Annotated in this window: 89 protein-coding genes and 3 pseudogenes (2 of these 92 only partly in view); 57 read left to right on the top strand and 35 right to left on the bottom strand. The window is 69.2% G+C overall.

The features are described 5' to 3' along the window. Positions 1-25, bottom strand: the beginning of a protein-coding gene (locus IPN47_12415) for an SRPBCC domain-containing protein (GenBank protein ID MBK9408828.1). It extends 419 nt beyond the left edge of the window; 25 of the gene's 444 nt are visible here — the first part of the coding sequence; its start codon is at positions 23-25; its stop codon lies beyond the left edge, outside the window. A gap of 203 nt (positions 26-228) precedes the next feature. Between IPN47_12415 and IPN47_12410 the strand changes: the two genes are divergently transcribed. From IPN47_12410 to IPN47_12400, 3 genes are all read left to right on the top strand, one after another. Continuing rightward, a complete protein-coding gene (locus IPN47_12410; GenBank protein MBK9408827.1) occupies positions 229-3,408 on the top strand; it encodes a glycosyl hydrolase in 3,180 nt (1,059 codons plus the stop codon). A 96-nt stretch (positions 3,409-3,504) separates the two neighbouring features. Then, positions 3,505-4,230, top strand: coding sequence for an Ig-like domain-containing protein (locus IPN47_12405; GenBank protein MBK9408826.1), 726 nt, complete (start codon positions 3,505-3,507; stop codon positions 4,228-4,230). Between the two features lie 185 nt (positions 4,231-4,415). Beyond that, positions 4,416-5,402 carry a hypothetical protein gene (locus IPN47_12400; GenBank protein ID MBK9408825.1) on the top strand — a complete coding sequence of 329 codons (987 nt, stop codon included), beginning with the start codon at positions 4,416-4,418 and terminating at the stop codon, positions 5,400-5,402. Positions 5,403-5,542: 140 nt separating this feature from the next. Here IPN47_12400 and IPN47_12395 read toward each other — a convergent pair whose 3' ends face one another. After that, complete coding sequence (locus IPN47_12395; GenBank protein MBK9408824.1) at positions 5,543-6,457, bottom strand: polysaccharide deacetylase family protein; 915 nt, start codon at positions 6,455-6,457, stop codon at positions 5,543-5,545. A 276-nt stretch (positions 6,458-6,733) separates the two neighbouring features. Here IPN47_12395 and IPN47_12390 point away from each other — a divergent pair. From IPN47_12390 to IPN47_12235, 32 genes and pseudogenes are all read left to right on the top strand, one after another. Further along, positions 6,734-8,313 (top strand): annotated as a pseudogene (locus tag IPN47_12390) (acetolactate synthase large subunit). Between the two features lie 274 nt (positions 8,314-8,587). Next, positions 8,588-9,202 (top strand): DUF3365 domain-containing protein, encoded by a 615-nt coding sequence (locus IPN47_12385; GenBank protein ID MBK9408823.1) that lies wholly within the window; start codon positions 8,588-8,590, stop codon positions 9,200-9,202. A 44-nt stretch (positions 9,203-9,246) separates the two neighbouring features. Further along, the gene (locus IPN47_12380) at positions 9,247-9,762 is read left to right on the top strand and encodes a cytochrome c (GenBank protein MBK9408822.1); all 516 of its coding nucleotides are present in this window, start codon (positions 9,247-9,249) and stop codon (positions 9,760-9,762) included. Between the two features lie 57 nt (positions 9,763-9,819). Next, positions 9,820-10,137 (top strand): hypothetical protein, encoded by a 318-nt coding sequence (locus IPN47_12375; protein MBK9408821.1) that lies wholly within the window; start codon positions 9,820-9,822, stop codon positions 10,135-10,137. Between the two features lie 153 nt (positions 10,138-10,290). Next, positions 10,291-11,922, top strand: a complete 1,632-nt coding sequence (locus IPN47_12370; GenBank protein ID MBK9408820.1) for a TldD/PmbA family protein — start codon at positions 10,291-10,293, stop codon at positions 11,920-11,922. Continuing rightward, positions 11,919-13,337, top strand: coding sequence for a TldD/PmbA family protein (locus IPN47_12365; GenBank protein ID MBK9408819.1), 1,419 nt, complete (start codon positions 11,919-11,921; stop codon positions 13,335-13,337). Before IPN47_12370 ends, IPN47_12365 begins: the two co-directional genes overlap by 4 nt. A gap of 306 nt (positions 13,338-13,643) precedes the next feature. After that, complete coding sequence (locus IPN47_12360; protein ID MBK9408818.1) at positions 13,644-15,164, top strand: CoA-acylating methylmalonate-semialdehyde dehydrogenase; 1,521 nt, start codon at positions 13,644-13,646, stop codon at positions 15,162-15,164. A gap of 7 nt (positions 15,165-15,171) precedes the next feature. Next, complete coding sequence (locus tag IPN47_12355) at positions 15,172-16,857, top strand: thiamine pyrophosphate-binding protein (GenBank protein ID MBK9408817.1); 1,686 nt, start codon at positions 15,172-15,174, stop codon at positions 16,855-16,857. 106 nt (positions 16,858-16,963) lie between these two features. Beyond that, positions 16,964-17,743 carry a hydroxypyruvate isomerase gene (hyi, locus tag IPN47_12350; GenBank protein MBK9408816.1) on the top strand — a complete coding sequence of 260 codons (780 nt, stop codon included), beginning with the start codon at positions 16,964-16,966 and terminating at the stop codon, positions 17,741-17,743. Between the two features lie 20 nt (positions 17,744-17,763). Further along, positions 17,764-18,660: a 2-hydroxy-3-oxopropionate reductase gene (locus IPN47_12345; protein MBK9408815.1), complete on the top strand. Its 897-nt coding sequence runs from the start codon at positions 17,764-17,766 to the stop codon at positions 18,658-18,660. 2 nt (positions 18,661-18,662) lie between these two features. Beyond that, positions 18,663-20,024: an amino acid permease gene (locus IPN47_12340; GenBank protein MBK9408814.1), complete on the top strand. Its 1,362-nt coding sequence runs from the start codon at positions 18,663-18,665 to the stop codon at positions 20,022-20,024. Positions 20,025-20,082: 58 nt separating this feature from the next. Then, positions 20,083-21,372 carry an aspartate aminotransferase family protein gene (locus tag IPN47_12335; GenBank protein MBK9408813.1) on the top strand — a complete coding sequence of 430 codons (1,290 nt, stop codon included), beginning with the start codon at positions 20,083-20,085 and terminating at the stop codon, positions 21,370-21,372. A gap of 161 nt (positions 21,373-21,533) precedes the next feature. Next, positions 21,534-22,403 carry an RNA polymerase sigma-70 factor gene (locus IPN47_12330; GenBank protein MBK9408812.1) on the top strand — a complete coding sequence of 290 codons (870 nt, stop codon included), beginning with the start codon at positions 21,534-21,536 and terminating at the stop codon, positions 22,401-22,403. Positions 22,404-22,607: 204 nt separating this feature from the next. Continuing rightward, positions 22,608-23,570 carry a FecR domain-containing protein gene (locus tag IPN47_12325; GenBank protein ID MBK9408811.1) on the top strand — a complete coding sequence of 321 codons (963 nt, stop codon included), beginning with the start codon at positions 22,608-22,610 and terminating at the stop codon, positions 23,568-23,570. Between the two features lie 171 nt (positions 23,571-23,741). Then, positions 23,742-27,089 (top strand): SusC/RagA family TonB-linked outer membrane protein, encoded by a 3,348-nt coding sequence (locus IPN47_12320; protein ID MBK9408810.1) that lies wholly within the window; start codon positions 23,742-23,744, stop codon positions 27,087-27,089. A gap of 44 nt (positions 27,090-27,133) precedes the next feature. After that, positions 27,134-28,438, top strand: coding sequence for a RagB/SusD family nutrient uptake outer membrane protein (locus IPN47_12315; protein MBK9408809.1), 1,305 nt, complete (start codon positions 27,134-27,136; stop codon positions 28,436-28,438). Between the two features lie 17 nt (positions 28,439-28,455). Continuing rightward, positions 28,456-29,538: an MBL fold metallo-hydrolase gene (locus IPN47_12310; protein MBK9408808.1), complete on the top strand. Its 1,083-nt coding sequence runs from the start codon at positions 28,456-28,458 to the stop codon at positions 29,536-29,538. Then, complete coding sequence (locus tag IPN47_12305; protein MBK9408807.1) at positions 29,535-31,184, top strand: M28 family peptidase; 1,650 nt, start codon at positions 29,535-29,537, stop codon at positions 31,182-31,184. The genes IPN47_12310 and IPN47_12305 overlap by 4 nt, the downstream gene beginning before the upstream one ends. A 32-nt stretch (positions 31,185-31,216) precedes the next feature. After that, complete coding sequence (locus tag IPN47_12300; GenBank protein MBK9408806.1) at positions 31,217-32,854, top strand: amidohydrolase family protein; 1,638 nt, start codon at positions 31,217-31,219, stop codon at positions 32,852-32,854. Between the two features lie 72 nt (positions 32,855-32,926). Then, entirely contained in the window at positions 32,927-34,009 is a 1,083-nt protein-coding gene (locus tag IPN47_12295; protein ID MBK9408805.1) for an MBL fold metallo-hydrolase, read from the top strand. After that, positions 34,006-34,680: an arylsulfatase gene (locus tag IPN47_12290; GenBank protein ID MBK9408804.1), complete on the top strand. Its 675-nt coding sequence runs from the start codon at positions 34,006-34,008 to the stop codon at positions 34,678-34,680. The genes IPN47_12295 and IPN47_12290 overlap by 4 nt, the downstream gene beginning before the upstream one ends. 122 nt (positions 34,681-34,802) lie before the next feature. Further along, entirely contained in the window at positions 34,803-36,119 is a 1,317-nt protein-coding gene (locus IPN47_12285; protein ID MBK9408803.1) for an aspartate aminotransferase family protein, read from the top strand. An 11-nt stretch (positions 36,120-36,130) separates the two neighbouring features. Beyond that, positions 36,131-37,486 carry an amino acid permease gene (locus tag IPN47_12280; GenBank protein MBK9408802.1) on the top strand — a complete coding sequence of 452 codons (1,356 nt, stop codon included), beginning with the start codon at positions 36,131-36,133 and terminating at the stop codon, positions 37,484-37,486. A 7-nt stretch (positions 37,487-37,493) separates the two neighbouring features. Then, on the top strand, positions 37,494-38,369 hold the full coding sequence (locus IPN47_12275; protein MBK9408801.1) for an SDR family oxidoreductase: 876 nt from the start codon (positions 37,494-37,496) through the stop codon (positions 38,367-38,369). Between the two features lie 3 nt (positions 38,370-38,372). After that, positions 38,373-39,161, top strand: a complete 789-nt coding sequence (locus tag IPN47_12270) for a TIM barrel protein (protein ID MBK9408800.1) — start codon at positions 38,373-38,375, stop codon at positions 39,159-39,161. Beyond that, a complete protein-coding gene (locus tag IPN47_12265) occupies positions 39,158-39,604 on the top strand; it encodes a MaoC family dehydratase N-terminal domain-containing protein (protein MBK9408799.1) in 447 nt (148 codons plus the stop codon). Before IPN47_12270 ends, IPN47_12265 begins: the two co-directional genes overlap by 4 nt. Then, positions 39,601-40,017: a dehydratase gene (locus IPN47_12260; GenBank protein ID MBK9408798.1), complete on the top strand. Its 417-nt coding sequence runs from the start codon at positions 39,601-39,603 to the stop codon at positions 40,015-40,017. The genes IPN47_12265 and IPN47_12260 overlap by 4 nt, the downstream gene beginning before the upstream one ends. Before the next feature lie 66 nt (positions 40,018-40,083). Beyond that, positions 40,084-41,266: pseudogene (locus tag IPN47_12255) on the top strand (lipid-transfer protein). A 47-nt stretch (positions 41,267-41,313) separates the two neighbouring features. Further along, positions 41,314-42,141, top strand: coding sequence for an SDR family oxidoreductase (locus IPN47_12250; GenBank protein MBK9408797.1), 828 nt, complete (start codon positions 41,314-41,316; stop codon positions 42,139-42,141). Between the two features lie 7 nt (positions 42,142-42,148). Continuing rightward, positions 42,149-43,822: a dihydroxy-acid dehydratase gene (gene ilvD, locus IPN47_12245; GenBank protein MBK9408796.1), complete on the top strand. Its 1,674-nt coding sequence runs from the start codon at positions 42,149-42,151 to the stop codon at positions 43,820-43,822. Continuing rightward, positions 43,815-44,717: an NAD(P)-dependent oxidoreductase gene (locus tag IPN47_12240; protein MBK9408795.1), complete on the top strand. Its 903-nt coding sequence runs from the start codon at positions 43,815-43,817 to the stop codon at positions 44,715-44,717. Before ilvD ends, IPN47_12240 begins: the two co-directional genes overlap by 8 nt. Before the next feature lie 58 nt (positions 44,718-44,775). Next, on the top strand, positions 44,776-46,449 hold the full coding sequence (locus IPN47_12235; protein MBK9408794.1) for a D-aminoacylase: 1,674 nt from the start codon (positions 44,776-44,778) through the stop codon (positions 46,447-46,449). 9 nt (positions 46,450-46,458) lie between these two features. Here IPN47_12235 and IPN47_12230 read toward each other — a convergent pair whose 3' ends face one another. Beyond that, positions 46,459-47,205 carry an enoyl-CoA hydratase gene (locus IPN47_12230; protein ID MBK9408793.1) on the bottom strand — a complete coding sequence of 249 codons (747 nt, stop codon included), beginning with the start codon at positions 47,203-47,205 and terminating at the stop codon, positions 46,459-46,461. A gap of 144 nt (positions 47,206-47,349) precedes the next feature. On the opposite strand from IPN47_12230, the gene IPN47_12225 reads away from it, so the two are divergent. Continuing rightward, positions 47,350-50,043: a PIG-L family deacetylase gene (locus IPN47_12225; GenBank protein ID MBK9408792.1), complete on the top strand. Its 2,694-nt coding sequence runs from the start codon at positions 47,350-47,352 to the stop codon at positions 50,041-50,043. A gap of 72 nt (positions 50,044-50,115) precedes the next feature. Here the strand turns inward: IPN47_12225 and IPN47_12220 are convergent, their stop codons facing one another. Then, entirely contained in the window at positions 50,116-52,251 is a 2,136-nt protein-coding gene (locus IPN47_12220; GenBank protein ID MBK9408791.1) for a S9 family peptidase, read from the bottom strand. Between the two features lie 198 nt (positions 52,252-52,449). Here IPN47_12220 and IPN47_12215 point away from each other — a divergent pair, with 198 nt between their 5' ends. Then, the gene (locus tag IPN47_12215; GenBank protein ID MBK9408790.1) at positions 52,450-54,018 is read left to right on the top strand and encodes a M20/M25/M40 family metallo-hydrolase; all 1,569 of its coding nucleotides are present in this window, start codon (positions 52,450-52,452) and stop codon (positions 54,016-54,018) included. Positions 54,019-54,087: 69 nt separating this feature from the next. On the opposite strand, the pseudogene IPN47_12210 reads toward IPN47_12215, so the two are convergent. After that, positions 54,088-55,109 (bottom strand): annotated as a pseudogene (locus IPN47_12210) (NADP-dependent oxidoreductase). A 158-nt stretch (positions 55,110-55,267) separates the two neighbouring features. Here IPN47_12210 and IPN47_12205 point away from each other — a divergent pair. Beyond that, positions 55,268-56,623 (top strand): hypothetical protein, encoded by a 1,356-nt coding sequence (locus IPN47_12205; protein ID MBK9408789.1) that lies wholly within the window; start codon positions 55,268-55,270, stop codon positions 56,621-56,623. A gap of 43 nt (positions 56,624-56,666) precedes the next feature. On the opposite strand, the gene IPN47_12200 is transcribed toward IPN47_12205, so the two are convergent. The 9 genes from IPN47_12200 to IPN47_12160 all read right to left on the bottom strand — a co-directional run bounded on the left by IPN47_12200 (position 56,667) and on the right by IPN47_12160 (position 68,202). Beyond that, positions 56,667-56,804, bottom strand: coding sequence for a hypothetical protein (locus IPN47_12200; GenBank protein MBK9408788.1), 138 nt, complete (start codon positions 56,802-56,804; stop codon positions 56,667-56,669). A gap of 19 nt (positions 56,805-56,823) precedes the next feature. Further along, complete coding sequence (locus IPN47_12195; protein ID MBK9408787.1) at positions 56,824-59,205, bottom strand: transketolase; 2,382 nt, start codon at positions 59,203-59,205, stop codon at positions 56,824-56,826. Beyond that, positions 59,205-60,791 (bottom strand): serine hydrolase, encoded by a 1,587-nt coding sequence (locus IPN47_12190; GenBank protein MBK9408786.1) that lies wholly within the window; start codon positions 60,789-60,791, stop codon positions 59,205-59,207. Before IPN47_12190 ends, IPN47_12195 begins: the two co-directional genes overlap by 1 nt. Positions 60,792-60,852: 61 nt before the next feature. Further along, entirely contained in the window at positions 60,853-62,043 is a 1,191-nt protein-coding gene (locus IPN47_12185; GenBank protein ID MBK9408785.1) for a membrane dipeptidase, read from the bottom strand. A gap of 11 nt (positions 62,044-62,054) precedes the next feature. Continuing rightward, entirely contained in the window at positions 62,055-63,212 is a 1,158-nt protein-coding gene (locus tag IPN47_12180) for an acyl-CoA dehydrogenase family protein (protein MBK9408784.1), read from the bottom strand. Positions 63,213-63,250: 38 nt separating this feature from the next. Then, positions 63,251-64,081: a 3-keto-5-aminohexanoate cleavage protein gene (locus IPN47_12175; protein ID MBK9408783.1), complete on the bottom strand. Its 831-nt coding sequence runs from the start codon at positions 64,079-64,081 to the stop codon at positions 63,251-63,253. Positions 64,082-64,128: 47 nt separating this feature from the next. After that, the gene (locus IPN47_12170) at positions 64,129-66,114 is read right to left on the bottom strand and encodes a M28 family peptidase (GenBank protein ID MBK9408782.1); all 1,986 of its coding nucleotides are present in this window, start codon (positions 66,112-66,114) and stop codon (positions 64,129-64,131) included. 454 nt (positions 66,115-66,568) lie between these two features. Further along, positions 66,569-67,117, bottom strand: coding sequence for a Uma2 family endonuclease (locus IPN47_12165; protein MBK9408781.1), 549 nt, complete (start codon positions 67,115-67,117; stop codon positions 66,569-66,571). Positions 67,118-67,236: 119 nt separating this feature from the next. After that, on the bottom strand, positions 67,237-68,202 hold the full coding sequence (locus IPN47_12160; protein ID MBK9408780.1) for a proline iminopeptidase-family hydrolase: 966 nt from the start codon (positions 68,200-68,202) through the stop codon (positions 67,237-67,239). A 343-nt stretch (positions 68,203-68,545) separates the two neighbouring features. On the opposite strand from IPN47_12160, the gene IPN47_12155 reads away from it, so the two are divergent. The 6 genes from IPN47_12155 (at position 68,546) to IPN47_12130 (ending at position 74,877) form a co-directional block, all read left to right on the top strand. Continuing rightward, positions 68,546-70,234, top strand: a complete 1,689-nt coding sequence (locus IPN47_12155) for a hypothetical protein (GenBank protein ID MBK9408779.1) — start codon at positions 68,546-68,548, stop codon at positions 70,232-70,234. Further along, complete coding sequence (locus IPN47_12150) at positions 70,231-71,754, top strand: hypothetical protein (GenBank protein MBK9408778.1); 1,524 nt, start codon at positions 70,231-70,233, stop codon at positions 71,752-71,754. The genes IPN47_12155 and IPN47_12150 overlap by 4 nt, the downstream gene beginning before the upstream one ends. Before the next feature lie 11 nt (positions 71,755-71,765). Further along, on the top strand, positions 71,766-72,713 hold the full coding sequence (locus IPN47_12145) for an SDR family NAD(P)-dependent oxidoreductase (GenBank protein MBK9408777.1): 948 nt from the start codon (positions 71,766-71,768) through the stop codon (positions 72,711-72,713). Positions 72,714-72,742: 29 nt separating this feature from the next. After that, a complete protein-coding gene (locus IPN47_12140; protein ID MBK9408776.1) occupies positions 72,743-73,489 on the top strand; it encodes a hypothetical protein in 747 nt (248 codons plus the stop codon). 167 nt (positions 73,490-73,656) lie between these two features. Next, positions 73,657-74,439 carry a DUF481 domain-containing protein gene (locus IPN47_12135; protein MBK9408775.1) on the top strand — a complete coding sequence of 261 codons (783 nt, stop codon included), beginning with the start codon at positions 73,657-73,659 and terminating at the stop codon, positions 74,437-74,439. Between the two features lie 129 nt (positions 74,440-74,568). Then, positions 74,569-74,877, top strand: a complete 309-nt coding sequence (locus IPN47_12130; GenBank protein ID MBK9408774.1) for a hypothetical protein — start codon at positions 74,569-74,571, stop codon at positions 74,875-74,877. 36 nt (positions 74,878-74,913) lie between these two features. Here the strand turns inward: IPN47_12130 and IPN47_12125 are convergent, their stop codons facing one another. Both IPN47_12125 and IPN47_12120 read right to left on the bottom strand, forming a co-directional pair. Further along, positions 74,914-75,093 carry a hypothetical protein gene (locus IPN47_12125; protein ID MBK9408773.1) on the bottom strand — a complete coding sequence of 60 codons (180 nt, stop codon included), beginning with the start codon at positions 75,091-75,093 and terminating at the stop codon, positions 74,914-74,916. A gap of 11 nt (positions 75,094-75,104) precedes the next feature. Next, positions 75,105-76,562: an FAD-dependent oxidoreductase gene (locus tag IPN47_12120; GenBank protein ID MBK9408772.1), complete on the bottom strand. Its 1,458-nt coding sequence runs from the start codon at positions 76,560-76,562 to the stop codon at positions 75,105-75,107. A 188-nt stretch (positions 76,563-76,750) separates the two neighbouring features. Between IPN47_12120 and IPN47_12115 the strand changes: the two genes are divergently transcribed. Next, the gene (locus IPN47_12115) at positions 76,751-77,035 is read left to right on the top strand and encodes a rhodanese-like domain-containing protein (GenBank protein MBK9408771.1); all 285 of its coding nucleotides are present in this window, start codon (positions 76,751-76,753) and stop codon (positions 77,033-77,035) included. A gap of 107 nt (positions 77,036-77,142) precedes the next feature. Here the strand turns inward: IPN47_12115 and IPN47_12110 are convergent, their stop codons facing one another. The 3 genes from IPN47_12110 to IPN47_12100 all read right to left on the bottom strand — a co-directional run bounded on the left by IPN47_12110 (position 77,143) and on the right by IPN47_12100 (position 83,124). Next, positions 77,143-77,976 (bottom strand): hypothetical protein, encoded by an 834-nt coding sequence (locus IPN47_12110; GenBank protein MBK9408770.1) that lies wholly within the window; start codon positions 77,974-77,976, stop codon positions 77,143-77,145. 30 nt (positions 77,977-78,006) lie between these two features. Continuing rightward, entirely contained in the window at positions 78,007-80,160 is a 2,154-nt protein-coding gene (locus IPN47_12105; GenBank protein MBK9408769.1) for a molybdopterin-dependent oxidoreductase, read from the bottom strand. A 162-nt stretch (positions 80,161-80,322) separates the two neighbouring features. Further along, complete coding sequence (locus IPN47_12100) at positions 80,323-83,124, bottom strand: TonB-dependent receptor (protein MBK9408768.1); 2,802 nt, start codon at positions 83,122-83,124, stop codon at positions 80,323-80,325. A 130-nt stretch (positions 83,125-83,254) separates the two neighbouring features. Between IPN47_12100 and IPN47_12095 the strand changes: the two genes are divergently transcribed. Then, the gene (locus IPN47_12095; GenBank protein ID MBK9408767.1) at positions 83,255-84,607 is read left to right on the top strand and encodes a phosphodiester glycosidase family protein; all 1,353 of its coding nucleotides are present in this window, start codon (positions 83,255-83,257) and stop codon (positions 84,605-84,607) included. Next, positions 84,604-85,362: a class I SAM-dependent methyltransferase gene (locus IPN47_12090; protein ID MBK9408766.1), complete on the top strand. Its 759-nt coding sequence runs from the start codon at positions 84,604-84,606 to the stop codon at positions 85,360-85,362. The genes IPN47_12095 and IPN47_12090 overlap by 4 nt, the downstream gene beginning before the upstream one ends. 43 nt (positions 85,363-85,405) lie before the next feature. Here IPN47_12090 and IPN47_12085 read toward each other — a convergent pair whose 3' ends face one another. After that, complete coding sequence (locus IPN47_12085) at positions 85,406-85,867, bottom strand: OsmC family protein (protein MBK9408765.1); 462 nt, start codon at positions 85,865-85,867, stop codon at positions 85,406-85,408. A gap of 69 nt (positions 85,868-85,936) precedes the next feature. Beyond that, positions 85,937-86,554, bottom strand: coding sequence for a pyridoxamine 5'-phosphate oxidase family protein (locus IPN47_12080; GenBank protein MBK9408764.1), 618 nt, complete (start codon positions 86,552-86,554; stop codon positions 85,937-85,939). A gap of 97 nt (positions 86,555-86,651) precedes the next feature. Between IPN47_12080 and IPN47_12075 the strand changes: the two genes are divergently transcribed. The 3 genes from IPN47_12075 to IPN47_12065 all read left to right on the top strand — a co-directional run bounded on the left by IPN47_12075 (position 86,652) and on the right by IPN47_12065 (position 90,395). Further along, positions 86,652-88,235, top strand: a complete 1,584-nt coding sequence (locus IPN47_12075; GenBank protein ID MBK9408763.1) for a PLP-dependent aminotransferase family protein — start codon at positions 86,652-86,654, stop codon at positions 88,233-88,235. A gap of 310 nt (positions 88,236-88,545) precedes the next feature. Then, complete coding sequence (locus IPN47_12070; GenBank protein ID MBK9408762.1) at positions 88,546-89,673, top strand: quinolinate phosphoribosyl transferase; 1,128 nt, start codon at positions 88,546-88,548, stop codon at positions 89,671-89,673. Then, positions 89,670-90,395: a cysteine hydrolase family protein gene (locus tag IPN47_12065; protein MBK9408761.1), complete on the top strand. Its 726-nt coding sequence runs from the start codon at positions 89,670-89,672 to the stop codon at positions 90,393-90,395. Before IPN47_12070 ends, IPN47_12065 begins: the two co-directional genes overlap by 4 nt. 92 nt (positions 90,396-90,487) lie before the next feature. Here the strand turns inward: IPN47_12065 and IPN47_12060 are convergent, their stop codons facing one another. Continuing rightward, positions 90,488-91,060 (bottom strand): hypothetical protein, encoded by a 573-nt coding sequence (locus IPN47_12060; protein MBK9408760.1) that lies wholly within the window; start codon positions 91,058-91,060, stop codon positions 90,488-90,490. A gap of 295 nt (positions 91,061-91,355) precedes the next feature. Here IPN47_12060 and IPN47_12055 point away from each other — a divergent pair, with 295 nt between their 5' ends. From IPN47_12055 to IPN47_12045, 3 genes are all read left to right on the top strand, one after another. Then, positions 91,356-92,618: an aminotransferase class I/II-fold pyridoxal phosphate-dependent enzyme gene (locus tag IPN47_12055; GenBank protein ID MBK9408759.1), complete on the top strand. Its 1,263-nt coding sequence runs from the start codon at positions 91,356-91,358 to the stop codon at positions 92,616-92,618. 89 nt (positions 92,619-92,707) lie between these two features. Continuing rightward, positions 92,708-93,292, top strand: a complete 585-nt coding sequence (locus tag IPN47_12050; GenBank protein ID MBK9408758.1) for a hypothetical protein — start codon at positions 92,708-92,710, stop codon at positions 93,290-93,292. A 115-nt stretch (positions 93,293-93,407) separates the two neighbouring features. After that, positions 93,408-93,677 carry a hypothetical protein gene (locus tag IPN47_12045; protein MBK9408757.1) on the top strand — a complete coding sequence of 90 codons (270 nt, stop codon included), beginning with the start codon at positions 93,408-93,410 and terminating at the stop codon, positions 93,675-93,677. A 96-nt stretch (positions 93,678-93,773) separates the two neighbouring features. Here IPN47_12045 and IPN47_12040 read toward each other — a convergent pair whose 3' ends face one another. The 4 genes from IPN47_12040 to IPN47_12025 form a co-directional block, all read right to left on the bottom strand. Next, positions 93,774-94,643, bottom strand: coding sequence for a phosphodiester glycosidase family protein (locus IPN47_12040; protein ID MBK9408756.1), 870 nt, complete (start codon positions 94,641-94,643; stop codon positions 93,774-93,776). 98 nt (positions 94,644-94,741) lie between these two features. Further along, on the bottom strand, positions 94,742-95,665 hold the full coding sequence (locus IPN47_12035) for a hypothetical protein (protein MBK9408755.1): 924 nt from the start codon (positions 95,663-95,665) through the stop codon (positions 94,742-94,744). An 83-nt stretch (positions 95,666-95,748) separates the two neighbouring features. Then, positions 95,749-96,318 (bottom strand): protoporphyrinogen oxidase HemJ, encoded by a 570-nt coding sequence (gene hemJ / locus IPN47_12030; GenBank protein ID MBK9408754.1) that lies wholly within the window; start codon positions 96,316-96,318, stop codon positions 95,749-95,751. Between the two features lie 98 nt (positions 96,319-96,416). Next, positions 96,417-96,752, bottom strand: a complete 336-nt coding sequence (locus IPN47_12025) for a YegP family protein (protein ID MBK9408753.1) — start codon at positions 96,750-96,752, stop codon at positions 96,417-96,419. A 239-nt stretch (positions 96,753-96,991) separates the two neighbouring features. Here IPN47_12025 and IPN47_12020 point away from each other — a divergent pair, with 239 nt between their 5' ends. The 3 genes from IPN47_12020 (at position 96,992) to IPN47_12010 (ending at position 101,810) form a co-directional block, all read left to right on the top strand. Further along, positions 96,992-97,954, top strand: coding sequence for a metalloregulator ArsR/SmtB family transcription factor (locus IPN47_12020; protein MBK9408752.1), 963 nt, complete (start codon positions 96,992-96,994; stop codon positions 97,952-97,954). A 115-nt stretch (positions 97,955-98,069) separates the two neighbouring features. Beyond that, the gene (locus IPN47_12015; protein MBK9408751.1) at positions 98,070-99,551 is read left to right on the top strand and encodes an adenosylhomocysteinase; all 1,482 of its coding nucleotides are present in this window, start codon (positions 98,070-98,072) and stop codon (positions 99,549-99,551) included. Between the two features lie 171 nt (positions 99,552-99,722). Further along, positions 99,723-101,810, top strand: a complete 2,088-nt coding sequence (locus tag IPN47_12010) for a DUF2339 domain-containing protein (protein ID MBK9408750.1) — start codon at positions 99,723-99,725, stop codon at positions 101,808-101,810. 37 nt (positions 101,811-101,847) lie between these two features. On the opposite strand, the gene IPN47_12005 is transcribed toward IPN47_12010, so the two are convergent. The 7 genes from IPN47_12005 to IPN47_11975 form a co-directional block, all read right to left on the bottom strand. Beyond that, positions 101,848-103,227 (bottom strand): FAD-dependent oxidoreductase, encoded by a 1,380-nt coding sequence (locus IPN47_12005; protein ID MBK9408749.1) that lies wholly within the window; start codon positions 103,225-103,227, stop codon positions 101,848-101,850. Positions 103,228-103,247: 20 nt separating this feature from the next. Continuing rightward, positions 103,248-103,982: a glycosyltransferase family 2 protein gene (locus IPN47_12000; GenBank protein MBK9408748.1), complete on the bottom strand. Its 735-nt coding sequence runs from the start codon at positions 103,980-103,982 to the stop codon at positions 103,248-103,250. Beyond that, positions 103,979-104,728, bottom strand: coding sequence for a class I SAM-dependent methyltransferase (locus tag IPN47_11995; GenBank protein MBK9408747.1), 750 nt, complete (start codon positions 104,726-104,728; stop codon positions 103,979-103,981). The genes IPN47_12000 and IPN47_11995 overlap by 4 nt, the downstream gene beginning before the upstream one ends. Then, positions 104,670-106,469 carry a glycosyltransferase family 39 protein gene (locus tag IPN47_11990; protein MBK9408746.1) on the bottom strand — a complete coding sequence of 600 codons (1,800 nt, stop codon included), beginning with the start codon at positions 106,467-106,469 and terminating at the stop codon, positions 104,670-104,672. Before IPN47_11990 ends, IPN47_11995 begins: the two co-directional genes overlap by 59 nt. 328 nt (positions 106,470-106,797) lie before the next feature. Further along, positions 106,798-107,349 (bottom strand): ATP-binding protein, encoded by a 552-nt coding sequence (locus IPN47_11985; GenBank protein MBK9408745.1) that lies wholly within the window; start codon positions 107,347-107,349, stop codon positions 106,798-106,800. A 2-nt stretch (positions 107,350-107,351) separates the two neighbouring features. Beyond that, positions 107,352-107,969: a nicotinamide mononucleotide transporter gene (locus tag IPN47_11980; protein MBK9408744.1), complete on the bottom strand. Its 618-nt coding sequence runs from the start codon at positions 107,967-107,969 to the stop codon at positions 107,352-107,354. 59 nt (positions 107,970-108,028) lie between these two features. Continuing rightward, the gene (locus IPN47_11975) at positions 108,029-109,258 is read right to left on the bottom strand and encodes a PQQ-dependent sugar dehydrogenase (protein MBK9408743.1); all 1,230 of its coding nucleotides are present in this window, start codon (positions 109,256-109,258) and stop codon (positions 108,029-108,031) included. A gap of 110 nt (positions 109,259-109,368) precedes the next feature. On the opposite strand from IPN47_11975, the gene IPN47_11970 reads away from it, so the two are divergent. After that, positions 109,369-111,297, top strand: a complete 1,929-nt coding sequence (locus tag IPN47_11970) for a DUF885 domain-containing protein (protein MBK9408742.1) — start codon at positions 109,369-109,371, stop codon at positions 111,295-111,297. 26 nt (positions 111,298-111,323) lie between these two features. Here the strand turns inward: IPN47_11970 and IPN47_11965 are convergent, their stop codons facing one another. Then, positions 111,324-113,003 carry a Mur ligase gene (locus IPN47_11965; protein MBK9408741.1) on the bottom strand — a complete coding sequence of 560 codons (1,680 nt, stop codon included), beginning with the start codon at positions 113,001-113,003 and terminating at the stop codon, positions 111,324-111,326. A gap of 60 nt (positions 113,004-113,063) precedes the next feature. Then, positions 113,064-115,343: the 3' portion of a cyanophycin synthetase gene (gene cphA, locus IPN47_11960; GenBank protein ID MBK9408740.1), read on the bottom strand. 549 nt of this gene lie beyond the right edge of the window; the window shows 2,280 of its 2,829 coding nt (coding positions 550-2,829); its start codon lies beyond the right edge, outside the window; it ends in the stop codon at positions 113,064-113,066.

Below are 115,343 nucleotides of genomic sequence, written 5' to 3'. Positions count from 1 at the left end.
GAACGGCGTAGTGGAGCGTGGGCATGGGGGACCTCCGTCGGGTGCGAGCACTCGGTGAATCGAGGGGGGGAGCGATCGCCGGCCAACACCGGCCCTCGACTGCTGCGTTATCATGTTGCCGACGTGCATTCAGACCACGCAAGCACGTCGCGCCCGGCGTTCATCGCGCGCGCGTGCGCCACCGGCGCAGTGCGTCCCAATCCGTCCACCCTGCCACACCCGCTCCAGATGTCCACCGCACGTCTGCATGGCACCCGCCTCGCGCTGTCCGTGCTCGCTGTGAGTGCGAGCCTCCCGACCCTCGTCGCCGCGCAGCAGGGGCGAGCCGGAACGGCGCCCGCTGCGCCGGCCGTCACCGCCTTCGACACGAGCGTCTTTCAGGCGATCTCGTGGCGTAACATCGGGCCGTCGCGCGGAGGACGCGCGAACGCCATCGTCGGGATCCCGTCGCAGCCGCTGACGTACTTCGTCGGCTACACCGGGGGCGGGCTCTGGCGCACCGACAACGCCGGGCTGTCGTGGCGCAACATCTCCGACGGCTTCTTCAAGACGAGCACCATCGGCGCCATCGCGATCGCCCCGTCCGACCCCAACGTGATCTACGTGGGGAGCGGCGAGCATGCGATCCGCGGGCAGTCGTCGACCTACGGCGACGGCGTCTACAAGAGTACCGACCAGGGGAAGACGTGGGTCAACGTGGGGCTCGCCGCCACGCGCCAGATCTCGGCCGTGCGGGTGCATCCCAACAACCCTGACGTCGTCTACGTCGCGGCGCAGGGCGACCGATGGAAGGGGACGGCGGAGCGCGGGATCTACCGCTCGACCGACGGCGGCAAGACGTGGCTGCAGGTGCTCAAGGGGGAGAACGCGACCAGCGGCGCGGCGGGGCTGTCGATGGACCCGACCAACCCGCGCATCCTGTACGCGGCGATGTGGGACCACCAGCGTACGCCGTGGATGGTGCGCTCCGGCGGTCCCGGGGGCGGGATCTGGAAGTCGACCGATGGCGGCGACAGCTGGAAGCGCCTCACCGAAGGGCTCCCCAAGCTGATCGGAAACCTCGACGTGGCGGTCTCGCCGGCAAATCCGGAACGCGTCTATGCGATCGTCGAGGCCGAGAAGGGAGGGTTGTACCGCAGCGACGACGCGGGGAAGAGCTGGCGCCTGCTGAGCGAGGATCGCCTGATCCAGACACGCTCGTGGTACTACATGGATGTCATCGCCGATCCGCAGAACGCCGACGTGGTGTGGGTGATGAACGCACCGGTGCTCAAGTCGATCGACGGCGGGCGGACGTTTGCGGTGGTGAACGCGATGCACGGCGACAACCACGGCTTCTGGATCAACCCGACCAACAGCAACTACGTGGCGAACGCCAACGACGGCGGCGGCTCGATCTCGCTGGATGGCGGGAAGAGCTGGAGCACGCAGGACAACCAGCCGACGGCGCAGTTCTACCACGTGACGGTCGACGACGACTTTCCGTACAAGCTCTACTCGGGACAGCAGGACAACTCGTCGGTGATCATCCAGTCGCGCTCCGACGGCTTCATGATCACCGAGCGCGAGTGGAACAACGGCCCGGGGTGCGAGAGCGCCAACATCGGCGTGAGCGGGAAGCGCTCTCGTTATGTGTACGGGGGCTGCTACCAGGGGCTCATCGACGAGCTGGACCAGGAGAACGGGTTGTCGCGCGACATCATGGCGTACCCGGAGATGAACCTGACGGAGCCGACCGACAAGACGAAATACCGCTTCAACTGGACGGCACCCATCGTGGTGTCGATGCACGACGAGAACGTGATTTACCACGGCGGCAACGTGCTGCTGCGCTCGCGTGATCGCGGACAGTCGTGGGCGCCGGCCTCGGGGGACCTGACGAAGAACGACAAGAGCCGCCAGGGGTGGGGCGGCGGCCCGATCACCAATGAAGGGGCGGGCGGCGAAGTGTACGGGACGATCTTCGTGATCGAGGAGTCGCCGCACGATGCGAAGACGATGTACGTGGGCACCGACGACGGCAACGTGCAGCTGACGAAGGACGGCGGGGCGACGTGGACCAACGTGACGCCGCCAACGGCGGGCGATGGGTTGGTGAACGAGCTCGAGGTGTCGCCGCACGACCCGGGCACGGTGTACGTGGCCTATCGCAAGGACCGCGTGGGCGACCCGGCGCCGTACATCTACCGCTCCACCGACTTCGGCAAGACGTGGACGACGCTGGTGAACGGGCTGCGCGCCGGCGAGCCGGTGCGCGTGGTGCGCGAGGATCCCGAGCGGAAGGGGCTGATGTACGCCGGGACCGAGACCACGGTCTACATCTCGTATGACGGCGGGGCCCGGTGGCAGCTCTTCGCCGGCAATCTTCCGGTTGTCCCGGTGACCGACCTCGAGGTGCGCCACGGCGACCTGATCGCCTCCACCGAAGGGCGCGCGTTCTGGATCCTCGATGACCTGTCGGTGATTCGCCAGCACGCCGATTCGCTGGCCTCGGCGGCGGCGCATCTCTACCAGCCGCGCACCGCGCTCCTGGTGGGCGGCGGTGGCGGCTTTGGTGGTGGCGCGGGAGCCAACATGGTGGGGCGCAACCCGCGCAGCGGCGCGGTGATCAACTATCGCCTCGCGTCAGCCCCCGATAGCGCGACGAGCGTGCGCCTGGAGTTCCTGGACAGCAAAGGGGCGGTGGTGCGTTCCTACTCCAACAAGGAAGGGACGGGACCGTCGCGCCTCGCTCCCAAGGCTGGCGTCAACACCTTTGCCTGGGACCTGCGCCGCCCGGCGCCGACGACGTTGCCGGGGGTGCTGCTCTTTGGCGCCCCGGGGGCCGGTGCACGCGTCCTGCCGGGGACGTACAGCGTGCGGCTGACGGTGGGGACCACGACGCGCACGCAGTCGTTCGAGGTGAAGCAGGATCCGCGGCGCGAGACGCCGATGCCGCAGCTGGTGGAGCGTGATTCGGTGGCCAACCTGCTGGTGACGCGCATTGGCGAGATCCACGATGCCGTGCTGCGCGTGCGCGACCTCAAGACGCAGGTGCAGGGCTTCGTGACGCGCACCAAGGACGCCGACTCGGCCAAGGCCATTGGCGCGATGGGTGGGACGATCGTGAAGAAGCTGGAAACGGCCGACCCCAAGCTCACGACCAAGGCGCAGAACGGGCAGGACATCATCAACTACGCCAACGGGATCAACGGGCAGTACGGCTTCCTGCTGGGGCAGGTGGAAGGGAACCCCGTGTTGACGCAGGGGGTCAAAGAACGGCTGGCCGAGCTGGAGCGGCTGTGGCGGACGCTGCGGACCGAGGTGGAGACGATCGAGAACGTCGACATCGCGGCCTTCAACAAGCTCCTGCAGGCCAGCAAGGTCGAGGGGGTCATCGGGAAGAAGAAACCCGGGACCGTGATGTAGTTTTCAGCGGCGCCCCGAAATTCCGCTCCGCGGGTCCGGCACATCGGGCCCGCGTGTTCGGGGAGCCGCCTTGCCATTCGCCTCATTCCGTACGCCATGATGCAGTTTCGCACGCGCTCCCTCGTTCGCCGCGCCCGGCTGTCGGTCGGCGCTCGCGCCTTTCTCCCGCTGGCCGTCCTCGCCCTGGCGGCGCTGTCGGCCTGCGGCGACGACCCGTCCAGCCCGACCATCCCCGGGAAGATCTCGCGCGTCGGCGGCGACTCGCAGTCGGTGGTGGCCGGGACGGTGATGGCCAACCCGATGGTGGTGGAAGTGCTGGCGCAGAACGGCAAGCCACTCGCCGGGCAGACGGTCACCTGGTCGCTGGCTACCGGCGCGAGCGGGACGTTGCCGTCGTCGACGAGCATCACCGACGCGACCGGGCGGGCCTCGCTCGGCTTCACCGCCGGCACCGTGGCGGGGAAGGCGGAGATCACGGCCATCGTCGGGTCGCTCCAGGGGACGATCTTCCTGCAGCAGGTGGTGGCAGGGCCCGCGTCGCTCCTGGCCAAGTTCGCCGGTGACGGGACCGCCGGGCTGGCCGGGGCCGGGGTCCAGGTGGTGGTGAAGGTGACGGATGTCCACGGCAACGCCGTGTCGGGGGTGACAGTGTCGTGGGCCGCCGGCAGCAGCGGCGGGACGCTGAGCGACGCGACGAGCACGAGCGACAGCGCCGGGCTGGCCCGCGTGACGATCACCCTGGGGGCGAGTCCGGGGCTCTACACCGTGCGCGCGACGAGCGGGACGCTCCCCGCGGCGACGTTCAGTGTGACCGCGATCTAGCCTCGCTGCCCGAGACGGGGCTGGAGCGTGCGGGGCGCAGCGAACCATCGCGGCGCCCCGCGATGCGTTGTGGGGGGATCGTCTCCGTCATGTGTCATATGGGCAGGGACCGGCGTATCCCCCACCGTCGGTACGATACCCGTTTCGGAGACTCCACCATGTTTCGCCCTGTTCGTTCCGCAGCCTTGTTGACCCTCCTGATCGGCGCGGGGGCCTGCGCCGATTTCCTCGGCACCGGCGATTCGACGCCCACGGTGAGCCAGGCGTTGACCGCGGCCTTCACCACGGTGCCAGCCGAGTTCTCGAACAACACGTCCAGCTTTGGCGGCGACTCCGATGGCGTGCCGAGCTTGTGGCTTCCCGGCCCTGGTGGGCGCGCCTTCGGGCGCGAGGGGCTGATGGGTGGTGGCTTGGGTGATGCCTTTGCCGGGTCCATGTCGGCGGGGCGCGGCTTCGGTCATCACGGCCCGTTTGGCGGGCGCTTTGGCGGTGGGCGCACGTGCGACGGGACGTTCAGCGCCAGCACCGGATGGTTTGTCTGCACCCCGATCACGAAGAATGGCGTGACGGTGAACCAGCAGATGCAGTACAAGACGACCGCGGGCGTCGTGCAGTCGGCCTTTGACACCGCCAGCACCAACTCGGTGCAGGTCAAGACGAACGTGGCGGGGACGGTGAGCTACGTGCGCGACTCGTCCAAGGGACCGTCGTGGGGCGGCCGCAAGGGTCCCCCGCACATCGGGCGCCTGATTGGCGACAGCGCGACGATCCTCACGGCGAACACGACGCTCGGCCACACGAGCGACCGGACGGTGGCGGGGCTGGCTGCCGGGAGCACGAAGCGCACAGTGGCGGGGACCTCGACCGGTGAGGAGTCGACCACCGGGACGTCGAGCAAGGGGAACTTCACCGCCAGGCGTGTGGCCGCCGACACGACCCGTGGGGTCGAGATCCCGATCGTCGATGGCAAGCCGACGTATCCGACCGCCGGCACCGTGATCCGCACGATGACCGCGACCGTGACGTTCGCCGGGGCGACGCCGATCACCGCCAGCCGCCGCGAGGTCATCACCTACGACGGCAGCGCCACGGCCAAGGTCGTGATCACGATCAACGGCGAAGTGAAGAACTGCACGATGGCGCTCCCGCGCGGGCGTCCGAGCTGCTCGTAACGCCACGGACGCCCCCGCCAGGCGCAATGCAAGGGCGGGGGCGAAGCTGGTGGTGATGCAGGTGATGCAGTGAGAACGATGCGTGCCAGTTTACCGCATCCGACCCCCCGCCGGCCGTTCCGGCGGGGGGTTTTGCGTGCCTAACGTCCCGGCCGCGGCTTCGCGGGGGCGCCCTTGGCCGCCCCGGGCCTGGGCGACGGCTTGGCCGTGGCCGGGAGCTCGGCGGCCGCCGACGGATCCACGACCTGCGCGAAGCGCTTCATGTTCTCGGTCATTGGGACGGCCTTGAGGCGCCAGCGATCGCGGATGCTGTTCCAGGGCCCGCCGGTGTAGGCACGGGCGGCGCGGTAGCCGGCGGCGCGCACGGCCGAGTCGCCGGCAGCCGCAAGGGCGCCGAACGGGTACGAGAAGTACTCGGTGGCCGTGGCGCCCAGCTTCGCCTGCAGCTGCTCGCGGCTCCCCGTGACCTCGGTGTGCATCTGCTTGGCGTCCTTCATCTTGTCCACGCGCACGTGCAGCGAGGTGTGCGAACCGATGGTGTGGCCCGCCTGCTGCAACTCCTTGAACTGTGCCCACGTGAAGTAGCGCGGGTTGCGGTCCATGGCGTGCGTGAAGGGGAAGAAGGTCGCGGTGAAGCCGAGCTTCTTGAGGACGGGGATGGCGTTGGTGTACTGGTTGAGGCGCCCGTCGTCGAAGGTGATGACGACGGCCTTGGGCGGGAGCGTGCGCTTGCCTTCCAGCGCTTCGACGAGCGCGGTGAACGAGACGACCGGGATCCCGTGCTCCTTGAGGTACTGCATCTGCGCCGCGAAGACCTCGGGGCGCATGGTGAGGTCGGCGCCGCGCACGCCGCGGGCGTCGGCCGACGACTGAATGTTGTGATAGACCAGGATGGGGACCCGCAGGGAGTCCGGCGGTACGGTGGGGGGCGAAGCGCGTTCCGCGCGGGAAGCGCGTTCCGTGCGGGCGACGGCGATTGAATCGGCGTCGGACGTGAGTGCATCGGCGGGGAGCGTCGCGGCGCCGAGCGTGAGAGCCAGAATGAAGGAGAGCATCGCGGGGAAAATAGCAGGACGCCACGCGCGACATTCATCCCCGTCGGAGCCGGTCTCGAGTGGCTATCGAGAGTGGGGCGCCGAGCATAACGTTTCGGCGCGCCTCTCGAGGTTGGACGTGCTGCGGCGGGGGCGTGTTCCGGCGGTTGCGGGGGGCTCACTTTGTTTGTTGGGGTGGACTCCGGTGTTCGCCGGGGGGCTCACTTCGTTTGCTCGGGTGGACCCCAGCTTTCGCTGGGGTGCTCACTTCGTTCGCATCCTCATCGTCCTGACGACATGATTCGCGGAGCCGATCTCCTGTTGCGCTCGCTGGCCCAGTCCGGGGTCGAGCTCTGCCTGGCCAATCCGGGCACGTCCGAAATGCACCTGGTCGCGGCGCTGGACGCTGCCCCCTCGATTCGCGCGGTACTGACGCTGCACGAAGCGGTCGCGAGCGGCGCCGCCGATGGCTGGGGGCGCGTGACGGGCGGCCGGCGAGTACGCTCCTGCACCTGGGGCCGGGGCTGGCCAACGCGCTGTCGAACCTGCACAACGCCCGGCGCGCGGCGACGCCGCTGGTGAACATCGTCGGCGACCACGCTACCTATCACCTGGCGAACGACCCGCCGCTGCACAGCGACATCGCGGCGCTCGCGGGAACCGTCTCGGCGTGGGTGCACGCCGTGCCGTCAGCCGCAACGATGGCGGCGGCGGGGGAGGATGCCGTGCGAGCGGCGATGGGGCCGCCGGGGGCGATTGCGACGCTCGTTGTCCCGGCGGACGCGGCATGGGGGGAGGTCGAGGGGGCGGCGGGTGAGGCGGCGCTGCGCGCGAGCGTTGCATCGCGCTCAGCGCCGCGCACGGGGGCGCCCCCCGCGAGCGAGCGCGTGGAGGCGATTGCCCGGGTGCTCGCCTCGGGGGAGCCGACGGTGATCCTGCTGGGCGGGCGCGCGATGCAGGGCGGGAACCCCGAACGGGGCGGGCGCATCGCGGCGGCGTGCGGGGCCAAGCTCTGCAGCACCCCGTTCACCGCCAACATTCGGCGTGGAGCGGGGACGGTCGCCGTGGAGCGGCTGCCGTACTTCCCCGAGATGGTGCTGCAGCTCCTGGCGGGGGTGCGGCACCTCGTCCTGGTGGATGCGCCGCCGCCGGTGGCCTTCTTTGCGTATCCGGGGCTCCCGGGGTCGCTTGTCCCGGCCGAATGCACGGTCCACACCCTAGCCACCGGAGCTGACGACGTGACGGCGGCGCTGGATGCGCTGGTGCAGGCGACGGGGGCGGCGGCGACGGAGGCGGTGCGGGTGCCGCGGGCCGTGCCGCCGGTGGCGAGCGGCCCGCTCACCCCGGCCACCTTTGCGCAGACGTTCGCGGCGGTGCTCCCCGAGGATGCGATCGTCTGCGACGAGGCGATCACCAATCGCTTTCCGGCGCTGGTGGCGAGCGCCGGGGCGATGCCGCACGACTGGCTCGACATCACCGGCGGCTCGCTCGGCCTCGGGATCCCGATGGCGTTAGGCGCCGCACTCGCGGCGCCGGGACGGCGGGTCATCAACCTGCAGGCGGACGGGAGCGCGCTGTACACGCCGCAGGCGCTCTGGTCGCTGGCGCGCGAGGGGGTGGACGTGACGACGGTGATCCTGGCCAACCGGCGCTACCGGATCCTGGAGTACGAACTGCAGCGCCTGCAGCTCACGGGGGCGACGCGCGGCCGTTCCCTGACCGACCTGTCGCAGCCGCCGGTCGACTTCGTGCAGCTGGCGGGGTCGTTGGGCGTGCCGGCGGTGCAGGTGACGAGCGCGGAGTCGCTGGCGGAGGCGTTGCGGCGTTCGTTTGTCGCGCGTGGGCCGCAGGTGATCGAGGCGGTGCTGGGGGAGTAGGGGGGACGCATGCCGTGGCGCCCGGGGGCGCTGCGGCACCCTCAGGTGCTTCGCATCGAACGGCCGTGCGGCTTCGCGCCGCCTCACCGACCAGGCGAAGCGCGCCTCCCGAGTGTGGCGCCGTCGGCGCCCCGACCGCGCGAGCGCCGCCGCCGTGGGGCCGGCGCAGCTCCCGCCGCGCCCGCGCGAGGGAAACGCTGACTTCCACGCGCCGGCTCGGGCATTATATAACCGTTGAGTTATATACAGCACTCGGTGGCTGGAGGTGAAGCACATGAATACGCATTGGACGCTCGCGTCATGCCGTCTGGCGGCGATCGCCCTGATCGTGCTTCCCGTAGCAGCGTTCGCCCAAGCTGGTCCGGGGACACCGGGGGCGCTGAAACCACCTTCAGACCGCGCCCCCATCGCCCGCGCCGTTCAGGAAGTCGAGGCGCTCGACGCGCTGCGCTCCTCACTCGCGCGCACCTTCGCGGCCGGGGGCGTGGCCGCCACCGATTCCACCTTCGCTCAGGTCTGCAAACCGGTGAAGGGCGAGGCGATGCGCGTGGCGAAGGAGACCGGGTGGTCAATCGCGCAGCTCGCCGAACGCAATCGCAACCCGGACAACACGCTCGACGCCGAGGCGCGGCACGCGTTCCGGCAGTTCCAGCGCGATCCCGCGTTGGTGAGCCTCACCCGGCGCACCACCTACAAGGGAGTGGCTGGAACGCGATACCTCCGCCGCGTGGCGGTAGAGTCCTCGTGCCTGGCCTGCCACGGGGGGCGCGACACGCGCCCGGACTTCGTGAAGAAGAACTACCCTGCCGACAAGGCGTTCGGCTTTGCAGCCGGCGACCTGCGCGGCGTTTACTCGGTCTTCATCCCCGACTCGATGGGTCGGCGGTAAGGCCTACGGTGCGCCGGCCGCGGCTCCGGCGCTGGAGGGGAGTCATGCGCAGCACCTGGTATCTCCCGACGCTCGCTGTCGCGCTGCTGTCTGGCAGCTCGGCGGCCGGGGCGCAGGGATCGAGCGCCGACACCACGCTCATCGCGCAGGGGAAGCAGCTGGTCACGACCGTGTGCGCAGCGTGCCACACCGAGCAGCCCCCACCCAAGCTGGCACCGCCGCTGGCGCACGTCTCACGTCGCTATCGGATGCAGCACAACGGCGATCGCGAGAAGGCACTGGCGCGCATCGTGGCGTGGATCAAGGCCCCGGCCAAGGACAAATCGCTGATGCCGGCGATGGCGATCGAGCGCTTCGGGCTCATGGCGCCACTTCCACTGCCTGACGAGCAGCTGCGTGCGGCCGCGGCCTACGTCTGGTCGCTCTCTGAAGGCGATTCGACGATGCGGGGGATGGGCGGGATGGAGGGGATGGGGGGCGGCAGGGGTGGCATGCAGCACGGTGGCGCCGGCCGAGATACGTCGAAGATGAAGGACACCACTGACGTGAATCGCCGGTAATCCCGCTAACGCGGGGACCGCGGGGCGCGTTAGGTGTACGATTGCACGTGCGTCCCGATGTCACGCGCGACCGGGCGCGACGACGGGCACAACGACTCACCGGAGGCAGACCTCATGGCATCGCTCGCGAAGACGGCACAGAAGGCCAAGAAGGCAGTGCTGAAGCAGGAGAAGGCGGTGGAGAAGGCCGTGTCCAAGTCCGTGGCCAAGGCGGGGAAGGGGGCCAAGTCGCTGGCGACCAAGGTGTCCGACAAGGTGACGGGGCGCGACAAGAAGAAGAAGGCGCTCAAGAAGGCGGCGGTGGGCGTGGCCGTCGTGGCTGGGCTGGCTGCTGCTGGCGCCGCCGTGTTCAAGGCGCGCGGCAAGAAGCGGTAGGGCGTACGGGAGACGGGAGTGCGAGGGGCGGGCGCCGTTGGCGCCCGCCCCTCGCGGTTTTCGGCGCATGGGGCCAACATCCTCGCGCTTCCGCACGTACCCTCCAAGCCTGCACGCGACCGAACCTCCCGTCTCCCGTCTCCCGTCTCAAGCATGCCCTTCTCCCGTCGCGACTTCGTTCGCGCCTCCTCGGTCGCGGCCGCCGCGCTTGGCGTGTCGCACCTGTCACCGCGTGAGGCGTTCGCCCTCCCGTCGGACCTCTCGTCCGCGCCCATCCAGGATCCGGCCTTCAAGGCGCTCGCGATGCGCGCCCTCGAGGCGGCCAAGGGGGCGGGGGCCTCGTATGCCGACGTGCGCATCTCCCGGAATCGCACGCAGAACGTCTTCACGCGCGAGCGGCGGGTGCAGGGGGTCGTGGACAACGAGACCTTCGGCTTCGGCGTGCGCGTCCTGGTGAACGGGGCGTGGGGGTTTGCGGCCAGCAGCATGATCACCCCGGACGAGATCGTGCGGGTGGCCAAGCAGGCGGCCCGCCAGGCGCAAGCGTCGGGCTCGACGCAGCTCAAGCCGGTCATCCTCGCCCCTGGGCAGGCGCCGGTGACCGACGGGGTCTGGAAGTCGCCGATCAAGAAGGACCCGTTCGATGTCCCCATCGAGGAAAAGGTCGCATTGCTCCTGGCGGCTAACGAAGCAGCGCTCAAGGTGAAGGGGGCGCGCTTCTGCACCTCGTCGATGTTCTTCCTGCGCGAGGAAAAGACCTACGCCAACACCGACGGGACGTACACGGTGCAGACGGTGTATCGCGCCCAGCCGTCGCTGAACGTGACGGCGGTGTCCACGGACTTCACCGACTTCCAGACGCGCCAGTCGACCGACATTCAGCCCAAGGGGTTGGGCTACGAGCACGTGACCGACGCCAACCTGGTGGTGAATGCCGCCAAGTGGGCCGAGCAGGCGGTCGAGAAGCTCTCGGCCAAGCCGGTCGACGTCGGGCGCTACGACCTGGTGCTGCACCCCACGCACTTGTGGCTGACGGTGCATGAGGCGTGCGCGCACCCGACGGAGCTCGACCGCGCGCTGGGCTACGAGGCCAATTACGCCGGGACGTCGTTTGCCGCCCCGCCGGACAAGACGTTAGGCAAGCTCAAGTTCGGTTCCCCCCTCATGAACGTCCGGGGCGACCGGTCGCAGGTCGGCTCGCTGTCGGCGTGCGGCTGGGACGACGAGGGGCAGAAGCCTGAGGAGTTCACGATCATCGACAAGGGGATCCTGGTGAACTACCACGCGATCACCCGCATGCAGGCGCCGTTCCTGGAGTGGTGGTCCAAGCAGCAGGGAAAGCCGGTCAAGTCGCAGGGGTGCTCGTACTCGCAGAGCTGGGCCGACGTGCAGTTCGAGCGCATGCCCAACGTGTCGCTGATGCCGGGGACGACGGAGCGCTCGTTCGAGGACATCATCGCCGCCACTGACAAGGGGATCGCGATCGTGGGCGACGGCTCGTTCTCGATCGACCAGCAGCGCTACAACGCGCAGTTTGGCGGTCAGCTCTTCTATGAGATCAAGGGAGGGAAGGTCGTTGGCATGCTGAAGGACGTGGCGTACCAGATTCGCACGCCGGAGTTCTGGGCGGCGATGGACATGATCGGCGGGCCCAAGAGCTACGAACTGTGCGGCGCCTTTGGCGACGCCAAGGGGCAGCCTTCGCAATCGAACGCCGTGTCGCACGGGTGCGTCCCCACGCGCCATCGGCAGATCAACGTGATCAACACCGGGAGGCAGGGATGAGCGCGCCGCGTTCGCTATACGTCGAGGGGGCGCCGATCCTCTCGCGTGATGAGGCGCAGGCGCTGGCCAAGCGCGTCCTGTACTTCGCCACGGCCGATTCCACCCGCGTCACGATCCGCAGCGCGGCGCGCGCCAACTCGCGCTTTGCAGTGAACCAGATCTCGACCGCCGGCGACAACGTGGACACGGTCATCACCGTGCTCTCGTCGTTCGGCAAGCGGAGCGCGACGGCCACGACCAACAAGCTCGACGACGCGGCGCTGCAGCAGGTAGTGGCCAATTCCGAGAACCTCGCGCGCCTGTCGCCGGAGGACCCGGAAGCGCTCCCCGAGCTGGGGCCGCAGCAGTACGCCGAGTCGACGGGGTGGAGCGAGGCGACCGCGCTGCTCGATCCGGTGGCGCGGGCTGCCGCGATCCAGACGATCACCGAGCCGGCGCGCGCGGCGGGGCTCATCTCGACCGGGTACATCGAGTCGCGCGGGACGGCGCTGGCCATCGCCAACAGCAAGGGATTGTTTGCCTACTCACGCACCACCGAAGCCGTGCTCACGACCACCGTGCGCACGCCGGACGGGCAGGGGTCCGGCTGGGGAGGCTCGGCGCACTGGGATTGGTCGAAGATCGACGCCAGGGCGTTAGGCGGGACGGCCATCCAGAAGGCGCGCGCGTCGCAGAACGCGGTGGCGATCGAGCCCGGGCGTTACACCGTGGTGCTCGAGCCCACCGCCGTGGGGAACCTCGTGCAGCTGTTGGCCGGCGCGATGAATGCGCGCAACGCCGATGAAGGCCGGTCGTTCTTCACCAAGGCGGGCGGCGGGAACAAGATCGGGATGAAGGTGATGGACGAACGGGTCACGATTTTCAGCGATCCGCTCGATCCTGACATCGGGACCAACACCTTCTCTGGCGATGGCCTCCCGACCAACCGCACGGTGTGGATCGAGAACGGGATCGTGAAGAACCTCGCCTACGATCGCTACTGGGCGCAGAAGCAGGGGAAGGAGCCCAACACCGGCGGTGGTGGCGGCGGCTTCGGGGGCGGTGGCGGCTTTGGCGGCGGCGCCGGCCTCAAGATGAACGGGGGCGATCAGTCGCTCGAGGCGCTCATTGCCGGCACCGAGCGCGGGATTCTCGTCACGCGCTTCTGGTACATCCGCCCGGTCGACCCGCGCACGGTGCTCTACACCGGGCTCACGCGCGACGGGACCTTCCTCATCGAGAAGGGGAAGATCACCAAGGCGGTGAAGAACTTCCGCTTCAACGAGTCGCCGATCTTCATGCTCAACAACCTCGAGGCGATGTCGCGCGCGATTCGGGTGAGCGCGAGCGAAAGCGGCAACACGGGGCAGGCGATCGTCGTCCCGGCGATTCGCACGCGCGAGTTCTCGTTCACGAGCTTGAGCGACGCGGTGTAGCGCGTCGCGCGGGCGGTGGTCCACGCACAGCGCCCGGCTCGACGCCGGGCGCTGTGTCGTATCAGTCAATCGATGGGGACCGCGCGGCGCGTCGCCGAACGCGACGCGCCGGGCGCGCGATTGCAGTGCGCTCGCAGCGCTTCAATGGCGCATTCATGACGCGTCCGCCGTGCGCGGACTTGGTACTCGCCCTCTGGTGATGCGTAAGCCGTGCGTCAGGGATGCGCGATGACGACCGAGCACCGTGGTCATGGCGCCGACCTGGCGATACGAGGGCGTATCCACGGATCCTTCCGGAGCGAAGTCATGCACGGCGCAACGCCGTTTACCGATACGAGTACGGTTGGCCACTTCATCAGGGGGCGTCGGGACGAGGGGAGTGGACCTCGACGAGCTCCCGTCTTCAACCCCGCGACCGGGACCATCGCGCGCCACGTCGCGCTCGCGACGGCCGACGACGTCTCGGCTGCCGTCGCCGCGGCACGCGAGGCCTGGCCGTCATGGGCGGACACCTCACCGATCCGGCGCGCCCGAATCCTCACGCGCTATCTCGCGCTCCTCAACGCGCATCGTGACGAACTGGCGGCGATGATCACCGCCGAGCACGGCAAGGTCTTCGCCGACGCCCAGGGCGAGGTCACGCGCGGCATCGAGATCGTGGAGTTCGCGTGTGGCATTCCCCAGCTGCTCAAGGGCGACTTCACCGAACAGGTCTCCACCGGGATCGACAACTGGGTCGTGAGGCAACCGCTGGGGGTCGTGGCCGGGATCACGCCGTTCAACTTCCCGGTGATGGTCCCGATGTGGATGTTCCCGGTGGCCATCGCGTGCGGGAACACCTTCGTGCTCAAGCCCAGCGAGCGTGATCCGTCGCCCTCGGTTCGGATGGCGGAACTGCTCGCCGAGGCGGGGCTCCCCGACGGGATCTTCAACGTGGTGCAGGGCGACAAGGTCGCGGTCGATGCACTCCTAGCGCACGACGACGTGCGCGCGGTGAGCTTCGTGGGGTCGACGCCGATCGCGCGCTACATCTACGAAACCGGGGCGCATCACGGGAAGCGCGTGCAGGCGCTGGGCGGGGCGAAGAACCACATGGTCGTCCTCCCCGACGCCGACGTAAAGCAGGCGGTGGATGGCCTCATCGGCGCCGCGTATGGCTCGGCGGGTGAGCGTTGCATGGCGATCAGCGTCGCGGTGCTCGTGGGGAGCGCGGGCGATGCGATCGTCCCGCTGCTCGCCGAGCGGGCACGGGCGCTGCGCATCGGCGACGGCCTGCAGCCCGGTGCGGACATGGGCCCCATCGTGACCGACGACGCGCGGCGGCGCATCGAGGGATACATCGACGTCGGCGTGCAGGAAGGAGCCACGCTGGTGGTGGATGGGCGCGGCTACACGGTGGCCGAGGCGCCACAGGGCTTCTTTACCGGCGGCACGCTGTTCGACCACGTGACGCCGACGATGCGCATCTACCGCGACGAGATCTTCGGCCCGGTGCTCTGCTGCGTGCGCGTCCCCGACCTGGCGAGCGCCATCGCCCTGGTGAACGCACACGAGTACGGCAACGGCGTGGCGGTCTACACGCGCGACGGCAACGCGGCACGCGAGTTTGCGCGGCGCATCGAAGTGGGGATGGTGGGTGTGAACGTCCCGATCCCGGTTCCGATGGCGTGGCATGGCTTCGGGGGCTGGAAGCGCTCGCTCTTCGGCGACATGCACGCGTACGGTGAGGAAGGGGTGCGCTTCTACACGCGCCAGAAATCGATTATGCAGCGGTGGCCCGAGACGATCGGGAGCGGGGCCGACTTCATCATGCCGACGGCAAAGTAGGGGACCGATGAGCGAACAGTTGCAGGTGACGGGAGCGCGCTACGTGGCCGAGTGCCTGGCGCGCTATGGCGTCACGCACCTCTTCTACGTGGACGCCATCCTGCGCCGGGCGATGGTGGACATGGAGGCGCTGGGGATCCGTCGCGTCGTGACGCACAGCGAGAAGGCTGCGGCCTACATGGCCGACGGCTATGCCCGCGTGAGCGGACGCGCCGGCGTCTGCGCGGCGCAGTCGGTGGGGGCGGCGAATCTCGCGGCGGGGTTGCAGGACGCATGGCTGGCGTGCGCCCCGGTGGTCGCGCTCACGGGGAAGAAGCCGCCGATGTTCCAGCATCGCAACGCGTATCAGGAGATCGATCACTGGCCGATGTTCCAGCCCGTGACCAAGTACAACGTCGACGTGGTGGAGCCGAAGCAGCTGCCCCACCTCATGCGCGAGGCGTTTCGCGTGGCGACGACGGGGAGGCCGGGGCCGGTCCACCTGGACCTCGTGGGGCGCGAGGCTCGCGAGCTGGAGGTGGCGACGGGGCTCCCGGCGCCGATCGTGGAGGGGCGCTACCTCAGTGTCCCGCCGTTCCGGCCGGCGCCCGATCCGTCGAGCATCGCCGAGGCCGCCGATGCCATCCGCCAGGCGCAACGCCCGATCCTCGTGGCCGGAGGCGGCGTGCGCATCTCGGGTGCGGCCGCCGCGCTCGTGGCGCTGGCCGAGCGATGCGGGATTCCGGTGGCCACCTCGGTGAACGGCAAGGGGACGATCGACGAGACGCACGCACTGAGCGTCGGCGTCGTGGGGTCGTACTCGGCGTGGTGCGCCAATCGCGCCGTACATGAGGCCGACTTGGTGATCTATGTCGGATCCGCCACCGGTGACCAAACGACGCACAACTGGCAGGTACCGGCCGTTGGGACGCGCGTGGTGCAGCTGGACATCGATCCGGCCGAGCTGGGGCGCAGCTACCCGGGGACGATCGGCGTGGTGGGCGACGCGCGCGTGTCGCTGGAGGCGCTGACCCAGGCACTGACGCCATCGGAGGGGAACGTCGAGTGGCTGGCGCGCACGCGCCAGCTCGTGGCGGACTGCGAGGCGGAGTATGCGCCGCGGCGTGCCTCCGGCGAGTCGCCCATCCGTCCGGAGCGCATCTGCCAGGAGCTCACGACGCTCCTGCCTGACGACGCGATCCTGGTATCGGACACCGGCTACTCGGCGATCTGGGTGGCGACGATGGTGAAGCTGCGCTCGCCGCGCCAGACCTTCATTCGTGCGGCGGGATCGCTCGGGTGGGGCTTCCCGGCGGCGTTAGGCGCCAAGTGCGCTGCCCCCGATCGTCCCGTCATCTGCTTTACTGGCGACGGGGGGTTCTGGTACCACTTCGCCGAGTTGGAGACGGCGCGCCGTCACGGCATCAACACGGTCACCGTCGTCAACAACAACAATGGCTTCAGCCAGGGGATTCCGGATGTGATGCGCCAGTATGGCGACCGGCCGGGCAACCCCGAAGAGCTCTGGCGCTTCGAGGACGTGAGCTTCGCGCAGCTTGCCCGAGACATGGGATGCTGGGGCGAGCGTGTCGAGTCGCCCGATCGCATCGCCCCGGCGATTGCCGAGGCACTCGCCTGCGGCAAACCGGCGGTGGTAGAGGTGATGACGCACGTCTCGGCGCGCGCCCCCGATCCGTGGACCCCGCCGGCGTAACGCTATACCCACGTAGCACTCACGCTCAACCGACGCTTCACGCACGCGACACGCGTGCGGCCTTGCAGGCACCACTGCGCCCTACCCACCCACGCCGGCCAACACGATGCCCCGCTTTGCGGCCAATCTCACGATGCTCTTCACCGAGGTCCCCTTCCTCGACCGCTTTGCGCGCGCGGCGGCGGCGGGATTCTCGGCGGTGGAGTTCCTCTTTCCGTACCCGTACGCGGTGGGTGACCTGCGCGCGGCGCTCGATCGACATCGCCTCTCGCTCGTGCTGCATAACCTCCCGGCGGGAGACTGGGATGCGGGGGAGCGCGGGATCGCCTGCTTGCCGGGACGCACCGAGGAGTTCCGCGCCGGCGTGGAGACGGCGATTCGGTACGCGCAGGCGCTCGGTGTCCCGCGACTCAACTGCCTCGTGGGAAAGACACCACCGGGCGAGGATCCGGCCCGCGTCCATGCAACCCTCGTGGACAACGTGCGCCACGCGGCCAACGCGCTCGATGCCGCCGGGCTGCAACTGCTGGTGGAGGCCATCAACCCGTTCGACATCCCCGGCTTTCACCTGACGACGACGGCGCAGGTGCTCGCGCTGCTCGACGAGGTGGGGTCACCCAACGTGCGCGTGCAGTACGACATCTATCACGCCCAGCGCGCCGAGGGCGAACTCGCGGGGACGCTGAGCCGCCACCTGGCGCGCATCGGGCACGTGCAGCTGGCCGACAATCCGGGGCGCCACGAGCCGGGGACCGGGGAGATCAACTACCCCTTCCTCTTCGCGCACCTCGACCGCATCGGCTATGACGGCTACATCGGCTGCGAATACAAGCCGGCCGGCGTGACCGAAGCTGGACTTGGCTGGATGACCGCGCTCACCGCATAGCCCACCACCCACCACTCGTCATGACCGCTCAACCGCTCTCCCTGGGATTCATCGGGCTCGGCATCATGGGGGCGCCGATGGCGGTGCACCTGGCCAACGCCGGGCATCGCCTGTTCGTGCACACGCGCAGCGCCGTGCGCGACGAGGTGGCGGCGACCGCTGCGGTGGTGTGTGCGACCGCGCGCGAAGTGGCCGAGCGCGCCGACATCGTCTTCCTCATGCTCCCCGACACGCCAGACGTGGCACAGGTGCTGTTTGGCGCAGCGGGGGTGAGCGAGGGACTCTCGTCAGGCAAGGTGGTGGTCGACATGAGCTCCATCTCGCCGATCGAGACCAAGGCCTTCGCCGCGCGCATCAACGCCTTGGGCTGCGACTACCTGGACGCACCGGTGTCCGGCGGCGAGGTGGGCGCCAAGGCGGCGACACTCACGATCATGGTCGGAGGGCCGGCGGCGGCGTTCGAGCGGGTGAAGCCGCTCTTCGAGTTGATGGGGAAGAACATCACGCACGTCGGGGCCAATGGCGACGGGCAGACGACCAAGGTGGCCAACCAGATCATCGTGGCGTTGACGATCGCCGCCGTTGGTGAGGCGCTGGTCTTCGCGAGCAAGGCAGGGGCCGACCCGACCAAGGTGCGCCAGGCGCTGATGGGCGGCTTCGCGAGTTCGCGCATCCTCGAGGTGCACGGTGAGCGGATGATCAAGCGCACCTTCAACCCGGGCTTTCGCATTCGGTTGCACCAGAAGGACCTCAACCTCGCATTGAGCGGCGCCCGCGCGATGGGAGTCGCCTTGCCGCAGACGGCCAACGCTGCCCAGTTGATGCAGGTGTGCGCCGCGCACGGGCTCGCCGACATGGACCACTCGGCGCTCGTGCGCGCACTCGAGATCATGGCGGATTGCGAGGTGAGTGCCTGACGATGGCGGGCACTCCGTCCCTGCAGCGCGGGCTTGGCCTGCTCGAAGCGACGACGCTCATTGTCGGCGGGACGATCGGCGTGAGCATCTTCCTGGTGCCGGCGGGGGTGGCGCGAGAGGTGGGGTCCCCGGGGCTCGCCCTGTTCACCTGGCTCTTCACCGGCTTCATGGCGTTGTGCGGGGCGCTGTCGTTCGCCGAACTGGCGTCGGCGATGCCCGAGACCGGCGGAACCTACGTGTTCCTCAAGCGCGCGTATCCCGCGACGCCGCTGGCCTTCCTGTTTGCCTGGATGATGCTCTTTGCGCAGGGGACGGGGAACATCGCGGTGGTCGCGTCGATGGCCTCGCTCTATGCCGGGCACTTTGCCGGCGGGCTCATTCCGGCGGACTCGTTCGCGCAGCGCGCAGTAGCGGTGGCCATCATCGCGCTGCTCACCGCGGTGAACGCGGTGGGGCTGCGCACCAGCGGGCGTGTGCAGAACGTGCTCACGGGGCTCAAGGTGCTGATGATGACGGCGATCGTCGTCGCGTGCCTCACGTCACCGGCGGGCGATGTCTCGCGCCTCGGGCCGTTCCTCCCCCAAGGGCGCGGCGGTGGCGAGATCGCCGGGTCGGTGGCCACGGCGATGATCCTCTCGGTCTTCTCCTACTCCGGCTTCTACTTCGTGACGCACGTGGCGGGCGAGGTGCGCGACCCGGGACGCACGCTATCGCGGGCGATCATGATCGCGATGGCCGTGGTGCTGGCGACGTACCTGCTGCTCAACGTGGCCTTCGTCTACGTCCTGCCGTTCGCCGAGCTGCAGGGGTCGCCCCGCGTGGCGGCCGATGCCATGGCGCGGGCGGTGGGACCGCGCGCCGCCGACGTCACCGCACTGGTCGTGCTGCTCTCGGCGTTAGGCACGCTCAACGCCCAGTTGCTCAACTACCCGCGCATCACTTACGCCCTCGCGAGCGACGGCCTCTTCTTCAAGGCGATCAGCCGGGTCCACGCCTCACGGCACGTGCCGGTCGGGGCCATCGTGCTGGTGGGGACGTGGGCGTCGATCCTCGCCCTCGCCGGGTCGTACACGCAGATCCTGGGCTGGGCCGCCTTCGTGAACCAGGCGTTCATGGCGCTCACCGTGATCGGCTTGTTCATCCTGCGCCGCATCGCGCCGGAGATGCCGCGCCCGTATCAGGTCTTCGGCTATCCGTTCACGCCATTGCTGTACGTCGCGATCCTGCTCTGGTACCTCACGACGTTGCTGACGACGCGAGGTCCGCAGGTGCTGATCGGCATCGGCATTGTCGCGGCCGGCCTCCCGTTCTACTGGTACTGGCGCCGAGCATCGGCGTCCAGCACTCCCACGGCCGAGGCGTGAGGTCGTCAGCGTCGCACACCGCGCAACCTCCCGTCTCCCGTCTCCCGTCTCCCGTCTCATGACCCACACCGACGATCTCTACCGCGCTGCCAGCGCCCTCATGCCTGGCGGCACCTCGCGGCTGCACTACTACTACCCGCCGCACCCGATCTATGCGGCGCACGGGCGCGGGTGCCGGCTCACCGACGTCGACGGCGTGGAGCGAGTCGACTTCCTCAACAACATGACGGCGATGCTGCACGGGCACGCCGATCCCGAGGTCAACGCCGCGATCATCGATCAGCTGCAACGTGGGACGGCGTGGTCGGAGCCCGGCGAGGCGGAGTATCACCTGGCACAGCTGCTCATTGGCCGCGTGCCGTCGCTCGAGCGCATCCGCTTTGCCAATTCGGGGACCGAGGCGGTGATGATGGCCATCAAGCTGGCGCGCGAGTTCACCGGGCGATCGAAGCTGGCCAAGTTCGAGGGGCACTATCACGGCTACTACGACTACGTGCAGGTCAGCGTCGGTTCGCCGCCCGATGCCTGGGGGCCTGATGAGGCGCCGGCGACGGTAGCGGTGAGCGGCGGCATTGCACCGAGTGCGCTGGATGAGGTGGTCGTCCTGCCGTGGAACAACCGCGAGGCGACGGCGCGATTGCTCGAGCAGCATGGGGCGTCGATCGGCGCCCTCATCCTCGATCCACTAGCCAATCGCGGCGGGATGGCGCAGGCGGAGCCGGGCTTCCTCGACTTCCTGGGCGAGATCACGCGGCGCTTGGGGATCGTGCTGATCTACGACGAAGTGATCTCGTTTCGCCTGGCGTACGGCGGAGCGCAGGAACGATTCGGCGGGAGGCCGGACCTCACCGTGTTTGGCAAGATCATCGGGGGTGGGCTCCCGGTCGGGGCGGTGGGCGGCAGGGCAGAGATCATGGCGCTGCTCGACCCGACGGCCGGCAAGGCGCGTGTGGAGTCCGGCGGGACGTTCAGCGGCAACCCGCTCACGATGGTGGCGGGTCACGCCGCGCTCACCAAGTGGACGCGCGATGCGGTCGACCGGCTCAACGCGATGGGAGCGCGGTTGCGGCAGCGCGTGGACGCGGTGTTTGCCGAGGCGGGAGAGGCGGGACAGTTGGCCGGGGAGGGATCGCTCTTTCGCCTCATGCTGACTCGCGAGACGATCCGCGATTACCGCACGTCGGTGCGTACGGCGCAGCCCATGGCGCGCATGACGGCGATCCACAAGCGCCTGATGCAGGAAGGGATCATCATCAGCCGCATCGGGCTCGGGTGCTTGTCAACGCCAATGGGCGAGTCGGAGCTCGACGCCTTTGTCGAGGCAGTGCGCGTTGCGGTGCACCAATAGTTGTGACCAGGTGCGGCGCGCGGCGCAGCTGTACGCGCCGCGCCGAGTTCGCTATTGACCGAATCGTGACGCGGCGGAAGATTCGCGGGCACACCCGGCGATCGCGTGCGAGCGCACGCAACGCGGGTGAGGCGAACCCGCCTGCATCCGTGGACGTGCACGTGCTCCGACTCCTCGACTTCACCCGCCGTCAGCCGCAACGCCTGCCTGCTGAACCCGCCCCCGACGCGGACGACGTGGCGCTGGTGGCGCGGCTTGCGCTGGACGACGGACAGGCGCTCGCGGCGCTGATGGACCGCTACTGGCGGCCGATGGTCGCCTTTGCGCTCGACAAGATGCGCAACCAGGATGCAGCCGAAGACCTCGTGCAGGAGGCGTTCGTGCGCGTGTGGGAGCGTCGGCGCCAACTCCGGCCGCACGCGTCGCCCCGTGCGTACCTGTACCGGGTGCTGCGGAACCTGATCACCGACGACTTCCGTCGCCGCCGGCTGCGCGATCGCTTCAGCTTCTTCGCCACACAGGGGGCGCCGACGGAGGCGCCGTCACCGGTGGCCATCCTGGAAGCCGGGGAGCTTGCGGGCGCGGCCGAGCGTGCGATTGCTGCGCTTCCCGAGCGTCGCCGCGACGTCTTCATCCTGGCGCACCTGCACGGCCTGTCGTACCGCGAAGTGGCGGAGACGCTCGGCATCACGCCGCGCACGGTCGCCAATCACATGACACTGGCGCTCTCACAACTCCGCGTCGCACTCGCCGCCTTCACGCGGCCGTCGGGGCGGGGAGAGGCGCGTGAACTGCCGATGATGCGGCTGCGGGATGGGCAACGCGGCGATGCGGGCGCGCCGGCCGACCTCACCGCCGACCCGACGGCCGACCCACGTTCCGGCAGGCCGGCGAATGACGGAGCGGATGTGTCGCTGGATGTGTCGCTGGATGTGTCGGTGGATGCGGCGGTGGACGAGTCGGCCGATGCCGCGACGCCCGCGAGACGTCGTCGCCCGTGGACGTCGGAAACGTCGGCCCCACCGGGATGAGATAACTTTCGGCGGAGCGCCGCCGCTCGCTCCGGCCTGCGCCCGGACGCCGACCCCTCGGCTTCCGGGCGCTCGTGTGTCCGGCCCCAGCGGACTTGCGGCGATGGCGCACGTCGTGGCGATCGCATTGGTACGATTGTCCGACCCCTCCGTATACCCCTGCAAGAGTGCCGTTCCCTGCGGGCGCTCGACTTCGAGGAATTCATGGACGACTCCCTGCTATTTCGCGCCATCAAGGGCCAGACAAACCCGTCGGAGCAACTCGCCGTTGAGGCGTGGCGCCGGGCGTCGTCCCAGCATGAGGCGCGTTATCAGGAGCTGAAGGGCGTGCTCGCGGCGACGACTCGCCCCGATCGCGTCGCCAGCGACCCGCCCCCGGTGCTCGAGGTGCTCGAGATCGCGGCGCGTCGCGAGCGTATGACGCGCCGCGCCACGTGGACGCGTCGCGTCGCCGCGGTGGCCGGCGTGGCCGCTGTCGTGGTGGCCGCGGTGACGATGCAACGACAGTTCGCCGGTTCGCCCCCGGGCGATTTCGGCTTCGAGGAGATGGTCACGGGCGACAACCAGACCGTGACGGTGGCCCTGCGCGATGGCTCGGTCATGCGGCTGGCCCCGCGCAGCCACGCGCGCATTCGCGTGCAGGAAGGGTTGCGCGAGGTGCACCTGACGGGTCGGGCGTTCTTCTCCGTGGCCAAGCGCAACGGACTGCCCTTCCGCGTGAAGACGCGCGGTGGCGAGGTCACGGTGCTCGGCACGCAGTTCGACCTGGACGCCGAGAACGAGGACGTGCGCCTCGTGGTGGTGGAAGGAAAGGTGGCGCTGGCGGCCGCCCGCGGTGGTGAGGCGCAGCTGGTCCGGGGGGAGGAAGCGCGGGTGGTGGAGGGCCAACTCCTTCCCACCGTGCAGCTGCCGGAAGCGCGCGAGGTCACGCGCTGGGTCGGTCGATTCCTCGCCTTTCAGGGGACGCCGCTGTCCGAAGTGGCGCACGAGATCGAGCAGGCGTATGGCGCGAAGGTCACGATCGTCGACACGACGTTGTCGCAGCAGACCGTGACCAACTGGTTCTCGGATCGACCGCTGGACGAGGTGGTGCGCGTGGTCTGCGCAGTCGTCGCCACCGAATGCGAGGTACAAGGCAACGCCGTCACGATGGGGAAACCCCGCTAGCTGGCTTTTCGACCTGGAGGGTTGGAGATGCGAACGCTCCGTTGTTACGTGGTAGCCGCCCTGACTGCGATCACTGTCGTGCAGGCCGTACCGGCACAGGTGGTCTTGGCGAGCGCAACCCGCAGCCCCCAACGGGGACAATCGCTCCTCGATCTCCCGGCACGGCTGGACGTGCGTGGCGTCTCCCTCACGATCGCGCTCACGCGGCTTGCGTCGGAGTCGGGGGTGAGCGTGGGCTTCAGTCCCACCAAGCTGCGCAGCGATTCGCGCACGGTCGCCTGTCGTTGCGCCGACCTCACGATCGCCGAGGCGCTCAATCGCCTGCTGATCGGGCTCCCGGTCCGCTATGAGGAGCGGGAGAACCAGATCGTGGTCGTGCCCGGCGCAGGCACGCCGCTCATGCCCGAAGTGGCGGCCCTGAACGTGACCGAGGCGGCCGCGCTGCCGATCATCACGACCAACCAGCGGATTGCCGCGGACTCTATCGTCTCCGGGCGCGTGGTGGACGCGGCGTCACGGGCGCCGCTTGCCGACGCCCGCATCACGGTGGCCGGTGGCGGCCGGACCGCGGTGACCGATGCGCGCGGCGAGTTCCGCGTGATCGTCGCGACGGCGACGGCCACGCTCGAGATCACGCACCTGGGACACCAGCGCGAGACGCGGCAGGTGCGCGCCGGCGAGACGGGGATCGTGATCGCCATGACCAAGCTCGCCGTGCAGCTCGACCAGGTGGTCATCTCCGGCACGGCGGGGGGCGAGACCATTCGTTCGCAGGGCAACGCGGTCTCCAAGGTCGACGTCTCGGCGATCACCGAGATTGCCCCGCCCAAGGACGTGCAGACGCTGTTGAGTGCCTCCGTCCCCGGAATGGCGATCCAGTCGTCGGGCGGTGCGATCGGGCAGGGCGGCGTCTTCCGCGTGCGCGGGGCGTCGAGCCTCGCGCTCAACTCGGCGCCGATCCTCTACATCGACGGCATCCGCGTGAACAATGCGCAGGCGGGGGGCGTCCCGGCGCAGTTCAACACGACGGGCCCCGGCGGTGACCCGCGCTTCACACCGTCGCGGCTCAACGACATCAATCCGGACGACATCGAGTCGATCGAAGTCGTGAAGGGGCCTGCGGCGGCGACGCTGTACGGGACCGAAGCGTCGAACGGCGTCATCCAGATCACGACCAAGAAGGGGAAAGCAGGGCGTCCGCGGCTGGAGTTCACGGCGCGTGGCGGCGGCAACTGGATCCCCAACCCGGAAAAGACGTTCAACACCGTCTGGTACAAGTCGGCGGCTGGGCAGCTGGTCGAGGTGAACGTCCTCAAGTACGCCCGCGAGACGGGCTTCTCGCAAAGCGTCTACGGCATGTGCCCCAAGCCGTTCGACTCGATCAAGAACGGCAACTGCGTCGGCAACGTGTTCAGCACCGGCGCCCTGGGCTCGTTTGGCGCCAACCTGCGCGGCGGCGCTGAGCAGGTGCGGTACTACTTCTCGGGCGACTACGACGACGAGACCGGGTCGGTCTCGTACAACAACCAGCAAAAGCTCAGCAGCCGCGGCAACATCACCTGGCTTCCGAGCACCAAGCTCACCGTCGACATGGGGCTCGGCTACACCCGCTCCCGCCTGCAGTCCCCCGCGCCGGCCAATCAACCCGTCACCGCGGCCATCAACTTCGCCTGCCCCGCTCCGGGGTGCGAACCCGGTACCAGCTCAGGTGTTCGCCTCGATGGTCCGTTCCGCGGCTGGCCGGGGTTCGAACTCCCCGAGCGGCTGCAGAACGACGCCGAGGCCTTCAGTGACGTCAACCGCGGCATCCTGAACCTGACGGCGACCTACACGCCCTGGAGCTGGTTCACGCATCGCCTGGCGGTGGGTGGCGACTTCACGATGCAGCAGCTGTCAACGCTGTCGCGTCGAGTGGAGGGCAACTTCCGGAACGGCATCGCGCTGCCTAACGGGATGCGCCACGTGTACGACAACGACGTGGCCTTCCGCACGCTCGACTACGGGACCACGGCCAAGTTCACGCGCGGGTCGCTCGGCAGCGCGTCGTCGTACGGCTTTCAGTACTTCGCCCGCAAGACCAACATCTTCTGGGTGCGCTCGGAGAACATCGCAGTCAATGCCCTCGAGACGATTGGCGCCGGGGCGAGCCGTACCTCCGACGAGGAGATCATCGAGAACAAGTCGATGGGGATGTACTTCCAGCAGCAGGTGTCGTGGAAGGAACGCTTCTACCTCACCGGCGCCGTGCGCGGCGACGACAACAGCGCGTTCGGCAAGGACTTCAAGTTCGTCGTCTATCCCAAGGTGAGCGCCTCGTGGGTCATCGGCGAGGAGTCGTGGTTCAAGATCCCGGGCGTCACCACGGCCAAGCTGCGCACGGCGTGGGGCAAGGCCGGGCAGCAGCCGGACGCCTTTGTCGCCATCAAGACGTTCAAGCCACGCGTGGGCGAGACGACATCGGGGCTCACCTCCGACAACCTCGGCAACCCGGACCTCAAGCCTGAGGTCGGGACCGAGTTCGAAGCCGGATTGGACCTCGGGCTCTTTGGCGAGCGCCTCGGGCTCGAGTTCAACGTGTACCGCAAGCGTACCGAGGATGCGATTGTCCCGACGTCCATTGCCCCGTCGGAAGGCTTCACCGGGACGCAGCTGCGCAACCTGGGCGTGGTGGAGAACAAGGGGTGGGAGGTGCTGGCCAACCTCAACCTGTATCGCAGCGACAAGGCGGTGGTCGACCTGCGCACGACGCTCTCCGGCAACGACAACAAGATCGTCTCGCTCGGCGGGACGTCGCGCATTCCGCTCCTGTTCCAGCAGTTCCACGTGCCGGGCTATCCGCTGGCGTCGTTCTTCATGCGGCGCGTAGTCTCGGCCGACCTGGCTAACGGTGTGGCGACCAACGTGAAGTGTGAAGGGGGCGAGTTGATCCCCGGGACCAACCTCTCGGCCGGGGGTGGCGCGCCGGTGGCCTGTGCGCAGGCGCCCGAGGTGTACTACGGCTCGCCGCTCCCCACGTGGCAGGGCTCCACGGCACTGACCATCTCCGTGGGCAACTCGCTGCAGTTCTATACCAACGTCGAGTACATCGGCGGGAACTATCAGCGCAACTCCGAGGTGTCGGCGGCGTTTGCCACGTTCGGAAATGCCAAGTCGTGGTTGGAGCAGAAGGACCCGATCCTCATGGGGATCAAGGCCAACACGTTCGACAGTCGCGGGCAGTGGTCGATCTTCCGGATGGGCTACGCCCGCCTGCGTGAGGTGGCCGGCACCTACACGTTCACACCGCGATTGGCGCAACGCTTCGGGTTGTCGCAGGCGTCCACGACGCTGGCCTGGTCGGGGAACATCTCGACGTTCTGGCGATCGCAGCCCGAGCAGTTTGGCCGGCACTTGACCGATCCGTCGATCCGCGAGAACGGCAACTTCCGCGCGGGCTTCCCCGAAGGGTTGGCCGGCAACCAGCAGGATGCGTGGCCCACCATGCAGCGATTGCAGGTGACGGTCCGGGTGGTTCCGTAGTTCCTCGTCTCGGCGACAGTCTTCCTTACTCGGAGTTCGATACGATGCGGATCGATACACTGCGGACCATCGGGGCGGTCGGATGCGCGGCACTGATCACGCTGGCCGGCTGCAAGGGCGCGCTCGACGTGGAGCTGCCCGGCAAGGTGACCGAGGAGGCGCTGAACAGCCCGCTCAATGCCTCCGTGCTGGCCAACGGAGTCGTCCTCGACTTCGAGTGCGCCTGGTCCAACTACGTGACGGCGGCGAACGCGCTCTCCGACCAGCTGATCAACAGCTCGGCGCAGGGGGTGTCGCAGGCGTGGTACACGCGGCAGATCCTCGAGAACGATGCGTCGCTGCTGAGCAACTGCGAACCGGCCGCCGGGCTCTTTCCGTACGCCACGTTGCAGATCGCACGCAAGGGCGCCGAGCGAGCCTACACGCTGATCGACGGCTTTGCCGACGCAGCGGTGACCAACAAGGGGCTGCTCAAGGCCACCGTGAAGGCCTATGGGGCGTACGCTACCTTGGCGTTAGGCGAAGGCTTCTGCGAGGCGGTGCTCACGCCGGGACAGGTGCAGCCGGCGTCGGCGGCGCTACAGGCCGCCGAGGCGCAGTTCACCGACGCCATCACGCTGGCCACCGCGGCCAACAACACTGACCTGCTGAACATGGCGCGCGTGGGACGTGCACGCGTGCGCCTGGATCTGGGCAACTTTGCGGGGGCACGCACCGACGCGGCGGCCGTCCCGGCGGGCTACACCAAGCTGGCCACGCGCGGCGCGGGCGAGCGCCAGCGCTGGAACCTGGTGTTCGAGTTGCAGAACAACATCGGGTCAGCGACGAATCGCCACGGGTCGGTGGCCAACAACTACCGCGGCGTCACGTGGCAGAGCGTGGCCGATCCCCGCGTGAGCGTGTCGGCCACCAACAACGGCTTCGGGAGCGACGGGATCACCCCGTTCTTCTCGCACAACAAGGCGCTGGCTCGCGGCGACGGCCAGGCGATTGCCACGTACAAGGAAGCACAGCTCATCGTGGCCGAGGCGGCGGCGCGCACGGGTGACCTGGCCACGGCGCGCGACATCATCCGGGCGCGCCACACGGCGGCCGGGATCCCGGGGTACGACGCCAACAACACGGCCACGCAGAACGAGGTCATCGCCCAGGTCATCGAAGAGCGCAGCCGCGAGATGTTCCTCGAGGAGGGGCACCGCCTCAACGACATGCTGCGCTTCCGCACCACGGCGTTCAAGATCCCGTTCCGCGGTGAGGCGGGGTCGATCCATCCCAACGGCGTCGACCATCGCGGCCTCGTCTACGGCCCGACGACGTGCATCCCGCTTCCGCTGGCAGAAAAGAGCTGACGCGCGAGGATTTCGCGATGCGACCGATGGTGTACCGGTACCTTGTGGGGCTCGCGATGCTGATCGCGAGCCCCTTCGTTCCCGTGGCCGCGCAGGGCAACGCGCCACCGCCAGGCGCAACGTATGCCGGGGAGGCCTTCGCCTTCCGCAAGGTTGCCGACGGCGTCTGGTTCGCTGTCGGCACCGGGGTGGTGAGCGCCGAGTCGAACCACGCCATCATCGAGCTGGGCGACGAGGTGCTGGTGGTCGACGCGGGGACGAGTCCCGCGGCAGCGTGGGCCCTGTTGCACGAGCTGCCGCGCGTCACCAAGAAGCCGGTGCGGCACCTGGTGATCACCCACATGCACTACGATCACGCGCACGGCACCCAGTCGTTTCCGCCCGGCGTGGCGATCATCGGGAGCGAGTACACGCGCGCCATGTTGGCCGCCGGGAAGTCGGTGGAGCACCCCACCGCGATCGGCAACCGAAACTTCTCCAACACGCAGATCCAGAACCTGAGCAAGGCGCTCGACACCGCGTCGACGCCGGCGAGCAAGGCCGACATCACCCGGCGGCGTGCGGTGTGGGAGCAGTACCTGGCATCGGTGGCGACGCTCACCCCGGTGGCGCCTAACGTGACGCTCTCCGAGCGCCTCTCGATCGTGCGCGGCGGGCGCGAGGTGCAGGTGATCTTCCCGGGGCGGGCGCACACCGACGGCGACCTGGTCGTCTGGCTGCCGAAGGAGCGCGTCCTGGTCACCGGCGACCTGCTGCAGCCGGGCGTCCCCTACATGGGCGACGGCTACCTGAACGACTGGGCCAACGTGCTCGACACGATGATCGCGATGCGGCCCAGCGTGGTCCTCCCCGGGCATGGCGACGAGTTCCGCGACATGGCGGTGGTGGAGCGCCTGCGCGACTACATGCGCGCCATCTGGACGCAATGCGCCGACGCCAAGGCCAGGGGGCTCACGCCCGAGCAGGCGGCGGCCGCGCTTGACCTCACGCGCTTCGACCCGTACTACCCCCGTTTCCCCGGGTGGACGGATGAGATGGTGGTCCGCCGCCGGCTGGGGACGGTGCGGCGGGTCTACCAACTCCTGGACGAGCGACGATGAACGCATCACGGATCGCGCGGGCGCTGCTCCTGGCAGCGCCCCTTGTGGCATCGCTGACCTCGGCCACTCCACTCGCGGCGCAGGGCGCCGCACCGCACGCCGAGGCCATCACGGCATCGCGCATGCGCGCCGACCTCATGTTCCTGGCGGGCGACGGCTTTCGCGGGCGGCTGACCGACACGCCGGAGAACGCCTTGGCGCTCGAGTGGATCAAGGCCCGCTTCGAGTGGCTCGGGCTGGCGCCGAGGGGTTCGGGCGGATCGTACTTCGCCCCCTACAACCTGATCACCAGCACGTTAGGCACGACCAACGAGCTCGCGGTGGACTGGGGCACGGCGACATCGCGCCACGTCGTGGGGGGTGACTTCCACCCGCGCTTTCACTCGGCCACGGGGCGCGCGAGCGGTACGGTCGCCTTCGTCGGCTTCGGCATCAGCGCCCCGGCGCTCCAGCACGATGACCTGGCGGGCGACGTGCGCGGGAAGATCCTCCTGATGCTCGACAACGAGCCGGGGGTGAACGATCCCGCGAGTCCGTTCGACGGCGTCGTGAACTCGGAGTACGCCAACCAACTGCGCAAGACGCTCGCGGCGCAGGCGCGTGGCGCTGCCGGCGTCCTGTTCGTGGCGGACGTGCACAACCGGCAAGGCGAGGAAGACTTCGACGGGGCGACGCGGGCGTACTGGCCCGCCACCCCCATGCGCCTCCCGCGCTACACGCTGGCCTCGTGGATGCAGCAGGTCCACATCCCCGCGGGGCAGATCTCGATTGCGCTCGCGGAGCAACTCGTGAAGGGGACGGGGAAGTCGCTCGTCACGCTCGCGCGCGCCGCGGAATCGAGTCATGCGCCGCTCGTGCTCCCCGGCGTGAGCGTCACCATCACGACCGCCCTGCAGCGGACGGTTGTGCCGGATCGCAACGTCGTCGCGATGCTGGAAGGAAGCGACCCGGTGCTCAAGGACGAGTACGTATTGATCGCCGCCCATCCGGACCACAACGGCGCCGACGGCGCGCAGATCTTCAACGGCGCGGATGACAACGGGTCGGGGACGGTCGGGCTGCTCGCCATCGCCGATGCGTACGCGCGGGCGGCGGCGCAGGGCATTCGTCCCAAGCGATCCATCCTGTTCGTCGCGCTCAATTCCGAAGAGCGCGGGCCGCTGATGGGGGCGTGGGGCTACGTCGAGGCCCCGGTCGTCCCGCTGGCGCGCACGGTGGCGATGCTCAACATGGACATGATCGGGCGCAATGAAGAGATCCCCCCCAACGGCGGTGCGCGCTTTCGTGGGTTGCCCGTGCAGAGCGCCGACGCCAACCGCAACAGCGTGAACCTGTACGGCTTCAGCCGCAGCAACACCCTCACCGCGGCCATCGAGCGCTCGAATGCGGCCATCAAGCTCACGCTCGAAAAGCGCTACGACAACAACATCTCGCAGCTGCTACGGCGCACCGACATGTGGGCCTTCCAGCAGAGCGGGGTGCCGGCGGTGACCTTCGCCACGGGGCTGCACCCCGACTATCACCGCGTCGAGGATCGCCCCGAGCGCATCGAGTACGACAAGATGGAGCGTATCGTGCGGTTGGTGCACCAGGCGAGCTGGGACCTGGCCAACGCCCCGGACCGCCCCGCCCTCAACAAACGTTAGGCGGGGTCGTGTCCCGCCGGAGGCTCTGCATCATGCGTCGCCGTCGTCACCTGCCGCTGCCGTGGTACGTTCCTGCCGCGCTCCTCATGTCTGCCACTGTTGCGCCTGATGTGGCGGCGCAGCGCGCGGGCACCGCGCCAGCCATGCGCGTCGACCGCCTGATTGTCGGTGGGCGCCTGCTGGACGGCGCCGGCGGTGACTGGGTGTGGGCCGACGTCGGCATCACCGGCGACAAGATCAGCTTCGTCGGACACGCCTTCGATGCCAAGGTGACGGCGAAGGACACGATCGACGCCAAGGGGTTGCTCGTCACCCCGGGACTCTGGGACGTACACAACCACGAGCGCCTCGAGAAAGCGCCGGGAAAGCTCGCCGTCCCCTTCATTACACAAGGCGTCACGACCGTCATCGTCGGCATCGACGGTTTCGGCAACAACGAAGTCGCCAAGGCCTTCACGTCGTGGCGGCGCGGTGGCATTGCGGTCAACGCGCTCACCTTCGTGGGACACGGCCCGGCGCGTACGGCGGTGATGGGGACCGACTTCGCGCGCGAGGCGACGCCGGCCGAGGTCGAGAAGATGCGCGCCTACGTGCGGAAGGGGATGCAGGAAGGGGCGCTCGGCTTCTCGACGGGGCTGGCCTACAACCCGGGCTACTACTCCTCCACCGCCGAGGTCATCGCCCTCAACAAGGTGGCCGCCGAGTTTGGCGGGATCTACGACACGCACGACCGCGACATGGGGGTCAGCTACAAGGGGATCGGGTTTCTCAACTCGGTCAAGGAGGCGATGGAGATCGCGGAGAAGGGCGGGACGCCGCTCGTCTTCTCGCACTTCAATTCGTTAGGCAACCGGGCGCACGCCCAGATGCCCGAGGCCATCCGACTCATCGAGGCGGCGCGCGGGCGCGGCGTGAACATCATGGGGGCGGGGATCATCTTCACCAACTCCGAGTCGAGCATCGACGGGCACCTGATGCCGCGCTGGGCCCCGGCGGGTGGCACCGATTCGTTGCTGGCTCGCCTCCAGGACCCGGTCACGTGGGCGCGCATGGAGGCGGAGATCGACGAGATCCTGACCAACCGCGGTGGCGCCACCAAGATCATCATCACCGAGGGACCCAAGGCCTGGACCAAGCGCACGCTCGCCGACATCGCCCGTGAGATGGGCGTGTCGCCGACGGAGGCGCTGCGCCGCATGATCCTCCAGACCAAGGGGGGACGGCTGATGGACATGAACGTCGACATCTACAGTCCCGAGAACGTGCGCCTGCTCGCCGTGAAGGACTGGATGATGACGACGGTCGACGGCTACACACCGGAGAGCGACAGCACCTACACGCACCCGCGCACGTATGGGGGCTTCACGCACAAGATCACGCAGCTGGTCTTCGAGGAGAAGCTGGTCACGCTCCCGTTCCTGATTCGCAGCATGACGTCGCTCCCGGCCGCGTTCTACACGATTCCCAACCGCGGGCTCATCAAGCCGGGCTTCTTCGCCGACATTGCCATCTTCGACGTGGCGCGCATGAAGGCCAACGCGACCTACGACAACCCGCGGCAGTATTCCGACGGCACAGTGCACGTCCTCGTGAACGGGAGATTCGCGCTCAAGGACGGCAAGGTGACGGGGGTACTGGCTGGACAACCGGTGCGTCGCGGCGGACGTTAGCCGCGGCGGACGTTAGCGCAGGCCGGCGCCACGGCGAGCGGCGATCCGGCGGGGACCACCACATCAGGACGGATGATGCGAAACACCGTGCGCGCGCTGGCACTGGTCAGCACGCTCGTAGGCGCCGCGCCGCGCGTGGTCGCCGGACAGGCGCTTCCGCCGACCCCCCCTGGGGCTGAGTACGAGGGGAAGGCCTACAGCTTCACGAAGATCGCCGACGGCGTGTACCACGCCGTCGGGACCGGCAACCTGGCGGTTGGGGCGAATGCCACGGCCATCATCAATGCCGACGACGTCATGCTCGTCGACTCGCACGTCTCGCCGGCGGCGGCGTGGGCCCTGCTCAAGGAGTTGCGGGAGATCACGACCAAGCCGGTGCGCTACGTGGTCAACACGCACTTCCACTACGATCACGCCCACGGCAACCAGGTTTACGGCCCCGGCGTGGAGATCATCGGGCACGAGTTCACGCGTGCGGCGCTGCTGGCGGGGACGTCCAAGGCGAGCGCCTCGTACAAGGGGTTGGAGCGCGTGCTGGCGCAGCGGGACGATTCGTTGCGGCGCCTGGTGGCCAGCGCCCGCACCGACTCGGCGCGCACCGCCGCCCAGCGCAGTCTCCGACAGGTGCAACGTTACCAGCGGGCCGTCGATGCCGTGATCCCGGTGCCGCCCACCGTGACCCTGTCGCAGCAGATGACGCTCGTTCGCGGGGGGCGCGAGATCCGCATCGTCTTCCTCGGGCGTGGACACACAGGGGGGGACGTGGTCGTGCACCTGCCGAAGGAACGCGTCCTCATCACCGGCGACCTGGTGGGGAGCGGCCTCCCGTACCTTGGCGACGGCTACATCGACGAGTGGGCGACGACGCTGGAGCGCCTGCCATCGCTCGAGTGGGAGGTCATGCTCCCCGGGCACGGGGCCCCGGTGCGCGACCGCGGGCGGCCGTTGCATCTGGCGGCACTCCTGCGCGACTTCCACCGCCAGGCCACGGCGCTCCTCGACCAGGGGCTCTCGGTGGATGCCGCCGAGCCGCGCATCGACGTGAGCGCGCACGTGGGCCACTACCCCGCCCTCGCCAACCGCACCAGCGATGACATGCGCGAACGTTTCACCCTGGGGCTGTTCCGCATCCGCGAACTGCGGCAGGCGAAATGAGCGGACCGCCAGCGCCGCGCATCGCCCTCATCCACGCCCTCCCGGAATCGCTCGCCCCGCTCAACGCCGAGCTGGACCTGGCGTGGCCCGACTGCGTGCGCATGCACCTGCTCGACGACTCGCTGTCGGCCGACGTCGCCCGCGCGCCGCACGGGCTCGACGAATCGTTCGACCAGCGCTTCCTCCTCCTCGCCGAGTACGCCGTCACCACCGGCGTGGACGGGATTCTCTTCAGCTGCTCGGCCTTCGGGCGGTGCATCGAGGAGGTGGCGCGCTGGCTGGCGCCGCTCCCGGTCCTCAAGCCTAACGAGGCCATGATCGACGATGCGCTGGCGACGGGGCGACGCATCGGGCTGGTGGCGACGTTCGCGCCGACCCTCACCTCCATGGCGCCCGAATTCCCCGAGGGGGCCGACCTCCGCACGGCGCTCGCCGCCGGCGGGCTCGACGCACTGCGTGCCGGCGACTTCGAGCGGCATGATGCGCTCATCGCTGAGGCGGCGACACGACTGGTCGACGACGGGTGCGGGGTCATCGCCCTGGCGCAGTTCAGCATGGCGCGCGCGGCCGCCGTGGTCGCCGAACGCACCGGGGTCCCCGTGCTCACCTCGGTGGGGAGTGCCGTGCGCCGACTGAAGCAGCGCGTGGCGGGGGAGGCACCGGGCGGGTAGCCCGGCGTCGCGCCGAAAGCCACCGTTCGTTGGTACAAGCACGAAGGCGGGACGTAGGTGGGGAGGCATCGTCTCCTCGCCCTCCTCGCCGCCCTGTCATGACCTCCGGCAGCCTATCTTCCGTGTCCGCCGCGCCCTCGACCGCCGCCTCCAAGCATCTTTTCGACGAAGCCTGCCAGTACATCCCCGGCGGTAGTTCGCGCGTGCACTACTTCTACGAGCCGTATCCCATCTACGCGCACAGTGGGCGCGGGTGCCGGCTCACCGACGTCGACGGGGTCGAGCGACTCGACTTCGTGAACAACATGACGTCGCTCATCCACGGGCATGCCCACCCGCAGATCGTCGCGGCCATCACCGACCAGGCCCAGCGCGGGACCGCGTGGTCGGAACCCGGAGCAGAAGAAGTGCGGCTGGCCAAGCACCTGGTGGAGCGCGTCCCGTCCATCGAACGCATCCGCTTTGGCAACTCCGGGACCGAGAACGTGATGATGGCGGTCAAGCTCGCCCGCGCGTTCACGGGGCGGCACAAGATCGCCAAGTTCGAAGGGTTCTATCACGGCTACTACGACTACATCCAGGTCTCGGTCAAGAGCGCGGCGTCCAACTGGGGTCCGGAGGAGTCGCCGGCGAGCGTCCCCAACTCCGGCGGCCTGTCGCCGACGGTGCTCGACGAGGTCGTGACGATTCCGTTCAACAAGCCGGAGCTGCTGGAAGCACTGTTGGCGAAGCACGGGGCCGACCTGGCGGCGTTCCTGGTCGACCCGCTCGCCTCGCAGGCCGGCTCGCCGGTCCCGGCGACCGGTTTCCTCGAGCGCCTCACCGAGCTCACGCGACACCACGGCATCGTCCTCATCTACGACGAGGTGGTCTCGTTCCGGCTGGGGTACGCCGGGGGGCAGGAGCGCTACGGCGGCACGCCGGACCTCACGGCGTTAGGCAAGATCATCGGCGGCGGCCTCCCCGTGGGTGCGGTCGGCGGGCGCGCCGACATCATGGCATTGCTCGACCCGTCGAAGGGACCGCCCAAGGTCCTCTCGGGCGGGACGTTCAGCGCCAACCCGCTCACCATGGCCGCGGGGCTCACGGCGATGGAGCTGTACACGCGCGCCGAGGTGGAGCGGTTGAATGCGCTCGGCGCTCGCCTGCGCGACGGCATGAACGCCTGCTTCGAGGCGCGCGGGCTGGCGATGCGTGCGGGGGGTGACGGCACGTTGTGCCGCATCCTCCTGATGAACGACCCGGTGCGCGACTACCGACAGTTCGTCACCGACTCAGGCCCAGCCAAACAATTGGCAGCGATTCACGCACGGCTGCTCGACGAAGGGGTGATCATCACGCGCGCCGGGACGGCGTGCTTGTCGACGCCGATGGGGGAGAGCGAGGTCGAGATGTTCGTGCGCGCGCTGGACCGCGCACTCGACCACGTCCCCGCCTGAGCGGCGCGCGCGTGGCCTCGCACGGCGACGGAGCGCTCAAGCGCGGACTCGGCCCCCTCGAGGCCATCACGCTGGTAGTGGGGGGGACGATCGGGGCGAGCATCTTCCTGGTCCCCAGCGCCGTCGCGCGCGAGGTCGGGTCGCCCGGGCTGGCGCTCTCGGCGTGGCTCCTCACCGGCTTCATGGCGCTCTGTGGTGCGCTGAGCTTTGCCGAGCTGGCCGGCGCGATTCCCGAGACGGGGGGGACGTACCAGTTCCTCAAGCGCGCCTATCCCGGGACGCCGATTGCCTTTCTCTTCGGCTGGATGATGTTCTTCGCCTATGCGGCGAGCGCCACGGCGGTGACCACGTCGCTGGCGGTGGAGAGCGCCGGGCACTTCATCTCCAAGTACACGAGCTTCACCCCGCTGATGAGCCGCTCGCTCACGGTGCTGATCATCGTGACCTTTACTACGGTCAACTGCATCGGCGTGCGCGAGAGCGGAAAGACGCAGAACATCCTCACCTTGCTCAAGGTGGGCGGCATCATCGCCATCATCGGCGCGTGCTTCCTCCTGGGCGATGGACGACCGAGTCCGTACTCCCCGCTGCTTCCCGCCGGGCGTTCCCTGGGCGAGACGACCGGGTCGCTGGGGACGGCGATGATCCTCACCGTCTTCTCGTACAGCGGGTGGTACTTCATCACGCACGTGGCCGGCGAGGTCCGCGAGCCGCAGAAGAACCTCCCGCGCGCGATCTTCGCCGGAATGGGGATCCTGATCGCGCTGTACGTGGCGGTGAACGCGGCGTACATCTACGTGTTGCCGTTCGAGACGCTCAAGAACTCCCCGCGGGTCGCCGCCGACGCGATGAATGCCGTCTTCGGTCCCATCGGGGCCGACATCATCTCGGCGGTCGCCTTTCTCTCGGCCATCGGCGCCGTGAACGCACAGCTGCTCAACTACCCACGCATTCCGTTCTCGTTGGCAAGCGACGGGGTCTTTTTCAAGAAGCTGGCCATGGTACATCCCACGCGTCGCACGCCCGTCAACGCGATTGCGGTCTTCGCGCTCATCGCCTGCACCTTCGCCATCAGCGGGACGTACCAGGACAACCTGACGTATGTCGGCTTCGTGGGGCAGCTCTTCATGGCGCTCACCGTCTTTGGGCTCATCGTGCTGCGGCGTCGCGAACCCAACCTGGCGCGCCCCTTCCGCGTCCCGCTCTATCCGCTCACGCCGTTGATGTATGTGGGTATCCTGACGTGGTACCTCGGCAACCTCCTCGTGAATCGCTTCGCGTACAGCATGGTGGGGATCGGGATCGTGCTGGCCGGGCTCCCCTTCTACGTCTACTGGACGCGGCGCGCCGCGTCGGCGACCACGTGAGCGAGACATGAACCCATTCGTTCCCGGATTCCTCGCCGGCAAGGTCGCCTTTGTAGCTGGCGGCACCAGCGGCATCAACCTCGCCATCGCCCACGCCCTGGCCGAGTACGGCGCGCGGGTGGCGGTGATGAGTCGCAACGCGGCGCGTGTGGAGTCGGCGGTGGCGGCGTTGCGCGCACATGGCGGACAGGTGTACGGCGTGGCTGGCGATGTGCGCGACTTCGGCGCGGTCGAGCGTGCGGTCGCGGGGGCGCACGAGGCCCTCGGTCCATTCGACATCGTGGTCTCGGGGGCGGCAGGCAACTTCATCTGCCCGGCCGATGAACTCTCGTCCAATGGCTTTCGCGCCGTGGTGGAGATCGACCTCATCGGGACCTTTCACGTCCTGCGCGCGGCCAAGGCCGTGCTGCGCGTCCCCGGCGCATCGCTCATCAACATCTCCGCACCGCAGTCGACCGAAGCATTCTGGGGCCAAGCCCATGTGAGCGCCGCCAAGGCGGGGGTCGACATGCTCACGCGCTCGCTCGCGGTGGAATGGGGACACGAAGGGATTCGCGTCAACGGAATCGTCCCCGGCCCCATTGGCGACACCGAGGGGATGGCGCGCCTGGCCCCGACAGAGGAGATCCGCGAGCAGTGGGCGCAGATGAATCCCATGCGGCGCTTCGGGACGGGGCACGACGTGGCGCAGGTGGCGCTCTTCCTGTGCAGCGACGCGGCCGGATACGTGAACGGGACCATCGTCTACTGTGATGGCGGACAGGTACTGGCCGGTGGGCGCGACTACCGGGCGAGTTGGCTGGCGATGAAGGCGGCGCAGCAGCGCGCCACACCGGAGGGTGCGACACCGGATCGCGTCGCACCTGGCACGTCGGCGGAGTAGGCGATGCAGCTGTCGGCGTCGGTCTCGTTCATGTTCCGCGAGCTGCCGTTGCTGGAGCGTTTCGCGGCGGTGCGCGCGGCCGGCTTTGCCGGCGTCGAGATCCAGGGGCTCGCCGAGGGCGACGTGGACGAGATGGCGCGCGCGGCGCGCGACGCGCAGCTCCAGGTCGTGCTCATCAACGTGGGGTCGCGCGACTACGCCACGGGTGGCGATGGGCTGTCGGGGGTCCCCGGGCGCGAGGACGCGTTCCGCGAGTCGCTGGAGCACGCGCTCGACGCGGCGGCCACGTTAGGCGCGTTGCACGTGCACCTCGGGCCGTCGCGCATCCCGGCCGGGGTCTCACGGGACGACTGCCTGCACACCTACCTGGCCAACGTTCGCCTGGCGCTCTGCCTGAGTCGCGCCAAGGGCACCTCGCTCCTGATCGAGGCGATGAACCGCGTCGATGCGCCGACCGCGCTCCTGGCCGACCTGCAGCAGGCCGCCGACGTGGTACGCTGCCTGGGGAGCCAGCGCCTGGGGTTGCAGTTCGACGTCTATCACACGGCCATGAACGGCGGCGACCCAGTCGAGGCGTTCACGCACGTGCGGGCCATTGCCCGTCACGTGCAATTCGCCGACGTCCCGGGGCGGCACGAGCCCGGCACCGGGTCGCTCGACATCCCGGCGATCCTGCAGGCGATTGGCAGGAGCGGGTACGCCGGCTGGTACGGCGCCGAGTATCATCCGCAACGCTCGACGGTGGAAAGCCTGGCGTGGCTGGCGACGATGCCCAAGCAGGCCCCCGCATGATCGACCGCGCCATCATCGGTCGCGAGTGGCCCCCCTTTGAAGTGGAGATCGAGAAGGGGCGGCTGACGCTCCTGGCCAAGGCGATCGGCGAGACGCGGCCGATCTACACCGATGAAGCCGCCGCGCGTGCCGCCGGCTACCGCTCGATCGTGGCGCCGCCGACCTTCGCCTTCTGCCTGCAGGCCGACAGTCCGGTCGGGTCGGGGTACCTCACCGACGTGGGCATTCCCATCACCGACGTGCTGCACGGGGAGCAGTCGTACACGTTTCACGACGTGATGTGTGCGGGGGACCGCGTGCGCGTGACGCGGCGCGTGGTCGACGTCTACGACAAGAAGGGGGGAGCGCTCGAGTTCGTCGCGTTCGAGAGCGAGGTGCGCCATGCCGATAGCGGGGCGTTGGTCGCGGTGGGGCGGCAGGTGATGATCTGGAGGCACCGGTGACCGGGCTGCCGACCGACGCGCTGCGGGTGGGCGAAACGTTGCCGCCGCTGGTGCTCCCGCCGCTCACGCGGGCCACGCTCGCCCTGTACGCGGGGGGCTCGGGCGACCACATCCCGCTGCACATCGACTCGGACTTCGCGAAAGCCGCCGGCCACCGCGATGTCTTCATGCACGGCATGCTTGGCGTGGCGTACCTGGTACGCATGATCACGCACTGGGTGCCACAGGAACGGCTGCGCGACATCCACGTGCGCTTCTCGGCCATCACGTACCCCGGCGAGCAATTGACGGCGGCGGGGGTCGTGTCGGCCATTGCGCCCGACGGCGCGGTGGCGCTCGCGCTCACGCTGCGCAACGCGCAGGGTGAGGTGAAGATCGCCGGGGGCGCGACGGTGGTGCCGCAGGCGCGGTAGGCGACGACGTCGGCGCCCGCGGGTGTCGACCCATGACGCGACAACACACGGAAACACGAGGACACGATGTCGAGAACAGTGGTCGTCGCGGGGGTCGGCATGGTCCCCTTCGCCAAGCCCGGCAAGAGCGATCCGTACACGGTGATGGCCTCAACCGCCGCGCGCACCGCGCTGGCCGACGCGGGGATCGCGTACCACGACGCCGAGCAGGTGTACGTGGGCTATGTGTATGGCGACAGCTGCGCCGGCCAGCGGGCGATGTACGAGGTGGGGTTGAGCGGAGCGCCGATCATCAACGTGAACAACAACTGCGCTACCGGCTCGACCGCGCTCTTCCTCGCGCGACAGGCGGTGGCCAGCGGGGCGGTGGAGTGTGCGCTCGCCGTCGGCTTCGAGCAGATGATCCCCGGCCCGCTCATCAAGCTGTTCCAGGATCGTCCCATCCCCACCGAACTCGTGGCCGGTGCGCTCGATCGCACCGACGGCATCGACAAAGGGGCGCCGCTGGCGCCGCAGTACTTTGCCGCAGCGGGCCGTCACTACATGAAGGAGCATGGCATCAAGCCGAGCACCTTTGCCAAGATCTCGGTCAAGGCGCGCAAGCATGCCTCGCTCAATCCGTTCGCCATCTTCCGCGAGCCGGTGACTGAGGACGAGGTGCTCGCCTCGCCCGCGGTGAGCGACCCGCTGACGCGGCTGCAGTGCTGCCCTCCCACCTGCGGCGCGGCGGCGGCGGTGGTCTGCTCACGCGACTTCGCGACGCGCCACGGCATCGACGCGCGCGTGACGATCGCCGCCCAGGTGATGGCCACCGACATCCCCGGGACGTTTGATGCCGGCAACATGATGCGGTCGGTGGGCTACGACATGGCCAAGGGAGCGGCGCAGCGCGCGTATGACGCCGCGGGGATCGGCCCGGAGGATGTAGATGTGGTGGAGCTGCACGACTGCTTCACCGCCAACGAACTCATCGCCTACGAGGCGCTGGGACTCACACCCGAGGGGACGGCGGAGCGCTTCATTGTCGAGGGCGACAATACCTTTGGCGGCAAGGTAGTCACCAACCCGTCGGGGGCTCCTCTCCAAGGGGCACCCGTTAGGCGCCACCGGGCTGGCCCAATGCACCGAACTCACCTGGCAGCTGCGCGGGATGTCGGGGGCGCGCCAGGTCGAGGGGGCGCGCATCGCGCTGCAGCACAACCTCGGCCTGGGCGGCGCGTGCGTCATCACGCTCTACCGCGCCGACTGATCATCCCGCACGTTGTCTCGCCTTCACACCCACTCGCACCTCGCATCATGAAGCTCGCCGGAAAGGTCGCCATCATCACCGGTGCCGGACGCGGCATCGGGCAGGCCATCGCGCTCAAGCTCGCCAGCGAGGGGGCGCACATCGTCGTCAACGATCTCGATGCCGCACCGGCGCAGGAGACCGTCGCCGCCATCGAGGCGAGCGGAGGGAAGGCGGTTGCCGTCTCTGGGAGTGTGGCCGACAGGGACTTTCCCGAGCGCTTCGTGCGCACGGCGGTCGACAGCTTCGGCGGGCTGGACATCATCATCAACAACGCCGGCTTCACCTGGGACAACGTGATCCAGAAGATGACCGACGAGCAGTGGGACGCGATCATGGACGTGCACCTCAAGGCGCCGTTCCGCATCCTGCGCGCCGCGAGCGAGGTGATTCGCGCCAACGCCAAGCGGGAGGCCGAGGCCGGGACCCCCGTGTATCGCAAGGTGGTGAACATCTCGTCGGTCTCGGGGACCAACGGCAACCCGGGGCAGGCCAACTACTCGTCGGCCAAGGCGGGGATCATCGGCCTCACCAAGGCGATGGCCAAGGAGTGGGGGCGCTACAAGGTCACCGTGAACGCGGTCGCCTTCGGCGTCATCGAAACACGCCTCACCTCGGCGCCTGCGCACGGCGGGGCCACGATCGACATCGAGGGACGGCACATCCCGGTCGGGCTCAATCCGGAGGCGTTCAAGAAGCTCGAGGCCATCATCCCGTTAGGCAGGCCCGGGACGGTGGAGGAGGCGGCCGGTGCGGTGTACCTGTTCTGCATCCCGGAGTCCAACTACATCACCGGCGAGGTCGTCACCTGTGGCGGCGGCTACAAGATGGCATGAGCCGCCCATGACGATGAACCGGCACTCCGCTCGCCTGACCCAGGCGCGCGCGCAGGTCGCGTCGCGCGCCATGCTCTTTGCCACCGGGCTCACCGAAGACGACCTGCCCAAGGCGCAGGTCGGCATCGCCAGCATGTGGTACGATGGCAATCCCTGCAACATGCACCTGCTCGAGCTGGGGACGGCGGCGCGCGACGGGGTACAGGCGGCCGGGATGGTGGGGATGCGCTTCAACACCATCGGGGTGAGCGATGGCATCTCGATGGGGACGGACGGGATGAGCTACTCGCTTCCGTCGCGCGACCTCATCGCCGACTCGATCGAGACGGTGATGGGGGCCCAGTGGTACGACGGGCTCATCGCCGTCCCCGGCTGTGACAAGAACATGCCGGGCGCCCTCATGGCCATGGCGCGCCTGGACCGTCCGGCGCTCATGATCTTCGGCGGGACGATCCGCCCGGGGCACCACGACGGCGAGACGCTGGACATCGTCTCGGTCTTCCAAAGCTATGGCGAGTTCGTCGCCGGGCGGCGCAGCGAGGCCTCGATGAACGCGGTAGTGCGCCATGCCTGCCCGGGCGCGGGCGCCTGCGGCGGGATGTACACGGCCAACACGATGGCGTCGGCGGCGGAGGCGTTAGGCATGACGCTGCCCTACAGTTCGTCCACGCCGGCCACCGACCCGCGCAAGCGTGAGGAATGCGTGCGCGCGGGGGCGGCCATGCGCGTGCTCCTCGAGCGGGGCATCACGCCGCGCCAGGTGATGACGCGCGCGGCGTTCGAGAACGCGATCACCGTGGTCATGGCGCTGGGCGGGTCGACGAATGCCGTCTTGCATCTGCTGGCCGTTGCGCGCTCCGCTGGCGTCCTTCTCACCATCGACGACTTCCAGGCCATCAGCGCCCGCGTCCCGTACATCGCCGACCTCAAGCCGAGCGGGCGGTACGTGATGGAGGACCTCGATCGGGTGGGGGGGACGCCCGCGGTGATGAAGTACCTCCTCGCCCAAGGGCTGCTGCACGGCGACTGCCTCACGGTGACCGGGAAGACGGTGGCCGAGAACCTGGCCGAGGTGCCGGGGCTCGCCGAGGGGCAGGACGTGATCCGTCCGCTGGGAGCGCCGTTCAAGGCGACCGGCCACCTGGAGATCCTGCGCGGCAATCTTGCGCCTGACGGTGCCGTCGCGAAGATCACGGGCAAGGAAGGGATGCGCTTCTCCGGCCCGGCGCGCGTCTTCGAGCAGGAGGAGGCGGCGCTCGCCGCGCTCGAGCAGCGCCAGGTGCAACCCGGCGACGTGGTGGTGATTCGCTACGAGGGGCCGCGCGGTGGCCCCGGGATGCCGGAGATGCTGACGATTACCGGCGCGATCATGGGAGCGGGCCTCGGTGCGAGCGTGGCCCTGATCACCGACGGGCGATTCAGCGGCGGGACGCATGGCTTCGTGGTGGGACACGTGACGCCGGAGGCGCAGGATGGCGGGGCGCTGGCGCTGGTGCGCGATGGCGATCGCATCACCATCGACGCCACGGCACGCACGCTCACCGTCGACGTGAGCGACGCCGAGCTGGCCGCGCGTCGCGCGGCGTGGATCGCGCCACCGCTGCGTGCCACGCAGGGCGTGCTGCTCAAGTACATCCGATCGGTGAGCAACGCCTCACTCGGCTGCGTGACCGATGGCTGACGACGCGCTTCCCATCGTCGGGGTGGTGGGCGTGGGGAAGATGGGTGGGCCCATGGTCCGGCGCCTCCTGGCGGCAGGGCATCGGGTCCTGGTCTTCAATCGGACCGAGGCGCGCCTGGCACCGTACCTGTCGTCGGGGGCCGTGGCCACGCGCTCCGTGGGGGCACTCGCCGCTGCGGCCGACGTGGTCATCACCTGCGTCGACACGGTGGCTGCGTCGGAGCGGCTCTACCTGGACGCCGACGGCATCGTGGACCATGCCCGCACGGATGCCCTCCTCATCGAGCACGGGACCATCACCCCGGCGCTCGCGCGGCGGGTGGCCGAACGGTCGGCGCAGCGCGGGGTGCACTTCGTCGACGCGCCGGTGAGTGGCGGTCCCGAAGGGGCAGAGCAGGGGACGCTGGCCATCATGGCCGGTGGCAGTGCGGTGGCGTTCGAGCGGGCGCGGGCGGTGGTGCAGGCCTACGGACGCACCATCGTGCACATGGGGCCACCCGGGGCCGGGACGCACGCCAAGCTCGTGAACCAGCTGCTCACCTTCGTGCACGGGGCGGCGGCCGCGGAGGCGATTGCTCTGGCGCAGCGCGTGGGGCTCGACCTCGAGGCGCTGGCGGAGGTGCTGCGCGCCGGCTTCGGGCAGTCGCGCATGCTCGACCGCACGCTCGCGCGGGTGCAGGGCGGCCAGTATGATGCAGGCGCCGCGCTGGTGCTCTACGAGAAGGACCTGGGCATCGTCGCGGGCGTCGGTGTCGAACAGGGATTGCAGCTGCCGGTGACCGAGGCGGCGCGCGCGGTCCTGGCGGCGGCGATGGACGAGGGGCTGGGGGCGCGCGATATCGCCGCGCTCCGGCTGCGATATCCGGACGGTGACTCCCCCGGCGGGAGCGCCTGACTTTCACCCAGGGGGAGCGAGCATGCACGGCGTCCAGGTTCGGCAGTTGCAACGATTGATGCATGTCCTGGCGACCGTGGCGGTCGCGCTTCCCGTCCTTGCGTCGCCCGCAGCCGCGCAGCCCCGGCAACGCCCGGCCGCCCCCTCGGCGACGGTGCCTCCCTACGACGTCGTGATCCACGGCGGGCGCATCGTCGATGGGACGGGGGCGCCGTGGTACGCCGGAGACATCGCCATCGCCAACGGGCGCATCGCCGCCATCGGGCGTTTCAGCCCCACACAGGGAAAGCGGGCGATCGATGCCACTGGGCACATCGTCGCCCCCGGCTTCATCGACATGATGGGACAGACGGCCACGCCGTTTCTCGCCAATCCCAACAGCGCCTTCAACCTGCTGTCACAGGGGATCACGACCATCAACGCCGGCGAGGGGGTGTCGAGCGCCCCGCTCGAAGGCGAGCAGGCGACGCGCGCCGGCTGGTCGACGATGCGCCAGCTCTTCGCCAAGCTCGACTCGGCGGGGATGCCGATGAACGCGGTGCAGACCGTGGGGCACACGCAGCTGCGGCGCCTGGTCATCGGCGACAAGGACCGACAGGCCACCCCCGAAGAGCTCGAGCGCATGCGCGGCTACGTGCGCGAGGCGATGGAGGCCGGGGCCATCGGAGTCTCGACCTCGCTCATCTATCCGCCGGCCATCTACGGCTCGGAGTCGGAGATTGCCGAGCTCACCAAGGTCGCGGGGACCTACGGCGGTTCGTACTTCACGCACATGCGCAACGAAGGGGACCGCCTGCTCGAGGCGATCGACGAGGCGTTGCGCATCGGGGCCGCCGCGGGGACACCGGTCCACATCTTCCACCTCAAGACCGCCGGGCAGGGGAACTGGGGGAAGATGGATCTCGCGATTGCCCGCATCAGGGCGGCGCGCGCGTCGGGGCAACAGGTGGGGGTCGATATCTATCCCTACATCAACAACGGGCTGGGGATTCGTGCCCTGTTGCACCCACGGCACGCCGCCGATGGGCAGGCCGAGCTGCTGCGAAAGCTCGGCGATCCCGCGGTGCGCACCGAGATGCGCCGCGAGATGGAAACGTTAGGCGGCTGGGAGAACTGGTACGCGCACGCCGGGAAGAACTGGGACCGCGTGATCGTCTCCGGCCTGGCGGAGCCGTATGCGCAGTACTCGGGGATGAGCGTGGGCGACATCGCCCGGAAGGTGGGGAAGGAGGCGTGGGACCTCTTCTTCGAGATCGCCCCCACGTCGGCCTCCGCCATGCCGCAGTCGATGTCGGACGCCAACAAGATCAAGGCGATGCGTGAGGAGTTCACCTCGTTCGACACCGACGCCGGCCCCATGATGCCCGAGGAGAAGGAAGGGCACCCGCGCGGGTACGGATCGTTTCCTCGCCTGCTCGCGCGCTATGTGCGCGAGTTGGGGGTGCTGTCGCTCGAGGGGATGGTGCATCGCATGAGCGCCGTGGCGGCCAACGAGATTCGCGCCTACGATCGCGGGCGCCTGGCCCCGGGGCTCGCCGCCGACATCGTGGTCTTCGACGCCGCGACCATTCGCGATCGCTCGACGTTTGCCGAGCCGACGCTCCCTTCGGAGGGGATGCGATACGTCCTCGTGAATGGCGGGGTGGTGCTCGAGGACGGGAAGTACACGGGGGCCAGGCCCGGGCGCGTGATCCGCGGGCCGGGCTACAAGCCGGCCCCGGCCGCTCGTTAGGTCGCCGCCCTATCGCTTCTCGAGGAAGGCGCGGAAGATCGACCGCGCCTCGTCGGACTGGAGGAGTCGCTCGAAGTGTGGGTACTCCTCCTCGATGGCCTCGCGCACGGAGCGCCCCATCGGGCGCTTGAGCAGCGCCTTGGTCGTGGCCAGCGCATCCGGCGGCTGCTTGGCCAATCGTTCGGCGAGCGACGTCGAGACGTCGAGCAAGGTGTCGGCGGCCACGACGTGATTGACGATGCCGGCGCGCTGCGCCGTGTGCGCGTCGAAGTAGTCGCCGAGCAGCATGAGTTCCGCCGCCAGGCGGTGACCGGCCATCTGCGGCAGCAGCATGCTCGACCCGGCCTCCGGGCAGAGCCCGAGGTTGACGAACGGCAGCTGGAAACGCGTTTCCTCGGCGGCCAGCACGAGGTCGCAGTGCATCAGCATCGTCGTGCCGATCCCGATGGCCAGCCCGCCCACCGCTGCTACGATCGGCTTGGGGAACGACGAGATCGCGACCAGGAAACGATGGCCCTGCGCCTCCGCGCGCGCCGTTCCCGTGAGGAAGTCGCCGACGTCGTTGCCCGCGGTGAAGAGGTCGGCCTGCCCCCGCAGCAACACGGCGCGCACCTCGGCGTCGCGCGCGGCCTCGTCGAGCGCGTCGCTCATCCCCCGGTACATCGCCGTGGTGATCGCGTTCTTCTTCTCACGGCGCGACAGCTCGATGGTGACAACGCCGTTGGCCGTGGCGGTGAGGATGTGCGGAGTGGTCACGGGGTACTCGAGGGTGGAGGACGGGGAGAAGATACGCGGGCTGGATGCGTTTGCGGGGGGGCGGTAGCTTCGCGCATGCCATTCGCCCCCGAAGGCGTTACCTCCCGAGTACGCACGGCGCCCCAAGGCGTCCTAACGCGCGGAGTGGGGCACGCTGTGTGGCTCGCGCACCTGACCGCGTGGAAGACCGCGCTGCAGACCGCGTCGAAGCTCGTGCTGAAGGCCGCGTGGATGGCGGCGATCGCCGCGACGCCGACCGAGCTTACGGCGCAGCGTCCTGCGGTCCTGCAGCTCGACCCGTCCGATGTCTTTGGTGGCGCGCTGCCGGCCGATCGTGGTGCCGCCGGGCTACGCCAGCGGCTCCTGGAGCTGAGCACCCTGGCCAGTGTGATGCAGGTAACCGCGCACCCTGACGACGAACAGGCGGGGCTGCTCACGTACCTCTCGCGCGGGACCGGTGCGCGTACGGCGCTGCTCACGCTCAATCGCGGTGAGGCCGGTGCCAACGCCGCGGGGAGTGAGCTCTTCGATGCGCTGGGGCTCGTCCGCACGGAGGAGCTGCTCCTTGCCGATCGCTACTACGGTCTCGACGACCAGTACTTCACGTCGGCGGTCGACTACGGCTTCTCGAAGACGATGGCCGAGGCGGCGCGGAGTTGGGACACCACCGCGGTGCTGCGCGACATGGTGCGGGTGATTCGCCAGAACCGGCCGCTGGTCGTGGTCGGGCGGTGGTTCGGCGGCAGTCGCGATGGTCATGGGCATCACCAGCTGGCCGGTGTGCTCGCCCCGCTTGCCGTGGCAGCGGCGGCCGATCCGGCGCGCTTCCCCGAACAGCTGTCGAAGGAAGGGCTGCGCCCCTGGCGCGTGCGCCGCCTCTTTCGCGCCAACGTGCGGGCGGGAGAGCCGGCGGGGGTGGTGGTCGATGCGGGGCGGTACGATCCGTGGCTGGGGGAGTCGTACCAGTCGTTAGGTGCCGACGGGTACGCGCGCCAACGGTCGCAGACCGCGGGGCGGCGGAGCCTGGCGACCGGCGCGGCACCGCAACGCTTGCAGCAACTCGCCGGCGATCCCGCCCCGGCAGGCGACGACATGTTCGCCGGCATGGACGTGTCGCTCGCATCGCTCTTTGCGATGGCCGGCGAGCGAGCACCCACCGGCGCACCCGAACTGCTCCGCCAGGCCGAGGATGCCGCACGGCAGGCGTTGGGCAGCTGGCGGCCCGATGCGCCATGGACCGTGGTACCGGTGCTCGTCGCAGGACTCCGCACTGTGCGAGCAGCACAAGGGATGACGCCCGGCACGGCGCCTCACGCGACGCAGCTCCTCGACCTCAAGCGGCGCCAGTTCGAACGGGCAATCGCCGCGGCGCTCGCGTTGCAGGTGACGGCGCTCGCCGGACCGGCCAGTGGCGATGGCCGACCGGTCGTCCCGGGCGAGACGGTCGGCGTGCAGCTCGAGGTCTCGCGAGGCGCGCCGGAGCCGGTCGTGCTCGAACGGGTGGAACTGCTGACCCCCGAGGGGTGGGTACGGCCGGCGCCGATCGTGCCGGCCCAGCTGCTGCGCGCCGATACGTCGTGGAGATCGACGCTCGACCTCACCGTGCCGCCCTCGGCCGAGCCGAGCCGCCCCCCCGTCGTGCGCGACCTCATCTCGGAGCAGCACTATCGGTGGCGCGACGGGAGCCCGGATCATTCGCCGCGTGGCGCCGATCCGGTGCGCGTGCGGGCCACCGTGCGCGTGGCGGGCGAGCTGATCACCATCGAGCGCGTCGTGCGATATCGGCGCTCGCGCGAGCCCGAGGGGGTCACGTATCCGCGGCTGGTGGTCGTGCCACCTGTATCGTTGCGCGCGCTGCCGGCAGTGCGCGTGGTGACCGTCAACGGCGAGGCCCGGGAGCAGGTCAGCGTGGAGGTCACCGGGTACAGCCTAACGCCGGTCGAGGCGGCGGTCACGCTGACGTCGTCCGCCGGCGCGCGCGTCACCTCGCCCAGCATCGTTCGCGTGGGTATGGGAGAGCGGCAGTCGGTCACCTTCGACGTGACGCTCCCCGCGGGGCGCGACTCGCTGACGCTTACGGCGTCCGCGCGCGTGCACGACCGCGATTGGCGTGATGCCGTCACGGTGAGCGAGCATCGGGAACTCGAACCGGTACGCCTCTACGCCTCGCCCACGGTGCAACTGCGGCGCGTGCCGGTGACGCTCGCCGCCGGGCTCAGGGTGGGCTACATCATGGGCGTGGGCGACCTGGTCCCCGAGGCCATCGCGCAGCTCGGTGCTGCAGTGACCCTGCTCGATGCCACAACCGTTGCGGCTGGCGACTTCGGGACGTTCGACGCGGTGGTCATCGGGACGCGGGCATATGCGGTGCGCCCGGAACTGGCGGCGGCCACGCCCGCACTGGTCGCGTACGCGAAGCAGGGAGGCAACGTCGTCATCCTGTACCAGACGCAGGAGTTCCGCCCCGAGACGATGGCCCCGTTTCCCGCCGCACTCCCGAACGACGCCGAGGAGACGACCGAGGAGGACGCGCCGGTTCGCGTGCTCGCGCCCGAACACCCGCTGCTGACCTCGCCCAACCGCATCACGCCGCGCGATTTCGACGGTTGGATCGAACAGCGGGGGTCGAAGTTCCTCACGCAGCTCGCGCCGGAGTACACCCCGTTGGTGGAGATGCACGATACGGGGCAGGCGGCGCAGTCCGGCGTGTGGGTGACGGCGCGCGTGGGGGCCGGGCAGTGGAGCTACGTGGCGCTGGCGCTGCACCGGCAGCTGCCGTACGGTGTGCCGGGGGCGTATCGCATCCTGGCGAATCTGCTGGCGCGCCGGGTGCCATAGCGCGCCGCGCACGATAGCGCGCCGTGCAACACGGGCGCTCGGGGGATGGTCTCGGTCTCGTGTCCGCTTCACCTAACGACGCGCAGACTCCGGCTTCAGGTACCGCCCCAGGAACTCCACCGTCGCCGTCCATACGCGCAACGCGTTGGCGTGCCGCATCCAGTGGTGCGTGTCGTCGGGGATGATCAATTCCTCGTAGGGCACGCCACGGACCTCGAGTCGCCTGACGAGGTCGATCGTGTGATAGAAGCGCGTGTTCCGGTCGTCGTCGCCGTGGATGAAGAGCACCGGCGAGCGCCAGCCATCGACGTATGCAACGGGCGAGGCATTGAACGCGACGTCGGCCGCGCGCGAGCGGTCGCCCTTTTCATAGTCCCACGCCAACCCGCCAATGCGCGAGGCGTTGTCGGCGGTCCAGTCGGAGGGGCCATGGATGTCGACCCCGACGGCGAAGAGGTCGGAGTCCTTGCCCAGCGCCATGGCGGTGAGGAAGCCCCCGTACGAACCGCCGTAGATCCCGATGCGGCGCCCGTCCACCTGTGGGAGCGTGCGCAGGTACTCCCCCGCCGCCTTGATGTCCTGGTACTCCGACGCCCCGCGCGACCAGCCGTCGACGATGCGATGGAAGTCGAAGCCGTACCCGAGTCCCAGCCGGAAGTTCACCGACAGGACGACATACCCTAACGACGCCAGGTACTGGTTGAGCGCGTAGGTGCCGGCGTAGTAGTCCATGTAGTGCCAGCCCAGCAGCATCTGGCGCTCCGGGCCGCCGTGGGCGAAGACCACCGCCGGCTTCCGCGAGGGGCCGCCGGGGCGCTCGAAGAGCTGTGCACGGATCACCAGTCCGTCAGGCGCACGAAAGGAGACGGGGCGTGGGACGACCAGCTGGTCGCGCGGGAAGGTGGCAGGAAGGCGCGACGCCGCGATGCTGCGCGAAGGACCTCCGCCGGCCGGCATCACCATCGGCATCGCCGGCTGCAACGCGGTGGCGCCGAGGAAGGCGATCGTCGCCCCATCCGAGGTCACGACCGGGGAGAACTCGAGCCCGGTGCCCGGCGTGAGCACGCGCGCATCGCTCCGCTCCACCGAGACGCGCCCCAGGTGGCGGCGGTCGATGTCGTCGCCGCCCGTTCCCGCATTGGCCGAGTAGACGAGGAACCGTCCGTCGGGGCTCGGGCGCACCGTCTCGACCATGTAGTCGCCCGGTGTGAGGAGTAGCGGGGCGCCTCCTGCGTCGCTCACCGAGTACAGGTGCGGCCATCCGTCTTCGTACGACAGGTAGGCAATGCGCCCACCGGCACCGTACATGAGGTTCGCCCCAAAGCTCCGCGGATAGCCGCCCCGCACGGTGTTGGGGCTCTTCCAGACGACTCGGCCGGCCCCCGTTTCCACGTCGGCGACCACGATCTTCCACGGCTGCAACGGAAACGTGAGGATTGAATCGGGGGGACCGCCCAGGCCCGGGCGCCGGACGAAGGCGATGCGCTTCCCGTCGGGCGACCAGCGCGGCATGAGATCGCGGCTCGTGGTGGGGGCGAGCCACTGAATCGCCGTGCTGTCGTTCTCGTAGACGCCGATGAATGCGTGATCGCCGCGGTCGGCGACAAAGGCGAGCTTGCGGCCGTCGGGCGACCAGGCCGGCTCGCGCAGCTCGCCGCGCGCGGCGAACAGCCGGCGTGGCGCGGCGGAACCGTCGAGCGGGGCGACCCAGATCTGCCGGTCGCGCACGTACGCCACCACGTCGCCCGTCGGCGAAATCGCCGGCGTGTCGCCATCCCCGATCGCGCGCGGCGCGCTCCCGTCGAACGGCGCGATCCACACCGACACGACCGGCGCAATCGGCGACGACGTCGGGTTGACCGGGACGGTGCAGTCCCAGTTGCAGTCGTGGTCGCCGCCGCGCACGAAGACGACGTAGCGTCCGTCGGCCGAGATGCTGACGCTGGAGAGTTCCTGCCCATCGTCGCGGTCGAAGTGCGTCAGCTGGCGGGCCTCGTACGAGGGGGCCTCGCCCACCCAGATGTTGCGGCGGCCCTGCTCGTTGAAGGCCCAGGCGAGGCGGGGGGCGCGCCTGGCGGCGACCAACTCCCCGGCAAACGGGTACGAGCGCACCTGTTCCAGGGTGAACCCCTGCTGCCCCGTCGTTCGCCTCGTCTCCCCGGCAGCGACCTGGGCGCGAGACGACGACGCGGTCGCGAAGAGGAGCATGGCGATCGCGAGCGGGATGGACCGACGTGACCGTGGATCGAGACGCATGGCGGAGACACTCCCGGAGAAGGCGCGCTACTCCGGAGTACGCCCCACTTGCCCGTGCATACCAACACACCCGTTGGTACCGACGCCTTCCGCCGACGTATGTCGAGTACGGCACCTCGGTTGCCCGTGCCCAACCCCATCACGCGACCCATGGCCATGCGTCACCTCCCCGCTGCCTGCCGGCGCTTCACCCTCGCCGTGCTCGCCTGTGTCCCGTCCGTCGCGGGCGCGCAGGTGGTCCAGGAAAAGCTCGACCTCGGCGCGCTCGCGCGCATCCGCGACGAGGCCTACAACCGCTCGCAGGTCATGGAGACGGCGGGGTACCTCACCGACGTCATCGGCCCTCGCCCGCAGGGATCGCGCGCGGTGAAGCAGGCCAACCAGTGGACCGCTGAGCAGCTGACGCGTTGGGGATTGCGCAACGCGTTCGTGGAGCCGTGGGGGACGTGGGGACGTGGCTGGGAGCGCGTGCGCTACGTGGGGAACATCCTCACGCCGTACCCGCAGCCGTTGGTCGCGCAGGCCATGGCCTGGAGCGGGAGTACCGTCGGGCTCGTGAAGTCGCAGGTGGTGGCCGTCGAAGCCTCCGACTCGGCGACGCTCGTGCAGAAGTACGGCGGAAAGCTCAAGGGGAAGATCGTGCTGTGGGGGGAGCCTCCAAAGACCCAGAGCAGCTACTACTACGAGCCGTGGGACTACCTGCAGATGGAGTATCCCACGCGCACGCGCCGTTACACGCAAGCCGAGTTGGACGACCCGAAGTTGCGCCCGGACTTCCAGTGGTCACCCCAGCAGGTGCGTCTCGATCGCCGCAAGCTCGGCGATCGTTTTGAGGATGCCATGCGCGCGCTCAAGGGCGAGGGGATCGCCGCACTGCTCGCGCCGTCGCCCATCGCCTACGGCATCATTCGCGTCGCCGCCATTCCCGGGTGGCACAACATCCGCCAGCAGAAGGCGGGTGAGCCGATCCCGGCGCTGGTGGTGTCGTACGAGCAGTACGGGCAGATGTGGCGCAACGTGAAGCGCGGACTCCCCGTGGAGGTAGAGGTGGAGAGCCGCACGCGCTGGGTGAACGACGATTCGATAGGCTACAACACGCTGGCCGACCTGCCGGGGACCGACAAGGCCGACGAGTACGTGATGTTCGGGGGGCACCTCGACAGCTGGCACGCCGGGACCGGGGCCACCGACAACGCGTCGGGGATCGCCGTCGTCATGGAGGCGATGCGCATCCTCAAGGCGCTCGACCTCAAGCCGCGCCGCACCATCCGTGTCGGGATCTGGACGTCGGAAGAAGGGCGCCACCTCGGCGTCGCCGGCTGGATTGCCCGCCATCCCGAGCTGTGGCCGAAGATCTCCGTCTACCTCAACCTCGACAACGGCGCCGGGAAGTTGCGCGGACTCTGGGACCAGTCGCACCCCACCATGCGCCCCGTCTTCGAGCAGATCTTCACCCCGCTGCGCGAACTTGGCGTGCAGGCCATCCCCAAGGGGAACGTCGGCGGCAACGAGCACCAGGACTTCGACGACGTCGGGATTCCCGGCTTCACCTTCCTGCAGGACCCGCTGGAATACACCATCCGCAGCCACCACTCCAGCGCGGACACCTTCGAGCGCCTGATCCCTGATGACCTGAAGCAGGCGGCGACTGTGATGGCGTGGACGGCGTACACGCTGGCCAACCGCGACGAGCTGTTTCCGAGAAAGCCAGGCAAGTGAGCGCGCGGCGTGCAGCTGGCGACCGGCGTTCGGGACGCCCTCGGGCCCTCGCGCCGGCGCTGACCGCCCCTACGCCAGCTTCACCAGCTGCTTCCCGAAGTTCTTCCCCTTCAGCAGCCCGAAGAACGCCTCGGGGGCGGAGGCCAGCCCCTCGGCGATCGTCTCGCGGTACGTGAGGCGTTTGGTGGCGACGAGCGTGCCGAGCTCCGTGAGCGCCTCGGGCCACACCTCCATGTGCTCACTCACGATGAACCCTTCCACCTTCATCCGGTTTGTCAGGATGAGTTGTGGATAGGTCATCGGAATGGGCTCGCCGTTGTAGCCGGCGATCATTCCGCAGATGGCCACGCGCGCGAAGGCGTTGGCGCGCAGCATCACGGCGTCGAGGATCATGCCGCCCACGTTCTCGAAGTGTCCGTCGATGCCGTCGGGGCACGCCGCCTTGAGCGCCTTGGACAGCGCCCCAGGTCGCGGTGCTCCTTGTAGTCGATGCAGGCATCGAAGCCGAGGCCCTCGGTGACGTAGCGGCACTTCTCGGCCCCACCCGCGATGCCGACCGCGCGCGCGCCATGCACCTTGGCCAGTTGCCCGACCGCGCTCCCGACGGCGCCGCTCGCCGCGCTCACCACGACGGTGCTCCCGGGCTTCGGGGCGATGATCTTCATCAACCCGTACCAGGCGGTGACGCCGGGCATCCCCACCGCGCCGAGGTAGGCGGAGAGCGGGATGTGCGTCGTGTCCACCTTGCGCAGCATGGAGGGCCCGGTGGCGTCGACGACGGAGTACTCCTGCCAGCCGCCCATCCCCACCACCTGGTCGCCAGGCGCAAAGCGCGGACTGCGCGATTCCACGACCTCGCCGACGGTCCCGCCGATCATCACCGCATTGAGCGGTTGCGGCGCCGAGTAGCTCTTGGCCTCGCTCATGCGCCCGCGCATGTAGGGGTCGAGGCTCAGGAAGTGGTGCCGTACCAGCACCTGCCCGTCCGCGAGCGTGGGAACGGGAGACTCGACTAGGCGAAAGTTGTCAGCCGTGGGCTCGGCGGTCGGGCGCGAGACGAGCAGGATCTGGCGATTGATGAGTGACGACACGAGACGGGAGTGAGGCGGGGGTCCGAACCCTCGCGGTGGGCCTGCTCGAGGTGCGCGATGGAGACCGATGATACTGCGGTGCGGTGCGCCGGGGGGCCAGCGCGGGGGGCAACATGCAGTCGAGATGCGCGCGCCGCTCCCTTAGACTTCGCGGCGGTATGAACGAACCGCCTCGAATCCTCGTGGTCGCCGCCACCGCGGGCGAACTTGCGACGCCAAACGGGTGGCTGACGCTGCAGTGCGGCATCGGCCCGGTCGATGCCGCGGTCGCCACCGCGGCGGCCATCGCCCAGCATCGTCCGGCCGCCATCCTGCACGTCGGTATCGCCGGGGCGCGCCGTGACGCGGGACTCACGCCGGGGGCGCTGGTCATCGGGAGCGAGGCACGCTACTGCGACCTGGACGTCCCCGAGTCGTGGGCGCCGCGTTCCATCGCCCCCTCGCGCGAGCTGCTCGCGGCGGTGCGCCAGGTCCTCCCAGAGGCGCCGACCCTGGCTATCGGCACCAGCGCGCGCGTGGGGGGCACCACCGGGTGCGACGTGGAGGCCATGGAGGGATTCGGCGTCCTCCGCGCCGCGCAGCGCGCCGGCGTCCCCGCCATCGAGATCCGCGCCATCTCCAACGAGATCGAGGAGAGCGACCGCGCCAACTGGCACTTCGACACCGCCCTCGCCGTCATCACCGCCGTGACCCCCGCGCTCGTGGCGGCCATGCAGGGGAGCCGCGCCGTCGAGCGCGAGCTGACGTTCGGCTACTCGCCCTGCCCCAACGACACCTTTGCCTTCCATGCGCTCACGCACGGGCTCGTCGAGGCACCATTCCGCATTCGTCCCGTCCTGCTCGACATCGAGGAGCTCAACCGCCGAGCGCACGACGGCGAATTCGACCTCACCAAGCTGAGTGTGGGCGCCTTTGCGGCGGTGGGCGCGCGCTATCGCCTGCTGCGCAGCGGTGCGGCGTTAGGCAAGGGCGTGGGCCCGCTCGTCGTCGCGCGCGAGGCAACGTCGCTCGCCCAGGCGGCGCGGGGGCGGCTGGCGATCCCCGGGCGCGAGACCACGGCGTATCGCCTCCTCCGCCTCGCCGCCCCGGCGTTAGGCGAGGTGGTCGAGATGCGCTATGACCGCATCCTGCGCGCCGTGGAAACCGGCGAGGTCGACGCGGGGCTCATCATCCACGAGTCGCGCTTCACCTACCAGGAGCACGGCCTGCAGCAGGTCATCGACCTTGGCGATTGGTGGGAGCGCGAGACGTCGCTCCCGGTCCCCCTCGCCGGGATCTGTGCGCGCGCCGACCTGGATGACGAGACCGCGCGGGCCGTCGAACGCGCCATTCGCGCGTCGGTGCAGTACGCCTTCGACCACCCCGAGGCGAGCCGCGACTACGTGCGCGCGCACGCGCAGGAGATGTCGGACGCGGTCTGCGACCAGCACATCGCCCTGTACGTGAACGCCTTCTCGCTCGACGTGGGCGACGACGGGCTCGCGGCGATCAACCGGCTGGTGCGCGCCGACTGAGCGCGGCCTGACTGTAACCAGCGTGCGGCCAGCGTGCGGCCAGCTACCCGTCGCGGTGGACCTTCTGGAAGAGCGCCACGAGGTCGAGCACGAAGGGCTCCAGCGCCCCGTCCGGGTGCCAGCGCACCTCGACATCGTGGATCGTGGGCTGCGTCGCGTCGCACAGCCAGGACTCGACCACGCGGGCGAGAGCGCTGGTGCTACGGTACATCCGGGAGTGGCACGACCACCGCGGCGACCGCATCGAGGATCGCGTCGGCGTCCAGCCGGTACTCGCGATACAGGTCGGGCAGGTCCCCCGACTGGCCGAACCGCTCCACGCCTAACGGCGCCACGCGATGTCCACGGACCCCGCCCAGCCACGACAACGTCGCCGGCGGGCCATCGATGACGGTGGCCAGCCCCGCCTGCCGCGGGAGCATGCCTAACAAGCACTCGACATGGGAAAAGGTGCGGGTGCCGCGCGCGCGCGCGGCCAGCGCCGCCGTCCACTCGTGGTGCAGCCGGTCGGGGCTCGGCACCGCCAGGAGCCCGGCGTCGGGGACGTCCTCGAGGATCTGCTGGAAGGCGTCGAGCGCCTCGGGGGCGACGACGCCGGTGTACACGATCGCCACGTCGGCCTCCGGGCCGGGCGGCACCTGCCAGTACGCGCCCGCGAGCAGGTCCTGCACCTGCCGGTCGTCGAGCTGGCGCTCGGGTTGGTCGAGCGGGCGCGTGGACAGGCGCACGTACACCGCGCCGCCATCGGGCCGCTGCAGGTGGTCAAAGGCCCAGCGCATCACCTCGGCCAGTTCATCGGCGAAGGCCGGCTCGAAATACGTGAGCCCCGGCTGCGCCATCCCGATGAGCGGGGTGTGGATCGACTGGTGCGCCCCACCTTCGGGAGCGAGCGAGAGCCCCGAGGGCGTAGCCACGAGGAGGAAGCGCGCCCCCTGGTAGCAGGCGTAGTTGAGGACGTCGAGCCCGCGATTGATGAACGGGTCGTAGAGTGTCCCCACGGGAATCAACCGCTCGCCGAACAGCTCGGCCGAGAGTCCGGCGGCTGCAAGCATGGTGAACAGGTTGTGTTCGGCGATCCCCAGTTCGAGGTGCTGCCCGCTGGGCCCCTTGGCCCACTTGAGCGGCGAGGCGATGCTGGCGTCGCGGAAGGTGTCGGCTTGCGGCCGGCGGGCAAAGACGCCGCGCTGGTTCACGAAGCCCCCCAGGTTGGTCGACACCGTCACGTCGGGCGACGTGGTGACGATGGCGTCGGCCAGCGCACCGCCGGCGCGCGAGAGGTCGTTGAGGATCTTCCCAAAGGCCACCTGCGTCGACTGCTTGCCCGTGGGGACCGGGAAGTGCGCGCGATCGGGGACGGGGAGCACGGCGGCTGCGCGCGTCGGGCGTGGCGCGGCGAACGGGGTGCGGGCCAGGAACGCCTCGTAGGCCGCCGCTTCATGCGGGAGCCCGGCGAAGCGCGCCCACTCCTCGCCAGGCGCAACACCCATGCGCTGCTGGAACGCCTCCATCTGCGCGTTCGTCATCTGGCCGGAGTGGTTGTCCTTGTGCCCCTGGAAGGGGAGGCCGAATCCCTTCACCGTGTAGATGACGAACAGCTGCGGCGCCTCGCTCGTGGTGCCGCGGAAGGTGTCGAGCAGGAGCCCCAGGTCGTGCCCGGCCAGGTTCGTCATCAGTGCCGCGAGCGCGTCGTCGTCGCGCGTGGCAAGGAGCCGCACGGCGTCGGCGTCGTGCGCCAGGTCCGCGGCCAGGCGCGCGCGCCAGGCGGTCCCGCCCTGGTAGCTGAGCGCCGCATACAGATCGTTAGGCGCGGCGTCGATCCAGGCGCGCAGCGCACCGCCTCCGGGCTCGGCGAAGGCCGCTTCTTGCAGGCGCCCGTACTTGAGCGTGCGCACCTCCCACCCGCAGGCGTCGAAGATCCGCGAGAAGCGCTCCCCCATGTGGTCGGTGGTGGTCGCGTCGAGGCTCTGCCGGTTGTAGTCGACGATCCACCAGCAGTTGCGCAGGTCGTGCTTGGCCCCCTCCAGCACGGCTTCGTAGATGTTTCCTTCATCGAGCTCGGCGTCGCCCATGAGTGCCACCATGCGCCCCACATGGCCCGCGTCGAGACGCTGGTGGGCGATGAGGTAGTCCTGCACCAGCGAGGCGAACGCCGTCACGGCAACGCCGAGCCCTACCGAGCCGGTGGAGAAGTCGACGTCGTCGTGGTCCTTGGTGCGCGACGGATAGCTCTGCGCCCCGCCCAGGGCGCGGAAACGTTGCAGCTGATCCAGCGATTGCCGGCCGTAGAGGTACTGGATCGCATGAAACGCCGGCGACGCATGCGGCTTCACCGCCACGCGGTCCTGCGGGCGCAACACGCCGAAGTACAGCGCCGACAGGATGGTGGCCATCGAGGCCGACGACGCCTGGTGCCCGCCCACCTTGAGCCCGTCGCGCGATTCCCGGATGTGGTTGGCGTGGTGGATGGTCCACGCCGAGAGCCAGTGCACCTTGCGGTCGAGCGCCAGCTGCAGCGCGAGATCGGTCTCGGGTTCGCGCGCCGCGACCGGCGCGGCGGCTGTGGCGCTCACCTTCGGGGCCATCAGGGACGTCGTCGAGTGAAGAGAAGAGGGGGAACGCTGGGCTCCATCGGGATGGCGACAGCACCCACCGTTCCATCGAGGTCGGTCTGGAAGGTCACGCGAAAGCGGAAGCGGTTGTGCACCGGGTCACCCGCGGGCGGCGCGAACTTGAAGACGTCGTAGTGGAAATGTGGGAGGGGAAACTCGAACACGCCAAGGCGCAGTCGCAACTCGTCGCCCACGCGGGTCACCACGGCGTCGCCGTAGGCGGGATGCGCATAGGTGCCGACGTACGCCTCCAGCGAGTGGGAGGGAGGCGCGTTGGCGATGCGTCCCGCGTCCTCGCGCGCGCGGGCCGCCCCCTGCGCCGCCCGTGCACGTCGCGCCCGGTCGAGGAAGCGCGCGTTCCAGTTGGACGGCGACAACCCCAGCAAGCGGTCGTATACGAGCCACGGGATGAAGTCGCGCGCCGAGGTGCTGTACATGTTCGTGAGCACCACCACGCCCACCGAATCGTCGGGGAGGAAGCTCAGTTCGAGCGAGTAACCGTCCCAGTTGCCGGGATGATGCACGAGCTTGTGCCCGCGATAGTGCGTGACCAGGAAGCCCATGCCGTACGCCTCGTCGCTGAGTTCGCGAAACTCCCCCGCCTCGAGCGACATCGGACGCGTCATCGTCATCTGCGGCGTCTGCATGGCCCGCGCATCGCCCGGCGCCAGGATCTCACGCCCCTCGAAGCGTCCCCCCTGCATGTGCATCGTGAGGTATCGCGTCATGTCGTCGAGCGACGCATGCAGTCCGCCCGTGGGTGCGATGGGGTCGGTGCCGCGCATCGGCGGCACGAGTCGCACGACGCCGTCGTCATGCACTGCATAACGACGGGCCATGTTGGGCGCGGCAACGAGCGCCGCCTCCGACGCCCCCGATGACGTCATGCGCAGCGGCTCGAGGATCTCGCGCTGCACCAGCGCCTCCCACGAGGTGCCGGCCACGCGCCCGGCGAGGTAGCCCGCGGTGGTGTACATCAGGTTCTGGTACTGCCACGCCGTGCGGAAGTCGCGATTGGGCTGCAGGTAGCGCAGGCGATGCACCAGCTCCTCGCGCGACAAGGTGCCGATCCCCCACATGAGGTCGTGCCGCGCGATCCCGGTGCGCATCGTGACCAGGTCGCGCACCGTGGCCCGTTCGGTCACGACCGGGTCGTACGCCTTGAACTCGGGGACGTAGTCGCGCACCAGGCCGTCCCACTGCAGCTTTCCCTGTTTGGCCAGCACCGCCAGCGTCGAGACGGTGAACGACTTGCTGATCGAGGCGATGGCGAACTTCGTCTCGGGCGTCACCGGAAGTTGCGCGTCGACGTCGCGCAGGCCGTATCCCGCGAGATGGATGACCTTCCCCTTGGCCACGACCGCGACCGCCATGCCGGGAATGTTCCACGCCTTGCGGATCGAGTCGAGCTCGGCGTCGATGCCGCGATGCCATCCCGGAGCCTGCGCCGGCAACCGCGTGACGAACACGAGCGGTGCGACGACGGACCCGACGATCGGCACAGCGACGAGCAGCACGCGTCTCGCCGCGCGCCACCCGGCCACGAGAAGGGGATGCATGGGACCCTTGGGGGACGGGGAGGATTGCAACCGACGGATGTGCCTCACGCCGAGCGGCGGACTAGTCGCCCCACACGTCGCGCATGAGGCGCACGAAATTGCCGCCGATGATCTTCTCGATGCGCGCGTCGGGGTGGCGGCGCGACGCAAGCGCCTCGGCGATCCGCTCGAGGCGGCGCGGCGTGTTGAGGTCGGGGACGAAGAAGTAGACGTTGGGATCCTCGCCCGGCGCGGCGATGCCGGCCTTCTGGCGACGCGCAACGAAGTCCCGATGGTCGCGCTTGTATTCCTCCGTCACGTCGTGCGGGGTGATGGACAGGTCGCTGCCGATCCCCACGTGGTCCTCGCCGCACACATTGACCGCATGCTCGATGTGCTTCACCACGTCGTCGAGCGTGGGCTGACGCCCAGGGGTCAGGAACGGCATGAGATAGATCCCGATCACCCCGCCCTTGTCGGCCATCGCCTTGAGCTCCACGTCGCGCTTGTTGCGCGGCACGTCGGCCAGCGCGGCACACCCGGAGTGCGTGATCGAGACCGGCCCCTTGGCCACGGCAATGCCATCGGCGGTGGTGCGCTGCCCGCAATGCGAGAGGTCCACGAGCACCTTCTGCTTCTCCAGCTCGGCCACGACCTCGCGCCCGAACGAGCTCAGCCCCGCGTTGCCCGGCTCGAGGCTCCCGTCGCCCACAAGGCTGCGCGTGTTGTACGTCAGCTGCACGATCTTGACCCCGAACGCGGCGAACGTCGCGATGGTCGACAGGTCGCTCCCGATGGGCTGCACCCCCTGGAAGCCGTAGATGATCCCCAGGCGCTTGGTGCGCTTGGCCTCCGCCAGGTCGCGGACCGAGCGCACGCGCATCAACACGTCGCCGTGCACGTTGAGCTCGCGCTCCCACGTCCCGATGCGGCGCATCGTCGACGGAAAGTCGTCGCCGTTGACGGTGAGGTTGATCCCGGTGATCCCCGACGCCGCCGCGTTGCGCACCATGGCGTCGGAGAGCGGAGTCGCTGGCTGCGTGGTGTTGAAGGGTCCAGGCGACGCGAGGCAGTCGATCACCATCGCCTGCTCATACCGAGGCCACGCCGCGCCAGCAGCGGGAGCAGCAACGGGTGCCGCGGAGGCGGCGGGAGTGCCAGCAGCGACGGACGAGACGTGCGACCACGGCAGCAGTGCCGGCAGTCCCACGAGGGCGGCCGTGCGGCCGATGGCGTCACGGCGGGTGCACCCGCTGGGCTGATCGTCGCGCATGGGAAGGCTCGTTAGGTCGACGGGGAACGCTCGCGCATGAGGGCGCGCGCGATAATGAGTTGCTGAATCTGCGTCGTACCCTCATACAACCGGAAGATTCGCACGTCCCGATACAGCCGCTCGGCCACGCACGGGGCGATGTAGCCGGCCCCGCCGTGGATCTGTACGGCGCGATCGGCGACGCGCCCCACCATCTCCGAGGCGAACATCTTGGCGCACGACGCTTCGGTCGAGACGCGCTCGCCGGCGTCGGCCCGGCGCGCCGCATCCAGCACCATGCAGCGCGCCGCGTACGACTCGGCACGGCTGTCGGCCAGCATGGCCTGCACCAGCTGGTGCTCGGCGATGGACTTCCCGAACTGTGTGCGCTCCATCGCGTAGCGCAACGACTCGTCGAGCAGTCGCTCGGCCAGCGCCACGCACATCGCCGCAATGTGCAGCCGCCCGCGATCGAGGGCGCGCATGGCAATCGAGAAGCCACGATGCTCGGGGCCCAGCAGTGCCGACGCCGGGACGCGGCATTCATCGAAGATGACGTCGCTCAGGTGCGCGCCGCGCTGCCCCATCTTGCGCTCCGGCGCCCCGACATGGAGCCCGGGGGACTCGCGCTCCACCAGGAAGGCCGAGACGCCGCTCGCGTCGCGCGTGGCGGGGTCTGTACGCGCGAAGACCAGAAAGACCCCGGCGTCAGGCGCGTTGGTGATGTAGCGCTTGGTCCCGTTGAGGATGTAGTGGTCGCCGTCGCGGCGCGCGCTCGTGGTGAGGGCGCCCGCATCGGACCCCGAATCCGGCTCGGTGAGGCAGAAGGCGGCGATCAGCTCGCCGGTGGCCAGGCGCGCGAGATACCGCTCGCGCTGCGCCGGCGTCCCCATCGCCACGATGCTCCACGAGCCGAGTCCGTTGTTGATCCCCACCAACGACCGAAAGACGGGGGCCGCGTAGCACAGTTCGAGAAAGGCGCGCACCGACTGCTCGACGTTGAGCCCGATCCCCCCGAACTCCGCGGGGATGGTGAGCCCGTAGAGCCCCATCTCCCGCATCTCCCGCACGAGGTCGTCGGGCACGCGGTCGGTCGCGTCGATCGCGGCCTCGGCGGGAATGAGCCGATCCCGCACGAAGCGCCGGATGGTATCGAGAAGAAGGGAGAAGGTGTCCGCGTCGAGCGCCACCGAACTCCCGTCTCCCGTCTCCCGTCTCCCGTCTGCAGTCATGAGTTCTCGATCTTGAGCATCGCCCGCGCCTCGTCAGGGGTCGCCACCTCGCGCTGCAGCTCCTTGGCCAGCCGCACCACGCGCTCCACGAGCTGGGCGTTGGTCGCCAGCTGCTTGTATGCGTAGAAGAGGTTGTCCTCGAGCCCCACGCGACAGTGCCCGCCCATCACGATCCCCATCGTCGATGCCGGGAGCTGCGCCGGTCCTACGCCGATCACGCTCCACATCCCTTCGGCCGGGACCGTATCCACCATGTGCATCAGGTGCCGCGGGTGGTACGGGAGGGCATTCTTGATGTTCATCACCATGTCGAACCAGGGCGGGCCCTTGATGAGCCCCTTCTTCCACAGATTGATGCCGGCGTGGATGTGGCTCAGGTCGAAGCACTCGATCTCGGGCTTCACGCCATACTCGATCATCTTCCCGGCATAGTACTCCACGTCGATCGGGTCATTCATGTACGGCCCTTTGGGCAGGTTCACCGACCCCACGTTGAGGCTCATCATGTCGGGGCGCAGGTCGACGGCGCGGATGCGGTCGTCACGGTGCGCCGGAGACCGGAAGCCCGTCGAGATCTGCACGATGAGGCGCGTATGCTTGCGCAGCCCCTCCAGCACCTTGGCAAAGAAGTCGTAGTCGAGGCACGGCTTCTGGTCCTTGTCGCGGGCGTGATAGTGCAGGATGCTCGCCCCGGCCTCCCAGCAGGCGATCCCGTTCTCGATGATCGCCTCGGGCGTCACGGGCAGGTGCGGCGTATCGGCCGTCGTGGCATACGACCCGACAGGCGCAACGGTGATGATCAGCTTGTCATGCTGGGGAGCGGGCATGGACGGTGGGATGGAGGGGCGAGTCGGGGTGGAAGATACGAAGGAGCCTAACGCACTGCCTGGAGCCGTTCGGTGAGGGCGCGCACCCGCTGCGACAGCCGGCCCACGCCGGTCGCGATGGCCGCCACCTGCTGGCGGGCCAGCGCGGCATCGCCCAGCTCCAGTGCGTCGCGAATGACGGGGAAGGTACGCGCCACACTCCCGTTGTAGGTACTCGGCCCCATCATCGGGTTCCGGAACCAGGGACGGCCGGGAAGTCCCTCGGGGAGCATGAGCAGCTGCTCACTCTGGCGAATCTCGCGATTGATCGCCGCCAGCGCCGGCGCGTGACCGGCGAGCGCCGCGGCGCCGGCGCCGAGCGCCCGCGCATGGGCCTGTTCGTACTGGGCCGCAGCATCGCCCAGCGTCTCGATCGCCGCGACGAGCGGGGTAAGGTCGACGCCGCGCCGCTCGCGGGCGGAGAGCGCCACCAGCTCCTGCGCCCAGCCGCGATACGCCCGCGCCGCATCGGCAAACGACCACGGCAGCACCGGCGCATCCGCCAGCCGCAAGAGGGCCGACGCGAAGGCCCCGGCCTGCGACTGCCCGTAGGTGAAGCCCGGGTCGAGGAAGCGTTCGAAGTAGGTGAAGCTGTCGAACGCCGAGTGGTAGGTCCCACGCCCCGTGTTGCGATAGGCCACGTGCAACGCCGTGATCCCCAGGTGCATGGTGAAGGCGGCGTAGTCGGTGTTGGCCCCGATGGGCGTGAGCACGAAGGGGCGCGCGCGCACCGCATCGGAATCGGCGGCGCTGCGGGCCGCGCCCAGCGCGCGCGCCGTGATGAGGTCGAGCGCGCTCCGCCCCGTGGCCGGGTCGCGCGTGTCGCGCGCGATCTCGCGCATGAACGTCTCGAGGGCATGCGACCCGCTCGACGTGAAGATGCCGCGCCGATAGTTGTCGCCCTGGATGTACAGCACCGCCTTCTCGCGCAGCTCCTCGCCGTGGTCCTCGGCCCACTCGGTGGAACCCAGGATCCCCTGCTCCTCGCCGTCCCACAGCGCGAACACCAGCGTGCGCGCCGGCTTCCACCCCGTCTTGCGCATGTCGGACAGGGTGCGCGCCGCCTCCATGACCGTCGCCGCCGCCCCCACCGGATCGTCGGCGCCGAAGACCCACGCGTCGTGATGGTTCCCCGCGATGATCCACTCGTCAGGCGCCGTGGCGCCGGGGATGCGCGCGATGACGTTGTAGAGCGGCCGGGTCTTCCATTCGGAGCGCACCTTCATGTGCACCCGGGCGCGGCTGGGCCCCACGTGATACGTGAGCCCCAGCGCCCCCTTCCACGCGTCGCTCGGCACCACCGGTCCCTCGAGCGCGTCGAAGAGCGCCGAGGCATCGGCGTACGAGATGGAGAGCACGGGAATGGTCACCAACCCCTTGGCCTCGGCGCGCGTGAGGCGGCGACTCCCCGCCTTCGAGGCCCATCCCGGGCTCAAGGGATCGCCCGTGTAGTACTGGTCGTCCTTGATCCCCCCGCGTTCGACGGCGTGCGGCGGGCGCATGGGGCCGCGCGGGTACGGACGGTTGAGCCAGAAGCCGTCTTCCTTGGGGTCGTTGTACATGATCAACCCCACCGCGCCGCGCTCCGTTGCGTTCGACGACTTCACCGACCGGTGGTGCGGCCCCGCACGCGCCAGCACGATCTTCCCACGTACCGAGATCCCCAGACGGTCGAGCTGCGCGTAGTCATCGGGGAGCCCGTAGTTCACATAGACCACCTCGGCCGTCACGTCGCCATCGGCGCCGTAGGCAGCGTACGGCGGCAGGATGCCGGGGAGCCTGGAGTCGGGATCCTCGGCGAACACCTCTTCCTTGAGCCGAGCGCGCCACGGCTTGGCGCCGCGGATCTCGAGCAGCTGTTCCAGCGGCATCGGGATCAGCGCTTCGTACTGCTCGATCTGCGCGTCGAGTCCCCACTCCCTGAAGCGCGCCAGCGCCCACTCGGCCACGCGCTTGGAGCCGGGCGTTCCTGCCAGGTGCGGGAAGGCGGTCATCGCGCGGATGTATCCGCGGATGCGCGCGGGGTCTGGAGTCGTACGGGCGGCGCGCTCGAGAATGGCACGCGCGGGAAGGGCGTCCGCGGGAAAGCCCCGGATCGGAGCCTCCTGAGCCGGGAGCGTCAAAGGCCCGGCGAGCCATACGCCGATGAGCCCCGACATGATGCGCGGCACAAGCCGCGGAACGACGCGCGGCATGAGCCGCGATACGACGCGCGGCGTGAGGCCCCCGCGCACGGCTGCTTCAATACTGACCACCATCATTCGGTTCGCGTCCTCGGACTTGGCCTCGTCTGGCGAGCGACGGACACGGCTCGCGCGAGAGCAGACGGCTGCCCGAGACGATGGTACCAAGGGCGCGCACGGCGGCGCGTCACCGGGCGCCGGCTCACCGGCGCGTCACCGGGCGCCGGCTCACCGGCGCGTCACCGGCCGCCGGCTCACCGGCGCGTCACCAGGCGCGCAGCGCCTCCAGCGTGACCTCGAACGGCGCCGATGCTCCGGCGGGATGCCATGTCAGCGTTGTCTCTTGGTACATGGGGAACGACGCGTCCGGTGTCCACACCTCCGCCGGCCCTTCGACGGGGTCGATGATCCAGTACAACGGCACGCCGCGATCGCGATAGACGATGCGCTTGCGATAGCGATCGTGGTGGCGGGTGCTGGGGCTGAGCACTTCGGCGGCCAGCAGGATATCGCGCGCATCGCGCCACTCGGTCACGTGTGCGTCACCCGGACCCATCACGAACACGTCGGGCTGCACGAGCGTGTCGTTGCGTCCCCACGTGATGTCCGCCGGCGCACCGAAGACACGGCCCAGTCCTTCACGAACGCAGTATTCGCGAAGCTGTGCGAAGAGACTGCCCACCACCCACTGGTGCCGCAGGTTTGGTCCCGGGCTCACCAGCAGCTCCCCATACACCAGCTCGTGGCGCTGCCCATCGTCGGGCATCGCGAGGACCTGCTCGACCGTGAGATACGGCGAAACGGGGGCGGACATGCCCATAGACTCAGCTCGGCGACGCCGAGCGCGCAAGGGTGGAAATGTGAAGGGGAGCGCACTCGGCGATGCTACGCCGACGTGCGCTCCCCTTCGTTACCGAAAACGCGCGGGTGGTATCAGAATCGTCCCGCGTCCACATCCTTGAGAAACTTGATCACGCCGCCGAAGTACGTCTGCTGGTCGTCGTATAACGCCAGGTGGCTCCCCTTGGGGCAGTACAGATAGCGCCCGCGCTTCACCTGACCGGCCATCCACTCCATGTGCTTGGGATCCATCGTGTCGTGCTCGGCGCCGACCACCAGCGTGGGGATGGTGAGCGTGGGGAGGTCGGCGGTGCGATCCCACTTCTCCAGCTTGCCGCTCGCGCCCAGTTCGCTGGGGCCCTGCATCGGCACGTAGATGTCGGGGTTCACGTGCTTGAACGCGCGCTGCACCGGGTCGGGCCATTCGGCCGGCGGCATGCGCAGGATGTGCAGCTGGTAGTGATTGGGAATGAGCAACTCCATGTAGCGCGGGTTGCTGTAGTCCTTCTTCGCCTCGATCGCCTTCACCTCGGCCAGCACCTTCTGGTCCATCGCGGGCATCAGGACTTTGGCGGCATACTCGTTGTAGGCCGGGATGCTCGCCATCATGTTCGAGATGATGAGCCCCTTGAGGTGCTGCTGGTACTTGAGCGCGTACTCCATGGCCAGGATCCCGCCCCACGACTGCCCCAGCAGGTAGAAGTTGTCCTGGTCGAGCCCCAGCGCCTTGCGCACCTGCTCCACTTCCTCGACGAAGCGCTCGGTGTTCCAGAGCGACGAGTCCTTGGGCTGGTCGGAGTAGAACGACCCTAACTGGTCGTAGTAGTAGTACTCGACCCCCGCGCCGGGAAAGTAGGCGTCGGCGGCCTCGAAGTACTCGTGCGTCATCCCTGGCCCGCCATGCAACAGCAGGACCTTGATGGTGGGATTGTTCCCCACGCGCTTGGTCCAGACGTTGAAGGTCCCCTTCGGCGTGCTGATGGGGATGAGGCGGGCGCCGCCGGACACCACGTCCTTGCGCCCGGTCGTGTCGAAGTAGGCGGCGGGGGCGGCGGTGATGCCGTTCTCGCCCGCCGGCGGCGGGACCGACTGGGTGGTGCAAGCCGCTGCACCCAGCGTAGACGCGAAACCAAGGGCGAAGGCGGTGGCGCGGCGCGCGGCGGAGCGCAGGTGGGCGAACGGCACGAGGATCTCCAGTTCGGGCGGTGCAGCAGGATCGGTCGGTCCGAGGCAAAGCTACCGGCCGCCTCCGGCGAGGGAAGCCGCTCCCGTCCGGGGTGCCCGGCGCGCCTGCTTCGCTCGCATCGCACTCCATTGCGCTCGCGCGCTGCACCCCGCCAATTCCGCGCGACCGGATTCTCGCCGCTCTCCTGTCTTCCGCCTCCCGTCTCAAGCCCCGTTCATGTCCGCTACGCCTCGTTCCACGCTCGCCGCCCCACGCCGATGGTTCGTCGCGGCACTCGCTGCCCTCCCGCTGGTCGCCGCCGCCGCGTCTGCGCAGCGCGGCGCCCCGCGCGACCCCAACGCGCCGCTCCCGGCCCAGCCCTACCGCTTCGAGTTCCTCGGTCCGGCCACGGGAGGGCGCTTCGCCTCACTCGCTGGCGTCGAGGGGGATACCAGTGTGTGGTACGCCGGGTCGGCCTCGGGCGGCGTCTGGAAGACCACCGACGGCGGCGCCAACTGGCGCCCCATCTTCGACAGCCAGCCCGTGCAGGCCGTCGGCGCGCTGGCCGTCGCACCCAGCGACAAGAACACCGTGTGGGCAGGGAGCGGTGAGGCGTGGGCCATTCGCGAGAGCGACGTCATGGGCGACGGCGTCTACAAGTCGACCGACGCCGGCGCCACCTGGCAGCACATGGGGCTGCGCGAGACCGGGCGTATCGCCCGCATCCTCGTGCACCCCCGCGACGCCAACGTGGTCTACGTCTGTGCGTTAGGCAGGACGACCGGTCCCCAGGAGGAACGCGGCGTCTTCAAGACCACCGACGGCGGCAAGACGTGGACACGCTCGGCCTTCGTCGACGTGAACACCGGCTGCTCCGACCTCGCCATGGACGCCAAGGATCCCCAGGTGCTGGTGGTCGGGATGTGGCAGGTGGTGATGAAGTCGTGGGGGATGACGAGCGGCGGCCCGGGCAGCGGGATCTGGATGACGCGCAATGGCGGCGGCACCTGGAAGAAGGTCGAGCACCCCGGGCTCCCCAAGCAGCCGATCGGCAAGGTGGGGGTCGCCATCGCCCCCACCAACAGCAACCGCATCTTCGCCCTCATCCAGACGCTCAACCAGGGGTCGCTGTGGCGCTCCGATGACGCTGGCGCGACGTGGCAGGTGGTGAGCTGGCAGCGCGCCCTGATCGGGCGCGCCGGCTACTACAACCACCTGGCGGTGAACAGCGGCAACGAGGACGAGGTCTACGTCGCCAACTCGTCGTTCTGGCGGTCGATGGATGGCGGCAAGACGTTCGAGGACACGCGCTGGGGGGGCGACACGCACGACATCTGGATCTCCCCCAGCAACCCCGATCACTTCGGCCTCACCGACGACGTTGGCTTCACGGTCACCACGACGCACATGAAGCAGCGTCGCCGAGTGGTGCTCAACAACGGGCAGATGTACCACGTGGCCGTCGACAACCGCGTCCCGTACTGGGTCTACAGCAACCGGCAGGACAACGGGACGATGCGCGGTCCCTCCGACGGGATCGAGCGCGGCACGCCGGGGATGGGGCCGCAGGGGCCGCTCTTCTATGGGATGACGGCCGACGGGCAGCGCGACTGGGATCACGGCATCGGCGGCTGCGAATCGGGCTTCACGATCCCCGACCCTAACGAGCCCGACGTCATCTGGGCCAGCTGCTACGGCAACAAGGTCACCCGCTACAACCACAAGACGCAGACCGCGCGCTCGGTGCAGCCGTATCGCATCACGCTCGACTCGCCCCCGACGACATCAAGTACCGCTGCCACTGGACCGCGCCTCTCGCCATCGACCCGTTCGATACCGAGACGGTCTACTACGGCTGCCAGGTCATCTTCCGCACCAATAACAAGGGGCAGAGCTGGGACATCATCTCCCCCGACCTGTCGATGAAGGATCCGTCGAAGGTCAAGCCATCGGGCGGCGTGATCGGCGACAACCTCGGGCAGTTCTACGGCTCGGTCGTCTTCGCCATCGCCCCGTCCAAGGTGGAGCGCGGCCTCATCTGGGCCGGGACAAACGACGGAAAAGTCTGGGTCACGCGCAACGGCGGCACGGCGTGGACCGACCTCACGAAGAACGTGGCCGGGATGCCGGCGTGGGGAACCGTGCGCAAGATCGAGCCGTCGCCGCACGATGCGGCCACGGCGTACATGGTCGTCGACCTGCACACCAACGACGATCGCCGCCCCTACCTCTTCAAGACCTCCGACTACGGCCAGAGCTGGAAGAGCGTCGTCGGCGACCTCCCGTCGGCGCATCCGCTCGACTATGTGCTGAGCGTTGCGGAACATCCGGAGCGAAAAGGGATGCTGCTCGCCGGGACCGGGCACGCCTTCTACTACTCCATGGACGACGGGGCGCATTGGACGCCTTTCCAATCCGGGCTCCCGGCATCGCCCGTCACGTGGATCGAGATCCCGAAAGGGTGGAATGACGCTGTCGTGTCCACGTACGGCCGCGGACTCTGGGTGCTACGCGATCTCAAGGCGCTGCAGGACGGCGGGGCGGCAGCCAGCGGTGCCACCCTCTTCGCCCCGCGCCCCGGTGTGCGCCGCGCGCGCGAAGGACGCGTCGACCTCACGTTCCGCGCCGCGGACACCGCAGTCGTCAGGTTGGAGATCACCGACGCCGCCGGGCGCGTGGCGCGCACGATGAGCGTGAAGCCGCGCCTGGGGATCAACCGTGTGACGTGGAACCTGCGCTACGACCTGGCCGTCGCCGTCGCCCTGCGGACCTCCCCGCCCGACAACCCGTACATCTGGGACGAGCCCCCCTACAAGGGAAAAGACACGCGTCCCATTGCCCACTGGGGGATCCAGCAGCCGCAGACGCAGGGCCCGTTAGGCGCTCCCGGGCAGTACACCGTGACGCTCGCGGCAGGCGGCCAGTCGTTCACGCAACCGCTCACCGTGCTCAAGGCCAGCGACCTGGCCACGTCCGACGAGGACCTTGTGGCCTCGACCGACGCGCAGGTGCGCGTGCGTGATCGCCTCACTGAGACGGCTACCGTCGTGAACCAGCTCGAGGTCCTGCGCAAGAACATCGAGGACCAGCTCAAGGCCAACGCCACCAACACGGCGGCAGTCAAGGCGCTCAAGGAGATGGACCAGAAGATGCTCGACATCGAGCTCATCCTCCTGTCACGCCACGACCTGCACTCCGACGACAAGTGGTTCGTCGAGACGTACCGCACCTACCTGTCGCTGTTGTGGCTGGCGGGTGAGATCGGTTCGGGCGCCGGCGACGTGGCCGGGGGCGCCGACTGGCGCCCCACCGACTCGTCGATGCAGACCATCAAGGAACTCGAGGCCGACCTCGAGCGCGCGAAGGCGGCGTTCAAGGCCCTCATCGAGAAGGAACTCCCCGCGTTCAACGCGCGGATGAGCGCCCTCCTCAAGCCCATCACCTGAGACTCTCCCACATGCCCTGCACTCGGCGGTTTGCCTTCACCCGTCGCACGGCGCTTGCGTTCGGCGTCGCACTCCTTGGCGCCGCCGTGCTCCCGGCGCGCGCCACGTCGCAGCCGCCGGCCGCGGTTCCAGGGCCAGCCGCCAGGCTCCCGGACCTCAACGGGAAGGTGGCGCTCGTCACCGGCTCCACCGATGGCCTGGGGCGCGAGGTCGCGCGTCGCCTCGCCGCCGCCGGGGCGCACGTGATCGTGCATGGGCGCAATGTCGAGCGCGGCGAGGCGTTGGTCGCGGAACTCGCGAAGGGCGGCAAGGGGAACGCGCGCTTCTACGCCGCCGACCTCGCCTCGCTCGACCAAGTTCGCCGCTTGGCCGACAACGTCCTCCGCGACTACCAGCGGCTCGACGTGCTGGTCAACAACGCCGGCGTCGGCTTCGTCTTCGACAGCACGCGGAAGTTCAGCGTCGAGGGGCACGAGATGCACTTCGCCGTCAACTACCTCGCGCACTACCTCCTCATCAAGCGCCTGCTCCCGCTCATCATCGCCAGCGCCCCGTCGCGCATCATCAACGTCTCGTCAGGCTCGCAGGCTCCCATCGACTTCGACGACCCGATGATGGAAAAGGGATTCAATGGCGGTCGCGGTTACGCACAGAGCAAGCTCGCACAGATCCTGATGACGATCGACATGGCCCCCGACCTCGAGAAGCGCGGCGTCCTCACCTACTCGTTGCACCCGGCGACGACGATGAACACCACCATGGCACGCGCCCTCAACGTCACCCCGCGCTCCACGGTGGAAGAGGGGGCGGAGTCGGTGGTCAATGCCATCATCACCACCGAACCCACCGGCACCTACTTCAACCGGTCGGCCCCCATCAAGGCGCACCCCCAGGCCTATGACGCCGAGGCGCGCGCCAAGCTGCGTGCCCTCAGCGAGCGGCTCGTCGCGCCACGCTAGAGGCCATCTCCCCACCCCGAGGTCATCCGATGTCGGATCACGACAGGCTGCGCCGCGACGTGCGCATGCTCAAGGGCTACGCCGTCGTCACGTCGGCCTGCCTCCTCATCCTCGCGCTGGGCGCCTTTCGCCAGCCGCAACAGGCCAAGGCCCGCTTCGCCGAGCTAGACGTGGAGCGCATCAACATCGTCGAACCCGACGGCAAGCTGCGCATGGTCCTCTCCAACCGCCCGCGCTCCATCGGCCCCATCTACAAGGGGAAGCCGTTCGGCTACGCCGGCGGTTCGCGTCCCGGGATCATCTTCTTCAACGACGAAGGGACGGAGAACGGCGGCCTCACCTTCGACGGCAAGACAGGCCCCGACGGCAAGTACCGCGCGTCGAGCGGTTTCTCGTTCGACCAGTTCAACCAGGACCAGATCCTCTACTTCCAGTACAACGACGACAACGGGGTGCGTCGCACCGGCTTCACCATCGCCGATCGCGCCAACGCCGACATCTATGACATGGTCGCCGAGCGCGATTCGATCATGAAGCTCCCCGAGGGCGCGGTGCGCAACGAGGCGCTGCAAAGGTGGGCGGCACCGCGCAACGGCGTCCCCCTCATGGCCCAGCGCATCTTCGTGGGGCGCGACCCGGCCAGGAACGCGATCATCAACCTCTCCGACCCCAACGGCAAGCCGCGACTGCGCCTCAAGGTCGACTCGTTAGGGGCGGCGTCGCTCGAGTTCCTCGACGCGGCCGGGACGGTCACGTCGCGCATCCCGGATCGGTAGCCGAGAGCGACAAGACGGGCCCTCGAACGGCCGATGCGCCCCGACCTTCTCCGTTTTTTCGGGGCCGAGGGGTGGAGGAACGCGCTATCTTCCGTCTTCGCGCGCGCCGTCGGTGGTCGACGGCGCGCGTTCCGCGTCGATCGGTCTCCCCCTCGCTTCGCTCCCCCATGCGCCTGCGATACGCGGCCGTCTGCCTACTGTCCGTCGTGGTGCTCGGTACGCCGGCGCACCTCACGGCCCAGTCCACGCCGGTCGCCAAGACCCCGCCCAGGCCGTGGTCCGGGAGCGTCGAGGCGGCGGCGTCCCTCTATCAGGGCAATACGGAGCAGCGCGCCCTCTTCACACGCACCGAACTCGGACGCGCCGACAGCACGCTGCAGGTTCGGGGGACGCTGAGCTTCGGTTACGCCGATGCGGCGCGCGATTCGGTGCCCCGCGCCGTCACCAAGCGCACCTGGATCGGTACCGTCGCGCTCGACTATCGCCCGTTTGATCATCTCTCGCCCTTCCTGTTCGTCAATTACGAGGCGAGCTATGAAAAGCGCGTGCTCGACCGCGTCGGCGTGGGACTCGGTGGCAAGGCGGTCCTGCTCAGCACCGGCGCCACGGAGGCCAACATCTCGCTCGCGATGCTCGCCGAGCGCATGCGTCCCACGTCGCTTTCGCCGGACTCGTCCATCATCGCGGCGGCGCGCTGGTCGGGACGGGCGCGCTTCAAGCACCAGTTCGATCCGCGGCTCAAGCTGTCGCACACGACCTTTTGGCAACCGCGGGTGACCGACCTCGAGAGTTACACCGTGAACTCAACGTCCGAGCTGAGCCTGGCGGTGCGCCAGTCGACGAGCTTCACCGTGTCGTATCTCGCGCTCTACGACAGCGCGGCGCGCAGCCGTGGCGCTCGCAACAACAACGATGCGCAATTGCTCTTTGGAGTGAAGACCGGGTTCTAGTGCCTGTCACCGCCGCGTTGCAAGGTGGCACGCAGCGAGCCGCCGGTACGAGCCCTGATGTGGGGACATCCCCGGATGCAGGAGTATTCGGTGCGTCGTGTGTCCTGGGCTTTTCTAGCCCTCGCTGTCTTGTCCCCGTCGGCGCTTGCCCTCACCTCGCGGGACGCCACCTGGTCCGGCAAGATCGCCGGGACCGAAGGCGCCAGGGGCACGGGCGTGGCCTCGATGAAGCCGACGGCTGATGGGGCCGGAACCGACGTCAAGGTGATGCTGAACGGTGATGCCGCCGCGACCACTCGGCCCTGGCACGTGCACATCGGGAGCCGCGCGAAGGGAGGGGGCGAGCTCGGCGGCGGCTCGTCCTACGCGCCCATCGTCAGCGACGGTAGCGGGCACGGCATGAGCAGGGCCACGCTCTCGATCCCCCCCGCGTGCTGATTGGCACCGCGTTGGGGGTGCGGAGCGGTTGGTGCGCTAGTCGTGCGACTTGGCGATCATCTGCAGCATCTTCAGGTTGATCACCAGGAAGCGGAACAGCTGCCAGGGCAGGAACGTGCGCATGGCGCGCGTCCGCGGCGTGGCGACCGCGATGTACGACGCCTCGGTGTACGGCGCCGGGGCGCGAGAGGGCAGGGGAGTCAGGTCGTTAGGCATGGCACGTCGTCCTATTCCGGAATGAGCTGCCAACCGAACTTCCCCTTCGCCTTCCAGATGAAGGCGTGGTGGAGGAAGTACTTGATCCAGTGCGCCGCCAGCCCGATCTCGCCAAAGGTGAAGCGCAGGTCGCGCCCCGTCCCCGGAAAGCGCTCGTAGTCGGGGACGATCGGGTACATCGTCATCGCGGCAGCCGATCCCCGCAGCATCCCTTTCCCCGCCGAGGCCACGCAGGCGGCCCCCATCGTGGCCATGGAGGCGGCGTGCGCCGGTGCGCTCGCCCCACGCTGGATGCGGTCGGCGATCGTATTGGCCACCGCGCGCCCCATGATCCCGCTCGGCATCCCGGTGCGCGGCGGCGACGGGGCGATCAGCGTCCCGTTCGGGCTCTTGAACGGCTTGGACAGCTGGTGCGGCGGCGCGAAGGCGATCCCCACGGCGAAGACGTTCGCGAACTTCGGGCTCTGATACGTACGCGGCCAGTCCTCGGGCTTCCATTCCTCGAACGACTTGGCCGTGTAGTTCGCGTCGACCCGCATGAAGCCGCTCGGCGCGAACAGCTCCGACGTGGTCTCCGCGCCCCCCTGGTCGAACGATCGAAGGCCGACGCCACCGAACGGCGGCAACAGCATGGCGAAGTCGAAGCGCTGCGAGTGCTTCGCCCCGTCGAGCGTCTCGTAGAAGACCTCGCCGGGCTCCACACGTTCGACATGCGCCTGCAGGATCCAGCGGATCCCGCGCTCGGTGTACAGCGACTCTGCCCACGTCTTGCTGTGGGTCACGAAGCCGCCAACCTCCATGTGCAGCCCGGCGACACCAAAGTCGCCCAGCTCGTGCTCGTTGGAGAGATAGATGATCTCGGCCAGGTGGCGCAGTCCGCGCGAGCGGATCTCATGCTCCACGTTGAAGACGTACTCGAAGGCGGCCCCTTCGCACGTGCACGTCCCATGGCTCGTGCCAATCACCAGCGTCTGCTTCTCCCCCGCGCGCAGCTTGGCGATGACCCCCTCGAGCTCCTTGGCCGTCTCCTCCGCGTGCGAGGCGGTGCAGACCGAGAGCGAGTGTCCGCCAGGTCCAAGGCCCTGTACGGCCCCGAAGTTGAGCTTGGGGCCGGTCGCATTGACGAGGTAGTCGTAGGGAATCCGCTCCACCTCGCCGCGGCGCCCCTCGCTGGTGTGCTCCACCGTCACGTACGGCGCCGGATTGGCGGCGTCCCCCTCGGGGTGGATCTCGGTCCCCTTGGCCTGGACGTAGGTGATCCCGAGCTTTTGGTACACGGGCGCCAGTGCGAACGTCACGTCGTCGCTCGTCATGCGCCCCACCCCGACCCAGATGTTGGACGGGATCCAGTTCCACCTGGAGTTGGGGGTGACGACGATGACCTCGTGCTCGCGCCCGAGGCGTTGCCGGAGTCGGGTGGCGGCCGTGTGGCCGGAGATACCGGCGCCGAGGATCACGGTGCGACTCATGGGAGGCCTCCGCAGCGTGGCGCTGCCGGACGCGAGGGGGGACAGCCGACGATCAGATGGTTAACTATATTACTACATGGTTGATTATTTCGGCGCAAGGGTGCAAATTGCCGGAAGACGTCGCGGGGAGGACTTGTCGCGCCCCGTGTCCAAGCAGGTACCCTCAGGCATCGCGGGAGGACATTCGGATGGCGAAGTTCCGCAACAAGAAGGTCGACGTGGTCATCGACGTGCGCTCGCACCTCGAGTACTGGCTGGGGCACCTCCCGGGTGCCAAGTGCATGCCGGTCGGGTCGATCGAGCAGGCGATCACCGGGCTCCCCGAGATCACGCACGACACGAACATCCTCGTCTACTGCGCCAGCGGGGCGCGATCGGCGAGCGCCGCGGACACGCTGCGCCGCATGGGCTACCGCCGGGTCGTGGACGGCGGCGGCTACGGCGAGGCACGGCAGCAGTTCGACGAGGGCTGAGCCTCCACCGGTGAGCGCGGCAGGCGATCCGTCGCCGCCACGCATGATCGCGATGCCCCGCCGACCGTTCCGGCGCGGCGGCGCCATCCCCCGGAAATGGCGCGGCGTTAGGCGTTCCGCGGGGTCAGCAGGAGGGCGCGCGTGTCGCGCGCGATGCGATCCGCCAGGTCGTCGAGCGGCAGGTCGTTGCGATCGCCGCCGAACGGCTCCTCGATCTCGGTGGCCAGCAGCTCGAGCCCCATCGTGGCGAAGAAGGTGAACATCGACGCGATCACCGTCCCGTAACCGAACTCCCGCGCCAGCCCGAACGGCATCACCAGCGCGTACAGCACGACGAACTGCTTGATGTAGGAGCTGTACGAGAAGGGGATCGGCGTGTTGCGAATGCGCTCGCAGGCGCCGCAGACGTCATCGAACGTCGCCAGCATCGGCGTCAGTGCGACGATGGCCTCGCGCGGGAGCGCCCCCTGCCGCACGTCGTCGTGCACCTGCGCGAAGAGTCCGCGGAGCAGGGCGTTGGGACGGTGCGGTGCCTCCACGTTGCGCGCCGCGCGCAGGTGCTGCGCGAGCGTCGCGGGGAAGGCGGCGAGCAGCTCGGCGTAGGTCGCGCGCGCGGGGGCGTCGGTCGCCAGCATCGCGTCCAGCGAGTGCGACAGCCCGCGCGACACGTTCACGAGTTGCCCCCACAGTCGCCGTCCCTCCCACCACCGGTCGTACGCCGTGTTGGTCCGAAAGACGAGGAGCAGGCCGAGGATGATCCCCAGGATCGACAGGAACGAGGGGCCGAGCGGAACGGAAAGGCGCATCGCGTTCTCGGCCCACACCACCAGCGCCGCGTAGACGCCGGCCCCCACCACGTCGAAGAAGAGCGTGCGGAAGACCGGGCTCCTCGGAAAATCGAGAAGGATCCGAATCCAGTTCTTGGGATCGTAGGTGATCATGCAGGGCGGTGGCGAGAGGTCCGACGAATCCTACGCAGGGGACACCTCGACCGGGACTCCGGTGAAGGCCGCCGTCCCCACGAGCGCGTCGACCCGCTGATCGTCCGTCAGGTCATTGAGCGAGGCCCCGGGGTGCTGGGTCGCCACGTGCAACGCGACCCCGGGTCGGGCATGTCCGAAGCCGTGCGGGAGCGAAACCACCCCCGGCATGACGGTATCGCTCACCTCGAGCGGCACCACCACATCTCCCACGCGCGAGCGCACGCGCACCCGCGTCCCCGCCACGATACCGCGCGCCTCGGCATCCCGCGGGTGCATCAGCAGCGTGCACCGATCGTCACCGCGCATCAGGCGCTCGGCGTTGTGCATCCATGAGTTGTTGGACCGCAACTCGCGCCGCCCGATCAGGGCAAGCGTCCCGCTCCCGGTGACTGGTGCCAGTTCGAGCGAGGCTTCCAGGCGCGGCAGGTCGGCCATGAATTCCGGCGGTGCGAGACGTACCGTCCGGTCGCTGGTCCGAAGGCGCGCCGGGAGCACCGGCTGCAAGGAGCCGAGGTCGACCCCGTGCGGCGAGCGTTCGAGGCGACGTACGCTCATCCCGCTCCCGATGAGGTTGATGCTGTTGCCAAACGGTCCAAAGCGAAGCGCCACGTCGAGCATGCCGCGCGCACGCAGGGCACGCACCATCGCTGCGCGGGCGCGCGCCTGCAGGCGTTGCGCCAGGCTCCCGCGTTCGACCCGCCAGGTGAGTTCATTGAAGATCTCCCAGTCGTGTCGCGCGTGGGTGGGGCGGGCCACCATGGCGGGGGAGTACTTCGCGGTGTTGTGCACGGCCAGTGCGTTGAACACCAGGTCGTAGTGGTCGCGTTCGAGCGGCCCGGTCGGGGGGAGGATCACGTGCGCGTGACGCGTCGTCTCGTTCACGTAGAAGTCGACGGCGACGTAGAAGTCGAGCCCAACCATCGCGCGCTCGAGCCGTGCACCGTTCGGCGTGGAGAGCACCGGATTGCCCGCGTGCGTCACGAGCGCACGCACCTGCCCAGGACCTGGCGTCTCCATCTCCTCGGCCAGGGCACTCACCGGGAGCTCGCCCGCGTACTCCGGGAGCCCGCGCACGCGCGAGCGCCAGCGCCCCAGGCGTGTCGTCCCGAGTCCGCCCCGACCGCGCACGACCTCGACGGCCGGCTGCGTGAACATCGCGCCCCCATAGGCGTCCAGTCGTCCCGTGACGGCGTTGAGCACGGTGATGAGCCAGCAGGAGAGGGCGCCGAACTCCTGCATCGACACCCCGACACGGCCGTAGCACACCGCGCGTTCGGCGCGCGCGAAGTCGCGCGCCATCTGCCGGATGGTGCCGGCGCGCATGCCGGTGGCCACCGCGACCCGCTCGGGGGGGAAGCGCAGCGCGAGCGCGCGCACCTCCTCGACCCCAGTGACAAACGACGGAAGGGCATCGGCGCGCGACAGCGCCTCGTTGAAGATGACGTGCAGGAGCGCCAGCAGGAGGAGGGCGTCGGTCCCCGGCCGAATGAAGTGATGGTCGTCGGCCAGCGCCGCCGTTTCGGTTCGGCGCGGATCGACGAGCACGATGCGCCCACCCCGCGTGCGGATCGCCTTGAGCCGCGCCTTCACGTCGCCGGCGGTCATCAGCGAACCGTTGGACGCCGCGGGGTTGGCCCCGAGGATCAGCAGGTGCTCGGTGCGCTCGAGGTCCGGGATGGGGATGAGGAAGCCGTGGCCGAACATGAGCGTGGCGGCCACGTGATGTGGCAGCTGGTCGACCGACGTCGCCGAGTAGCGATTGCGCGTGCGCAGCGCCCGGATGAACCCTGGAGCGGTGAGCAGGGCACCCAGCGAGTGCGCGGTGGGGTTGCCGAGGTAGACGGCGACGGCATCGCGTCCGTGGGTGCGTTGCACGGCTTGCAACTGACGGGCGACGAGGTCGAAGGCCTCGCCCCACGCCGTGGGGACCCATCGCTCGCCGTCACGCCGGACCGGGGTGCGCAGGCGGTCGGGGTCGTGGTGCAGGTCCTGCAGCGCGACCGCCTTGGGACAGATGTGTCCCCGGCTGAACGGGTCGTCGGCGTCGCCCCGAATGCCCAGGACGCGGTCACCGTCGTGCTCCACCACGATGCCGCACATGGCTTCACAGAGCGTGCAGGTGCGAACGTGGCGGGAGGACATGCGGGGACGTTACCGCCCCGCCTCGCGCGCCACGAGGGGGGCACGTCACGGAAGGCGAACGCGGGGCCACCCGATGGGCGACCCCGCGTTCCTCCTTCGCTTCGTGATCAGTCCAGTCGCAGGGCGGGCGACCGTTGGGTCACCGGTTCCCGCATGTCCTGATCAGAAGTCGACCTTGAAGCCCAGCTGTGCCTGACGAGCGGCGAAGGCACCGGTCGACTGGCCGAACGTGGTGATCGGCGTCGTGCCGCTGAACTTCTGCCCGCCGAATGCCGAGATGTTCTCGCTGTTGAACAGGTTGAAGACCTCGGCCATGACCGTGATCTTCTGCGACCCGCGCTGGATGAGCGCGCGCTGGAGGCGCAGGTCGACCGTCTTGTACCAGTTCTCCCACGAGCCCTCCGGGCGGATGACACGATCCGGGCCGGTGAAGTCGTCGAAGGTGACGTTGTTGAGGTTGAGGTCCTTGCCATCGATGGCCACGTACGGGCGCGGCGACGCCACCTGCGTGATGGTCGAGGCCTGGATCCCGAACGGCAGCTTGTTGATGGTCGAGAGGACGAAGCGGTGACGCTCGTCGCCCGAGGTGTACTGCATCTGGTACGACGAGCGGTTCGGGAAGATGTTGGCCAGGTTCCCGTCGAAGTCCGACTTGTACCACCCCAGCGTGTAGGCCAGGTTGAAGCGCTGGCCATTCTTGCTGTAGGTGGCCTGCGTGACGAGGCCGGAGAACTTCGCCTTGCCGAAGTCATCCCACAGGATGATGTCGCCGTACGCCGGGCTGAGGACGCGCGCGCGCACGTTGGCGGCGGCGTTGAACCAGTTGGCGTTGAGGCGCACGTACAGGTTCTTGATGTTCTGGTTCACGTAGTCGACGTTGACGCCGAAGGCGTCCGTGAACTGGTGCCCGACGCCCAGGGAGTACTGCCAGTTTTCTGGCGTGCGCATGAGGTTCTTGACCAGTACCGGCGAGAGCGGGGCGGTGGCGCCGCCAGCCGCAACGCGCTGGCGCAGCACGGCCGGGTCCTTCGTGCCGGGGTTGGCAAAGGTGTACGACCGCCACGTCGAGTTGAGGCGCTCCTGGAAGCCGATGAACGACGTCACGCGATCGTAGAGGATCGCGAAGCCGCCGCGCACGAACGTCTTGTTCTGCTTGTTGGGGTCCCACGAGAACGAGATGCGCGGCGAGAAGTTGTTCAGGTCGTTCTTGCGGTCGCCGCGGTTGATGAAGTCGGCGAGCTCGGCGCGCGACGTGAGGCGCGAATCGCTGGCCCACGGCACCGTCTGGTCGTTGTTGAGCGTGTTGAGCTCGGCGTCGTAGCGCAGGCCGAGGTTGATCGTGAGGTTCTCGCGCGGGCGCCACTCGTCGTTGAGGTAGAAGCCCGTCGTGTAGCCCGTCGCGCTGGCGCGCGCGTCATCGGTGCCGGCGGCGTTGCTGAAGCCCACCGAGATCGAGGCAGCGTTAGGCAGGCTCGACGTGTCGGTGAGGAAGCTGAACGACCCGAACTGGTTGGACGGGAGGTACTGGCTGCCGTTGATCCTGGAGAGCTCGGCGCCAAACTTGATCAGGTGGTTGCCGCCCCAGTCGTCCAGGTTGTAGGTCGAGCGGTTGACCAGGCGGAAGTGCTTCTCGCGCAGCTCGAGCGGGAAGCCCGACGTCCCCGTGATGATGCCGGGGTACGTGAAGGTCGGCCCGGGAAGCAGCGGCGCCTCGGTGTGGTTCCACTGCACGTACTGCAGCGACAGCTCGTTGACCAGGTTGGTGGTCGGGAGCCAGCGGTGGCGCAGCTGTGCGGTGTTGATCAGGTACTTCTGCGAGATCCCCGCATCCTGCGACGAGCGCCCGCCGAAGTTCCCCTCGCCGTCGAGGATGCGCGTCGACCACATGAAGTCGTACGTGCTCTTGTCGTTCGGCGTGGCGGTGAGGCGCGAGAAGAAGGTGTGGTTCTTCTGCGGCGCCAGGAACGAGCCCTTGTATTTCTGCCACGGCGCATACGTCGTGGTCGGAACCACGTCGATGTAGTTGTCGGTGAGCGTCCCTTCGTAGCTCCCGGCAAAGTAGAGCTTCCCCTTGGCAATCGGGCCGCGAAGGTTGAGGCCGAACTGGTTGCGCCCGTACTTCGGCAGCAACGAATTGGCGCGCTCCTGAATGAACGTGCGGGCGATGTAGTCCTTGCCCTGGTAGAAGCCGAAGGCCGACCCTTCCCACTTGTCGGTGCCGCGGCGGCTCACCGCCGAGATCACGTACGAACCCGCGCGCGAGTACTCGGCGTCGTACGGGTTGAGGTACACGCGGAACTCCTCGAGCGCTTCCTGCGGCAACGGCGACCCGGTCTGCGGAATGCCGACGAGGTTGCCGTTGTACAGCGACTTCATCTCTACGCCGTCCATGTAGAGGTTGATGAAGCGCAGGTCCGGCGCACCGCCAGCCGACGGGAGCGCGCGCCCCTGCTGCGGCGCGTAGCTCTTCACCCCCGGGGCGATGGCGGCGAGGTTCATCACGCCGCGCGCGTTCATCGGGAGGTTCTCGATCTCTTCCTTGAGCACGGGGGCCGAGATGGACAGGCGCTGTACTTCGACCTGCTTCACGCGCTCGGCGGTGACGGCGACGGCCTGCAGTTCGGTCGCCCCCTTCTCCATCGTGATCGTGAGGCGGGCGCGCGTGCCGATCACGAGCTGCACCGAATCCTGGACCGGCTTGTAACCCAGCGCCCGCACGTCGATCGAGTACTTGCCGGAGAAGAGGCCGAGCAGCCGGAACTCCCCGTTCTGGCGCGTGGTGACGTTGCGGCGTTCACTTGTAGCGACGTTCGTGACAGCGATCTGCGCGCCAACAATCGGCTCGCCCTCCTTTCCGACCACGCTCCCTTCGAGCGTGATGGTATTCTGTGCTTGCACCGCGGACGACGTGGCAAACCAACCCAGCGTCGCGACGGCAAGGGCGCGTACGACCCAAGTTCGCATCTGGAGGTATCTCCTGGGGGTGAGAGGCATGTTCTCAACGCGAAGCGTCTGGCCTTCGCTGTGGGCGAAAGTGTCAGGGATGTTGCGGCGTGCGTCAATACGGATTCTGCTGTCCGTCCCTGCACTCCTGTTGGCGGTTCCCACGTGGGGCAAGGCGCAGGAGCAGGGGGTGCGGCGTTGCGTCGGCGACACGACGCGTGTCCTCCCCGCACCAACGGTGCGGCAGACGGTCGACACCATCGCGCCCGGCGTCACGTACACGTGCCTGCTGCGCCCCGAAGGGCCGTGGCTCCTGCACGTCGCGACGATCGACCTGCGCCAAAAAGGCTATGCGATTGACGGCGTTCGGGCCGCCGAGCGCATGGTGGGGCGCGAGCGGGTGAGCGCGATGGTGCAGCGCCTCACGGCGCGTGGCGAGCGTCCCTTGGTCGCCATCAACGCCGACTTCTTCGATCTCGGCACCGGCGAGGTCGAGAACAACCACGTCATCCGTGGGGAATGGGTGAAAGGGGCGGTGATCACCGACTCGCCCCACGACGCATTCGACAATGCCCACACCCAGTTCGCCGTCGACCGTCGCGGCGGGGTGCATATCGGACGTTTCGAGCTGCACGGCGCCGTGTATGCCGGGCGCGGAACGCAGCCGCTTGTGGGGATCAACTATCGCCCGCCGCACACCGAAGGGCTGGTGCTCTATACGCCCTGGTACGGCGACCGAACGCTCGGCGAGACGCCCGGTGAGGCGCCCGGTGATACGCTCACGGGCGCGCGCGCGACGGCGGTGCGCCCGCGTGACCCGGATGCCGCGCCGGCGCCGCGCCCTGCGCCCTCTGTCGCGCAGCTGCGGGCCGACAGCGCGCGCGCGGCGAGCCTCGCGGCCACGCGCCGGGCGGTGGAAGTCGCGCTGACGTTCGCTGGTGCGCGCGGCGACACGCTCCGCTATCGCGTCGCCACGCCACGTCCGCGCGTTGGCGGCGCGTCGCGCATCGCGCCGCGCGGTGCGGTCCTGAGCGCCACCGGCGACTCGGCCATCGCCTTCGTGCGAGCGCTCGCCCGGCGCGGGGGCACCGTACGTGTGCTGGCGGGGCTCGGCGTCCCTACCTTCAGCGCGCAGACCTCGGTGGGGGGCTGGCCGCGCGTGGTGCAGGACGGCGCCAACGTCGGCGTCCTCGCCGATTCACTCGAGGGGACCTTCCCGCGCTTCTCTTCGGCGCGCCACCCGCGCAGCGCCATCGCCCTCTCGCGCGATTCCACCCAGCTCCTGCTCGTTGTCGTCGACGGGCGACGTCCGTGGAGCGTCGGGATGTCGCTCGTTGAGCTCGGCGACGCGCTCATCGCGTTAGGTGCCGGCCAGGCGATGAACCTCGACGGCGGCGGCTCCAGCGCGCTCTGGGTGAAGGGGGAGATCGTGAACTTCCCCTCTGATCCCACCGGCGAGCGCGCGGTGGGGAACGCCCTCGTCATCCGTCAGCTGAAACCATGAGCGCCTTCCAGGACCACTTCGCGCCACAGGCGGGTTCCTACGCGGCCTTTCGTCCCACGTATCCGGCGGCGCTGATTGCCAACGTCGCGGCGCTGGCGCCGCGCCGCGAGCGCTGCTGGGACGTTGGGACGGGGAGCGGGCAGGCGGCCATCCTGCTGGCCGGGCAGTTCTCGCACGTCGATGCCACCGACGCGAGTGCCAGCCAGGTGGCGCACGCAACCGCGCACCCTCGCGTGACCTACCACGTCGCACCAGCCGAGCAGGCTCCGCTCGCCGACGCGTCGGTCGACCTGGTGACCGTCGCGCAGGCGCTGCACTGGTTCGATCTCGCCGCCTTCTACCGCGAGGTGCAACGTGTGGCTGTCCCCGGCGCGGCGATCGCGGCCTGGACGTACGGCATGGTCGAAGTCGATGCGGCGGTGGATGCCGTCGTGCACTGGTTCTACGAGGCACGCCTGGGGTCGTACTGGCCGTTCGAGCGCCGGCATGTGGAGAGCGGCTACGCCACGCTCGAGTTTCCCTTCCCGCGGCTTCCGGTCGAGTCGCCCCCCATCGAGGCCTTGCTCGACCGCGACGGCCTGACGGGGTTCCTGGGCACCTGGTCGGCGCTCAAGCGCGCCCGGGAGCAGGAGGGGGGCGATCCGCTCGAGGAATTGCGCGAGCGGCTGGCCGTCGCGTGGCCCGACGGCGCGACGCCGCGACTGGTGCGCTGGCCGATGTTGGTGCTGGCGGGGCGCATCAGCGAAAGGCGTTAGGCGGCGGCGCCTGCCAGGTCGGGCATCCTCGCCGGGATGGCGGTCAGTCCACCGCAGGTTCGACGCGCACGGGGAAGTTCATCGAGTTGGCGACGAAGCACAGCGCGTGCGAACGCTCGTGCAACTGTCGGAGCAGCCCGGGCGCCACGTCGCCGCGAACGGTTGTGCGCGGGCGCAGCACCACCTCGACGAAGCGCCCACCCCCGCCCGACGCCTCGACCATCACCCCCTCGGGCGAATCCTCGTAGGTCTCCAGCACCACCCCCGCGTCGGCGCACTGGTGCAGGAACCAGAGCATGTGACACGCCGACAGCGCCCCCACGAGCAGCTCCTCGGGGTTGTAGCAGTCGGCATCGCCGCGAAAGGCAGGATCGGACGATCCTGCGATCGGCGCCTTGCCCGGCGCCGACAACTCGTGCGATCGGCGGTAACCGCGATAGCTCGCGGTCCCTTCGCCCAGGTTGCCGGTCCAGCGGACATCGACGGAATAGTGATGCTGCTTCATTCGCGAATGGCGGGTTTGGCGACGGTCACGCCCCAGCGATGGTGGGGACGGGCCGACGACGGGGAGATCCTAACGCGGGGGGTCGAACACCAGCACGCCCGCGGTGCCGGGCGCGGTGGGGTCCTGATCGCGAGGGCCCTTGGGGCCGCCACGACGGACCTTGGCGCTGGCGTCGGTGACCTCGATGGCCACGTACGAGGTGCCCCGCAGGTGCTCCTCGGGAATCGGATCGAAGTCGACCCCCTCCGTGCGCCCCGGGAAGTAGCGCAGCATGAGCGCGAGCGACGCCCGCATCTGCTCCTCGGGGTCATCGACCACCCGCGCCGTCCCGAAGCAGACGGCGCTCCGATAGTTCACCGAGTGGTAGAGCGCGGTGCGCGAGTACACGAGGCCGTCGACCAGCGTCACCGACACGCAGACCGGCTTCCCGCTCGCCACGTGCTGCATGAGGCGCGAGTGGTGCGCGCCGTGGACATAGATCGTCCCCGGGCGCACCTCATCGAGGGCGTACGTCATGGGGATGACCACCGGCCCCGCGTCGTCGGCAACGGCGATGTGAGCCACCAGCCCGTCGCGCAGGATCCCCGCGACCTCGTCCGGCGCCGACCGCTCGGGATGGACGCGGAGGTGCGTTCGGTCGCTGGTCGAGGCCAGGGTGGGAGCGGGGCTGGGAACGGACGCGGTCATGCGCACCTATCGGCGGTGTGAAGAGGCTCTTGTGGCCAGGCGGCGTAGCGAACGGCGAATCCTTCGGTGACTTTACGCCATCACTGGTTCTATCGAAATGGCCAGAAAGCAAACAACTGATAAGGCCAGATCCGCACGTCGAGGGAGTGCGGTCCCGCTTGCCCTCGCGCTCGACCCCGAGGCCGTCGAACCATTGCAGCGGCAACTGTACGCCGCCTTGCGAGGGGCCATCCTGGAGGGACGGCTCGCCCCGGGGATCCGCCTCCCCGGGACGCGCGGGCTTGCCGAGTCGCTCGACGTCTCCCGCACCACCGTCGCCCTCGTCTTTGACCAGCTGCGCGCCGAAGGGTACCTGCGCGGCCAGCAGCGCAGGGGGACGTTCGTGGCGCACGTCGTCCCCGACGACCATCTCCGGGCGCGTCCGGGGGCCGAGCCCTCCGCGGCGCCCCCGCGTTCGCGCACCGCAGGGCCGGCCTCCCCGGCCGGCGACAAGCTATCGCGACCGCAGACCTCCCATCGCGGGCGGCTGCTGGCGTCGCTCTCGGTGACGTCGTCGCCGATGCATGGGGTGACCGGGGCGCGCGCCTTCCGCCTCGGGACGCCGGCGCTCGATCACTTCCCGTTGCAGCTGTGGGGGCGACTGCTCGCGCGCCGCTGGCGCCGCCTCACCGCCGCGCAACTTGCCTACGCCGAACCGCATGGCCACCCACCGCTGCGCGCCGCCATCGCGGAGTACCTGCGTCAGGCGCGGGCGGTCAACTGCGACGAACGGCAGGTCATCGTGGTGAGCGGGGCGCAGCAGGCCTTCGACCTCTGCGCGCGCGTCCTGCTCGACCCGGGCGACGTGGCGGCCATCGAGGACCCCGGGTATCGCGGGACGCGCGCCGCGCTGCTCGCGGCCGGTGCAGCGCTCGCCCCGATCCCGGTCGATGCAGACGGACTCGACGTGGCCGCCCTCGACGCCCTCGCGGTGACGCCGAGGCTCGCCTGCGTCACGCCGTCGCACCAGTTCCCGTTAGGCGTGACGCTCAGCGCGGCACGCCGCCTGGCGCTGCTGCAATGGGCGCGTCGTCGTGGGGCGTGGGTGGTGGAAGACGACTTCGATAGCGAGTATCGCTTTCGTGGGCGTCCCCTCCCCTCGTTGCAGGGGATGGACCTCGAGGGGCGCGTGGTCTACGTGGGGACCTTCAGCAAGACGCTCTTTCCCGCGCTGCGACTGGGCTACGTCGTCGTCCCTCCGGAGTTGGTCGAGCCGTTCGCCCAGGCGCGTGCCGCGGTCGATCGCCATCCGTCGTCGCTGGAGCAGGCCGTCGTCGCCGACTTCATCGCCGAGGGGCACTTCGCGCGCCACGTGCGGCGCATGCGCGGGCTCTATGCCGAGCGTCAGGACACGCTGCTGCGTCTCCTCGCCGAGCGCGCATCGTCGTGGCTCGAGGCGCAACCGGTCGATGCGGGGATGCACCTCGTGGGATGGCTGCACGCAGGGCACGACGATGCCGCGCTCGCGCGCGCCGCGCACGCACGCGGGGTCGTGGCCTCGCCGCTGGGGGCCTTGTCGATCGTCCCGCGTTCGCGGGGCGCGCTGCTGCTCGGCTTCGCCGGCTTCGATGCGCCGGTCATGACGCGCGCGATCGAGGTGTTGTGCGAGGTCGTGCGTGATTCGTCGCGCGATCCCGCGTGATCCGCGGCGGCGTGATCGGTTGCGAGTGGCGGCGCGGTGGTCGCGCGAGTGGGCGTCGCCCCATAGACAATGCCGGGACGTGCGGTCAGGTTGTGGGCGTGACTCGAGGCCACCCGATCTCCACACGTCACCGTACCGGCGACGCGCGACAGGTGGCCTGCCCCCCGCGAATCTCCGCGCGCACCCGTCCATCATGACATCGTCGGCGCATTTCGACGCCCCGCCGAGCGAACCGCCCGAGGCGCGGCATCGCGCATTGCACGAGGCGCTGCGCGCGTTTCCCGCATCGCTCTTCCAGTTCGATCCTCGCATGCGGGAAGGGTGGTATGCCGACCGGTACTTCGTGCGCACCACCAACACGGTCGCCTTCGACCAGCGCGACCCGGTGGTCCGGATGCAGGTCTTCGCCAAGCAGCATGGGATCATCGCCGGCGTGTACGAGGTCATCCGCATGCTGCAGACGCAGCTGGCGCGTCATCCGTACTCGGGGCGCGCGTACGGCATCGACGACCTGACGATCGAGACGCTCATCGACGGCGATCCGCTGGCGCCGCGCGAGACGGCGCTCCTGATCACCGGTCCCTACATCGCCTTTGCGCACCTGGAGACCGACTACCTCGGCGTACTCGCGCGGCGATCGCTCGTGGCGACCAACGTGCGACGGGTGATGGATGCCGCCAACGGGAAGCCGGTGATCTTCATGGGGGCGCGCCACGACGATTGGCGCGTGCAGACCCCGGACGGGTACGCGGCCCGCGTTGGGGGCGCGGGGAGTGTTTCGAGCGATGCCGGTGGGGCCTGGTGGGGGGCCTCGGGCGTGGGCACGATGCCGCACGCGATGATCGCCGCCTTCGGCGGCGATGTGGTCGCGGCGACGCTGGCCTTCACGCGCTACTGCCACGCGCACGAGCCCGATGTGAAGGTCGTCTCGCTCGTCGACTACCATAACGACGTCGTGCGAGACGCGCTGGCCGTGGCGCGCGCGATGCATACCACGTTCGGCACGGGGTCGCTGGCAGCGGTGCGGGTGGATACGAGCGAACGAATCGTCGACACCTCGCTCACCGCCGACGCGGCGGCCCGCGGGCGCGAGGGACTCACCGGGGTGAACCCGGAGTTGGTGCGCCGCCTGCGTGCCGCGCTCGATGGGGGCGGCTTTCCCGAGGTAGGCATCATCGTGTCGGGCGGCTTCACCCCCGCCAAGATCCGGCGCTTCGAGCGCGAACAGATCCCGGTCACCGGCTATGGGGTCGGCTCGTCGCTCCTCGGGCACAACGACGGCGAGCACGACGGCCTGCTCAACAGCTTCGACTTCACCGCCGACGTCGTGATGGTCGACGGGCGCCTGGAGAGCAAGGTAGGGCGCGGCTACGCCCCCAACGCTCGCCTCGTGCGCGTCGACCTCGGCGCGCTCGGCCGCACCGATCCCACGCCATGAACGCCCCGGCGCTCGCGGCTCGCCCCCGCATCGGCTGGGTGGTGGACGTCCAGCACGACTTCATGCGCCCGGAGGGGCGCCTGTACGTGCACAACCTCTTCGATGCAGGTGACGTCGGTGCCACGCAGGCGGCGCCCGCCATCGTGCGCACCGTCGCGTGGATGCGGGCGCACTGCCACGTGGTCGTCTTCACGGGCGACTGGCACGACTACGGCGATCGCGAAATCGACGTCGTGGCGCCCGACGCCACCAAGGGGACCTACCCACCGCACTGCATGGGACTCTCCCCCGATGCCGACGAACGGCGGGGGGCGGCGCTGATCCAGGAGATCGACCCCGGGGCCGAGGCGCTCATCCTGCCGCGCGACGCCAACGATGCGCTGGCGCGCGAGGTCGCGCGCCGCGCGGTGAGCGAGCGTCGGCCCGTCTTCGTGCAGAAGCGCGAATTCTCGGTGTTCGAGGGGAACGCCGGTGCCAACGCCTTCGTGGCCGCGTTGCGCGAGGCGTTAGGCGGCACCCCGGACTTCATCGTCTGCGGCGTCGCCACCGACGTCTGCGTGAAGCAGGCGGTCGACGGGCTCCTCGACCGCTCGGCCGCCGTTGCCGTCGTGCGCGACGCCACTTGGTCGCTCGGCCTCCTGGGGGATGCCGAGACGTTCGACGCCTGGGCGGCACGCGGGGCGACGCTCACCGACTCGGCACGACTCGCCGCGGCGCCGTAGCAACGCCCGCGGATTCGATCGGGGCCCGCACGAAAGCGGGGGAGCGACCGTGACGTCGCTCCCCCGTTGGTCTGTCCCCTCGCCGGCCGCCGCTAGAAGGTGAAGCCCAGCCCCACTTCCATCCCGTCACGCCGGAAGGGATTGAACGAGATGCGGCGCGGGAGCGGGAGGCTCATGAAGCGCTCCTGCGCGGCGCGCGACCCCACCACTCCCCCGATGATGGCCCCGATCACGAGGCCGGCGCCGGCGGTGGCGCTGCGGTTGAACTGCTTGGCCGAGTCGGACGGGTGATACAGGCCGGTGGCCCCCCAAAGGACGAGGGCGCCGATGGGGGCGCCGATGGCGGCCCCCTTCAAGATCGGGCGACGGTTGTACAGCTGATCGCCCCGGCTCACCTCGAGCTTGGTGATCTGGTCGACCGGGAAGGTCCAGATTCCGCGCCCGGCGGCCGCCTCGATGAAGACCGCGGTGTCGCCCTTCATTTCCAGGAAGTTGGCGAGCAGCGGCGACACCAGCGTGGTGGCGGAGATCCGCACCCTGGCCCCCGGGACGACCGGGAGGGCGCTGGTGCTGCGCGGCGTGGCCGGCGGGGTCTGCTGGGCTCCCGCCGGGAGGGCGAGCGCGGCCAGGAGGGAGACGACGGGGGCGATGGTGTGAAGACGCACAGGTGCTCCGTCGGAGCGCAAGGTGAAGACGGGAAGGAGGTTGCGACGGACTAAGTATACCCACGATTCGTCGCGCCGCCTCACCGGGTTCGGGGGCCCGAGCGACCCCCGCCGTACCCGGTCTGGAATAGGACGACCGTTGCACGGTCAGTGCCACAGTCTCGTCCGACGGTTGGAGCGCACCCGAAACCCCGGTATGTTGCGGTGCACGCAACGCCGACCGCCACAGCTGGAGGGGACCATGACGCATGCCGCCGACGTGAACGATGTGACCGCGCTCGTCCGCGGACCCAAGATGCCCGGACGCGTCTCGTCCTCGGTCGGGACCCTGGAAGGGTCGGCCATTCTCAAGATCGCCGGCGAGATCCGCCAGCGGATCGCCGCCGGCGAGAAGGTCTGCAACCTGACGGTCGGCGATTTCGATCCGAAGATGTTCCGGATCCCGGCGTCGCTGGAGCAGGGGATCACCCAGGCGCTGGCTCGCGGTGAGACCAACTACCCGCCGGGCGCCGGCCTTCCGTCGCTGCGGGAAGCGGTCGTCACCTACTACGAGCGCTCGTTAGGGCTGCGCTATCCGGTCGAGTCGGTCATCATCACGTCCGGGTCGCGTCCCGGCGTCTACGGGACGTACTGCACGCTGGTCGATCCGGGCGACCGCGTCGTGTATCCGGCGCCGAGCTGGAACAACAACTACTACTGCCACATGGTCGGCGCGGTCGCCGACCCGGTCGCCACGACCGCCGAGGAATCGTTCATGCCCTCGGCGGAAGTGCTCGCGCCGCACCTGCGCGGGGCGCGCATGCTGGCGCTCAACTCGCCGCTCAATCCCTGCGGCACCGCCTTCACCGCCGAGTCGTTAGGCGCCATCTGTGACCTCGTGCTCGAGGAGAATGCGCGCCGCGGCAAGGCCGAGCGCCCGTTGTACCTCATGTACGACCAGGTGTACTGGCAGCTCACCTTTGGCGACACGGTCCACGTCGACCCGGTGAACCTGCGCCCCGAGATGGCGCGCTACACCATCCTGATCGACGGGATCTCGAAGGCCTTCGCTGCCACGGGCGTGCGGGTCGGATGGGTCCTCGGGCCCACGGACGTGATGGAAGGGATGAACAACTTCCTGAGCCACGTCGGGACCTGGGCGCCGCGCGCCGAGCAGGTGGCGACCGCCGCGTTGCTGCTGCACGAGGACGGAATTGCTGACTTCCGCGCACAGCTCCTCGCCGGCGTGCAGGCGCGCCTCGACGCCCTCTACCAGGGCATCAACGCCCTCAAGGGCCAGGGCTTCTCGGTCGACGCCATTGCGCCGCAGGGGGCGATCTACCTGAGCGCACGCTTCAACCTGTACGGCAAGACGACGCCGCAGGGCGACGTGCTCAAGACGAGCGAGGACATTCGCGGCTGGCTCCTGCGCGAGGCGGGGCTCGCGGTGGTCCCGTTCCACGCCTTCGGGGCCGAAGGGGAGAGCGGATGGTGCCGACTCTCTGTCGGCGCGGTGAGCCTCGAGGAAATCGCCGCCGCCCTCCCGCGCCTCGGCGCCGGGCTGGCTGCGCTGCGTTAGGTAGGAGATGACCACGGTGGTGACGCGCACGACGCGTCACCACGGCACGTCCGCTGAATCGCCCCCCCTCTCTTCCGGAACTCGACCTGATGCCTGCTCGTCACCTGCTGTTCGCCGCACTCCTGTCCGCGGCCCCGACCTACGTGGCAGCGCAGGGGACCATCCCGCCGGCGGCAGAACAGGTCGCGGCGGCGGTCTTGCCGCTCCCGCCCGAGTATCGCGCCAATGCGCGCGTCCTCGGCTACGGGAGCGACGGCAAGCTCATCACGCTGCGGGACGGCAAGGTGATGACGTGCCTGGCGCGCGACCCCAAGGCGCCTCGCTTTCACGTCGCCTGCTATCACGAGTCCATGGAGCCGTTCATGGCCCGCGGGCGCGAGTTGCGCGCGCAGGGGGTGACCAACGCCGCGGAGATCGACTCCACGCGCTTCCGCGAGGTGAAGTCGGGGAAGATCGCGATGCCGAAGTTCCCGGCGGCCCTCTATTCGCTCACCGATGGCGCCTTCGACCCGAAGTCGGGGACGGCGCCGGGGGCCAAGCACCTGTACGTGGTCTACATACCGTATGCCACCCCGGAGAGCACCGGGCTCTCGACCAGGCCGAACGGGAACCAGCCGTGGATCATGTTCCCGGGGACGCCCAAGGCGCACATCATGTTCACCCCGACGATGTAGTGATGGGCGCTCGCGGCCCATCGCTCCGCCTGAATGGCGGTGTCCATGCCCCGTCACGAATGGTGACGGGGCTTCGGCGTTCCGGTCGCCGGGCATGGTGGTCGACGAGATGAGGGTGGAGCGCCATCGCTGGGTCGCCATCGCCGATGTCGGCAGCGGGTGGGAAGCGGACCTCGTCGTTGCGCGCCTCGACGCCGAGGACATCCCGGCGCGCGCCCGCGGCAATGATCTCGTGGGGATCTTCGGCCCGGGGTTCCAGGGGGCCACGGCGCGCGGCTTCCTGGTCGAGGTCCCAGAGCCGTACGTCTCGCGTGCTCGGGCCTTGCTCGCGCGCCCCGCGGTGCTGCCTGACGAGTGGGCCGACGAGTCGGGCGGCACCGACTAGGCGCGTCGTCCGCACCGCCACGAGCGCAACGCGAGCGCGACGAAGGCGCGAAGCGAACGAGTGGCCCTGGTCTCGCGCCCGCTACGCCGCGGCCGCCTAACGTGCGTCGTGCACGACGAGCGCCAGCGGGACGTCGCGCAACCCGGGCCAGCGCTGCGGTGCCGCGCCGGTGCGTCCGCGCACGAGCAGCTGCGCCGAAAGCCCGCCATCGAGCATGAGGGCCCGGACGGCGCCGAGTCGACGCATCAGCTCAGCCATTTCCGGTGTCGTGGGGCCGATCGGCGTGCGATCGGGGAGGGCACCCCCCGCATAACGCGACAGCGCGATGATCACGTGGCCGTCACGTCGTACCCCGATGGCCAGTCGCGTGTCGCGGTGCGTGCGGTCGACCTGCGCGGTGGCGGCGCAGAGCGCCGCGGGGGGGCGTGCATCGCCCTCGAGGAGGGTGGGGTACGACTGCACCGCTTCGCGAACTGCGGCCGATCGCCGCCACGCGGCAATCGCCGATCGCGGGACGATGTCGACCGCGCCCGCCGTGTCGACCACCAGCGCACCTGCAAGCGTCCCCTCGCCGGGGGGCTGCCATTCGCGCCCCCGGTGCACCACCCAACCCCACGGCCCGTCGTCGATGAACTGGCCGGCGTTGAGTGCGATGCGTGCGCGCTCAGGGGCGGCGTCGAGGTTCCATGGCGCGAGCGCGCCATCCTTCTGCACGAGGTCGAGCGCGACGCGCAGCTGCGCGGGGTCGAAGGCGACGACGATGATGCGTGCCGGGACCGCACGCGCCCCGAGGCGAACGGACCACTCGCTCCATTGTACGTCGTCGCCGCGCCAGCTGAGCCGTGGGGCGGCCAGCGGAGACGCCGTCTCGTTGCAGCTGATGGCGTCGATGACGCTGCTGGTGACCACGCGCTGGGCGCGCGCCTGCGCTGCAAGGTCGGCCAGCGGTGTGACGGTGACGAGCAAGGCCCCGCAGGTGAGGCGTACCAGCGACGCACCACGCCGCAGGCACGAAGCGGTGGAGCGGGGGCCCGGAGGCCCCACACGCCGCCGCCCGGAGCCTGTCACCAACCGCGCAGGTCGGAGCTCCCCGACCAGGTCAGCGTCCCACCCTTGAAGAGCGGGGCCATCGCCACGAGCTCGTCGCGTCGAGCCGCGAGCACCGCCAGCTCCTCTTCCGTGAACACCCCTTCCTTCCCCGCCGCCTTGGCGCTGATCAGCCCGGCCTGCGACATCGCGTACAGGGCGATGCGCTCGCGCACCATGCCGAACTGGTAGCGCGTCATCGCGGAGAGCGCCGGATCGGTCACGACCAGGGTGTTGAAGTCATCACCACTCTGGTTGGCGCCGGCGATGGCGCGCAACAACGACGGCGGCGCGTAGGGGCGGGCGCCGCACTTGCCGGCGACGCCGAACATCGTCGCGGTCAACTCGTGCGTCGCCACCTGCAGGCTGTCCTCCAGGAAGACCGCCTTGAGGCGGTCGTTTGCCGCCAGCGCGGCGTTGTACCGGCGGCTCAGCCCATCCTGACGTGCGCTCATCTTGCGCGACGCCTGCATCCCGGCCTGCGAGGGCATCGCCCCGTTGGACGTGGCCCCCTGCACGCAGGCCATCGCCGAGTCGCGCTTGGGTTCGTACACGGCCCGCTCGGCATTGGCGGTCGCCAGCAGCTTGGCCCTCTCGGCGACGGAGGCGATCGCCGCCATCACCATCGTGACCCGGTCGGACGTGACGGCGATATCGACCTTGGCCGAGTTCGAGCCCCCCGCGCCACCGGTCGCCGCGCCGGAGCCGCTGGCCGCGGCGCTCGAATCCTTCGCTGAGCCGCCGACCTTCGCCTTGGCCGCGTCCTTCATGGCGTCCTTCCCGAGCTTCTTGAGGCGACTGCCGATCTGTGCTTCGGCCGGCGAGGCAACGGAGAGCGCGATCAGGAGGGCGGTGCCGCTACGCAGGAGATCCCGCAGGAGGTGACGCGAGCTGGTGCGCATGGTTCGGTGGTGTGATGGGGACGGACGATTGTGGCGAACGCAGGCGACCGCCGTGTGCTGGCGGTCGGGGAGCGCGAACCGGCTCAGCCGGCGCCCTGGGCGGAGTCCACCATCTCACCGCGCCGGCGCCGGAACGCCGCGTACGCACGGAATCCCACCACAATGACGAGCAAGGTGCAGGCCAACAACACGCCTAACGCCGAGAGCTTGATGACCCCCTTGAAAAGCACCAGGGCGGCGGCCAGGACGAGGACCACCGTCGGTCCCTCGTTGAAGACCCGGTACCACTCGCCGCTCCGCGACACCGTCCCGAGCTCGAAGCGTGCAATCGTCTGCTGGCAGAAAAAGTGGTAGACCGTCAGCAGGACGATCAGGAAGACCTTGAGCCAGAGCCAGGACTCGCGCAGGTAGGCGGGGATGAGCAGCAGCATCCCGGCTCCGGTCGCCCACGTCAGGACCATCGCCGGCTGCATGATGATCGCGTACAGCCGCCGTTCCATGTGGCTGAACTGCTTCCCCAGAATCGATCGTCCGGGCTCCGGCGTGGTCAGCGATTCCGCGTGGTAGACGAAGAGGCGCGGGAGATAGAAGAGCCCGGCCATCCAGCTGACCATGAAGACGATGTGGAAGACCTTGACCCAGAGATACAGCATTCAGGACCTGGAAGACGGGAAGACGGGAAGACGGGAAGACGGGAAGACGGGTGGAAACCTACTTCCGTCTTCCTCTCGGTCCACCCAGCCGAAGCGCGTCAGGCGTTCGCGTCCGCCACCTCGGCGTCGGGGGCGTTCGCCTTGACCGACGCGATGCCGTTCTCCACCGCGGCTGACGATGAGTACATCTCGCTGCGACCGATCTCCACGGCGTTGTTGGCCACCATCACGAAATACGGTGAGCCGTCCGATCCCATTCGTCGGTCGAAGTTGGAGTTCTCGGCGGCGTGACGACGCACCGAGTCGATGCCCTCCAGGGCGCCCTGCCGTGTGGCGTAGGTCTGGCTCGTCAGGATCACCTGCCCGTTGGCGGCCTTCAGATTGAACATGAAGCGGTCGTCAGCGGTGGTCTTCACCTCGAACTTGGCTGCCATATCTCCCTCCGGGTTATCGGTGCGCGGGGAAGAGTCTTGGCCCGACCGTCGCGCATCGGTCGCCGCGTGCTGAAACGTGAACCGCGGCCCAATTCTCCTGCCCAGCGCCCGGCGCTGAAAGAGGGCATCCCCCGAAGTCGCTCGGGTGTGACGCAGCGGCTGGCGCTGGACCGGAGGCGAGGACGCCGAGCCCTTGACCCGAAAGGCTGAAACTTTTAGCCTTCCATCCGGCTTTACGGATGTATATGGCTGCTCCTGCGACGCTCGACCACCTCAGCACACTCGCCGACTCCACCAGGAGCCGTCTGTTGCTCGTGCTCGAGCGTCACGAGATGACGGTCACCGAACTCTGTGCTGTGCTTCAACTTCCGCAGTCCACCGTCTCGCGGCACCTCAAGGTCCTGGGTGATGAACGGTGGGTCGAGAGCCGGGCCGAGGGGACAAGTCGCTTCTATAGGATCACGTCGACGCCGGATGAGTGGGCCGAGCGCCTGTGGGCGGTGGTGCGCGACAGCGTCCTCGCCACCCCGATGGCGGAACAGGATCGAGCGCGTGAAGGGGCGGTCCTGTCGGGGCGACGGTCGCGGGCGCGCGAGTTCTTCGCATCCGTGGCAGGGGAGTGGGAGTCGGTGCGAACCGAACTGTTCGGCGATCGGTTGGACCTCCAGCTCGTCCTCTCCTTGCTCGATCCCCAGTGGGAAGTCGGGGACCTGGGGTGCGGGACCGGACACCTGACCGCGCTGATGGCGCCGCACGTGAAGCGTGTGGTGGCGGTCGACGGTTCGTCGGAGATGCTCGCCGCCGCCCGAGACCGGGTGCGCGACGCGTCGAACGTCGATCTGCACCTGGGCGACCTCGAGCAGCTCCCGCTCGCCGATGGTTCGCTCGACCTGGCTACGCTCTCGCTCGTGCTGCACTACGTCCCCGACCCCGCCCGCGCGATCGGTGAAGCGGTACGCGTGCTGCGACCCGGCGGTCGCCTGGTCGTCCTCGACATGATGCCCCACGAGCGCGACGACCTGCCGCAGCGCATGGGGCACGTCTGGCGCGGCTTCGCCGACGCGCAGGTGCGCGAGTGGTTGCTCGCCGCAGGACTTTCCGACGTTCGCTACACCGCACTCCCCCCCGACCAGTCATCCCGCGGCCCCGCCCTGTTCTCCGCGAGCGGCCGCAAGCCCCGACCACCGGCGGTCACCACATGAACGCTTCAGATTGTTAGTCAAAGGCCGGGCGGAAGGTGTGATCGACCGCACCCCTTCCACTCGCGCCCCCAGTCAGTCCTCGCAGTCCTTTGTCTTCCCGCCTACTGGAGGTATGATGTCCACCACGTTGCACCCGACCCTCGGCGTCAACTCGCCGCTCGATCGTCCCGCGTTCAAGGTTGCCGACCTCTCGCTCGCCGACTGGGGGCGCAAGGAGATCCGCCTGGCCGAGCATGAAATGCCCGGGCTGATGGCGATTCGCGAAGAGCAGAAGGGGAAGCTCCCGCTCAAGGGGGCCCGCATCATGGGCTCGTTGCACATGACGGTGCAGACGGCCGTGCTCATCGAGACGCTCGTTGACCTCGGCGCCGACGTGCGCTGGGTCTCGTGCAACATCTTCTCCACGCAGGATCACGCGGCGTCGGCCGTCGTCGTCGGGCGCAACGGCACCGTCGACAACCCGACCGGCGTCCCGGTCTTCGCCTGGAAGGGAGAGACGCTCGAGGAGTACTGGTGGTGCACCGAGCAGGCGCTCATGTGGCCGGACGGGCACGGCCCCAACATGCTCCTGGATGACGGCGGCGACGCGACGATGCTCGTGCACAAGGGCGTGGAGTACGAGAAGGCCGGCGTCGTGCCGGCGTTCGATGCCGACAAGGAGCCCGAGGAGTGGGGGGTCATCCTCGAGTTGCTGCGTGACCAGTTGGTGAAGAACCCGGGGCGCTGGACCAAGGTCGCGGCCGACATCAAGGGCGTGACCGAGGAGACCACCACCGGCGTGCACCGCCTGTACGAGATGATGAATGCGGGGACGCTCCTCTTCCCGGCCATCAACGTCAACGACTCGGTGACCAAGTCGAAGTTCGACAACCTGTACGGCTGCCGTCACTCGCTCACCGACGGGATCCTGCGTGCCAGCGACGTGATGCTGGCCGGCAAGGTGGCGGTGATTTGCGGCTACGGCGATGTAGGCAAGGGCTGCGCCCAGGCGCTCAAGGGGCAGGGGGCGCGCATCGTCATCACCGAGATCGACCCCATCTGCGCGCTGCAGGCGGCGATGGAAGGCTATCAGGTGACGACCATCGACGAGGTCATCCGCACCGCCGACATCTTCATCACCGCCACGGGCAACACGGGGATCATCACCGTGGAGCACATGAAGCAGATGAAGGACAAGGCGATCGTCGGCAACATCGGCCACTTCGACAACGAGATCGACATGGCCGGGCTCAAGAAGCACGGGATCACGCGCATCAACATCAAGCCGCAGTTCGACGAGTTCGTCTTCCCCGACGGGCACTCGGTGCTGGTGCTGGCCGAGGGGCGCCTGCTCAACCTGGGCTGCGCGACGGGGCACCCGAGCTTCGTGATGTCGGCGTCGTTCTCGAACCAGGTGATCGCCCAGCTCGAGCTGTTCTGCAACACGAGCCAGTACGAGAAGAAGGTGTACGTGCTCCCCAAGCACCTCGACGAGAAGGTGGCGCGGTTGCACCTGGACAAGCTGGGCGCCAAGCTGACGAAGTTGTCGGCGGACCAGGCGGCGTACATCGGCGTGCCGGTGGACGGGCCCTACAAGCCGGACCACTACCGCTACTAGCACACGGTAGTCGGAAAGACGCAACGGGGGGTGGAGGCGCACGCGTGGCGCCTTCACCCTCGCTTCGTGTCCCGTGACCCCGTCTCCGGTGAAGCGCGCCGCACGGCGTCCTCCGCGGCTGGTGCGCGCGAGCCCTGCGGTGCAAACTGAACGTCCCCTCGTCCTCACCACATGTCCGACTCTTCACGCCTCGACGCGCTCGAAGTTGCGGTGGCCCGCCTGACGAAGGAGCTGGTGGCGCTCCGCGCGGAGGTGCGCACGTCGCGTGGCGGGGGGCGGGCTGACGCGACGGAGCGGTCGGACGACGGGGCGGCGCTCCCATCGGTGCCGTTCCCGTCGATGCCGTCACCCTCGGCGGTGCCGACGCTGGACGTGCCTCCCGGCGCAGGTGCGGGACGAGCCGAGCCGTATGTCTCCGACGAACTCCGTCGAATCGCGACAGCCGCGACGACGGCGGGGGCGAGCGCGAGCGCGGGGGATCGTGGCCGTGGCGATGCGGGCGACACCCGTGATGCCCGGGCGGCCGCGGGGGCGACTCCGTCAGCTGCATCATGGCGCCCGCACCCCGGCCGCTTCCAGCGCGAGAACCTCGAGGCGCTGGTCGGGCGATACGGAACGCTCGCCTTGGCCGCCTTCACGATCCTCATGGGGGTCGGCGCCTTCATCGGCTGGGCGATCAAGAACGGGATGATTGGCCCGGAGCTGCGCGTTGCCCTCGGCGCGCTGGCGGCGGGTGTCGTCGCGGCGATCGGGTGGCGCCTGCGGCGCGGCGATTCGCCCCGCTTCGGAAGCATGCTCCTGGCGTTGTCGCTGGCTATTCTGCACGTCGTGTGTTGGGGCGCCGGGCCGCTCCTGCACCTGGTGCCCGGCGCGCTGGCCCTCGCGGTGGCGACCGCGGCGTCGGCCGGGCTGTCCATGCTGGCCCTGCACGACGAGGATCAGTCGCTCTTCAACGTGGGATTCGGCGGCGCGCTGCTGGCGCCGTTCGTCACCTCGTCCGATACCGGCGACGCCGTGCTCCTCCTGCTCTACGGTGCGCTGGTGCTCGGTGCCGGCATGCGCGCCATGCGCGATCGTGCCTGGGGCAAGACTCCGTTCGTCCTCGGGCTGGGCGTGGCGGCCTACACCGCCGCAGCGAGCGGCCAGCTTGGCGGCGCGCAGGACTGGGTCCAGGCCTCGGCGCCCGCCACGTTCGCCATCGCCGTCGCGTGGCTGTCGATCCTCCTGGTCAAGGGGAAGGCGCGCGAACGCGTCGCGATCACGGCGCTCGTCGCGGCCGTCGGGGCGATCGCCAACATGTCGCAGTCGCCGTCGTTACTCGCGATTCGACAGCCCCTGGCGGCGCTCGTGGCGATCACGGGGTTTCTCACCGTCACGGGAGGGGGCGCGGGACGCCTGATGGGCTTCCTCGTAGGCTTTGCGCTTCCGGTTGCGACCCTCACGGTCGCGATCGGCGAGTTGATGTGGTCGTCGTCGCGCACGATGGGCACGGTGACGCTGCTGTGGACGATCGGGAGTGCGGCGGCCGCGTGGGCCAACCGCGACCGTGCGCGCGGCTGGCACGGCTTCACCGCGACGGCATTGGGAGGGGCGGCCATCGCCCTGCTCCTCAAGGGAGAGGACCGCACGCAGGTCATGGCGCTCGCAGCCTACGCGGCGGCGGCCTCGGTCGTCATGCGACGCACGACGCTGCGTCAGGTCGCGCTGGCGGCGATGGGGTGGCTCGCGGTCGCCACCATCATCGCCTTTGCCCTCCTCGACGATCGCGAGCGATGGCTGACCCGCCCCTTCCTGACGCCGGAATCGGGGGTGGCGCTGGTGGTGTGCGCCGCGTGGTTCGTCTTCTCCTGGAACTGGGCACGCCTGGGACTGGAGGGGGACGAGATGATGTTCGACACGCGCCGCAGCATGGCGCGCATCCTCGGCGGCGTGGTCACCTTCCTCTGGATTCACGTCGAGCTCTCGCGCACCGTCTCGCTCGACGTCTCCACCTTCCTGCTGGTGGCCTACTACGCGGTGAGCGGGGTGCTGGCGATCGGCATCGGGCGCTGGCGGGCGATCCCCCTTCTGCGGCAAGTTGGACTCGCGCTCGCCGTCTTCGCCGCCTTCAAGGCGATGATGGAGACCTCAGCGCTCTCGATCGGATGGCGCGTGGGCGGCTACATGCTGGCCGGTGTCTTCCTGCTTGGCGTGGCGTACTGGTACCGCGGAAGGGGAGCTCCCGAGGCAACGACCGGGGGCGCCGCCGCGGCGGGGTGACGTCCAGGCGTCAGGTGCAACGCGCGCCGGCGCCTCGTCACAGCGGCGGGGGTTCCCTCCCCATGGTGCCGTGTACGGTCGTCTCGGGGATCCCGGCCAGGAAGTGATCGATGGCCTCGACCCCCTGCATCGCCGAGTGATCCTGGTTGGAGACTTCGTACTTCCACGCGCCGAATCGCCCGCGGCTGTAGATGCCACACGCTTCCAGCGCGGGGAGCACTGCGTCGAGCACCTCGTCCCGGAGCAGCCACGGGGTCGGGTAGCCGTACTCCATTCGGCGATGCCAGGTCGTCACGATCTCGGTGGTGTCGTCGATGAAGCCGACGCGCTTGAAGCCGGCGACGGTCTCGTCGACGACGCGCGCGAGGTCGACCGGCTTGTCCGGTGACTCGCTCACCTCGGCCATGAGCGACCACTGCGTCCCGGGGAGCGCCACGTTGTGCGGCGAGTAGTTGCTGAAGACGGTCACCCGGTAGAACGGGGTCTCCGGTTCGGGGAAGTACATCCAGCACTTGGTCGCGAGGCTGCTGGGCGCCTGGCCAGTGAAGCCCACGCCCACGACATGGCTGGATGAGTAGACGAACTCGCCGGCGCGCGCCGTGAGCTCCGGGCGATCGGAGAGGAGGCGCAGGAGCTGCTGCAGCGGGATGGACGAGAGGAGGCGGTCGTAGCGCTCGCTCGTGCCGTCGGAGAAGTGCGCCACGCGGGCTGCGGAATCCACGCGCACGAGCCGCCGACCCAGCGACAACTTGCCGGCCGGCAACCGTGCGGCCAGCGCGTCCCAGATGGCCCCGGTGCCCCCAAACTTCGGGAAGCGGAAGGTGGCGTTCGGTCCCCAGCTCACCTCGTCGCGCTGGTTCACGAGGTTGCCAAGGATACGGACGAAGTCGACGGTGGCCACGCGCTCCCCCATCCAGCCCACCCCCATCTTGTCGGGCGTGTACGCCCACACCTTGCGGTTGTACGGGTACATGAACACGTCGCACAAGCCATCCCCAAACGCGCGCTGCAGCCATTCGGCGAAGTGGGCCGGCGGACTGGTGGTGGCCTCGCGCTGCTGCAGGGCGACCAATCCCACGAGGCAGCGCAGGAGGTCGTCGGGGGGGAGGCGCCAGATGTTGTTTTGGAACGGATAGGGGACCCACCGCTCGCGCATCCAAACCCACGCCTCGCGCTGGTGCTCGATCCACGCGTCGCCGAGCGCCGTGTTCATCAAGGCGTCGAAGTAGCGGTAGTGCGAGAAGAGGACGTGTCCGCCGAGGTCCCACGTGAACCCCGCGTCGTCCCGGATGGACGTGGCGAGGCCGCCGGGGTGGTCGTCCCCTTCGACCAGGAGCCAGTTGTCGTGTCCGCGCTCGGCGAGGCGCCAAGCCGCGGAGAGCCCCGTAGGCCCAGCGCCGACTACGAGAATGCGCATGCGGTGGGTTGGCGACGAGGTCAGCGGGGCGGGAGGGCGCGACGGAAGTCCAGCAGCTGCTGGAAGGCCGTCGCGCAGAACTTGAGCAGCTTCCATCGACGGATGGAGACCGTGCCGGTCGCCCGATCGCGATGTGCAACGTCGAGGAAGGCAATCGAGCAGTTCACCCGCTTCATGTAGACGGCGAGAAAGAGCGACGGCGCGAGCGTCCCATCGGGGATGTAGCGCCTGGCGTCCTCCCAGATCCTTCGGCGGACGAGCTTGAACGGGACGTTGGCGTCGCGAATGCTCGTCCCGAACAGGAGCGTGAGGCAGACACCGATGATGCGGGTGAGCACCTTCCGGAACTGTGCGTCGTGGCGCACGCGCCGGATCCCGAAGACGCCGTCGAGCGGGGGGCCGCTCCCCGCGTGCGCCCGCGTCCACAGCGTCCAGAAGGCGTCGAGCGGGATCTGGTCGTCGCTGTCGACGAGGAAGACGTAGTCGCCATGCGCCTGCGCCAGGCCGCGCATGAGTGCCGTCCCGTGCCCGCCGTTGAGCGTGTGCAGGACCCGCACGCGAGGGTCGGCAGCTGCAATCTGGTCGAGGATGCTCCCCGTATGGTCGCGTGAGCCGTCATTCACGACGACCAACTCGGCGCCGGGGAGTCGATCGAGCACGTGCTTCTGCGCGGCCTCCACCGCGACCCGGATGCCATCGGCCTCGTTGTATGCCGGCATCACCACGCTGACCGGCACGGTCGTCCCCGACGTCATCGTCCCTCCGCGGGTGACCGGGAGAGCAACGCGGCGTAGTGACACCCCCACACGCTCACGAGCTGCCGCACCTCGTACAACCCTGCGACCGTCTGCCGGATGAGCGGCTTGGAGAACTGCTGCAGGTGCCACTCGCTCTGCCCTTCCTCGATTCCCGGGAACAGGAGGTCGAAAAGGCGCAGCGCGCGCAGGACATCCTTGATGACCAGCTTGGGGCGCTCGTTCGGGACGGTGATCACGAGTCGGGTCGCCGGGGTACAGATCGCGTGCACCTGCTGCAGCACCGCGCGAGGATCATCCACGTGCTCGAGCATCTCCGAGATGATGATCACGTCGAACTCACCGGGCGCGAACGGCAGCGGCTTGAGCGCGTCCACCTGCATGAACTCCGTACGGACCGCACCAACGCGGGCCGCCATGGCGCGCGCGTCCGTGAGTGCCGCCTCCGAGATGTCGGCTCCCACGCGGCGGGCGCACTCGGGGACTTGCACCAGCAGGTGGCCGCTCTCGCATCCGAGCTCGAGGACCGAGTCCCGCGGTTGCACCTGCGCCAACCGCATCACCGTTCGCACCCGGGCCGCGGAGATGGCACCGGCGATCCCGGACCCGTAGGGGTCGGGTGCTTGCTGTACATCGCATCGTTCCAGGCGGCCAGCTCTCGCTGGACCTCGGACTTGGTCGTGACGGTCATGACGGGACTCGTGGGATGCGGGCGGACATCGCGGCCTGGCATGCGGCCAGGCGATCGGGCTCCACCAGGATGTGCACGGTGAGGCGTGGCGTTCCTCGCGCGTCGTTCCACGCCGGCAACTGCGCGCAGACGACCTTCGCGGGGCGGCCGGGAACCGCCCAGACCTTGCGCTGCTGCAGCGGCTTGCCCGACGTGCTGTAGATCTCCAGCTGCGGCCGGAAGCGCTCCGACGCGCGCGGCCCCTTCACCTCATTGCTGGCCGGCAGCACGTGGCTCGTGAGCGTCACTGTCCCGGCCGTCCACCCCACCGCCACGCGATCCTCGGCGGGCCACTCACGGCTGATGCGATCGATGGCGCGCGAGATGTCGCGCAGGCCGTGCCCGCGGGTGTGGAGTTCGGGGACCACGCGCAGCAGGACCATCCCTAACGCGGCCGCTGCGAGGCCGCGTTGCAGCGTCGCGTTCCCGCGCAGCCGAACCGTCGGTGACCACACGGCGGCGAGGAGCGCGGCGCCGACGATCATCGCAGAGAGGAGGATCCCGCCCGCCTCGCCGTAGTTCCACGTGCGGCCAAGGCGCGCGCCGATGCCGATCATCTTCCACGCGCCGAACGGGATGAGATAGTACAGCACCACCAGCGCGACGACTGCACCGGCACCACCCATGGCGAGTCGGCGCGCACGTAGCGACTGCCAGGCGCTCTCCCCGAGCTCGACGGCGTGCGCCAGCGCGATGGCGCTGAGCATGGCGAGCGGCGGCACGAGGAAGAGGAAGCGGCGATCCTGCTGATAGCTCTGCAGCCCCATGACCCCGAGCCCGAGGAGCACCCAGAGCCAGGCGGCGACCTCGACGGCGGTGACGCGGCGACGGATCACACGGGCGATGCGCGCGGCGCCGAACGCCCCCGCCGCCACGAGCAGGTACCACTCGTAGCGGAAGAAGTTGTTGAGGCGGAAACCCAGCGGGGTGCCGAAGAGAAGGACGCGATCGGTGACGCGCGCGCCGAGCGCTTGGCCGTCCGACATCTGTTGCTGGAAGTGCAGCCAGACGTCGGCCGCGTACGGGCGCAGGAAGACCAGCCCCACGAACGCCACCAGGACCGCTGCTGTCGCTGTGTAGAGGGCGAAGCCGCGCCATTGGAACTGCCGGCGGGCGGCCGCGGACGGCTCTCGCACCCGATCGGCAATCCAGAGGGCGAGCCATGCCGTGGCGGCGATCGGGGCAAGGACGAGCCCGGGGGGCTTGGCCAAGAGCACGGCGACGACGGCGACTCCGCCAAGCGCCGCGAGCCACGCTCGCCCGCGACTCGCGAGCACGGCGCCGACCGCCGCGAGCATCAGCATGAGCTGGAAAGGCTCGGGATACGCGGCGCGGTCGTAGGCGAGCATCAGGACGTCGATGCCGGCAAAGGCCGCGGCGAGCAGTGCCGGAACAGCGTCGTGCTCGCGACGCACCAGGCCGAACACCAACACGGTCGACACGACGCCGCTCACGCCGCTCAGCAGGAACCCCTGCGCGTAGCCGAGTCCGAAGAGCCCGAAGACGGCACGCTGCGCGAGCGCATGCGCCGGCGCGGTCAGGATACCGAAGTTCCCGTCATCCATGAACCACTGTCCCCAGAGCAGGTGCTGCTTGGGGTTCTTCCACCAGGTCCCCGAGTCGGAGATGAACCCTGCATCGAGCTCAGGCATGGGATCCGAGCCGGCGGCGATGAAACGCAGCGCCACCACGAGCAGGAGAACCCCCAGCAGCCACAGGCGCTCGGACCGCGCTGTCAGGGAGGACCCTTGTGTCATTGCCTTACGAGGGAGGGGACCCGCGACGGAGATGCTGCAGAGGGGCGATACGCTGGCGAGTCACGCAAAGTCCATGCGTCACGCACCCATTCACCGCGGGGCGACGAATGTCACGGCCGGGTGCGCTTCCCGCACGGCGCGCGACCCAGCTTCGCACGCTGCCCATCGATCCTGCTCTAGTTGTTTATATCAGGACCGTACCAATCGGGAGACAACCGCTTCTCGCTAGGCAGTACATGCCGGGAAGGGCGAGTCGCTGCCGCGTCAGGTGTCGCGCGAGCTCAACGGTACGTCGTGCCTGACGAGCGATGGCCGCCGCCGCGATGTGTTAGGCGCGCAGCGAGGCGAGCGCATCCATGGCGCACGCCACGCGCGCATCGCCGACACCGTGCACGGACGCCACCGTGGCGCCCAACGACAGGAGCCGGTCGCGAAAGGCGCCATGCAGTCGATGGCGCGCACTCGGTTGGTCGCGCACGCCATCGGCGGTCCACGGAATGTCGGGTTCGCAGAGCAGGTACAGCGTCGCCAGACGTTCGCGCGCGGCCGTCATGATCCACGCCGGGCACTCGCCATAGTAGTGCTCGGCGTACACCGTCGTGCTGACGAGGTCGGTGTCGAGGACCACCGGGGGCCACTCGGCCCCCGGGCCCCAGGTCGTGCGCCACTCGGCCAATGCCTGTTCCTCTGCCGCCACCTGTCCGTGGGCAATCGGAGCGACATCGGCCGCGGTGAGCGGGCGGCGTACCTGTTCGGCGTAGTGGCGCGAGAACTCGGGGACCCACCGCGTGCCTAACGCGCGCGCGAGCTGTGCCGCGAGCGTCGTCTTGCCCGTGCTCTCGCTCCCGGTGACGACCACGCGCAGCGGGAAGGGCGCCACGTTCAGGGCGCGGCGCTGGCGCGCCGCGCGTCGTACGAGCGCTTCCAGTCGCGCAACCCCAGCACCGCGAGCAGGAGGAAGACGCTGTACTGGAAGGCGGTGAAGTTGAGGTGCTTGAGGGCGATGAACATCCACACGTAGACCACGTCGAGCACGATCCACAGCGCCCAGTTCTCGACGATCTTGCGCGTCATCATCCACTGCGCGATGAGCGAGAAGACCGACAGCGTGGCGTCGAGGTAGGGGAGCGAGGCATCGGTCGTGCGATGCAGGAAGGTGCCGAGGGCGACGGAACCGGCGATGCCGAGGGTCGCAAGGATCGCGGCCAGACGTGGTGTCACGCGCGAGACGTGCAGTTCGGACCGGTTCTCGCCGCCGAACTTCCATTCGTACCAGCCGTACAGGGAGAGGACGAGGTAGATGACCTGCAGCCCGGCGTCGGCGTAGAGTTTTTCGCGGATGAAGAGGATCGAGTACAGCCCGACGTTGATGATCGCCGTGGGCCAGCTCCAGATGTTCTCGCGCGTGCTGAGCCAGACGCTCACGAGGCCGAAGACGACGGCGGTCCCCTCGAGCGGGGTGAGCGACGCGAGGAGCGAGCGGAAGAAGTCGCCGGACATGGCGCAAAGCTACCCCGCCGCACGAGGGGGGGCGACCAGCGTCGCCGCCGGCCGGTGGGTTACAGCGGTCGCACGCGCAGGATCCGATCGTCCTGTGCCCCAGGCGTCCCGCGCCCGTCGCGATTGCTCGTCCCGAGGTACACGCTGCCATCGGCGCCGACCGCGATGGCGCGCAGGCGCCCGAAGGTCCCCTCGAACAGCGTCTCCTGGCTCGTCACGCTCCGGCCATCACCCGAGAGCACGAGGCGCCGGAGTGCGGCGCCCTTGAGGGTGGTGAAGAGGAGGCTGCCGCGCCAGGCGGGGATGAGGGTCGCGTCGTAGTACACCATGCCGGCAGGGGCAATGGTCGGCGTCCAGGTGGCCAGCGGCTCGGCGACGTTGTTCGCGGTGCAGAACGCACGCTCGTTAGGGCCGGCGTCGCCGTCGCACATGCCGCGGACGTCGGGCCAGCCGTAATTGCGTCCGCCCTCGATGCGGTTGACCTCGTCGTTGTCGCTCGGCCCGTGCTCGGTGGCGTAGAGGGTGCCGCCAGGTGCAAAGGCGAGGCCCTGCGGGTTGCGATGCCCCATCGAGTGGACGTACCCGCCCAGGGCATTGCCGGGGGCCGGCGCGCCGTCGAGCGTCATCCGGAGGATCTTGCCGCCCAGCGCGGTGCGATTCTGCGGCAGGGCGGTGTTGGCGGCGTCGCCCATGGTGACGTAGAGCAGCCGGTCGGGGCCTACGGCGAGGCGCGCGCCGTTGTGCACCGAACTCCCCGGCAGGTCGTCGAGCAGCGTCTCCGCGGCGCCTAACGCCGACCCGTTCCAGCGTAGGCGCACGACGCGGTTCCGCACGCCGCCGGCGCCCTGGTAGGTGTGCGCCAGGTAGACGTACGGCTGCGTGGCGAAGTCGGGGTGGAAGGCGAGCCCCATCAGCCCCCCCTCGCCGATCTCATTGACCGCCACCGTCCCCGCACGCGTCACGGCGCCGGTCGTGGGGTTCACACGCGAGACGATGCCAGGGCGCTCGGTGACCCAGAGCGCGCCGTCCGGGCCCCACGCCACCTCCCAGATCGTGTCGAAGCCGCCCGCCACGGTCGTCACCGCCAACTGGTTCGTGTTAGGCGGCGGCACGCAGCACACCGTCCCGCCCTCCACGTCGCATGCCGCGACGGAGACGAGACACAGGGCGGCGGAGAGCACGGCGGCGAGTCGCACGCCGCCGAACCGCCCGAACCCCTGACGTGTCCGCACCCACCGTCCCCACCGGGCGACGTCCATGGCCTTTGCCTCGTGATCTCGAGTCTGCATCCTTATCGTCGGCGTGCGGGTACAAGTTCCACCGTGCCGCCGCCCATGGCCGTGACCGGGCACACCTCCGTCTCTTCTCCCGCGCACATCGAGTGCTCGATCTCCCCCTCGTGTCGCCGCATCGCACGGCCCGGCGTGGTACGTCCTGGCTCGGGCTCCTGACCGCCGGAGCGCTCGCGGCGACGCTGCCGGCGTGTGCGGTCCTCACGCCCCGTCCCGCCGTCCCCACGCCAGCCGACTCTGCCCTCGCGCGCGGCGTATTGGAGGAGGCGCTCACCGACTACTGGCGCACCGCCCTCACGCGACGCTACGAACTGGCACTGGCGAATGGAGTGCGGGTGAATCTCCTCCCGGACTTCTCCCAGGAGAGCCGGAAGGCGGACCTGCGCCTCGCGCAGAACGTGAGCCTCACGCTGGACGCACTCGACGTCTCCGCGCTCTCGCAGGAAGAGTACCTCACGTCGCTGGCATTGCGATGGGAGATGGATGCGCAGGCCGAAGCTGTCGCGTTCTACCAGTCGGACTTCTCGCTCCTCTCGCCGGCGACGTCACCGGTACGCAACCTCACCGAGGTCTACCGACTCCACCCGCTCACCGCCCAGGGAGATGCGGAGCGCTACTTGTACTTCGTCGAGGCCTTCCCGTTCGTCCTCGAGCGCATCACGACGGGGCTCGAGGAGCGGCGCGCGCGTGGTTATGTCGCGCCACGCGAGATGGTCGAGTCGGCGATCGGCTTCTTTCGTTCGCTGCGCGCGCTCGGCGTCGAGGGGCCGTGGCGCCTCGCGCCCGAGCGCATGACGGCCTTCGATTCGGTGCAGCGTCGCATTGTCACGACGGAGATCTCGGCGCTCGTCACGCTGCGCATTCAACCGGCGCTCGACTCCTTCGTGGCGTACCTCGAGGGGACCTACCGCCCCGTCGCTGCCGCACGCCCGGGGCTCTGGCAGTATCCCGGCGGCAAGGAGTTGTATCGCCACCTGCTGCGTCGGTACTCCTCGCTCGATGTGCCGCCCGAAGAGGCGCATCGCGTCGGGCTGGGCGAGCTGCGCCGCATCGACTCCACCATGACCGTGCTGCGGCGCGGTCAGCGCTGGAATCCGAGCGCAACGGCCTTTCACGATTCGTTGCGGCGGGCCACGCCCGTGGCGCCCTCCCTTGCGGCGGTCATCGACAGCCTGGAACAGCACCTCGAGCGACTGGAGCCCGTGCTTGCGGCGCAGTTCGCCGTGATGCCGGCGTCCGATGCCGTGGTGCGTGCGGCCACGCCGGCCGAAGCGTTGCTGTGGCCGGACGGGGTCTACCACGCCGCCAACGCCATCGATCCGGTGGGGCAGTTGCTCCTGACGGAGCGCTGGCGTGCGCCCGCGGTGCAGTCCGTGCTCGCGTCCGCCGCGTATCGGTGGCTCATCCCGGGGCGCCACCTCGAGGCGGCGATGACGCGCGGCAACCCGTCCATTCCGGGGTTCCGGCGCCAATTGGAGACGCCAGGCTACGCCGAGGGCTGGGCGCAGTACGCCGCGTCACTCGCCGGCGAGATGGGGATGTACGCGCGGCCGCTCGACGCCTACGGCCGCCTGCTCGACGAGGGGGCGGCGACGGCCTATCTGGTGATCGACACCGGGATCCACTACCTCGGCTGGTCCACTTCACAGGCGCGGGCCGTCCTGGGGCGCTACCTGCTCGCCCCGGACGCGACACTGGATTCGCTGGTGGTGGAGCGCGTGATCAACCGCCCCGGGCGCGCCGGGGCGGGGGCGCTTGGGGCCCGCGAGATGGCGGCGATGCGCGCCTGGATGCAGGGGGAGCAGGGGACGAACTTTTCCGCGCGCGATTGGCACGGCGAGGTGTTGTCGTTAGGCGAACTCCCCCTGCCGATCGTCGGGAGCCACCTGGAGTGGTGGCTGTACGACACCGCGCGCCGACGGGCCGCGGCGGCCAAGGCGGCGGCTGAGCAGGCCGCGGAAAAGGCCGCCGCCGACAAGGCCGCGGCAGAGAAGGCCGCGGCAGAGAAGGCGAAGAAAAAGCCCGGCGCGCGATAGGACGGTCGAGCCACACGCCGCGCGCGCTATTCGAGCGAGCTGACCACCTCGGCGCCCGCCTGTTGCAGCCACTGCATCGCCCCGCGATAGTCGTCGTGCACCGCGAGCACGAGGAGGTCGCCCTCGCGCGCGACGGCCAACGCCAGCTGCAACGCCTCGCCTTCGGTGTCGGTGCGGCGCAGCGCGTCCACGCGGGCTCCGGCGGCCACCAGCGCGCGCGCCAGCCGCTCGCGCGTTTCGAAGGCGGGGCGCCCGCGGCGGTACTTGGGGAGCTCCTTGAGGATCACGAGATCGGGACGCTCGCTCCACACGGCGTTCGCCATCTCGTCCAGCGCACCGTCGTCGCGATCCCCCGCCTGCCCCACCACCACCACGCGTCGCGTGGCGGGGACGTGCCTGAGCGCGTGCCAGAGGGCGTACCATCCATCGGGATTGTGCACGAAGTCGACCACGAGGCGGGCGCCACGATAGCGCAGGAGCGAGAGTCGCCCCGGATTGTCCTCGGGGCGCGCGCCGAAGCGCTGCAACGTGTCGCGCACTGACGATGGTGCCACCCCCAGCGCCAGGGCGGCCGCGCTGGCCGCAAGGGCGTTGGCGATGTTGTACCTGGCGGCCCCTCCCAGGGTGATCGGCATGGCGGCGATGTCGCCGAGCGACTGCTCACCGGCAGGACCAACCGCCCAGAGGGCGCCGTCGCGCACGAGGCACCCCTCGCCGCCGGCGGCGCGGTGCGCCGCCACCACTCGGCTCGAGGCGTCGAGCGAGAACCAGCTGATCGGCGCCTGCACGGCGGGGGCGAGGGCGACGAGCATGGCGTCGTCGGCGTTGAGGACGAGGCGACCGCCCGGGACAAGCGCGCGCGCGACGATGAGCTTGGCTTCGGCGAGCGTACGCAAGTCGTGGATGCCGTATTCTCCCATGTGGTCGGCGCTCACCTGCGTCACGACCGCCACGTTGCACCTGTCGGTGGCGAGCCCGCGGCGGAGCATGCCGCCGCGCGCCGTTTCCAGCACCGCCGCGGTGACGCGCCGGTCGCGCAGGACCAGGCGGGCCCCCACGGGGCCGGAGTAGTCGCCGTGGTCCAGCATCTCCCCCGCACACCAGACGCCGTCGGTGGAGGTGAGGCCGGTGACGTGGCCGGCGTCGGCGAGCATCGCGGCAATGAGACGCGTGGTCGTCGTCTTGCCGTTGGAGCCGGTGACGAGGGCGACGGGGATGTCGTGGACCGCGCGCCAATCGACGCGCCCTGGCAACGGCAGGGCGGTGAGGGCGTAGCGCGCGCTCCCCGCCCCGGCCCCGATGGACGCGCACTCATCGTCGTAGGTGAAGGTCACGCCGCGCGCGTGTGCCTCGTGCTGCAGGGCGACCAGCGCCGGTCGCGCCTCGTGCTGCCGGTGCACCATGAGCCGCGCCACGGCGTCACGCCGATCGGGGGCGACACCGCCCGCGACCACGCACTCGGCCGCCTGCCACGCCCGTTCGTTGACCTCGGTCGCGGTGAGCAGCGCGTCGACGGGGGCGGAGAGGAAACACTGCGCCCCGCCCGGATGCGGGCGCACGATCGCCTCGGCGTCGTGCCACCCCAGGCGCGTGGCGAGTTCGAGGGCCTCGGTGCGCCACGCCAGCAGCAGCGGGGCGCACTCCTCGTCACCACACCGCACGTCGAGCACCGCTCCTTCCCGCGAGGAGAAGAAGTTGGGGCCCATGAGGCGCCGGGAATCGACGATGCGGTCGGTCAGGAGACTACCTGCGGAATGCCAGAGGGATCAATCGTCCTGCTCGCGCGCGATGTGCACGCCGCGCTCGTCGCGCACGAGCACCACGTCATCGCCAAGTGCGGGGAGCGGCGTGGAGCCGTCCTCGTCGGTGCGTGGGGCGCTGAGCGCCGCCTGGGCGGCGAGGAACTCGCCGGTCGAGCGCAGCACGGCCTCGACGGATTCGCTGGCCGCCGAGCGGAAGTGCACGACCTGCTTCCAGCTGCGGGCGAGCGCGTCGGCGAAGAGCAGGACCAGGTCGCCCGGGCGGGCCATCTGCAGCGCGGCTTCGATCGCCTCCTGTTCATCGGCGATGAGTGAGACCTTATCCTCGGCGATCCCCTCGGCCAGGAGGGTGTCGCGGATCAGGCGCGGCACCTCGTCGCCATCGCGCCCGCGCAGGTCGTCGTCGCGCCGGCAGATGTAGTGATCGAAGTTGCCCTTGGCCGCCACCTGGCCGATCTCGACGATGTCCTCCGTGCGGCGATCGCCGGGGCCGGCCACCACGCAGATGCGGCGTCCCTTCACGTCGAGCCGCCTGACGAGTTGGCACACCGAATCGACGGCCGCGGCATTGTGGCCGTAGTCCATGATCACCTTGAACGGGTGCTCATCGAAGACGTTGAGCCGGCCGGGGGCCTGATAGAAGGTCGTGTGGAAGGTGCGCAGCCCGTTGCGGATGTCCTCGAGGCGCACCCCCATCGAGAAGGCCATCGCCGCGGCGAACATCGCGTTCTGCACGTTGAACGTCGCCTTCCCTTCCATCGTGGCGGGGATGAGGTGCGTCCAGAGCAGCGGGATGTGCGCGCCCCGGTCGTAGAGCGTGATCATCTGCCCGTTGATCCCCGCCTCGAGCGCGATGGCGCGTCCACCGGCGCGGATGTGCTCGCGTACGAGTTCGTGCTGCGGGTTCATCGTCACATAGCAGACCGACTTGGCCTCGGTGTAGGCGGCCATGCGCAACACGCGCGGGTCGTCGGCGTTGAGCACTGCGGTGTCGCGCGCGACCTCGGCGATGATGCGCTTGACCTCGGCGAGTTCGTCGAGCGTCTGGATGCCGCGCAGCCCGAGGTGATCGCTCTGCACGTTGAGCACGGCGCCGACGTCGACATGGCGCACCCCCATGCCGGCGCGCAGCAGGCCGCCACGTGCAACCTCGAGCACGGCGACGTCGACCGAGGGGTCGCTGAGTACCATGCGTGTCGCCACGGGGCCGGTCATGTCGCCGGCGACGGTGCGCTGCCCGTCAACGTAGACGCCGTCGGTGCTGGTGAGGCCGACGCAACGCCCGGCGAGTTTGTGGATGTGGGCGAGCATGCGCGCCGTCGTCGTCTTGCCGTTGGTCCCGGTGACGGCGGCGATGGGGATGAGCGAGGGCGAGCCGGCGGGGAAGAGCATGTCGACCGTCTTGCCGGCCACGTCGCGCGGCTTGCCTTCGCTGGGGGCCATGTGCATGCGATAGCCCGGGGCGGCATTGACCTCGCAGATGGCGCCGCCAATGTCCTTGTACGACTTGGTGATGTCGGGGGTGAGGAAGTCGACGCCGCCGACGTCGAGCCCGATCGCCTTGATCGCCCGCACTGCCATCTCGACGTTGTCGGGGTGCACCTGGTCGGTGACGTCAGCGGCGGTGCCGCCGGTGGAGAGGTTGGCCGTCAGGCGCAACATCACCACCTCGCCGGCTGGCGGGACCGAGAAGCGGGAGTACGACTTGGTGTCGAGCAGGCGCGTGGCCTCGTGGTCGATCTCGATGCGCGTGAGCACCTTTTCGTGCCCGATGCCGCGCCGCGGGTCGGCATTCACCTCGGCCACCAGCTGCTCGATGTTCTGCACGCCGTCGCCCACCACGTGTCCGGGCATGCGCTTCGAGGCGGCCACGAGCTCGCCGTTGATCACCAGCATGCGATGGTCGGCGCCGGTGATGAACGACTCGACCAGGACGGAGCGCGAGTGTTCCTTGGCCTTCTGGAAGGCGGTGCGCACCGACTCCTCGTCCTGCAGGAAGATCGAGACGCCGCGCCCGTGGTTGGCGTTGTAGGGCTTGACCACCACCGGATAGCCGATGCGGCGTGCGGCCTGCACGGCGCCGTCCTCACTCTGCACCAGGCGCTGCTGCGGCACCGGCAATCCTAACGAGGAGAGGATGCGGTTGGTCTCCTCCTTGTCCGAGGCCAGCTCGACGGCAATGTGCGACGTCTGCGACGTGACGGTGGCCTGGATGCGCTTCTGGTACTTCCCGTAGCCGAGCTGGATGAGGGAGAAGTCGTTGAGGCGGATCCACGGGATGCCGCG

This window comes from Gemmatimonadota bacterium, from assembly GCA_016719105.1.
Classification (GTDB): Bacteria; Gemmatimonadota; Gemmatimonadetes; order Gemmatimonadales; family Gemmatimonadaceae; genus SCN-70-22.
The sequence above is the reverse complement of the archived record's forward strand: the minus strand, read 5'-3'. Positions and strand labels throughout refer to the sequence as shown.

Coding starts and splice junctions, on each gene's coding strand:
- IPN47_12355 (MBK9408817.1), top strand. CDS start 15,172: ATGAGCGAACAGTTGCAGGTGACGGGAGCGCGCTACGTGGCCGAGTGC.
- IPN47_12150 (MBK9408778.1), top strand. CDS start 70,231: ATGAAGGATCCGTCGAAGGTCAAGCCATCGGGCGGCGTGATCGGCGAC.
- IPN47_12235 (MBK9408794.1), top strand. CDS start 44,776: ATGCATGTCCTGGCGACCGTGGCGGTCGCGCTTCCCGTCCTTGCGTCG.
- IPN47_12110 (MBK9408770.1), bottom strand. CDS start 77,976: ATGATCACCTACGATCCCAAGAACTGGATTCGGATCCTTCTCGATTTT.
- IPN47_12175 (MBK9408783.1), bottom strand. CDS start 64,081: ATGCCCGCTCCCCAGCATGACAAGCTGATCATCACCGTTGCGCCTGTC.
- IPN47_12100 (MBK9408768.1), bottom strand. CDS start 83,124: ATGCGAACTTGGGTCGTACGCGCCCTTGCCGTCGCGACGCTGGGTTGG.
- IPN47_12145 (MBK9408777.1), top strand. CDS start 71,766: ATGCCCTGCACTCGGCGGTTTGCCTTCACCCGTCGCACGGCGCTTGCG.
- IPN47_12410 (MBK9408827.1), top strand. CDS start 229: ATGTCCACCGCACGTCTGCATGGCACCCGCCTCGCGCTGTCCGTGCTC.
- IPN47_12010 (MBK9408750.1), top strand. CDS start 99,723: ATGTCCGACTCTTCACGCCTCGACGCGCTCGAAGTTGCGGTGGCCCGC.
- IPN47_12120 (MBK9408772.1), bottom strand. CDS start 76,562: ATGAGTCGCACCGTGATCCTCGGCGCCGGTATCTCCGGCCACACGGCC.
- IPN47_12380 (MBK9408822.1), top strand. CDS start 9,247: ATGCGCAGCACCTGGTATCTCCCGACGCTCGCTGTCGCGCTGCTGTCT.
- IPN47_11980 (MBK9408744.1), bottom strand. CDS start 107,969: ATGTCCGGCGACTTCTTCCGCTCGCTCCTCGCGTCGCTCACCCCGCTC.
- IPN47_12090 (MBK9408766.1), top strand. CDS start 84,604: ATGAGCGCCTTCCAGGACCACTTCGCGCCACAGGCGGGTTCCTACGCG.
- IPN47_12340 (MBK9408814.1), top strand. CDS start 18,663: ATGGCGGGCACTCCGTCCCTGCAGCGCGGGCTTGGCCTGCTCGAAGCG.
- IPN47_12195 (MBK9408787.1), bottom strand. CDS start 59,205: ATGGCCCCGAAGGTGAGCGCCACAGCCGCCGCGCCGGTCGCGGCGCGC.
- IPN47_12005 (MBK9408749.1), bottom strand. CDS start 103,227: ATGCGCATTCTCGTAGTCGGCGCTGGGCCTACGGGGCTCTCCGCGGCT.
- IPN47_12025 (MBK9408753.1), bottom strand. CDS start 96,752: ATGGCAGCCAAGTTCGAGGTGAAGACCACCGCTGACGACCGCTTCATG.
- IPN47_12395 (MBK9408824.1), bottom strand. CDS start 6,457: ATGCTCTCCTTCATTCTGGCTCTCACGCTCGGCGCCGCGACGCTCCCC.
- IPN47_12265 (MBK9408799.1), top strand. CDS start 39,158: ATGATCGACCGCGCCATCATCGGTCGCGAGTGGCCCCCCTTTGAAGTG.
- IPN47_12185 (MBK9408785.1), bottom strand. CDS start 62,043: ATGCGCGACGATCAGCCCAGCGGGTGCACCCGCCGTGACGCCATCGGC.
- IPN47_12085 (MBK9408765.1), bottom strand. CDS start 85,867: ATGAAGCAGCATCACTATTCCGTCGATGTCCGCTGGACCGGCAACCTG.
- IPN47_12075 (MBK9408763.1), top strand. CDS start 86,652: ATGGCCAGAAAGCAAACAACTGATAAGGCCAGATCCGCACGTCGAGGG.
- IPN47_12215 (MBK9408790.1), top strand. CDS start 52,450: ATGGCCATGCGTCACCTCCCCGCTGCCTGCCGGCGCTTCACCCTCGCC.
- IPN47_12205 (MBK9408789.1), top strand. CDS start 55,268: ATGAACGAACCGCCTCGAATCCTCGTGGTCGCCGCCACCGCGGGCGAA.
- IPN47_12220 (MBK9408791.1), bottom strand. CDS start 52,251: ATGCTCCTCTTCGCGACCGCGTCGTCGTCTCGCGCCCAGGTCGCTGCC.
- hemJ (MBK9408754.1), bottom strand. CDS start 96,318: ATGCTGTATCTCTGGGTCAAGGTCTTCCACATCGTCTTCATGGTCAGC.
- IPN47_12155 (MBK9408779.1), top strand. CDS start 68,546: ATGTCCGCTACGCCTCGTTCCACGCTCGCCGCCCCACGCCGATGGTTC.
- IPN47_12170 (MBK9408782.1), bottom strand. CDS start 66,114: ATGACCGCCTTCCCGCACCTGGCAGGAACGCCCGGCTCCAAGCGCGTG.
- IPN47_12015 (MBK9408751.1), top strand. CDS start 98,070: ATGTCCACCACGTTGCACCCGACCCTCGGCGTCAACTCGCCGCTCGAT.
- IPN47_12270 (MBK9408800.1), top strand. CDS start 38,373: ATGCAGCTGTCGGCGTCGGTCTCGTTCATGTTCCGCGAGCTGCCGTTG.
- IPN47_12315 (MBK9408809.1), top strand. CDS start 27,134: ATGCGGATCGATACACTGCGGACCATCGGGGCGGTCGGATGCGCGGCA.
- IPN47_12050 (MBK9408758.1), top strand. CDS start 92,708: ATGCCTGCTCGTCACCTGCTGTTCGCCGCACTCCTGTCCGCGGCCCCG.
- ilvD (MBK9408796.1), top strand. CDS start 42,149: ATGACGATGAACCGGCACTCCGCTCGCCTGACCCAGGCGCGCGCGCAG.
- IPN47_12065 (MBK9408761.1), top strand. CDS start 89,670: ATGAACGCCCCGGCGCTCGCGGCTCGCCCCCGCATCGGCTGGGTGGTG.
- IPN47_12335 (MBK9408813.1), top strand. CDS start 20,083: ATGACCCACACCGACGATCTCTACCGCGCTGCCAGCGCCCTCATGCCT.
- IPN47_12140 (MBK9408776.1), top strand. CDS start 72,743: ATGTCGGATCACGACAGGCTGCGCCGCGACGTGCGCATGCTCAAGGGC.
- IPN47_12135 (MBK9408775.1), top strand. CDS start 73,657: ATGCGCCTGCGATACGCGGCCGTCTGCCTACTGTCCGTCGTGGTGCTC.
- IPN47_12240 (MBK9408795.1), top strand. CDS start 43,815: ATGGCTGACGACGCGCTTCCCATCGTCGGGGTGGTGGGCGTGGGGAAG.
- IPN47_12325 (MBK9408811.1), top strand. CDS start 22,608: ATGGACGACTCCCTGCTATTTCGCGCCATCAAGGGCCAGACAAACCCG.
- IPN47_12295 (MBK9408805.1), top strand. CDS start 32,927: ATGATGCGAAACACCGTGCGCGCGCTGGCACTGGTCAGCACGCTCGTA.
- IPN47_12405 (MBK9408826.1), top strand. CDS start 3,505: ATGATGCAGTTTCGCACGCGCTCCCTCGTTCGCCGCGCCCGGCTGTCG.
- IPN47_12055 (MBK9408759.1), top strand. CDS start 91,356: ATGCCCGGACGCGTCTCGTCCTCGGTCGGGACCCTGGAAGGGTCGGCC.
- IPN47_12375 (MBK9408821.1), top strand. CDS start 9,820: ATGTCACGCGCGACCGGGCGCGACGACGGGCACAACGACTCACCGGAG.
- IPN47_12305 (MBK9408807.1), top strand. CDS start 29,535: ATGAACGCATCACGGATCGCGCGGGCGCTGCTCCTGGCAGCGCCCCTT.
- IPN47_12275 (MBK9408801.1), top strand. CDS start 37,494: ATGAACCCATTCGTTCCCGGATTCCTCGCCGGCAAGGTCGCCTTTGTA.
- IPN47_12365 (MBK9408819.1), top strand. CDS start 11,919: ATGAGCGCGCCGCGTTCGCTATACGTCGAGGGGGCGCCGATCCTCTCG.
- IPN47_12360 (MBK9408818.1), top strand. CDS start 13,644: ATGCACGGCGCAACGCCGTTTACCGATACGAGTACGGTTGGCCACTTC.
- IPN47_12000 (MBK9408748.1), bottom strand. CDS start 103,982: ATGACGTCGGGGACGACCGTGCCGGTCAGCGTGGTGATGCCGGCATAC.
- IPN47_12165 (MBK9408781.1), bottom strand. CDS start 67,117: ATGTCCGCCCCCGTTTCGCCGTATCTCACGGTCGAGCAGGTCCTCGCG.
- IPN47_12300 (MBK9408806.1), top strand. CDS start 31,217: ATGCGTCGCCGTCGTCACCTGCCGCTGCCGTGGTACGTTCCTGCCGCG.
- IPN47_11990 (MBK9408746.1), bottom strand. CDS start 106,469: ATGACACAAGGGTCCTCCCTGACAGCGCGGTCCGAGCGCCTGTGGCTG.
- IPN47_12020 (MBK9408752.1), top strand. CDS start 96,992: ATGTATATGGCTGCTCCTGCGACGCTCGACCACCTCAGCACACTCGCC.
- IPN47_12190 (MBK9408786.1), bottom strand. CDS start 60,791: ATGCATCCCCTTCTCGTGGCCGGGTGGCGCGCGGCGAGACGCGTGCTG.
- IPN47_12310 (MBK9408808.1), top strand. CDS start 28,456: ATGCGACCGATGGTGTACCGGTACCTTGTGGGGCTCGCGATGCTGATC.
- IPN47_12385 (MBK9408823.1), top strand. CDS start 8,588: ATGAATACGCATTGGACGCTCGCGTCATGCCGTCTGGCGGCGATCGCC.
- IPN47_12080 (MBK9408764.1), bottom strand. CDS start 86,554: ATGACCGCGTCCGTTCCCAGCCCCGCTCCCACCCTGGCCTCGACCAGC.
- IPN47_12345 (MBK9408815.1), top strand. CDS start 17,764: ATGACCGCTCAACCGCTCTCCCTGGGATTCATCGGGCTCGGCATCATG.
- IPN47_12125 (MBK9408773.1), bottom strand. CDS start 75,093: ATGCCTAACGACCTGACTCCCCTGCCCTCTCGCGCCCCGGCGCCGTAC.
- IPN47_12115 (MBK9408771.1), top strand. CDS start 76,751: ATGGCGAAGTTCCGCAACAAGAAGGTCGACGTGGTCATCGACGTGCGC.
- IPN47_12105 (MBK9408769.1), bottom strand. CDS start 80,160: ATGTCCTCCCGCCACGTTCGCACCTGCACGCTCTGTGAAGCCATGTGC.
- IPN47_12035 (MBK9408755.1), bottom strand. CDS start 95,665: ATGCGCACCAGCTCGCGTCACCTCCTGCGGGATCTCCTGCGTAGCGGC.
- IPN47_12070 (MBK9408762.1), top strand. CDS start 88,546: ATGCGGGAAGGGTGGTATGCCGACCGGTACTTCGTGCGCACCACCAAC.
- IPN47_12250 (MBK9408797.1), top strand. CDS start 41,314: ATGAAGCTCGCCGGAAAGGTCGCCATCATCACCGGTGCCGGACGCGGC.
- IPN47_11975 (MBK9408743.1), bottom strand. CDS start 109,258: ATGCAGACTCGAGATCACGAGGCAAAGGCCATGGACGTCGCCCGGTGG.
- IPN47_12290 (MBK9408804.1), top strand. CDS start 34,006: ATGAGCGGACCGCCAGCGCCGCGCATCGCCCTCATCCACGCCCTCCCG.
- hyi (MBK9408816.1), top strand. CDS start 16,964: ATGCCCCGCTTTGCGGCCAATCTCACGATGCTCTTCACCGAGGTCCCC.
- IPN47_11965 (MBK9408741.1), bottom strand. CDS start 113,003: ATGGGCCCCAACTTCTTCTCCTCGCGGGAAGGAGCGGTGCTCGACGTG.
- IPN47_12370 (MBK9408820.1), top strand. CDS start 10,291: ATGCCCTTCTCCCGTCGCGACTTCGTTCGCGCCTCCTCGGTCGCGGCC.